The 115343-nt window shown below is 37.7% G+C and carries 102 protein-coding genes, 1 tRNA gene, 1 other RNA gene and 1 riboswitch (2 of these 105 cut by a window edge); of the genes, 49 read left to right on the top strand and 55 right to left on the bottom strand.

Annotation, left to right across the window (positions count from 1 at the left end; genetic code table 11):
* From folP to rlmE, 3 genes are all read right to left on the bottom strand, one after another.
* On the bottom strand, positions 1-549 hold the 5' portion of the coding sequence (gene folP / locus GQR87_RS08570; RefSeq protein WP_158968415.1) for a dihydropteroate synthase. It extends 282 nt beyond the left edge of the window; 549 of the gene's 831 nt are visible here — the first part of the coding sequence; the start codon lies at positions 547-549; its stop codon lies beyond the left edge, outside the window.
* An 82-nt stretch (positions 550-631) separates the two neighbouring features.
* On the bottom strand, positions 632-2590 hold the full coding sequence (gene ftsH, locus GQR87_RS08565) for an ATP-dependent zinc metalloprotease FtsH (RefSeq protein WP_158968413.1): 1959 nt from the start codon (positions 2588-2590) through the stop codon (positions 632-634).
* An 83-nt stretch (positions 2591-2673) separates the two neighbouring features.
* A complete protein-coding gene (rlmE, locus tag GQR87_RS08560) occupies positions 2674-3303 on the bottom strand; it encodes a 23S rRNA (uridine(2552)-2'-O)-methyltransferase RlmE (RefSeq protein ID WP_158968411.1) in 630 nt (209 codons plus the stop codon).
* A 95-nt stretch (positions 3304-3398) separates the two neighbouring features.
* Between rlmE and yhbY the strand changes: the two genes are divergently transcribed.
* Complete coding sequence (gene yhbY, locus GQR87_RS08555) at positions 3399-3695, top strand: ribosome assembly RNA-binding protein YhbY (protein WP_158968409.1); 297 nt, start codon at positions 3399-3401, stop codon at positions 3693-3695.
* 74 nt (positions 3696-3769) lie between these two features.
* Here yhbY and GQR87_RS08550 read toward each other — a convergent pair whose 3' ends face one another.
* Both GQR87_RS08550 and GQR87_RS08545 read right to left on the bottom strand, forming a co-directional pair.
* Positions 3770-4261: a peptidylprolyl isomerase gene (locus GQR87_RS08550; protein ID WP_158968407.1), complete on the bottom strand. Its 492-nt coding sequence runs from the start codon at positions 4259-4261 to the stop codon at positions 3770-3772.
* 132 nt (positions 4262-4393) lie between these two features.
* Positions 4394-6781, bottom strand: coding sequence for a Lon protease family protein (locus tag GQR87_RS08545; RefSeq protein ID WP_158968405.1), 2388 nt, complete (start codon positions 6779-6781; stop codon positions 4394-4396).
* 281 nt (positions 6782-7062) lie between these two features.
* Here GQR87_RS08545 and leuS point away from each other — a divergent pair, with 281 nt between their 5' ends.
* From leuS to GQR87_RS08470, 15 genes are all read left to right on the top strand, one after another.
* Positions 7063-9663 (top strand): leucine--tRNA ligase, encoded by a 2601-nt coding sequence (gene leuS, locus GQR87_RS08540; protein ID WP_158968403.1) that lies wholly within the window; start codon positions 7063-7065, stop codon positions 9661-9663.
* Positions 9650-10201 carry an LPS assembly lipoprotein LptE gene (gene lptE / locus GQR87_RS08535; RefSeq protein ID WP_370459624.1) on the top strand — a complete coding sequence of 184 codons (552 nt, stop codon included), beginning with the start codon at positions 9650-9652 and terminating at the stop codon, positions 10199-10201. The genes leuS and lptE overlap by 14 nt, the downstream gene beginning before the upstream one ends.
* Positions 10201-11238 (top strand): DNA polymerase III subunit delta, encoded by a 1038-nt coding sequence (holA, locus tag GQR87_RS08530; RefSeq protein WP_158968401.1) that lies wholly within the window; start codon positions 10201-10203, stop codon positions 11236-11238. The genes lptE and holA overlap by 1 nt, the downstream gene beginning before the upstream one ends.
* A gap of 9 nt (positions 11239-11247) precedes the next feature.
* Positions 11248-11922: a nicotinate-nucleotide adenylyltransferase gene (gene nadD, locus GQR87_RS08525; RefSeq protein WP_158968399.1), complete on the top strand. Its 675-nt coding sequence runs from the start codon at positions 11248-11250 to the stop codon at positions 11920-11922.
* 46 nt (positions 11923-11968) lie between these two features.
* The gene (gene rsfS / locus GQR87_RS08520; RefSeq protein ID WP_158968397.1) at positions 11969-12286 is read left to right on the top strand and encodes a ribosome silencing factor; all 318 of its coding nucleotides are present in this window, start codon (positions 11969-11971) and stop codon (positions 12284-12286) included.
* A gap of 21 nt (positions 12287-12307) precedes the next feature.
* Positions 12308-12778, top strand: a complete 471-nt coding sequence (rlmH, locus tag GQR87_RS08515) for a 23S rRNA (pseudouridine(1915)-N(3))-methyltransferase RlmH (RefSeq protein WP_158968395.1) — start codon at positions 12308-12310, stop codon at positions 12776-12778.
* A 2-nt stretch (positions 12779-12780) separates the two neighbouring features.
* Positions 12781-14721 (top strand): penicillin-binding protein 2, encoded by a 1941-nt coding sequence (mrdA, locus tag GQR87_RS08510; protein ID WP_158968393.1) that lies wholly within the window; start codon positions 12781-12783, stop codon positions 14719-14721.
* The gene (gene rodA / locus GQR87_RS08505; protein WP_158968391.1) at positions 14708-15826 is read left to right on the top strand and encodes a rod shape-determining protein RodA; all 1119 of its coding nucleotides are present in this window, start codon (positions 14708-14710) and stop codon (positions 15824-15826) included. Before mrdA ends, rodA begins: the two co-directional genes overlap by 14 nt.
* Positions 15827-15875: 49 nt before the next feature.
* Entirely contained in the window at positions 15876-16865 is a 990-nt protein-coding gene (mltB, locus tag GQR87_RS08500; protein WP_199271708.1) for a lytic murein transglycosylase B, read from the top strand.
* A gap of 5 nt (positions 16866-16870) precedes the next feature.
* Positions 16871-17674, top strand: coding sequence for a septal ring lytic transglycosylase RlpA family protein (locus tag GQR87_RS08495; protein ID WP_158968389.1), 804 nt, complete (start codon positions 16871-16873; stop codon positions 17672-17674).
* A 220-nt stretch (positions 17675-17894) separates the two neighbouring features.
* Positions 17895-19025, top strand: a complete 1131-nt coding sequence (locus GQR87_RS08490; RefSeq protein ID WP_199271742.1) for a serine hydrolase — start codon at positions 17895-17897, stop codon at positions 19023-19025.
* A gap of 25 nt (positions 19026-19050) precedes the next feature.
* Entirely contained in the window at positions 19051-19314 is a 264-nt protein-coding gene (gene ybeD / locus GQR87_RS08485) for a DUF493 family protein YbeD (RefSeq protein WP_158968387.1), read from the top strand.
* 31 nt (positions 19315-19345) lie between these two features.
* Positions 19346-20008, top strand: a complete 663-nt coding sequence (gene lipB / locus GQR87_RS08480; RefSeq protein WP_158968386.1) for a lipoyl(octanoyl) transferase LipB — start codon at positions 19346-19348, stop codon at positions 20006-20008.
* Complete coding sequence (gene lipA / locus GQR87_RS08475) at positions 20001-20975, top strand: lipoyl synthase (protein ID WP_158968384.1); 975 nt, start codon at positions 20001-20003, stop codon at positions 20973-20975. Before lipB ends, lipA begins: the two co-directional genes overlap by 8 nt.
* A 448-nt stretch (positions 20976-21423) precedes the next feature.
* On the top strand, positions 21424-22560 hold the full coding sequence (locus GQR87_RS08470; RefSeq protein ID WP_158968382.1) for a glycosyl hydrolase: 1137 nt from the start codon (positions 21424-21426) through the stop codon (positions 22558-22560).
* Positions 22561-22756: 196 nt separating this feature from the next.
* Here the strand turns inward: GQR87_RS08470 and GQR87_RS08465 are convergent, their stop codons facing one another.
* Positions 22757-23344 (bottom strand): TetR/AcrR family transcriptional regulator, encoded by a 588-nt coding sequence (locus GQR87_RS08465; protein ID WP_158968380.1) that lies wholly within the window; start codon positions 23342-23344, stop codon positions 22757-22759.
* 112 nt (positions 23345-23456) lie between these two features.
* On the opposite strand from GQR87_RS08465, the gene GQR87_RS08460 reads away from it, so the two are divergent.
* A complete protein-coding gene (locus GQR87_RS08460) occupies positions 23457-23999 on the top strand; it encodes a carboxymuconolactone decarboxylase family protein (protein WP_158968378.1) in 543 nt (180 codons plus the stop codon).
* Positions 24000-24417: 418 nt separating this feature from the next.
* On the opposite strand, the gene GQR87_RS08455 is transcribed toward GQR87_RS08460, so the two are convergent.
* From GQR87_RS08455 to GQR87_RS08420, 8 genes are all read right to left on the bottom strand, one after another.
* Positions 24418-24816, bottom strand: coding sequence for a hypothetical protein (locus GQR87_RS08455; RefSeq protein WP_158968376.1), 399 nt, complete (start codon positions 24814-24816; stop codon positions 24418-24420).
* Positions 24817-25761: 945 nt separating this feature from the next.
* The gene (locus GQR87_RS08450; RefSeq protein ID WP_158968374.1) at positions 25762-26676 is read right to left on the bottom strand and encodes an ABC transporter permease; all 915 of its coding nucleotides are present in this window, start codon (positions 26674-26676) and stop codon (positions 25762-25764) included.
* The gene (locus GQR87_RS08445) at positions 26676-27635 is read right to left on the bottom strand and encodes an ABC transporter permease (protein WP_158968372.1); all 960 of its coding nucleotides are present in this window, start codon (positions 27633-27635) and stop codon (positions 26676-26678) included. Before GQR87_RS08445 ends, GQR87_RS08450 begins: the two co-directional genes overlap by 1 nt.
* The gene (locus GQR87_RS08440; protein ID WP_158968370.1) at positions 27632-28633 is read right to left on the bottom strand and encodes an ABC transporter ATP-binding protein; all 1002 of its coding nucleotides are present in this window, start codon (positions 28631-28633) and stop codon (positions 27632-27634) included. The genes GQR87_RS08445 and GQR87_RS08440 overlap by 4 nt, the downstream gene beginning before the upstream one ends.
* A complete protein-coding gene (locus tag GQR87_RS08435; protein WP_158968368.1) occupies positions 28626-29624 on the bottom strand; it encodes an ABC transporter ATP-binding protein in 999 nt (332 codons plus the stop codon). The genes GQR87_RS08440 and GQR87_RS08435 overlap by 8 nt, the downstream gene beginning before the upstream one ends.
* A complete protein-coding gene (locus tag GQR87_RS08430) occupies positions 29624-31351 on the bottom strand; it encodes a peptide ABC transporter substrate-binding protein (RefSeq protein ID WP_199271707.1) in 1728 nt (575 codons plus the stop codon). The genes GQR87_RS08435 and GQR87_RS08430 overlap by 1 nt, the downstream gene beginning before the upstream one ends.
* Positions 31352-31712: 361 nt before the next feature.
* Positions 31713-33158 carry a phosphomannomutase CpsG gene (locus GQR87_RS08425; protein WP_158968366.1) on the bottom strand — a complete coding sequence of 482 codons (1446 nt, stop codon included), beginning with the start codon at positions 33156-33158 and terminating at the stop codon, positions 31713-31715.
* Positions 33159-33206: 48 nt separating this feature from the next.
* Positions 33207-34628: a mannose-1-phosphate guanylyltransferase/mannose-6-phosphate isomerase gene (locus GQR87_RS08420; RefSeq protein ID WP_158968361.1), complete on the bottom strand. Its 1422-nt coding sequence runs from the start codon at positions 34626-34628 to the stop codon at positions 33207-33209.
* 233 nt (positions 34629-34861) lie between these two features.
* Between GQR87_RS08420 and tcdA the strand changes: the two genes are divergently transcribed.
* Both tcdA and GQR87_RS08410 read left to right on the top strand, forming a co-directional pair.
* Positions 34862-35659, top strand: a complete 798-nt coding sequence (tcdA, locus tag GQR87_RS08415; RefSeq protein WP_158968359.1) for a tRNA cyclic N6-threonylcarbamoyladenosine(37) synthase TcdA — start codon at positions 34862-34864, stop codon at positions 35657-35659.
* A 31-nt stretch (positions 35660-35690) separates the two neighbouring features.
* Positions 35691-36101: a hypothetical protein gene (locus GQR87_RS08410; protein ID WP_158968357.1), complete on the top strand. Its 411-nt coding sequence runs from the start codon at positions 35691-35693 to the stop codon at positions 36099-36101.
* 49 nt (positions 36102-36150) lie between these two features.
* On the opposite strand, the gene GQR87_RS08405 is transcribed toward GQR87_RS08410, so the two are convergent.
* From GQR87_RS08405 to GQR87_RS08385, 5 genes are all read right to left on the bottom strand, one after another.
* Positions 36151-36639: a DUF2919 family protein gene (locus GQR87_RS08405; protein ID WP_158968355.1), complete on the bottom strand. Its 489-nt coding sequence runs from the start codon at positions 36637-36639 to the stop codon at positions 36151-36153.
* A 99-nt stretch (positions 36640-36738) separates the two neighbouring features.
* Positions 36739-38529 carry a GGDEF domain-containing protein gene (locus GQR87_RS08400; protein WP_233267433.1) on the bottom strand — a complete coding sequence of 597 codons (1791 nt, stop codon included), beginning with the start codon at positions 38527-38529 and terminating at the stop codon, positions 36739-36741.
* Positions 38530-38618: 89 nt separating this feature from the next.
* Positions 38619-40253: a gamma-glutamyltransferase gene (ggt, locus tag GQR87_RS08395; RefSeq protein ID WP_233267472.1), complete on the bottom strand. Its 1635-nt coding sequence runs from the start codon at positions 40251-40253 to the stop codon at positions 38619-38621.
* 90 nt (positions 40254-40343) lie between these two features.
* Positions 40344-41717 carry a Na+/H+ antiporter NhaC family protein gene (locus GQR87_RS08390; protein WP_158968351.1) on the bottom strand — a complete coding sequence of 458 codons (1374 nt, stop codon included), beginning with the start codon at positions 41715-41717 and terminating at the stop codon, positions 40344-40346.
* 132 nt (positions 41718-41849) lie between these two features.
* On the bottom strand, positions 41850-42365 hold the full coding sequence (locus GQR87_RS08385) for a DUF6817 domain-containing protein (protein WP_158968349.1): 516 nt from the start codon (positions 42363-42365) through the stop codon (positions 41850-41852).
* A gap of 174 nt (positions 42366-42539) precedes the next feature.
* Here GQR87_RS08385 and GQR87_RS08380 point away from each other — a divergent pair, with 174 nt between their 5' ends.
* Positions 42540-43031, top strand: coding sequence for a GNAT family N-acetyltransferase (locus tag GQR87_RS08380; RefSeq protein WP_158968347.1), 492 nt, complete (start codon positions 42540-42542; stop codon positions 43029-43031).
* On the opposite strand, the gene GQR87_RS08375 is transcribed toward GQR87_RS08380, so the two are convergent.
* Both GQR87_RS08375 and GQR87_RS08370 read right to left on the bottom strand, forming a co-directional pair.
* Positions 42996-43718, bottom strand: a complete 723-nt coding sequence (locus GQR87_RS08375) for a DUF6445 family protein (protein ID WP_158968345.1) — start codon at positions 43716-43718, stop codon at positions 42996-42998. The two genes, GQR87_RS08380 and GQR87_RS08375, sit on opposite strands and share 36 nt — an antisense overlap.
* Positions 43719-43764: 46 nt before the next feature.
* Positions 43765-44076, bottom strand: a complete 312-nt coding sequence (locus GQR87_RS08370; RefSeq protein WP_158968343.1) for a hypothetical protein — start codon at positions 44074-44076, stop codon at positions 43765-43767.
* Positions 44077-44467: 391 nt separating this feature from the next.
* Here GQR87_RS08370 and asnS point away from each other — a divergent pair, with 391 nt between their 5' ends.
* Positions 44468-45865: an asparagine--tRNA ligase gene (asnS, locus tag GQR87_RS08365; RefSeq protein WP_158968341.1), complete on the top strand. Its 1398-nt coding sequence runs from the start codon at positions 44468-44470 to the stop codon at positions 45863-45865.
* Positions 45866-45982: 117 nt separating this feature from the next.
* Positions 45983-46501: a hypothetical protein gene (locus GQR87_RS08360; RefSeq protein WP_158968339.1), complete on the top strand. Its 519-nt coding sequence runs from the start codon at positions 45983-45985 to the stop codon at positions 46499-46501.
* A gap of 824 nt (positions 46502-47325) precedes the next feature.
* Here the strand turns inward: GQR87_RS08360 and GQR87_RS08355 are convergent.
* From GQR87_RS08355 to GQR87_RS08325, 7 genes are all read right to left on the bottom strand, one after another.
* A tRNA-Trp gene (locus GQR87_RS08355) sits at positions 47326-47402 on the bottom strand.
* Between the two features lie 116 nt (positions 47403-47518).
* Positions 47519-48343, bottom strand: a complete 825-nt coding sequence (locus GQR87_RS08350; protein WP_158968337.1) for a phosphotransferase — start codon at positions 48341-48343, stop codon at positions 47519-47521.
* Between the two features lie 14 nt (positions 48344-48357).
* The gene (pnuC, locus tag GQR87_RS08345) at positions 48358-48984 is read right to left on the bottom strand and encodes a nicotinamide riboside transporter PnuC (protein ID WP_158968335.1); all 627 of its coding nucleotides are present in this window, start codon (positions 48982-48984) and stop codon (positions 48358-48360) included.
* A complete protein-coding gene (locus tag GQR87_RS08340; RefSeq protein WP_158968334.1) occupies positions 48984-49241 on the bottom strand; it encodes a hypothetical protein in 258 nt (85 codons plus the stop codon). The genes pnuC and GQR87_RS08340 overlap by 1 nt, the downstream gene beginning before the upstream one ends.
* A 60-nt stretch (positions 49242-49301) precedes the next feature.
* Positions 49302-51431 (bottom strand): TonB-dependent receptor, encoded by a 2130-nt coding sequence (locus tag GQR87_RS08335; protein ID WP_158968332.1) that lies wholly within the window; start codon positions 51429-51431, stop codon positions 49302-49304.
* Between the two features lie 58 nt (positions 51432-51489).
* A riboswitch (TPP riboswitch) is annotated at positions 51490-51597 on the bottom strand.
* Positions 51598-51686: 89 nt separating this feature from the next.
* Complete coding sequence (locus tag GQR87_RS08330) at positions 51687-52529, bottom strand: hypothetical protein (RefSeq protein WP_233267432.1); 843 nt, start codon at positions 52527-52529, stop codon at positions 51687-51689.
* Between the two features lie 67 nt (positions 52530-52596).
* Positions 52597-52998, bottom strand: a complete 402-nt coding sequence (locus GQR87_RS08325) for an acyl-CoA thioesterase (RefSeq protein ID WP_158968328.1) — start codon at positions 52996-52998, stop codon at positions 52597-52599.
* A gap of 71 nt (positions 52999-53069) precedes the next feature.
* Here GQR87_RS08325 and GQR87_RS08320 point away from each other — a divergent pair, with 71 nt between their 5' ends.
* The gene (locus GQR87_RS08320; protein WP_158968326.1) at positions 53070-55175 is read left to right on the top strand and encodes a tRNA(Met) cytidine acetyltransferase TmcA; all 2106 of its coding nucleotides are present in this window, start codon (positions 53070-53072) and stop codon (positions 55173-55175) included.
* Here the strand turns inward: GQR87_RS08320 and GQR87_RS08315 are convergent.
* From GQR87_RS08315 to GQR87_RS08280, 8 genes are all read right to left on the bottom strand, one after another.
* A complete protein-coding gene (locus tag GQR87_RS08315; protein ID WP_158968324.1) occupies positions 55172-57250 on the bottom strand; it encodes a fused MFS/spermidine synthase in 2079 nt (692 codons plus the stop codon). The genes GQR87_RS08320 and GQR87_RS08315 overlap by 4 nt on opposite strands.
* A gap of 163 nt (positions 57251-57413) precedes the next feature.
* Positions 57414-58697, bottom strand: a complete 1284-nt coding sequence (locus GQR87_RS08310) for a tetratricopeptide repeat protein (protein WP_158972931.1) — start codon at positions 58695-58697, stop codon at positions 57414-57416.
* Positions 58697-59308 (bottom strand): energy transducer TonB, encoded by a 612-nt coding sequence (locus GQR87_RS08305; protein ID WP_158968322.1) that lies wholly within the window; start codon positions 59306-59308, stop codon positions 58697-58699. The genes GQR87_RS08310 and GQR87_RS08305 overlap by 1 nt, the downstream gene beginning before the upstream one ends.
* 1 nt (position 59309) lies before the next feature.
* On the bottom strand, positions 59310-59711 hold the full coding sequence (locus GQR87_RS08300; RefSeq protein WP_158968320.1) for a biopolymer transporter ExbD: 402 nt from the start codon (positions 59709-59711) through the stop codon (positions 59310-59312).
* Positions 59712-59723: 12 nt separating this feature from the next.
* Complete coding sequence (locus tag GQR87_RS08295) at positions 59724-60248, bottom strand: MotA/TolQ/ExbB proton channel family protein (RefSeq protein WP_158968318.1); 525 nt, start codon at positions 60246-60248, stop codon at positions 59724-59726.
* Between the two features lies 1 nt (position 60249).
* Positions 60250-61602 (bottom strand): MotA/TolQ/ExbB proton channel family protein, encoded by a 1353-nt coding sequence (locus GQR87_RS08290; protein ID WP_158968316.1) that lies wholly within the window; start codon positions 61600-61602, stop codon positions 60250-60252.
* A gap of 5 nt (positions 61603-61607) precedes the next feature.
* Complete coding sequence (locus tag GQR87_RS08285) at positions 61608-62372, bottom strand: DUF3450 domain-containing protein (protein WP_158968314.1); 765 nt, start codon at positions 62370-62372, stop codon at positions 61608-61610.
* A gap of 399 nt (positions 62373-62771) precedes the next feature.
* Positions 62772-65741: a TonB-dependent receptor gene (locus GQR87_RS08280; RefSeq protein ID WP_158968312.1), complete on the bottom strand. Its 2970-nt coding sequence runs from the start codon at positions 65739-65741 to the stop codon at positions 62772-62774.
* 259 nt (positions 65742-66000) lie between these two features.
* On the opposite strand from GQR87_RS08280, the gene GQR87_RS08275 reads away from it, so the two are divergent.
* Positions 66001-66273, top strand: a complete 273-nt coding sequence (locus GQR87_RS08275; protein WP_158968310.1) for a late competence development ComFB family protein — start codon at positions 66001-66003, stop codon at positions 66271-66273.
* Positions 66274-66301: 28 nt separating this feature from the next.
* Here GQR87_RS08275 and ffs read toward each other — a convergent pair.
* Positions 66302-66398, bottom strand: an RNA gene (ffs, locus tag GQR87_RS08270) — signal recognition particle sRNA small type.
* A 314-nt stretch (positions 66399-66712) separates the two neighbouring features.
* Between ffs and GQR87_RS08265 the strand changes: the two genes are divergently transcribed.
* Positions 66713-67180 carry an Lrp/AsnC family transcriptional regulator gene (locus GQR87_RS08265; RefSeq protein ID WP_158968308.1) on the top strand — a complete coding sequence of 156 codons (468 nt, stop codon included), beginning with the start codon at positions 66713-66715 and terminating at the stop codon, positions 67178-67180.
* Between the two features lie 42 nt (positions 67181-67222).
* Here the strand turns inward: GQR87_RS08265 and GQR87_RS08260 are convergent, their stop codons facing one another.
* From GQR87_RS08260 to pspA, 6 genes are all read right to left on the bottom strand, one after another.
* Positions 67223-68755: a sigma-54-dependent transcriptional regulator gene (locus GQR87_RS08260; protein ID WP_158968306.1), complete on the bottom strand. Its 1533-nt coding sequence runs from the start codon at positions 68753-68755 to the stop codon at positions 67223-67225.
* A gap of 72 nt (positions 68756-68827) precedes the next feature.
* Complete coding sequence (locus tag GQR87_RS08255; protein ID WP_158968304.1) at positions 68828-69877, bottom strand: YcjF family protein; 1050 nt, start codon at positions 69875-69877, stop codon at positions 68828-68830.
* Positions 69874-71304 (bottom strand): YcjX family protein, encoded by a 1431-nt coding sequence (locus GQR87_RS08250; protein WP_158968302.1) that lies wholly within the window; start codon positions 71302-71304, stop codon positions 69874-69876. The genes GQR87_RS08255 and GQR87_RS08250 overlap by 4 nt, the downstream gene beginning before the upstream one ends.
* A 62-nt stretch (positions 71305-71366) precedes the next feature.
* Complete coding sequence (gene pspC, locus GQR87_RS08245) at positions 71367-71822, bottom strand: envelope stress response membrane protein PspC (RefSeq protein ID WP_158968300.1); 456 nt, start codon at positions 71820-71822, stop codon at positions 71367-71369.
* Entirely contained in the window at positions 71819-72055 is a 237-nt protein-coding gene (gene pspB / locus GQR87_RS08240) for an envelope stress response membrane protein PspB (protein ID WP_158968298.1), read from the bottom strand. Before pspB ends, pspC begins: the two co-directional genes overlap by 4 nt.
* Before the next feature lie 28 nt (positions 72056-72083).
* Positions 72084-72761 (bottom strand): phage shock protein PspA, encoded by a 678-nt coding sequence (pspA, locus tag GQR87_RS08235; RefSeq protein ID WP_158968296.1) that lies wholly within the window; start codon positions 72759-72761, stop codon positions 72084-72086.
* A gap of 217 nt (positions 72762-72978) precedes the next feature.
* On the opposite strand from pspA, the gene pspF reads away from it, so the two are divergent.
* Genes pspF through GQR87_RS08205 form a run of 6 tightly spaced genes read left to right on the top strand, consistent with a single transcriptional unit; the run spans position 72979 to position 79382 of the window.
* Entirely contained in the window at positions 72979-74076 is a 1098-nt protein-coding gene (gene pspF / locus GQR87_RS08230) for a phage shock protein operon transcriptional activator (RefSeq protein WP_158968294.1), read from the top strand.
* Complete coding sequence (locus GQR87_RS08225) at positions 74060-75691, top strand: ABC transporter substrate-binding protein (protein WP_158968292.1); 1632 nt, start codon at positions 74060-74062, stop codon at positions 75689-75691. The genes pspF and GQR87_RS08225 overlap by 17 nt, the downstream gene beginning before the upstream one ends.
* Positions 75691-76722 carry an ABC transporter permease subunit gene (locus tag GQR87_RS08220; protein ID WP_158968290.1) on the top strand — a complete coding sequence of 344 codons (1032 nt, stop codon included), beginning with the start codon at positions 75691-75693 and terminating at the stop codon, positions 76720-76722. Before GQR87_RS08225 ends, GQR87_RS08220 begins: the two co-directional genes overlap by 1 nt.
* Entirely contained in the window at positions 76709-77605 is an 897-nt protein-coding gene (locus GQR87_RS08215; protein WP_158968288.1) for an ABC transporter permease subunit, read from the top strand. The genes GQR87_RS08220 and GQR87_RS08215 overlap by 14 nt, the downstream gene beginning before the upstream one ends.
* Positions 77602-78597, top strand: coding sequence for an oligopeptide/dipeptide ABC transporter ATP-binding protein (locus GQR87_RS08210; RefSeq protein WP_158968286.1), 996 nt, complete (start codon positions 77602-77604; stop codon positions 78595-78597). Before GQR87_RS08215 ends, GQR87_RS08210 begins: the two co-directional genes overlap by 4 nt.
* Entirely contained in the window at positions 78597-79382 is a 786-nt protein-coding gene (locus GQR87_RS08205) for an ATP-binding cassette domain-containing protein (RefSeq protein ID WP_158968284.1), read from the top strand. The genes GQR87_RS08210 and GQR87_RS08205 overlap by 1 nt, the downstream gene beginning before the upstream one ends.
* Before the next feature lie 84 nt (positions 79383-79466).
* On the opposite strand, the gene rplS is transcribed toward GQR87_RS08205, so the two are convergent.
* The 7 genes from rplS to ffh form a co-directional block, all read right to left on the bottom strand.
* Positions 79467-79826 carry a 50S ribosomal protein L19 gene (gene rplS / locus GQR87_RS08200; RefSeq protein WP_158972930.1) on the bottom strand — a complete coding sequence of 120 codons (360 nt, stop codon included), beginning with the start codon at positions 79824-79826 and terminating at the stop codon, positions 79467-79469.
* Between the two features lie 19 nt (positions 79827-79845).
* The gene (gene trmD, locus GQR87_RS08195; RefSeq protein ID WP_158968282.1) at positions 79846-80625 is read right to left on the bottom strand and encodes a tRNA (guanosine(37)-N1)-methyltransferase TrmD; all 780 of its coding nucleotides are present in this window, start codon (positions 80623-80625) and stop codon (positions 79846-79848) included.
* A complete protein-coding gene (rimM, locus tag GQR87_RS08190) occupies positions 80625-81155 on the bottom strand; it encodes a ribosome maturation factor RimM (RefSeq protein WP_158968280.1) in 531 nt (176 codons plus the stop codon). The genes trmD and rimM overlap by 1 nt, the downstream gene beginning before the upstream one ends.
* A 34-nt stretch (positions 81156-81189) precedes the next feature.
* The gene (gene rpsP, locus GQR87_RS08185; protein WP_158968278.1) at positions 81190-81438 is read right to left on the bottom strand and encodes a 30S ribosomal protein S16; all 249 of its coding nucleotides are present in this window, start codon (positions 81436-81438) and stop codon (positions 81190-81192) included.
* A gap of 415 nt (positions 81439-81853) precedes the next feature.
* Positions 81854-82612: a molybdopterin-synthase adenylyltransferase MoeB gene (gene moeB, locus GQR87_RS08180; protein ID WP_158968276.1), complete on the bottom strand. Its 759-nt coding sequence runs from the start codon at positions 82610-82612 to the stop codon at positions 81854-81856.
* Positions 82609-84891, bottom strand: a complete 2283-nt coding sequence (locus GQR87_RS08175; RefSeq protein ID WP_158968274.1) for a bifunctional diguanylate cyclase/phosphodiesterase — start codon at positions 84889-84891, stop codon at positions 82609-82611. Before GQR87_RS08175 ends, moeB begins: the two co-directional genes overlap by 4 nt.
* Positions 84892-84968: 77 nt before the next feature.
* Complete coding sequence (ffh, locus tag GQR87_RS08170) at positions 84969-86354, bottom strand: signal recognition particle protein (RefSeq protein ID WP_158968272.1); 1386 nt, start codon at positions 86352-86354, stop codon at positions 84969-84971.
* Between the two features lie 246 nt (positions 86355-86600).
* On the opposite strand from ffh, the gene GQR87_RS08165 reads away from it, so the two are divergent.
* The gene (locus GQR87_RS08165) at positions 86601-87389 is read left to right on the top strand and encodes an inner membrane protein YpjD (protein ID WP_158968270.1); all 789 of its coding nucleotides are present in this window, start codon (positions 86601-86603) and stop codon (positions 87387-87389) included.
* A 70-nt stretch (positions 87390-87459) separates the two neighbouring features.
* A complete protein-coding gene (locus GQR87_RS08160) occupies positions 87460-88752 on the top strand; it encodes an HlyC/CorC family transporter (protein WP_158968268.1) in 1293 nt (430 codons plus the stop codon).
* Between the two features lie 19 nt (positions 88753-88771).
* On the opposite strand, the gene GQR87_RS08155 is transcribed toward GQR87_RS08160, so the two are convergent.
* Together GQR87_RS08155 and sixA are read right to left on the bottom strand one after the other, a co-directional pair.
* Positions 88772-88972, bottom strand: a complete 201-nt coding sequence (locus tag GQR87_RS08155; RefSeq protein WP_233267431.1) for a hypothetical protein — start codon at positions 88970-88972, stop codon at positions 88772-88774.
* Positions 88973-89015: 43 nt separating this feature from the next.
* Complete coding sequence (sixA, locus tag GQR87_RS08150) at positions 89016-89492, bottom strand: phosphohistidine phosphatase SixA (protein ID WP_158968266.1); 477 nt, start codon at positions 89490-89492, stop codon at positions 89016-89018.
* Positions 89493-89666: 174 nt separating this feature from the next.
* Here sixA and GQR87_RS08145 point away from each other — a divergent pair, with 174 nt between their 5' ends.
* The 3 genes from GQR87_RS08145 (at position 89667) to GQR87_RS22155 (ending at position 97563) form a co-directional block, all read left to right on the top strand.
* The gene (locus tag GQR87_RS08145; RefSeq protein WP_158968263.1) at positions 89667-92369 is read left to right on the top strand and encodes an insulinase family protein; all 2703 of its coding nucleotides are present in this window, start codon (positions 89667-89669) and stop codon (positions 92367-92369) included.
* A gap of 206 nt (positions 92370-92575) precedes the next feature.
* Entirely contained in the window at positions 92576-97087 is a 4512-nt protein-coding gene (locus GQR87_RS08140; RefSeq protein ID WP_158968261.1) for an EAL domain-containing protein, read from the top strand.
* 314 nt (positions 97088-97401) lie between these two features.
* Positions 97402-97563, top strand: coding sequence for a hypothetical protein (locus GQR87_RS22155; protein WP_199271705.1), 162 nt, complete (start codon positions 97402-97404; stop codon positions 97561-97563).
* 432 nt (positions 97564-97995) lie between these two features.
* On the opposite strand, the gene fadJ is transcribed toward GQR87_RS22155, so the two are convergent.
* Both fadJ and fadI read right to left on the bottom strand, forming a co-directional pair.
* On the bottom strand, positions 97996-100137 hold the full coding sequence (fadJ, locus tag GQR87_RS08135; protein ID WP_158968259.1) for a fatty acid oxidation complex subunit alpha FadJ: 2142 nt from the start codon (positions 100135-100137) through the stop codon (positions 97996-97998).
* 12 nt (positions 100138-100149) lie between these two features.
* Positions 100150-101460, bottom strand: coding sequence for an acetyl-CoA C-acyltransferase FadI (fadI, locus tag GQR87_RS08130; protein WP_158968257.1), 1311 nt, complete (start codon positions 101458-101460; stop codon positions 100150-100152).
* A gap of 383 nt (positions 101461-101843) precedes the next feature.
* Here fadI and GQR87_RS08125 point away from each other — a divergent pair, with 383 nt between their 5' ends.
* The 8 genes from GQR87_RS08125 to GQR87_RS08090 all read left to right on the top strand — a co-directional run bounded on the left by GQR87_RS08125 (position 101844) and on the right by GQR87_RS08090 (position 110223).
* Positions 101844-102800 (top strand): MoxR family ATPase, encoded by a 957-nt coding sequence (locus GQR87_RS08125; protein WP_158968255.1) that lies wholly within the window; start codon positions 101844-101846, stop codon positions 102798-102800.
* Positions 102801-102825: 25 nt separating this feature from the next.
* The gene (locus GQR87_RS08120) at positions 102826-103776 is read left to right on the top strand and encodes a DUF58 domain-containing protein (protein ID WP_158968253.1); all 951 of its coding nucleotides are present in this window, start codon (positions 102826-102828) and stop codon (positions 103774-103776) included.
* Complete coding sequence (locus tag GQR87_RS08115) at positions 103776-104279, top strand: DUF4381 domain-containing protein (protein WP_158968251.1); 504 nt, start codon at positions 103776-103778, stop codon at positions 104277-104279. The genes GQR87_RS08120 and GQR87_RS08115 overlap by 1 nt, the downstream gene beginning before the upstream one ends.
* Positions 104272-105267 carry a VWA domain-containing protein gene (locus tag GQR87_RS08110; RefSeq protein ID WP_158968249.1) on the top strand — a complete coding sequence of 332 codons (996 nt, stop codon included), beginning with the start codon at positions 104272-104274 and terminating at the stop codon, positions 105265-105267. The genes GQR87_RS08115 and GQR87_RS08110 overlap by 8 nt, the downstream gene beginning before the upstream one ends.
* The gene (locus GQR87_RS08105) at positions 105267-107153 is read left to right on the top strand and encodes a VWA domain-containing protein (RefSeq protein ID WP_158968247.1); all 1887 of its coding nucleotides are present in this window, start codon (positions 105267-105269) and stop codon (positions 107151-107153) included. Before GQR87_RS08110 ends, GQR87_RS08105 begins: the two co-directional genes overlap by 1 nt.
* 5 nt (positions 107154-107158) lie before the next feature.
* Positions 107159-108877: a BatD family protein gene (locus tag GQR87_RS08100; RefSeq protein ID WP_233267430.1), complete on the top strand. Its 1719-nt coding sequence runs from the start codon at positions 107159-107161 to the stop codon at positions 108875-108877.
* An 88-nt stretch (positions 108878-108965) separates the two neighbouring features.
* On the top strand, positions 108966-109523 hold the full coding sequence (locus GQR87_RS08095; RefSeq protein ID WP_158968245.1) for a sigma-70 family RNA polymerase sigma factor: 558 nt from the start codon (positions 108966-108968) through the stop codon (positions 109521-109523).
* Entirely contained in the window at positions 109516-110223 is a 708-nt protein-coding gene (locus tag GQR87_RS08090) for a DUF3379 domain-containing protein (RefSeq protein WP_158968243.1), read from the top strand. The genes GQR87_RS08095 and GQR87_RS08090 overlap by 8 nt, the downstream gene beginning before the upstream one ends.
* A 69-nt stretch (positions 110224-110292) precedes the next feature.
* On the opposite strand, the gene GQR87_RS08085 is transcribed toward GQR87_RS08090, so the two are convergent.
* Positions 110293-110730 (bottom strand): GNAT family N-acetyltransferase, encoded by a 438-nt coding sequence (locus GQR87_RS08085; protein WP_158968241.1) that lies wholly within the window; start codon positions 110728-110730, stop codon positions 110293-110295.
* 243 nt (positions 110731-110973) lie between these two features.
* Between GQR87_RS08085 and GQR87_RS08080 the strand changes: the two genes are divergently transcribed.
* The 5 genes from GQR87_RS08080 to cysN all read left to right on the top strand — a co-directional run.
* A complete protein-coding gene (locus GQR87_RS08080) occupies positions 110974-112194 on the top strand; it encodes an EAL and HDOD domain-containing protein (protein ID WP_158968239.1) in 1221 nt (406 codons plus the stop codon).
* A gap of 165 nt (positions 112195-112359) precedes the next feature.
* Positions 112360-113271: a sulfate adenylyltransferase subunit CysD gene (cysD, locus tag GQR87_RS08075; RefSeq protein WP_158968237.1), complete on the top strand. Its 912-nt coding sequence runs from the start codon at positions 112360-112362 to the stop codon at positions 113269-113271.
* Positions 113271-113867 carry an adenylyl-sulfate kinase gene (cysC, locus tag GQR87_RS08070; RefSeq protein ID WP_158968235.1) on the top strand — a complete coding sequence of 199 codons (597 nt, stop codon included), beginning with the start codon at positions 113271-113273 and terminating at the stop codon, positions 113865-113867. The genes cysD and cysC overlap by 1 nt, the downstream gene beginning before the upstream one ends.
* A complete protein-coding gene (gene cysQ, locus GQR87_RS08065) occupies positions 113867-114655 on the top strand; it encodes a 3'(2'),5'-bisphosphate nucleotidase CysQ (RefSeq protein WP_158968233.1) in 789 nt (262 codons plus the stop codon). Before cysC ends, cysQ begins: the two co-directional genes overlap by 1 nt.
* Before the next feature lie 3 nt (positions 114656-114658).
* On the top strand, positions 114659-115343 hold the start of the coding sequence (cysN, locus tag GQR87_RS08060) for a sulfate adenylyltransferase subunit CysN (RefSeq protein ID WP_158968231.1). The gene runs 725 nt beyond the window's last position; the window shows 685 of its 1410 coding nt (coding positions 1-685); it begins with the start codon at positions 114659-114661; its stop codon lies off the right edge, out of view.

Here is a 115343-nt window from a genome sequence, read left to right as displayed (position 1 = left end):
ATCAATAATCAATTGATCTTTAGTCATTCCCGCTTTTTCGCACTCAATCATTCTTTGCTGCAAAAAATTGATAACTTCATCAGTCACATTTTCATACTCAGGGTTTTCCTGCATAACACGGGGTTGCCCCTGCATATGCATCAAACAGACTGGTACATTAGCCTCTGCCGCAGCTTGTAATGCGCCCTTTTCTTGTAACGCTCTCACATCATTAATTAAAGCCGCACCAGCCGCTACAGCGGCGGTCATCACTTGTGCTTTACTGGTATCAATTGAAACAACAGTATCAAAGCGTTCAGTAATGGCTGCAATTATGGGTAATACTCGATCTAATTCTTGCTGAAGATCAACATCAACAGCCCCTGGTCGAGTAGACTCCCCGCCTACATCAATAAAAGCAGCCCCTTCTGTTAACATAGACTCAGTGTGATACATAGCTTGGTCAAAATTTTTAAAGTGTCCTCCATCAGAAAAAGAATCAGGAGTGACATTTAAGATGCCCATTATCTTGGGCACTGACAGGTCTATGAATTTGTTTTTAAATTGCATACATGCTCAATATTTTAAGCTTTCAAATAAAAAAACGCTTTGTTAGATTGCCAACAAAGCGTTTTTATCATTTGTTCTAAAACTAACTCGTTGCGTCGCCAGGTTTTCCTACATCTGGAGTAGTAGGTTTATCGGCTTTCTTTTCTTCAGTTTTATCAGCGTCATCAGCAGCTTTTGCGCCACCAGATGGTTTATCAGAATCATCAGTCTTACCATCTCTGACCCATTCAGCTGGAAGACGAACTTCTTTACGTGCCATCAAATCATCAATTTGTTTAGCATCTATGGTTTCATATTTCATCAAGGCGTCTTTCATCGCCTCTAAAACATCCATATTTTCTTTCAATAATTTTTCAGCTAGTGTGTAATTTCTGTCAATTAATAACCTGACTTCAGCATCAATATCACGAGAAGTTTCGGCTGACATATGTGATGGAGCCGCTCCCATAAACATTTCGTTTTCGTCATCTTTATAATTGATGGGACCCATTTTCTCAGAAAGCCCCCATTGGGTTACCATTTTGCGAGCAATATCGGTAGCACGTTCAATGTCATTCGACGCACCAGTGGTTACACCGGCTGCACCCAAAGTAATTTCTTCTGCTATACGCCCACCAAATAAAGTGGCAATACGAGATTCTAATTCTTCTCGAGATGAACTGTATTTATCTTGTTCAGGTAAATACATAGTCACACCTAATGCTCGACCACGAGGAATAATAGACACTTTATAAACTGGATCATGTTTAGGTACTAAACGGCCAACAATTGCATGTCCAGCTTCATGATAAGCAGTATTGGTTTTTTCTTCTTCCGACATGACCATAGTCTTGCGTTCAGAGCCCATCATGATTTTATCTTTCGCTTTATCGAATTCATCCATACTCACCACACGTTTATCTGTGCGGGCAGCAAACAATGCAGCTTCGTTAACTAAGTTTGCTAGATCTGCACCAGAGAAACCAGGTGTACCACGAGCAATAACATGTGCTTCAACATTGTCCCCTAATGGCACTTTACGCATATGCACTTTTAAAATTTGTTCACGACCACGGATATCTGGTAAACCTACCATGACTTGGCGATCGAAACGTCCAGGACGTAATAATGCAGGGTCAAGTACATCTGGACGGTTAGTCGCAGCAATAACAATAATGCCTTCGTGTCCTTCAAAACCATCCATTTCAACCAACATTTGGTTTAAGGTTTGTTCACGCTCATCATGGCCACCACCATGACCTGCACCACGTTTACGGCCTACTGCATCAATTTCATCAATAAAAATAATACAAGGAGCTGATTTTTTAGCTTGGTCAAACATATCACGTACACGAGAGGCACCAACACCAACAAACATTTCAACAAAATCTGAACCTGAAATACTAAAGAAAGGTACTTTTGCTTCACCGGCAATCGCCTTAGCAAGTAATGTTTTACCTGTTCCCGGAGGACCAACCATCAACACACCTTTAGGAATTTTGCCGCCTAATTTCTGAAACTTACTTGGGTCACGTAAAAAGTCGACTAATTCTGAAACATCTTCTTTTGCTTCGTCACACCCTGCTACATCAGCAAAGGTCGTTTTAATTTGATCTTCACCTAATAAACGCGCTTTACTTTTGCCGAATGACATAGCACCTTTACCGCCACCACCTTGCATTTGACGCATGAAAAAGATCCAGACCCCAATCAGTAATAACATTGGGAACCAGGAAATAAAGATAGACGTTAATAATGAAGACTCTTCTGGTTGTTTACCAAACACAGCCACATTATTTTCGATAAGTTGATCCATTAACTTCATATCAAGATAAGGTACAACAGTTGTGAACTGTTCACCGTTGCGTTTAGTGCCGACAATTTCACCAGTGTCTCTATCAATTGTTGCTTGGCTAACTACGCCATTATCAACATCTTTCAAAAAACGAGTGTAGTCTGTGGCGACTCTATTTGGTTCAGAGCCAGAAAAGTTTTGGAAAACCGACATCAATACGACAGCGATGACCAGCCATAAGATTAAATTTTTTGCCATGTCGCTCAAGTTGTTAAACCTCTATTATTACTACGAGTCAAATGACTCTTTGATTGGCGTCTTGCGCTTCTTTGTTCGAAGAAGCCAGACTACTATAATTTATATCCCGTCGCTACCAGATAAACTTCTCTAGATCGGGCTCGTGATGATTCAGGTTTACGTGTTTTAACCACTCTGAACGCTTTTTGTACATCTTTAAAAAACGAATCAAAACCTTCGCCCATAAATACCTTCACCACAAAACTGCCATTTTTCTTTAATACTTGATGACACATATCTAAGGCTAATTCTACTAAATACATAGATTTAGCCTGATCAACAGCATCATTACCACTAAAGTTAGGGGCCATATCTGACATTACAATATCGACATTCTTACCATTAATTTTATTTAACAGCTCGTTAAGTACAGACTCCTCGCGAAAGTCACCTTGCAAAAAGGCCACCCCTGCTAAGGGATCCATAGGTAAAATATCACAAGCGATCACAGTTCCATCATCACCCACAACACCTGCTGAATATTGAGACCAACCGCCAGGCGCCGCCCCCAAATCAACTACAGTCATGGCAGGTTTAATTAATTGATCTTTATTTTGAATTTCTTCAAGTTTAAAAACCGCACGTGAACGATAACCTTTCTTTTGCGCTAATTGCACAAACTTGTCATCAAAATGTTCTTTTAACCATCTCTGGCTACTAACTGATTGTTTATTCTTACTCATTGAACAACATTGAAATTAGGAATAACTGTGAGATGGCGTTAGAATACCTGTTTTCAACCGTATTTAATCAAATAAATTGTAAGAATAATTACACAATGACCTTATCAAACAAACAAAAGCAACATTTAAAGGGTTTAGCTCACTCTTTAAAACCTATAGTCCAATTAGGCGGAAACGGCCTAACTGAAGGCGTTTTAGCGGAAATCGACTTAGCCATTAATCATCATGAATTAATTAAAGTGAAAGTTCCTACTGATGATAAAGAAGAAAAGTCACTAATAATGGATGCCATTATTAGAGAAACAAAAGCAATAAAAATTCAAAGTATTGGTCATATTTTGGTGATTTATAAACAAAGTGACCAGAAAAAAATTGAATTACCGAAACATTAATTGATTTTCGTAATATAAATTCAGCAGTATCGTTATTTTTAATAATAAAGATACTGCTAATTTATCTAGTCATATTAGTGGTGATGTCCACCCGCACCATGAGCATGCCCATGCTCAACTTCTTCATCAGTTGCTGCTCTCACATCTGCAACTTTCAAATCAAATTTCAGCGTTTTACCCGCTAAAGGATGATTGATATCAATAGTAGCCATAAATTTACCCACTTTGATGATAGTGACTTCTCTTTGGCCTTGTTCCGTGTTGACTACTGCAGTCATACCCGCTTTCCATGTTTTTGCACCTGATAAGCCGGTTAAATGTTTAACAGATACTCTTTGTTCACTATCAGCTTGGATTTCACCATAGGTTTCTGCGGCTTCAAGTTCTACTTCCACTTCATCACCTTTACTCATAGATTCCAAAGATTTTTCGATGCCAGGCATCATATTATTGAAACCATGAAGATAAGCGACTGCCTCTTCACCAAAGTTACTTTCTAACTCGTTACCTTCTAAGTCTTGAATTTTATAGTGAAACTGCACTACAGTGCCTTTTGTAATTTGCATAACTATTGCCTAATAATAAAAAATTGTGGCGGATATTAGCAGAATAAATAAAGCCTGTTGAAGAAAAAAATCACTTATATTTTAACAAAACATCTATTTCAACAACGTGGCTATTTTCACAAGTAATATAAACTACTCATCATCTGCGCCATTCACAATATTAGCAATATTCAATAAACTAGAAACCGCCATATAATTAATTGAGTTTTTAGGATATCGGCCTTTACTATTCATCAGACCTACATCTTTGCCCATTAATATCTCTAAGGCTTGATCGACTGTTTCCACCACACAAATATTAAATTTCCCCGCTTTAACTGCCGCGATAACATCCTTGTCTAACATCAGGTTGACTTGATTTGACTTAGGGATAATTACCCCTTGGGTACCGGTTAAGCCTCTATGTTCACAGAGTTTAAAAAAACCTTCTATTTTTTCGTTTACGCCACCTACAGACTGCACTTGCCCATATTGGTTTATTGAACCGGTAATGGCTAAATCTTGTCTGGCAGGTATTTTTGTCAGTGCAGAAATAAGTGCGATAAGTTCGGCTAACGACGCACTATCTCCATCGATATGTCCATAAGATTGTTCAATAGCAATATTTGCAGATAAGGTTAAAGGAAATAATTGGGCGTACTTATATCCTAAATATCCGGTTAATAACATGACACCTTTAGAGTGAATTGATTGCCCCAATTCTACTTCTCTTTCGATATCAATTACGCCGTTGGAACCGGCATAAACGGTAGATGTTATACGCGCTGGGGTACCAAACATACAATCCCCTACTTCCAATACAGTTAAACCATTTACTTTACCTATATCGACGCCATCTGTGGCAATTAAGATTTGTCCTTGTTTTATATCGTCTAATACAGCTTCGCTGACACGACCAGTTCTATGGGTTTTTGCTTGCAATGCACTCTCAATATGACCCACATCTAACTCTAAAACATTTTGTTCTTTACAAAAATATTCAGCCTCATGTAATAATTCCAGTACATCAGAAAATCTTGCTGATAGACGCTGTTGATGCTCAGCTAGACGCAAACTGTATTCCACTAAACGGTACATAGCTTTTGCGGATATACCATCCAAGCCAAAGTTTTTCACTTGACTTCTGACTCTGCCGACAAAATCAAACAAGGTCTTTTTGTCGAGGGGTATTTCGTGATCAAAATCCACTAATACTCGGAACAACTCATAAAACTCATCATCATAATCTTGTAATGTATAATACAAATCTCGAGATCCTAACAACACCACTTTTACATCGATGGGAATTTGCTGGGGATTTAATGTGATTGAATTAACCATGCCCACATCATGTTGCGGTAAATCCATTTTAAGATAACCGAATTTTAGGACTAACTTTAACGTTTCCCATACATAAGGCTGTTCAATCACTTTATCCATATCAAGCAATAGATATCCACCATTTGCTTTATGAATAGCGCCAGGGCGGATCATTCTGTAATTAGTAAAAACCGAACCTTGAATATTGGTGTATTCCACTCGGCCAAATAAATTTTGATGAGTAGGATTGGCTTCATAAACAACTGGAGAGCCACTGTTTACATCGTGAGAAACTAAAATATTCGGTAAATATTGTTCTTCTAAAATAGAACGTTTGTCGTATTCATCTTCTTTATTGTCTTTTTTCTCATCCGCTAACACCTCTACCACGGTTTCTACAAGATGAGGTTTTAGCTGTCGTAAAAATTTTAGAATCGCTAAATCAGCAGAATATTCATGTTCTAAATCTTTCAGTAATGGGCGTATTCCCTGCTCAGCAGTATCCTTTTTTAATTGCCGTAACTTTTCAGCTGTCGCCCGTTTCCATTTGGGTAATTCAATAAGCGCTTCACTTAATACATCTTCTAATTCATCAATTAATACGTAATAAGTTTGCCGCTGTTCTTCCGGAAATAAGGCAAACTCAGTGTCATTGATGGTTTTACCATCCACTATAGGTGAAAAAGAAATAGTGCCGGCATCTTCATATAATGCCACATTACTACGCTGAGCTTGGGCTTCAACACTTTCGATTGCTTGATCATATTTTTGTTCAAACTCTCGGGTTATTGCCGCTTTTTTCCGTTGATAGCCTGGGTTATCAAAGGCTGCAGGAAAGGTATCTAACAATTCATCAATTAAATGGCCTAAGTCTTTACATAATTTTTTACTTTCACCTGCCAATAACTTAAGAGAGTAAGGCTCCCGCTCATCATCAAAGTTATTGATATAACACCAATCATCAGGGGTAACAGTTTTATTGACATATTTATCAATAAATTCACGGACTAAAGTAAAACGCCCCGTGGCTTGTTCACCCATAACATAAAGGTTATAACCTTTTGATTTAATACCTAATCCAAAAGACAACGCATCGCGAGCACGATCTTGGCCGATAAAAGTCGAATCTAGTGCAGAATCGTCTTTCAACGCTTGATTAATCAACCTCCTACTTGGTTTAGCTGATAATTGCTGAAGATGTAATATATAGTTACTTTGCATAGAAAATGAATCACTGCATTTAGAAAGGTTCTACAAATAGTGAAACCCGTAAACAGGATACTGTCAAACAGATCGTTATTCCTGCTGACCGATCGCTTAATTTTCCAGCAATATATTGATAAAACATTGCTAATAAACAAAAACTTTTGAATATAGTTCACAAATACCACTTTGCCTATTGTTTGAAAGTCATGGCCTAAGGTATTCTAACCAGCTAATTCTTATCGCATTGTCTATAGGTCGAACGATCTAAATTGCTCTAGTCACGGAAATATTTTTTAATGGCCGAAAAACTGTACCAACCTCAAGAAATCGAAAAAGAGGTTCAAGCCTATTGGGAAACACAACAAACCTTTAAGGCAACAGAACAAGAAGATAAAGAAAAATTTTATTGTTTGTCTATGTTTCCCTACCCAAGTGGGCGACTGCATATGGGTCACGTACGTAATTATACAATCGGTGACGTGATAAGCCGCTATCAACGTATGTTAGGTAAAAACGTGTTACAGCCTATGGGTTGGGATGCTTTTGGGCTACCTGCTGAAAATGCAGCCATCAACAACAACACAGCTCCAGCCAATTGGACATACTCCAATATTGACTACATGAAAACCCAGCTAAAATCTTTGGGTTTTGGTTACGACTGGGATCGTGAAATAGCCACTTGTAAAAAAGACTACTACCGCTGGGAACAATGGTTTTTCACTCGTTTGTACGAAAAAGGCTTGGTTTATAAGAAAAACGCCACTGTAAACTGGGATCCAGTGGATCACACAGTCTTAGCCAACGAACAAGTCATTGACGGACGTGGCTGGCGTTCTGGTGCACTAGTAGAACAAAAAGAAATTCCTCAGTGGTTTATTAAAATCACCGATTATGCAGAAGAGCTGGTCAGTGACTTAGAACAACTTGAAGAATGGCCAGAACAAGTTCGTGCCATGCAGAAAAACTGGATAGGTCGTTCTGAAGGCGTGGAAATCACCTTTGATTTAGAGCAAACCGTTGCCGGACAAAATGACTTTGACGTTTACACAACCCGTCCTGATACATTGTTAGGTGTGACTTATGTTGCGGTTGCAGCACAACACCCTATCGCTTTAGAAGCAGCTAAAACGAATAATGAATTAGCAGACTTTGTTGAAGAATGTAAAAACACTAAAGTAGCTGAAGCTGAACTTGCCACAATGGAAAAGAAAGGTTGTGCCACTGGCTATTATGCTATTCATCCTTTAACCGGTGACAAAGTACCAGTTTGGGTCGCTAATTTTGTACTTATGGGATACGGCTCAGGTGCCGTTATGTCGGTACCAGGACACGATCAACGTGACTGGGAATTTGCCACTAAATATGGTTTAGAGATAAAACAAGTTATTAAGGCTGAAGATCAATCTGTAGAAGTCGATTTAAGCCAAGCTGCTTTTACCGAAAAAGGCTTATTGGTTAATTCTGGCGAATACGATGGTTTATCATTTACAGCAGCATTTGATGCTATTGCTGGCAAGCTTGCGTCTTTAAATAAAGGTAAAAAGAAGGTCAACTATCGACTACGCGATTGGGGTGTTTCACGCCAACGTTATTGGGGCACCCCTATCCCCATGCTAAATTTAGAAAATGGAGAATCTGTTCCAGTACCTAGCGATCAGCTTCCTGTAGAACTACCTGAAGATGTAGAAATGAATGGGGTTATTTCACCTATTAAAGCCGACCCTGAATGGGCAAAAACTGAATTTAATGGTCAACCTGCGCTGAGAGAAACCGATACTTTTGACACCTTTATGGAGTCATCTTGGTACTACGCTCGTTATTGTAGTGCACAAAATGACCAAGCCATGTTAGATCCAGAACAAGCCAACTATTGGTTGCCCGTTGACCAATATGTTGGGGGAATAGAACATGCTATTTTACATTTATTGTATTCTCGTTTTTTCCATAAATTATTACGTGATGAAGGTTTAGTTCAATCAGATGAGCCTTATAAACGTTTATTGTGCCAAGGTATGGTGTTAGCTGATTCATTTTATCGTGAAGACGAAATGGGCAAACAAACTTGGTATTCACCAGCCGATGTAGAGAGTGAAAAAGACGATAAAGGACGCATCCTAAAATCCGTATTAGCAGCCGATGGCAAAGAAGTAATACATGCTGGCATGACTAAGATGTCTAAATCCAAAAACAACGGTATTGATCCTCAAAAAGTTATCGATATATACGGTGCAGATACTATACGTGTTTTCACTATGTTTGCCGCGCCACCAGAACAAACACTTGAATGGATTGATTCAGGTGTTGAAGGCGCCCATAGGTTTGTAAAACGTTTATGGACTTTGGTGCAAGAGCATATAGAAGCCGGTGAGGCAGTTGCGATAGATAAATTAAGTTTGTCTGGCCCACAAAAAACATTACGTCGTTTGATCCACAAAACTATCGAAAAAGTCAGTGACGATATTGGTCGTCGACAAACGTTTAACACGGCAATAGCCGCTACAATGGAATTGTTGAATAATTTACAAAAAGCCCCTCAAGAATCTGTCCAAGACTTAGCGGTTTTACGTGAAGGTATCAACACAATCGTATTATTACTTGCACCTATAGCACCACATATATGTCATGTAATGTGGAAAGACTTAGGTCATGAAAGCGAAGTTGAAACGGCCCCTTGGCCAGTGGCTGAAGCGGATGCTCTGATTGAAGATGAAAAGCTTATAATAGTGCAAGTTAATGGCAAAGTAAGAGCTAAAATTACGGTTGCTGCCGATGCGTCTAAAGAACAAGTAGAAGCATTAGGATTAAGTGAAAATAATGTTCAGCAACACATTGATGGTAAAACCATACGTAAAGTCATTTACGTGCCAGGAAAACTATTAAATATTGTGGCCAATTAAGGTGTTTAATGCTCTAAGTAAGCTATTAGCCATGCTTGTTATCAGTACGCTGATAACAAGCTGTGGCTTTAAACTGCGAGGTGATTATAGTTTGCCTTCTGGGATCAAAACCTTACAAATATCATCCAGTGTCAAAAATGCACCGCTGCAGCGCACCTTAAAAAAACAACTCAAGGGTTTTGACATTGAGGTGATAACAAATACAGCAAATAACAATCTAGAGCAAAAAATTGACGTTGGAGTTTTTCTTCAATCAGATAATTTAGACAGACGATTACTTTCTTTATTTTCAACCGGACAAGTGGCTGAATATGAATTAGTCTACGGGATTAATTATTATATTCAGTTTCCCGGTGAAGAGGCTATCCCTATTGAATTTGATGTGACAAGAGAATATCAAGATGATCCTGATGCTGTGTTAGCAAAGTCTCGCGAACTCGATTTAGTCTTAGGAGAAATGCGCCAACAAGCTGCCAACAGGATTATTCGCCAAATAACCAGTTCATATAATACTTGGCAACAAACTAAAGGTTACTAATGCAGGTCTATCCTAATCGTTTTAGTTTACAAGACGACTCACCGCTGAAACCTTTTTATCTAGTGTTTGGCGATGAGCCTCAACAAAAACTCGAATGTTTAGAACTGATTAGAAAAACAGCTAGTAAACAAGGGTTTGACGAACGTCAATCATTAGTCGTAGATAATCAATTTAGCTGGGATAGTTTAATTGAAGCCAGTCAAACTATGTCTTTGTTTTCCAATAAGCAAATTATCGAACTGGAACTACCAACAGGCAAACCTGGTGCTGAAGGCAGTAAAGTCTTAACAGCCATCGCCCAACAAGTAAACGCTGATGTATTAATTGTTATACACGGTGGAAAAATAGGTAAAGATGTACAAAATACTAAATGGTTTAAAGCGGTTGATAAAAATGCCATTTACATCCCCTGCTATCCATTAGAAGGCAATATTTTACATCAATGGTTAATCCAGCAGATGCAACATGCAGGAATGCAAAGTTCTCCCCAAATAGCACAATTGTTAGTAGATTATTGTGAAGGGAACTTACTCGCAGCCAAACAAGAAATACAAAAACTGGTACTTTTATACCCAAACGGAAATCCCACTTTAGAGCAGGTAGAACAAGCGGTTGTTGATCAATCGCGGTTTACTGTTTTCCATTTAATAGACGTGCTTTTATCTGGCGATGGGCAAAAAGCAGTAAAAATGTTATATCGTTTAGAAAGTGAAGGAGTCGAACCTAATATCATTTTATGGGCATTAACCCGAGAATGGCAAACCTTAGAAGCGTTATTATTTGATCGACATCAAGGTAAGAGCATTAATTGGAATCAGCATAGAATATGGAAAAGTCGCCAAGGTTTTTATCAATCGGCTTTAGCTCGTTTATCTCTTGAGAGCCTGCAAAAAATACAAACCAAACTTACCGAATTTGACACTGCCATCAAACAATCAGTTATTCCTCGACCCTATGTAGAATTATGCCATCTATGCCTGCTTTTTATTCCCTATTCTTTGGATAACATTCCCCTAGACTACGCACTTTCAGATTAAGGAATATACATGCTCAATGCTCCATTAGGAATATTTGGCGGAACCTTTGATCCTATTCACAAGGGCCATATTTATCCCGTTTTAGAAGCCGCAAATATTACTGAAATCAATAAAATTGCGATGATCCCTTGTTATATACCTAGCCATAAAAGTGCCGCTTGTGTGTCATCTGAGCACAGATTAAAAATGATTGAATTGATATGTGATGAACACCCAATTTTATATCCCGATGCCCGAGATATTAATAGAGGTGTAGCAACCTATAGTGTGGAGACATTAAGCGAATTACGGGCTGAATTTCCAACTCGCCCCTTATGTTTTTTTATTGGTAGCGATTCGTTACAAACTTTACTCACATGGCATAAATGGCAACAAATTTTGTCACTTTGTCATTTTGTCGTCTGTACTAGGCAAGAAACTACAACCTGTAGTTCCGAAAACATGCCACAAGATCAAGCTTTGCAAGACCTGTTGCAACAAAGGCAAACTAATAATCCAGTGGATTTACACAATAATCTTGCTGGGCATATATTTTTAGCTAATACACAACCCCTGACTATGTCGTCAACTTTACTAAGAAAACAGTTAGAAGCAGGTAAAAGTGTTGAAGAATTGATCCCTTCGAGTATTTTAACTTATATTCATCAGCATAAGCTCTACCAGCCAAGTAACGATCTCTGTTAAACTAATCTATAATTATCCCCATAAATGTTACCCATAAGGAAAATCCTTGGACCACCAACAACTAAAAGCCTTCGCAGTAGAAAAAATCGAAGACCTAAAAGGTCGAGATATCATTGAGTTAGACGTATCAGGAAAATCATCTGTCACCGACACTCTTATTATTTGCTCTGGAAATTCAAAACGTCACGTTGTTTCAATTGCTGAAAATTTAGTCGTAGAAGCTAAAAAGTCTGATACAGCCCCACTTAGCATTGAAGGCAAAGAAGATGGTGATTGGGTATTAGTTGACCTTGGCGATGTAGTGGTACATGTCATGCAAGATGAAGCTAGAGATTTTTATCAACTGGAAAAACTCTGGGGTTAACTCAGTTCGTTTATTGTCATAGTGAAAATTCAAATCATTGCCGTTGGCATCAAGATGCCTGCTTGGGTTGAGCAGGGGTTTAATGAATATTGTCGGCGTTTCCCCAATGACATGCCACTATACTTGACAGAAATCCCTGCCGGTAAACGCGGTAAAAATGCAGACATCAAACGTATCCTACAAAAAGAAGGTGAATTAACCCTAGCTGCCATTCCTAAAGGTAATAGAATTGTCACCTTAGAGGTAACAGGTGCGCCTTGGGATACACCTAAATTAGCTAAAACCATGGAATCTTGGCAAATGGATGGCCGTGACGTAAGCCTGTTAATTGGCGGGCCAGAAGGTCTTGCTCCTGATTGTATAAAATATTCTGAACAAAAATGGTCTTTGTCTAGTCTAACCCTTCCGCACCCTTTGGTGCGTGTCATAGTGGCAGAAAGCCTTTATCGGGCATGGTCAATAAATAATAATCACCCCTACCACAGAGAATAGTTTTGCCATCACCTAGAATACTGATAAAAGATCATACTGCCGAAGCAAATTTGTTTGCTCGACGTGCTGTTATCGGTTTATTAAGTGTGTTTTTCATGATCGCTATGGTGTTAAGTAATTTATATTATTTACAAGTCACTAAGTACGAAGACTACCAAACCCGCTCTAATGGAAATAGAATAAAAGTATTACCTGTGGCGCCCAACCGTGGATTGATTTATGACAGAAACGGCGTTTTATTGGCTGAAAACCGACCAGTCTTCAGCCTACAAGTCGTGCCTGAAGAAATTACTGATCTTGAAAAAACTCTAAAAGAGCTGCAAAAGTTATTATCCCTAGATGCAGACGATATAGAAGATTTTCACAAAGACCGAAAACGTATCCGCCGTTTTAAACCTGTTACTTTACTCAATAGATTAAACCAACAAGAAGTCGCATTATTTTCTGCCAACCAGCATAAATTTCCAGGTGTATCAGTAGAAGCTCGATTAGCTCGTTATTATCCCTATAAAGCAGCTTTGACTCATGTATTAGGGTATGTGGCAAAAATTGATAAAAAAGATTTACAAAAATTAACTGAAGCAGGCTTTGAAGCAAACTATGCCGCCACCTATGACATAGGAAAACGCGGTATAGAGAAATATCATGAAGAACTGCTACATGGCTCGGTTGGTTATCAAGAAGTAGAAGTAAACAGCCAAGGTAGAATCATCCGTACTCTAAATTTTAGCCCGCCTACTCCAGGACAAGACATAGTGCTAAACATTGATGTTGAGTTACAGCTAGAAGCTGAAAAACAATTTGCCGGAAAGCGCGGTACAGTTGTCGCAATGGATCCCAATGATGGCGGAATTTTGGCCCTTTATAGTAGCCCAAGTTATGATCCCAATTTATTTGTACATGGTATCAGCAGCAAAAATTACAAAAAGCTCCTAGTATCTTCTCGTCCTTTATTTAATAGGGCGACACAAGGACAATACCCGCCAGCATCCACGGTGAAACCACTATTAGCTCTAGTCGGATTAGAAGAAAAAGTAATTACTCCTGAATCCCGTATCTACGATAATGGAAAATTTAATTTGAAAAATGTCACTCGAACCTGGCGAGACCATAATATATGGGGTCACGGCTGGGTTGATGTAACTAGAGCCATTGAAGTGTCTTGTGATATTTTCTTTTATGATATGGCTTATAAATTAGGCATAGACCGCATCAGCGAAGGCATGTATAAATTTGGTTTTGGTGATTATACAGGTATAGATTTGCATGAAGAAGCCGATGGATTTATGCCCAATCGAGGTTCTGTTCGTGCTCAATATAATCGGGCTTGGTATCATGGCGATACCATAAACCTAGGCATAGGACAGAGTTATTGGACGGTTACCCCAGTCCAGCAAGTCCAAGCCCTTTCTACTTTAGTAAACAAAGGGAAACGTATCATTCCACAAGTGATCAGAGGCAAAATGGTAGACAAAAAAATCATCCAACAACCGATAAAAGAACGTCGCCCCATTGATATAAAAAATGAATATAATTGGGATGTAGTGTTGGACGCTATGTATGGCACAGTCAACAGAAAAGGCTCTGCTCGTAAAGCATTTGTTGGTGCTCATTATATATCTGCAGGAAAAACGGGGACCGCACAATTAGTGACCATAGCTCAAGATGAAAAGTATGATGCATCAAAATTATCAAAAGAAAATCATGACAATGCTATGTATGTGGGATATGCCCCCTACGACAAACCTCAAATGACTATATCAATAGTTTTAGAAAATGCCGGGCATGGTGGAGCTGAAGCAGCCCCTATAGCACGAAAAATTATGGACAACTTTTTTAAAGACCAAACCTTTCCTGAACATGAAGTGATTGAATCTTTAGAGCAAAAATTGACAACTGAATCATCACGTTCTCCTACTGAGACATCTCATGCTTCGCACTAAACTCAATCCTAATTCCCGTTCATTTTTAAATAAAATTCACTGTGATGGCCCATTACTTTTAGGCTTAATTGTATTAATGGCTGTAGGCCTAGTTACCATCTACTCAGCCGGCGGGCAAGATATGCAACTCATTCAAAGACAAGTCATTAGACTTGCAGTTGCTATGGGCGTGATGTTGGCTATTGCACAAGTTCCAACACTTACCTATCAGAAGTTATCTATCTATTTTTACATTATCGGTGTGGCTATGTTGGTCGCTGTATTAGTTGTAGGAGTATCAAGTAAAGGTGCACAACGTTGGTTAGATTTAGTATTTTTCCGTTTTCAACCCTCCGAGATCATGAAGTTAGCCGTACCTATGATGGTGGCTTGGTATATAAGTAGATATAATTTACCGCCAAAACTTAGACATATATTAGCCGGATTCGGTTTGGTAATCGTACCGACCTTATTGATAGCTAAACAACCCGATTTAGGCACATCTTTATTGATTGCAAGTTCGGGTGTTTTTGCGTTGTTTTTAGCCGGCATGAGTTGGCGTTTTATTACATTTGTTGCAGTAGCAGCCTCTGCATTTACTCCGATTATGTGGATATTCTTAATGAAAGAATACCAAAAACAACGAGTATTAACTTTTCTCAACCCAGAGTCAGACCCTTTAGGGTCGGGATACCATATTATCCAATCACAAATTGCTATTGGTTCTGGAGGTTATCAAGGCAAAGGCTGGTTGCAAGGTACACAATCTCAATTGGAGTTTTTACCAGAAAGACACACAGATTTTATATTTGCAGTATTTAGTGAAGAGTTTGGTTTATGGGGAGTTTTAGCCCTGCTGTCTATTTATGCTTTTATTGTGATACGCGGAATGTTGATTTCGATTCGCGCTCAAGATGCTTTTAGTAAAATATTAGGTGGTAGTATCACTCTGACATTTTTTGTATACGTGTTTGTTAATATGGGGATGGTGTCAGGTATATTACCTGTTGTAGGCGTGCCATTACCCTTAGTCAGTTACGGCGGCACATCTATGGTGACACTGTTGGCAGGGTTTGGTATTTTAATGGCTATCAGCACGCAAAAACGTATTATGTCTCGAGAATAAACAATAACCATTATCACCGCCTAATTCGCTTTTTCTATTAAGGAAGTCCATGAAGTTTTTATCTCTTTTCAGCGTGATGTTTTTGTCATTGTCATTTTCACTTTCAGCAACGACAAATTCCCCCGCTGAATTACAAAAACAATTTATTGAAACTATGGTCGGCAAGCATAAATTTTCTCGTGAATTTGTAGAAACTACTTTAGCCAAATCTAACAAAAACAGTAAAGTTTTAGAGTCTATTGCCAAACCTTGGGAAGCAAAACCTTGGCATCAATATTATCCTATTTTTCTCACCGAAAAACGCTTAACAAAAGGCCTAGAGTTTTGGCAGCAACATAAAGAAAGTTTAGCAAAGGCTGAAAAAGAAATGGGCGTTCCGCCACAGATTATTTTAGCTATTATAGGTGTAGAAACCTTTTATGGTAGCTACACAGGCAACTACTCGGTATTAGATGCGTTAACGACACTTGGTTTTTATTACCCGCCCAGAGCGAAATTTTTTAGCAGTGAATTAGAGCAATTATTTTTACTCGCACAAGAAGAAAATTTTGATATCAGTCAATTAAAAGGTTCTTATGCTGGCGCTATGGGGTGGGGACAATTTATCTCATCAAGTTATCGCCATTACGCTGTGGACTTTGATGGCGACGGCGTACGTGATTTACTGAATAACCCTGTGGATGCCATTGGCAGTGTGGCCAACTATTTCAAACAACATGGTTGGAAGGCAGGACAAGATATTGCCTATAAAGCAGAAGTAAAAGGGAATCACTACAAAGATTACGTTAGAAAGTCTTTGAAATATCGAGACAATTGGGCTCAACTTAAAGCAGCAGGTGTAAGAGTTGCTGGGCAAAAAATATCAGATGACACCCGTGTTAAATTATTAGAATTCGAACAAAAAAATAGCAAAGAATATTGGCTTGGATTACGCAACTTTTATGTCATTACTCGATATAACCATAGCCCCCTTTATGCAATGGCCGTATTTCAGTTTAGTGAACAACTGAAACAGGCAATGGACAAAACAAACAATTAACAGTCATGCAACAGTTTAAATTATCTAACTTTATATTGTTACTGTGTTTAATTATGACGGCCTGTGCACCCAAGGGCCGTTACCATCAACACCAAGACTCTGCCCCGCAAGTTGTGCCACACAATGTCACAGTAGAAGATGCCGTTCCGCAATACGAACCTTATGCTCCAGCTAATTTAAGGCCTTACACTATCAGAGGAGTAAATTATCAACCTTTAACAACCGGGCTCGGTTTTACTGACAGTGGGCTGGCAAGTTGGTATGGAGAAAAATTTCATGGTCATTTAACTTCAAACGGTGAAATCTATGACATGTATAAAATGTCTGCCGCTCACAAAACTTTGCCTTTACCCTCTTTTGCTAGAATAACTAATCTAGACAACGGAAAACAAGTGGTGGTAAGAGTCAATGATAGAGGGCCATTTCATAGGGGTCGGATAGTCGACCTATCCTATGCGGCAGCACTTAAACTTGATGTGCTGGTCACGGGTACTGCCAATGTAAAACTCGATGTTGTGCACGTATCTGAAACAGGTGAAATTACGGTAGGTAGACAAAAACAAGTCATTCCAATGCTATCTGACAAGCCGGCTTACATTCAAGTCGTTGCACTAAAAGATAAAACCCGGTTAAACCAAATAGGTAAAAGTTTACAAACACATTACCAACTTCCCTACCGAACAATTTTTGCCAATAACATACATAAATTACAGTTAGGGCCTATTCCCACATCAGTCAATATTCCTGACTTAATCAATAAACTTAAAAAACACAATTATCCAAATGCATACCCAATATATATTCAGTAATGGTTATCGCTAAATTTATAATAAGATTTTGATACAAATAATATTATTCCGAGTCTAATTATTTTTGGTTGGTAGGCAGTAATTCAAAGCTCAAAGTGCTATATTGTCTGACAGAATTTAGTAGCGAACAGCTACACATCACCCTTAATTTTAAAGATTTTTTCAAAACGGTAGTTTAATGGTTAACCCAAAAAAATATTTCAGTGCATTTTTAAGTGGCATGACACTCTGTGTTTGTGTTTTTTCGACTTCGGCAGCTGTTGTCATTCCCCCTGCTCCTAGCGTTTCAGCTAAAGGTTTTGTGTTATTGGATTACCAAACAGGTAATGTGATTGCAGAACAAAATGCTGATATTCAGATTCCTCCTGCTAGCTTGACTAAAATGATGACAAGCTATGTCATCGGCCAAGAAATTGCGAATGGTAATATTAAAGAAACAGATCTTGTGACCATTTCTGAAAATGCTTGGAGTAAAAACTTTCCAGACTCATCAAAAATGTTTATAGAAGTTGGCAAACAAGTTTCTGTAGCTGATTTAAATCGCGGCATTATTATCCAATCGGGTAACGATGCATGTGTTGCTATGGCTGAACATATAGCCGGCAGTGAAGAAGCATTTGCTAGTATGATGAATATGCATGCACAAAAATTAGGTATGACTTCCACTCACTTTGTGAATAGCCACGGGTTACATGACGCAGATCACTATACAACACCAAGAGACATGGCTTTACTTGCAGCAGCATTAGTTAAAGATGTGCCCTCTGAATATGCTATTTATGCCGAAAAAGAATTTACCTTTAACAATATCAAACAATATAATCGCAATGGTTTGTTATGGGATAAAAGCCTGAATGTTGATGGTATTAAAACAGGCCACACTTCAGACGCAGGTTATAGTTTAATCACTTCTGCGACCCAAGGTGATATGCGTTTAATTTCAGTGGTCATGGGAACTGATAGTGAACGGGCTCGTAAAACTGAAAATAAAAAATTACTTAAATATGGTTTCCGCTTTTATGAAACCATCACCCCTTACAAAGCTGGTGATAGTTTTGTATCCCATCGCATATTCATGGGTGACAAAGACACAGTTGAGCTAGGGATTTTGCAAGATACCCCCATTAACATTCCAAGAGGTATGAGTAAAAAGTTAGAAGCTAACTTTAAACTAGATAAAAACCTTGAAGCCCCAATCGCTAAAGGTGAAGTTGTAGGGAAATTATTCTTACAAATTGAAGGCGAAGATATTGCGCAATATCCTCTTGTTGCTTTACAAGAAGTAAAAGAAGGTGGATTTATTGATCGCATGACAGATTTTGTAAAATTAAAGCTTGGTTTTGATAACTAAGCATAATTAGGTACTGTAAAAAGAAATGAAAACACATTTTGACGAATTACTTGAGTTCCCTTGTCACCAAACATTTAAGGTGATGGGGGTTGCCCACGACAACTTAGTTGATGAGGTTGTATCCTGTTTACAACTTCATTCTCCTGGTGACTATTCGCCTAGGGTTAAACCCAGTTCTAAAGGTAATTATCATTCATTATCAGTCAGTGTCAGAGTGACCAGCAAAGAGCATATGGAAACAATTTATACTGAAGTGGCTAAGTTGGAATTGGTTCGAGTTGTACTCTAACCCCTCCACCGCTGATAATAAGTAATACACTTTGAAAAAATCAAATACTTCCTCTGCAACCATTATTCGCCAATTAGGTTCTCAACCCTATCAACCTATTTGGCAAGCAATGCAAGACTTTACCAACCAACGTGATCAGCAAACCGCTGATGAAATATGGTTAGTTGAACATGAAGCGGTATTTACTCAAGGGCAAGCCGGCAAAGCAGAACATGTGTTAATGCCAGGCAATATTCCTGTTGTACAAGTTGACCGTGGAGGCCAAGTCACGTTTCACGGCCCTGGTCAACAAATGGTATATGTATTACTTAATTTAAAACGTTACAAGTTAGGAGTACGTGATTTAGTTACGGCTCTAGAAAAATGTATTGTAGCAACCCTCAAGGACTACAATATCTACGCTTATCCTAAAGCCGATGCACCAGGTGTGTATGTGAACGACAAAAAAGTCTGTTCAATCGGTTTACGGATACGTAAAGGTTGTTCATTTCATGGTTTAGCATTAAATGTGAACATGGACTTAGAGCCATTTCAACGTATTAACCCATGCGGTTATGCCGGATTAGAAATGGTAGATTGTGCAACCTTAGGTGGTCCAAACACACTAGCTGAAGCCAGTGGTAAATTAATCGAGTATTTGTGCGCCTTAATAGGTGTCACCCAAACAGAATTTAGAGAAGGCTTTAATGACTAATCAACGTACTCAAGCTGGCGTTAAACTTAGGGATGATGAAAAAGTAAAACATATCCCTATTACTATTATCCCCACCGAAAAGGCTGAAATGTTACGTAAGCCTGAGTGGATAAAAATTCGCTTACCTCGTACCACGGATCGTATTGACCATATTAAACAAACATTGCGTAAGAACAATTTACACTCAGTTTGTGAAGAAGCCAGTTGCCCTAATCTAGCCGAATGTTTTAATCATGGTACTGCCACCTTTATGATTTTAGGTGACATTTGCACCAGACGTTGTCCATTCTGTGATGTTGCCCATGGTAAGCCTCTTCCTCCAAGCGCCGAAGAGCCTGAAAAACTAGGTAAAACCATTGCTGAAATGAAGCTTAAATATGTAGTGATCACCTCAGTAGATCGTGATGATTTACGTGATGGCGGCGCACAACATTTTGTCGATTGCATCAGTGCTATTCGTGAACATAGTCCAGCCACTAAAATAGAAGTATTAGTACCAGATTTTAGAGGGCGTATGGACAGAGCGTTAGAAATACTGAAACAAAGTCCACCCGATGTATTCAATCATAATTTAGAGACCATACCTAGCTTATATCGCGAATGTCGTCCTGGAGCTAATTACCAGTGGTCATTAGATTTATTGAAAAAATTCAAACAACAACATCCCGACATCCCCACTAAATCTGGCTTAATGATGGGCATGGGTGAAAACAAAGAAGAGATTACTGAAGTACTAAAAGACTTACGCGCTCATGACGTAGAAATGTTAACACTAGGCCAATATTTACAGCCGAGTAAGCATCACTACCCACTAAAACGTTATGTACACCCTGATGAGTTTAATGAGCTTGAAGTGGTAGCCAAAGAGTTAGGCTTTTCTCATGCGGCTTGCGGCCCTATGGTGCGCTCTAGCTACCATGCAGACAAACAAGCTGCCGGTGAAGAGGTAGGAAAGTTTACACCTTAGGCGACTAACTATCTAAGTCCATCACACACAAATAAAAATGCCCAGCCATTGCTGGGCATTTTTTATTACTCAAACACAGACCAATCTCTGAAATATAACTATTAGCTGAATAAATCAGCAGCTAAATAATCACTTAACCCACTGCAATTTACTAGTTCCAAATAGATAGGTGTAATGCCAATTCCATTTAATATTAAACAAAACATGAATGCATCAGTGAATCAAGCACCAATAAAATAATAATTATTATAATATTTAATACCAAGTATTCTTTATTTAGTAATAGCCAATAATTTTGACTTCAACAGGATAAAGTAACAGAAAAAGCAACTTAATAACCTTTCGTTAACCCAATGAGATTTGCAATCATAACCAATATTCACCGGGTTAATTAGTTATAAGTTGGTAATTTGTACGGTTAATAATCTAATAGAAGACTCTCTTAATCATGACTAATTTCTCTGTCCATACAATAAAATTACCTTTGAATTTGCTATTAATTTCAATTTTTTCATCTTGTAGTGATGGCGTAAAATCTACTACTGACTCCTCTACTCAAGTCGAAGTCGAAATTAAAAAACCAATACCAGAGCCTGTTGCACTAGAAAACATGCCTCCTTTATATCAACCAGACGAAAATAAGGTACTCGTTTTTGTCGGTCAAGATAACCAAACTGTTGGAGGAAATGGCAGACACAATGATGGATATGTTGATATTGCTGAATTAGGAACACCTGCTGGAATTACTACTTATTTGGGGCTGTCTTATGACTGTGCTTCAGGTTTACCCGGAGTAAACAGTGAAACCTCTTGGGGGGCAGGGCCAATTAACATGAGTGAATATGTATTATCACATCAATTTGACCAAGCTATCATTCACCTATCCCTTGATATGGCATCTAATAACTCGGAATTTGATGTGGCCGCTGGCCACAAAGATGCCTGCATTGACGAAATCGCCAACTTTATCAGGACGCATAACGACCACTTTTTTTTAGTGCGTATAGGCTATGAATTTGATGGCCAACATAACACTTATGACGCCAAAGCTTTTAAACAAGCTTTCAGAAGAATAGTAGACAAGTTTACAGAACTAGAACTCACTAATTTTAATACAGTCATGACATCTATAACAATGGATTCAACAAACCAATCTTGGCAAGATTACTGGCCAGGCGATGAATATGTTCACTGGGTGGGATACTCTTACTTTGGTGGCAAGGTGACTAGTTCAGCGACTACCCTTACTTTTTCACGAGCTAAAAATAAACCTGTATTTATTGCCGAAACCGCCCCAAGAGGCGCCATGCTAGATCAATTAACCGAGATAGAAAGTGAAGCTCTATGGAATAGTTATTTTTCTCGTCTATTCAAGCATATAGAACAAAATGGCGATGTAATAAAAGCCCTGTCATATATTAATACTGATTGGGATTCCCAACCACTTTGGGCTGGTCAAGGTTGGGGCAATAGCCGTCTCCAATCAAATATTACAATAAAAAACAAATGGATAAGTAAAATGACTGAAGCTAGGTATATTCATTCACCATCTTTAGCGAATACCACACTGGGTTATGCGCCTTAAACATCATTAATGACATAACAAGATACAGACTTTTATAAAGTCTGTATTTCAAGTTTTGCTTAGGTCTCAGACTAATTATTTCTTCTTCTATTGGTAATAGGCCGTGATTTGTAAACTTAACGAATCTATTTAAAGCATAAAAATGGCCAGTGAATACTGGCCATTTTTATTTTATAGCTGATTGAAAAGGCTAGATTTATAAAGTTTTTATTTGGATAAACATCTGATTAATCATGGGCTGCGCTAATTGTTCTACATCAGGACGATTAAAGTACCCCCGTAAACCGGTAAATTGCACCTGAAAAAAGCGCGCATATTCCAGCCCGGTAACATTACTATTTAACTCCCCATTGTTTATTGCTTGCTCAAACAACTGTGTTAAATAGGTTTCAAATTGGGCTGCTAAATCTAAACTCAACTCGCATAAGGTTGAATCCTTTTCTGCAAATTCACTATTTGCTTTAACCAACATACAAATAGCACTTGGACTGCAATCTTTTGTTTTAATGATTACGTTTTCTACAAACGCACGTAATCCCCCAAGTACGGTATCGGCGCTTGATAAAAACCCCTCTATTTGGTTTTTTATTTGTACTGTGTAATCTTTCAGTGATTCGCTATATAGCCCTTCTTTGGAACCGAATGCAGAGTAAATACTGCCGGGACGCATATTAATAGCTTCTTGTAAGTCACGGGTTGATGTTGCATGAAAACCCTTTTGCCAAAATAACTGGCAAGCAACGCGAATGACATTCTCGCGTTCAAATTTAACCTTATTAGCCATATCATTCTCAATCAATTTGAACATTCGCTCAATTTTAACTTGAACAGTCGCTCAAAATCAAATAATATGTGTTTCAACGTTACTTAGACCTAATTATTTATCGGAGTTAAACATGACTGAATTTACTTTATACACAGCAGAAAACGCACCTGAAGAAGCAAAACCTTTAATCGCTGATTCAGTAGCTGCATTTGGTATGCTACCTAACCTACACGCAGTAATGGCTGAAGCACCAACATTACTAAAAGGTTACCAAGTACTGCATGATTTATTTCAAAAAACATCATTTGATGCAGAAGAACTAACAGTAGTATGGCAATCAATTAACGTTGAACATAACTGTCACTACTGTGTACCAGCACATAGCGCAATTGCAGCTTCAATGAAGGTTGACCAAGCTATTGTTGATGCATTGGTAAACAAAACCCCTCTTGCAAACCCTAAATTAGAAGTGCTTCGTGAAACTACATTGGCAATGACACGTCAACGTGGTGTGATTAGTGATGAACAAATTGAAAAATTCTTTGCAGCAGGTTACGGCAAGCAACAACTACTTGAAATTATTGTAGGCCTATCTCAAAAAGTAATGAGTAACTACACTAACCACCTTGCTGATACGCCTGTAGATGCACCATTTAAAAAATTCATAAAATAAATACGATTTAAAATTAAAAAAGGCAGCTAAGGCTGCCTTTTGTGTTTATATAAGATAGTGATAATGCAAATGTAGAGTTTGTTGTATAAAACTTTCTGTAGTGAAGCAACAGGATTTTAGTTAACCTGAACTCGGGATAATGTGTGGCGTTTAAAATTAAATTTATACACTTATAGAGCCCCATAGTTATATTCGATTTAAAGCTTACTCGATGACAGAATTATTCGCGTATAGCAAGGCGGATTGTCGTACGTAATAACGTGTTATTGCTAGACACTCCGACTCGGCTAAGCAATCCAACGCAGCTAGGCACAAAAAGAGCGTTATCGAGAGGTTCGGCTTATCCAGTATTCATGTTATTTAATCAGGCGGCCAAGGTAAGACAGTAATGGTAACCTAGATAGTTCAGCTTCTATGCTTACTTATATGACACCTTAGCTTTATTTTTTAACTTATCTAGGTAAACAGGATATAAATTATAGGTAGGATAAAACTCAGTGTTAAATGCTTTCCAAGCCGTTCTTTCTATCGCCAGATTCACTTGGTTAAGTTTATGTGCAGGCACTTCTAACGTAACCACTTGTCCAATTCCCATCATGACATACCAACTAACAACAGAAACGCCTTTAGGTGGAAATGCATCAAAAAAACCCTGCTCCATTAAATTTTCTTGGATCTCATCTAAAACTTTAGTTTGATCATGTTTTAAAAATACTGTTAAAAGAATTGAATCTTTAGGCTGTGTATCAAATTCTGGCTCAGCGAGAGAAGTAAAACTGGTTAAAAAAAGTATAAAAAACATTAATGATTTTCTCATGATTTTCCTTTTTAAACATGGGGTATAACAAGAGTATAAATTACCCCGGTTTTCATTTATGCAAAAAACACAAAAAAACAATTGGCATCAATAATTTCGTTATTCTAAGGAAATAATTGACTTAGATCAGTGACAAATTCTCAATAAATAATTGTTTTAACTAACCTGAGTTCTGGATAAGAAGTATTGTCTAATCTGAATTTATCATTACAATTCAATAAATTAATAATATTCACCCAAATCACCTCACCGGGATGCTTACTCGGTGACGAAATTTTTCGTGTATAGTGTCGTACGTAATAACGTGTTATTGCTAGACACTGCGACTCGGCTAAGCAATCCAACGCCTCTAGGCACAAAAAGAGCATTATCGAGAGGTTCGGCTTATCCAGTATTCAGGTTAAATAGAATTACAGCTAGCATTTGGCAGATAAACGCAGATTCGAGCGACGAGTAAAAATAACAGCAAAGAGCTAAAAACCATACATCTCCATGGTTTAAGGCTTTTAACTTTTCGGCTAAAAGCCGCATTTTTAAGCTCTGTGCTACTCCGTGACAATGTTTTTTGCTTTTAAAATCGAGGCTCAAATCTCGCGGCTAGGCACTGCTTTTAAAAGAATGAATTCCGGCTAAAAAGCACACCGGAATGACGAAATTTGAGGCCAGATCACAGCTTAAACTATCTCCGCCCCCTATTTACTTGCTACTGCTCTTAAACTGCTTAGCCTGCTACATTCTGTTTTGTTGCTTTTCTCTGTATAGTGGAGCCTCTGTGGTTTAAGGCTTTTGGCTTTTCGTCGCAGCCGCACCTATAACTCTATGTATCTGTGACAATATTTTTGCTTTACCTTCAATCTATTTACTAACTTCTATTTACTGCTTTCAAACTGCTTCATTCTGCTAAGTCTGCCCCACTCTGCCTTATTCTACTTTTATCCCTAACCTTCACACTTCGGCCTTTGGATCAAAGGCGTCTTGTAATCCGTCTCCTAAAAAATTAAAAGAGATAACTGTCACAAAAATTAGCAGCCCAGGATACACAGCCAACATAGGTGCATCCCAGATTAACTCTTGTGCGTTAGTGAGCATGTTACCCCAGCTGGGCATAGGGGGTTGAATTCCCAGCCCCAAGAAGCTTAATACCGACTCCAGCAATATGACATTACCTACTGATAGAGTCACCGCCACAATAATTGGAGAAATCAGGTTGGGGAATATGTGTTTGAACATAATTCGCATGTGACTGGCACCCACTCCTTCTGCTGCCATCACAAATTCACGCTCCTTCAGACTCAAGGTCGCACCACGGACTAACCTAGCTACAGTAGTCCAACCTACCAAAGCAACAATGACGATAATGCGGTAGAAACTGACCATATCTGAACTGGCTATCTCTTCAGAAAAACCTAACTTTCTTAAATCAATTGCCGCCAAAACGATAAGTAATGGTAGTAAAGGCAGCGCAATAACACTGTCGGTGAAACGCATTAATAGCGCATCGAGTCGGCCACCAAAATAACCGGCAAATAGGCCAATCACAGTCCCTACCGTGGCAGCTGCTATAGCCGCAATCAACCCGATAAACAGGGAGATACGACCACCATACATGAGTCGAACCATTACATCTCGGCCCAATTCATCGGTACCCAATAAATGTTCTTCAGAAGGAGCTGCCTTTTGATTGAAGAGATCAACCTGATTACCATCCACTCCCATCATCTGTGCAAATAGAGGGGCAAAAATAACGATAACTATCATCAAAACCAATAAGGCAAAACTAGCCATGGCTAATTTATGCCGTTTGAAACGTCCCATGGCTAATACAAAAGGAGAGTTACTACGCACGATTAAGGCAGCCATTATTGGTTTCCTCCAATCACAATACGAGGATCCAACCAGGCATAACAAATATCTGCAAGTAGGTTTCCTGCCAATGTAATGGCAGTGGCAAATAATAAGGCCACCAGTGCCAAATTAAAATCATTGCCCATTACTGCATCAAAAATCAGCTTACCCATACCTGGCCAAGAATAAATAGTTTCTGTTACCAAAGCCCCTGAAAATAAATAACCGAAGTCTAAAGCCAAAATAGTCACTACAGGGATCATTCCATTGCGCAAGCCATGTCGCCATATAATACGACTACTACTTGCACCTTTAGCTTTGGCCGTACGAATGTAATCTTGACGCAGCACCTCTATCATAGACGAACGAACATAACGAGAATAACTACCAATACTCACAATAGTCAGGGTTATGGCAGGTAACACTATGTAGCGAAGACTTTCAAGAAACCCGGCACCATCAGGAGCAATTCCCCCAGCAGGCAACCAACCTAGGGTGACAGAAAATAACATTATCAACATCAAAGCCAACCAAAAAGAAGGAATTGAAATGCCGGCAAAGGCAAATATATTAACGCCGTAATCGGTTGCAGAGCGTGGTTTAGATGCCGCAATAGTCCCCAGTGGGATCGCAATCACTACCGCCATAAAAAAAGCGCTGCCTAATAAAAGCAATGAATTTTTCATGGCAGGAAACAATACGTCTAAAACCGGCTGACCAAACAAACGAGAATAGCCTAAATCCCCCGATAAGGCGGTAGTCAACCAATTCCAATACCGCTCATGAATAGGCAAGTCTAGTCCGTAAAGAGTCCGTAAACGGGCGGCATCAGCAGCAGTCATTTTCGGATCGGCACTGATCATCAAGTCGATAGGGTCGCCAGGCATTAAACCAATCAAGGCATAAATGACAAAAGACATCACAGCCAACACCACTAAAGATTGTAAAATTCGCATCAGTAAAAATTGTTTCATATCAATTCGTCCTTTAAATGACACGCCACTTGATGAGCTTCACCCATTCGACTCGCCTCAAGTATCGGAACTTGTTGACGACAAATGTCAGTGGCGTGGGCACAGCGAGGATGAAAGGGACAACCCGCAGGCGGATCGATTGGACTAGGGGGATCTCCCTGCAAAATTTTGCCAATCTTACTTTTATTAGGTGTCACTGTGGGCATTGAGCTTAATAAAGCCCGAGTGTAGGGGTGTACCGCATCTTTAAATAAACAATCTCGTGAAGCTATTTCAACAATACGGCCTAAATACATCACGGCAATACGATCCGCTAAATGATGAACCACCGCTAAATCATGACTGATAAACAAATAGGTCAGATTGAATTTCTCACGTAAATCTTTCATCAGATTCAAAATCTGACTTTGTACAGACACATCAAGGGCAGATACCGGCTCATCGGCAACAATAAAAGCAGGATTTAACGCAAGGGCTCTGGCGATAGTAATACGCTGGCGCTGGCCACCGCTGAATTCATGGGGGTATTTACTCAGATCTTCACGGGGCAGTCCGCATGCTTCTAGTAAGTCACCGGCTCGTGTGCGATTTTCATCTGCGGTGCCTTTAGCAAAAATTTTCAGCGGCTCGGTTAAAATACCTTCAACTGTATGTCTTGGATTCAATGAAGACATAGGATCTTGAAATATCATTTGCACGTGTTGGCGCAAGGGTTTGATTTGTTTGCGCTTAAGGCCAACCACGTTTTGACCATTGATAGTAAATTCACCAGCAGTTGGGGTGTGAAATAAAGAAAGCATTCTACCTAGAGTGGTTTTTCCGCAACCACTTTCGCCCACTAATGCCAAAGTTTCACCCCGCTCTATCTGCAAGGAGACATCGGTAACCGCTTTGACTTTTTTCTGCTCCCAGCCTTTATTAGTGGCGACTTTTGTGTTGAAGGTTTTAGCTAAGTGTGAAATAGAGACAATGATGTCTTTAGATTGATTATTAGTCATCTGCTGCTCCACTATAATCCGTCAGTTTATGACAAGCACTTTGGTGGCTAGGACTGATGATGACTGATTCAGGTCGTACCCGAGCACATAAATCTTTGGCCTCACTGCATCTTGGTTTAAAACAACATCCATCAGGCCGTTGGTTGGGTGGCGGTACCCGACCTTCTATCGCCGGTAATCGATCAACGGTGACATCCACTCTTGGCGTAGTATTTAATAGTGCGCTGGTGTAAGGGTGTTTGGCGTTTAATAACACATCGGCAGCAGAGCCTTGCTCTATCATACGACCGGCATACATCACTGCAATGTCATCGGCCATTCGTGAAACCACACCAAAATCGTGACTAATAAACAAAATTGCGGTGTCGAACTTGTCTTGTAAGTCATGCATTAAATCCAAGATCTGCGCCTGAATAGTCACATCAAGAGCGGTTGTGGGTTCATCAGCAATTAAGATCTCTGGTTCACAGGCCAAGGCCATAGCTATCATTACCCGTTGACGCATACCGCCCGACAATTGATGAGGAAAATTACTAGCACGAGATGTTGGATCGGGAATACCCACAGACGCCAATATATCAATGCTCTTTTGCCAAGCCTGTGCTTTACTCATGCCCTTATGTAATATCAATGACTCTGATACTTGAGCTCCTATAGTAAAAACAGGATTCAGCGCTGTCATTGGCTCCTGGAAAATCATAGATATATGGTGACCACGCAAAGCCTGCATTTGAGTCTGACTTAAACTAGCCAGATCCCGTCCTTGAAACTCAATGGAGCCCGACAATATTTTGCCAAAAGGGGGTAACAATTGCAGCAAAGCAAAGGCAGTTAAGGATTTTCCGCAACCACTCTCCCCCACTAAAGCCAAGGTTTTGCCTTTTTCTAAATTAAAAGACACATCTTCTACTACTTTGACTAATCCATCACCAGAGTCAAAACCAATACTCAGATTTTTTACCGATAACAGCGGAGATTTATCACCACTCATTATTGCCCACTACCATCTTCTTTATGCCAATATTCAGCGTGATCACTAGAGGGGTTTAAATGGCCTGTAGGACGCAATCCCTTCAACCACTTAGGCAAAATAAAAGAGTTCGCGCGGTAATACAAAGGCATAACCGGGATTTCTTCCGTATAAATTTGTTGCATTTTTTCCCAAAGTGGCAAGCGTTTATCAGCATCAAGTTCCGTTTCTATGGCCTCAAGAACCTGATCCAACTCTGGTAGACTAATGGTGGTGTAATTCTGACCTGCGTAGTTATTTTCAGCTGTGGGGATTTCTGATGAGTGCAAGGTTGAACGTGGTACATTTTCCGGTGAAGAAATCCAAGCATACATTGCCATGGCACTAAATTTTCGTTCACGAGTCGTTTGCCCAAAAAACACACGAGCTTGCTCGTTACGAATACGCAAATCTACACCCACTTGTTTCAACTGACTTTGTAATACCTGTTCAACTTTTTCACGGGTTTTGTTGCCAGCTGTAGACATGATCTCCAAACGTAGTGGCTCACCCGCCTCATTGTGGCGAATACCGTCCTTCATCACACTCCAACCTGCAGCATCATAAAGTGCCGCGGCCTTTGCCAAATCTAAGGAATAAATTTTAACGTTACTGGAAGCCACTCGGTCAAGAGAGCTGATATTTGAATGGGCGACTGGCTGGCGACCTTGAAATAAAAGTTCGCTGATCATTTGACGGTCAATACTATACATCAAGGCTTGACGAACGCTCTTGTCTTTCAAAATCGGGTTTTCTAAGTTGAGGTCAATATGCTCATAGAACAGACCAGGTTTATAGATAATATTGTATTTATCACCATGGCGTTTTTCAAAGGCCAACGCTTGATCTAAAGTCACACCTAACTCACCTGCTACCATATCTATGGTGCCCGAACGTAGATTCGCTTCCATAGCCGAAGTATTCAGAATGGCGCGCACAATAATGCGGTCAAAGTATGGCGTTTTACCATACCAGTGAGGGTTACGTTCCATAGTAATTGAGCTGCCCTGCTGACTATCTGTAATGATATAAGGGCCCCACCACAATCCGGGCAAAGTGGTATTGGCATTATAGTTAGTGCGGTGACGATACTCGTAAGCTTCTTCAGCAAATAGTTCGCCTTCAAGGTGTTTAGGCAGTGGATAAAGATCACCAAGTTGGTTGTAATCAAAGGTGACTTTATTAAGGTGCAAGGTAAATTTTCTTTGGTCGATGATATCCAGTTGATAACCCCGAGTATACATCTCTAAATTATTGGCACCTGTTTGTGAGTTTTGACCCACTTCCCAAGCAAAAGCAATATCGGCAGTAGTCAATGACGTACCATCCCCCCAAGTCACCCCAGCAGGAAGCTCATAAGTAACCGCAATACCAGGCTTTCCATCAGGTGTTTTTTCTAGTACAGCTAAACCATTTTCAAAAGTGGGTAAGGTCACACACAAACCACACACTAAATTCCAGTCTGCATCGAAGTAAGTCATTGAACGAGCCAAGAAACCACGAACATAAGACTTAGCCATCATAGATTCAATATTAGGGTGCATGGTTGAAGGATATTGAGACATGCCTATTGTCAATGTTTTAGGGGCGCTTGAATCAGCTGTGTCCTGAGTTTGTTCACTCGTAGAATTCGAGTCGCTGCCACCACCGCAAGCTGTCAGAGCAAACATAGCCGTTATAAAAAGAGGAATTGCCAAAAGAGTCTTCATGTGTGTTTTTCCTTGAATTTTGTTGGACGCGCATTTCACTAGTGCAGCTATATTCATTATCCGCAAGTTCCCCTTTTTATTAAAAATATTTTGATTAGAGTTTACTTCGTGCCCTATAGGTAATCAATCTCAGGCGATTATAAATTAAGCATTGTGCATGCCATATAATTTTGAATTGAAGGTCAAAATATATATTGCCTTATATTTTATAAATTGACATCACTTTTGTCCCTTTGATAAATGGGAAAAATATTAAAAAGTAAATCAGAAATTCAGTTAATGGTAAACAAAAAGCCCAGTCATAAACTGGGCTTGCTTTTTTAGTTACTATTACTTTTTATTCACTTAAATGAATAGAGTCTTATTTCAACAAAGCCAATATTTCTGCAGTTTTTTCTTGCATCAAAGCGATATCACCTTTGGACTCTACGTTTAAACGAACCACAGGCTCTGTGTTTGATTTACGTAAATTAAAGCGCCACTTATCAAATTCTAAACCAATACCGTCTGTGTAATCGACAACAGTCGCTGCTGGCTCATATTTGTCTAGGATGGCTTTAATTGAAGCATCTGGATCAGCTAATGTGCTGTTGATTTCACCTGAAGATGGAAATGCTGCAATACGTTCTTTCACTAAATGTGATAAATCTTTATTAGTGGTACACAATAATTCAGCCACCAATAACCAAGGGATCATACCTGAATCACAATAGGCAAAATCACGGAAGTAATGGTGAGCACTCATTTCGCCACCATAAACAGCATCGTCAGCTCGCATCCGTTCTTTGATAAAAGCATGACCTGTTTTACTCTTAATCGGTACACCACCAGCAGAAGTCACTATGTCTTCTGTGTTCCAATACACTCTAGGATCATAAATAATCTTCGAGCCTGGATCTTTATCTAAGAAGGCTTTGGCCAACAAACCTACAATATAATAACCTTCAACAAATTCACCGGTTTCATCAAATAAGAAACAACGATCAAAGTCTCCGTCCCAAGCAATGCCCATATTCGCTTTATGCTCAATTACCGCATTAGCAGTATCGGCTCTGCTTTCAGGCAACAGCGGGTTAGGAATACCATTAGGAAAACTGCCATCAGGGGTATGATGAATTTTAATAAATTCAATCGGTACATTGTTACTTTTAAGTGCCGACTCGATTGCATCTAAAGCACTACCCGCTGCACCATTACCGGCATTCACCACTAATTTTAACGGTTTAAAATTAGCTAAATCCACATAAGACAACATATGCTCGACATAGGCTTGCATATTATTGATTTTTTTATACGCACCACTCGCTTGTAATTTATCAACACTGACCGAAGACTGGCCTTGGATAAACTCTTCAGTAGACACTATGCGATCAGCATAATGGTCTAAACGAGTTTGTACCAAATCAGCAGCATAGGTTTCAGCTAAGTCACGTATAGCAAACAAGCCAGTATCGCCACTCACTGGTTTAGAATCAGTTTTTACTAATTTCATACCGTTGTAATCAATGGGGTTATGGCTAGCGGTCACTTCGATACCGCCATCAACCGCTAAAAACTTAGTGGCAAAATATATTTCTTCTGTGCCTGTCATACCTAAGTCAGTGACACTGGCTCCGCCATCAATTAAACCGGCACTTAATGCCAATTTAAGCGGTTCAGAAGTTAATCTTACATCACCACCTACAACAACAGTTTTAGCCTGCATATGTTCAGAAAAAGCTCTACCAACACGATAGGCTAAAGCTTCATCTAGTTGTTCAACTAATTTTCCGCGAATGTCATAGGCTTTAAAACATGTAATTTTCATAAATTTTTTCTTACCCTAGTTTAACTATTTACTTAACCTCAGTTCAGACTACTTAGACTCAACACGTCCATATCGGTCTGAAAATCTAACTATGTCATCTTCACCTAAGTAAGTACCAGATTGTACTTCGATCAACTCTAGTGGAATTTTACCTGGGTTTTCAAGGGCATGAATAACACCTATTGGAATATAGGTAGACTGGTTTTCAGATAATAATAAGGTTTCTTCACCATTAGTCACTTTGGCCGTTCCTGCTACCACAATCCAATGTTCTGCTCTGTGATGATGCATTTGCACCGAAAGCTTTTCACCCGGTTTAACCGTGATACGTTTAACTTGGAAACGTTCGCCATTGTCGATTGAATCATAGCTGCCCCAAGGTCTAAACACTTCACGATGGAATTCCCATTCAGGGCGATGTTCGGCTTTCAGTTTATTGACCACATTTTTAATATCTTGCACTTTATCTTTGTGAGCAACCAAAACCGCATCTTTAGTTTCTACGACTACTACGTCGTCTAAGCCCACTACTGAAATCAATCGTTGCTCAGAATTAATATAACTATTGTTTACTCCATCTAATATGGCATCACCAATAATCACATTATTGTTTTCATCTTTTTGTTTCGCTGTTTCCCATAAAGAAGACCAGCTTCCTACGTCGCTCCAACCTGCATCAAGCGGAACCACGCAAGCCGCATCGGTTTTTTCCATCACTGCATAATCGATAGAATCATCAGGACAATTCACAAACGTGTCAGCATCAACCCTAACAAACTCTAAATCTTTAGACTCTGTGGCAATGGCTTTTTTACAGATCGCCAACATTTCGGGGTTATATTTTTCTAACTCTTGTAAATATCGGCTAGCTTTAAACATAAACATGCCGCTATTCCAGTAGTATTCACCAGAATCCACATAGGTTTGCGCAGTATTCAAATCAGGTTTTTCAACAAAACTTGCTACATCAAAGCCAACTTCTGTCGCGGCAACTTTTTCGCCTCGTTTAATGTAACCATAACCTGTGTGTGCAGAGTCTGGCACTATACCAAAAGTCACTAATTTACCTTGGTTAGCTAATACTTCTGCTTGAGCAATTGCTTTATGAAATGCTGGTGCATCACTAATTAAATGATCGGCAGCTAAAATAAGTAAAGTGGGATCGTCACCGCCAAGGGAAGCATGTAACGCAGCGAGGGCGATAGCTGGTGCAGTATTTCGGCCCATAGGTTCAAGCAAAATTCCACCGTGAGCTACGTCTTGTTGGCGTAATTGTTCTGCCACCAAAAATCTATGCGCATCGTTACAAATCACTATGGGGTTTTCTGCTTCAGTTCCATTTAGCCGTGCGATGGTGTCTTGCAACATAGTTAAGTCACAAGTTAAACGTAAAAACTGTTTAGGTAATGCGGCTCTAGATTTAGGCCATAATCGACTACCACTTCCACCAGCTAAAACTACAGGCTTCATATTACTTTCCTTTTTAATTTTTAAGTTCTACAAGGCTTAAATACAGCCCTCAAAATATCTGGGAGGAATAGTATTAAAGCTCAATTAGTTAATCAACAAACTAAAGTCAATAAGCGCATTTAAATGGCATAATTCACTCATTATCTTTGATTTAGCAAAAATACCGCGGCAAATTTAGAAAAAAGATAAAGCACTGATATAATGTCGCAAATTTTTTTAAGCTGTAATTTAATATGAGCCAAGAAAAACAAAGGTTTGGTGGCACCGAACGACTATACGGTATAAAACAAACCCAAATACTAAAACAATCTCATGTTTGTATTGTGGGTATTGGTGGTGTGGGAACTTGGGTAGCGGAAGGACTTGCCCGCACCGCTATCGGTAAAGTCACCCTAATTGATCTAGACGATATATGTGTCACTAACACCAATCGACAAATCCATGCCTTACATACCACCACAGGCCAAGCTAAAGTCGACGCTATGGCTGAGCGTATCAAACTCATTAATCCAGCTTGTGATGTGCAGGTGATAGAGGATTTTGTCACCCCCGAAAATGTAGCTGAACTAATAACTAGCGAGTTTGATTATGTGGTGGATGCCACTGACAGCATTAAAGCTAAAGCAGCTATGATTGCCTACTGCAAACGTAATAAAATACCTGTGATCACTATAGGTGGAGCTGGCGGACAAATTGATCCCACACAAGTTGCGGTAACAGATTTAAGCAAGACGATTCAAGATCCCTTGGCATCTAAACTACGCTCTGAATTACGACGTTTCTATAACTTCACCACCAATCCTAAACGACGCTTTGCTATCGATTGTGTATTCTCCACCGAACAATTGCGTTATCCCCAAGAAGATGGCAGTGTATGTATGAATAAATCAGGTACTGACGGCAGCGCTAAGTTAGATTGTAATACTGGATTTGGTGCAGCCGTTGCAGTCACTGCCACCTTTGGTTTTGTTGCCACTGCTAGGGTAATAGAAAAAATATTATTAAAAAGCACGGCTAAAACAATTAAATAAACTAATAATAAGAATAACAGGAGAACAAATCATGACTATGACATCTGCAGAATTAGCCTCATTAATGGCTGATAGCGCCCAAAATGCTATCACCACCACAAAAGAAGAGTTTAATTTAACTCTTGATGGTTCTGAACAAACTTTAGACTTAGTCGATGACGTGATTTTGAGCTGGCTTGATAAATATAAAGCAATAGTATTGGAAGAAGATGCCGTATTTACTATTTGTAATATTTACGGCGCTTATGTAGGAGAAATATTTCGTAAAAATATCGGTGGAGATTGGAAATATGATGAGTCAGATCCCGATGCACCATATGTAGTTTTAAGCTACGCAGACAGGACTTATGCCTTTGCTGGTGTTTGTTATCAAAGGTTAGTCAACGACAGTCAGGTTAGTCTCAAACAATACTACGATCAAGCTGTCAGTAATAATCAATAACAAGCTATCCAGGTTATAATCATTTCAATATATTTCCCCTGATGAACAATTAATTATCAGGGGTTACTGCCACTTTGGTTCGCCAATCAAACACCATAAATGACGCATGTTTGTCTTTGCTTAAAAAGTACAAACAGAACACATCTGCTATTAAAGTGATAGCTATCACCCAAGAAAATTGCCAATGTTGTAAATTAGCCACAAACAAATGATAAGCGACATCCACAATACAAGAAAAAATCATTAGGGGAATAATTAAGGTAAATAACCAAACTCTATTTTTTTGCCAAAGTTTTTCTCGAAATCCCATAATCAATAAAGCTACAAAAGTAGGTAAAGCAATAAAAATATTAATATACAGAAAACGACTATCTGCATAAAACATGGCTAATAATTCTTTACTATATTGCTGAGAAGAAAGTGATCCAGCCAAAATCACTAAGCTACGACACAAAAATAAAATGACCCAATAAAGTGAAATAGGTGGCTTCACCCTGCCCGCTTCATCGTAATATTTTAATGGAAGTAACAACTTCATAAACCTAATCTCATTTTTATTGCTATTCTTTAACTCAGTATTGGCTAACACTTTTGTTAACTTGAATTAAGTACAGATGTAATTTATCTTCAGCCAAGATCAGCAGATCTGGCGAACTAGGCTCTTTCTCATAACATTACGGATTTCAATCAACACATCATCTAGATCAGAAAAATCATTTTGCGAACTATATACACTCATACTCGAGCGGGCATTCACACTTTCTCCGCTGCCATAGTCAAATGCCACATGAGTCAAAGCATCTAATATACGTTCGAACAATTCATTAGCAGTTTTTTCATCAATATTCTTTAAACAAACGATAAACTGGTCGGTGCCGATCCGTCCGACAATATCTTTATCTCGTGTCACTTTTTTCAAACAATTAGCCACACTTTTTAATAAATCTTCGCCAGTCATATAACCAAACTGGGAGTTTACTTCAGTAAAGTTGTTCACATCAAATAAGGCTAAAGCATTTACTTTACCGTTAAGGGGCGGCTTTACTCGCTTAATTAGACTTAACACAGATTGTTCATTCTGTAATCCGGTTAACTTATCAGTCCCTAGCGTCTTTAAATAATTTCTACCAATCGTAAAATAAACGAATCCAGCTAAAAGTAAAATAATTAACACTATTAGCAAAATACCTTGTAACTGATTCGCTTTAGCATCAGCCAAACTTTCTTCTAGGGCTAAAATTTCATTGTGTAAATTTGCGACCCCTAACACGCGAGCTGACTTTTGTTGCTCCTTGGCTTTTTCAAACATAGAAGTCGAGTATCTAGTAAAGCTTTGTTGAGCGGCATCAATATCGCCCAAAAACAAATGTGCTTTAACTAAAAAAGCAATGTAATGGATATGTTTTGACAATCGGGTTGGCAATGCTGTGGCAATATCTTGCTGGGCTAGCATAAATGCTTCAACACAAGCCTTATCTTGGTCATGTAAACACAAAGCGGCACTGTACCACTCATGTAGTTTTTTCATTTGTTGATTAGAAATTTGCGCGAGAAAAATTTTCCATTTAGCTAAACTATTTCTAAGAGCCTCATAGTTATCGGTACGATAAAAATGTCGACTTAATGCATAGTGATACCAACTGTTGGTCAAAGGGGTATTAACCTTGATGTTGCCTCGACCTAATTCTTCAATCATTAGCATAGCGTTTTCATAATCGCCACTGCCACTATAAGCGGTAATAACGCTAATTAATGGAGCCAATTGATTTTTTTCTTCGTATACAGTCAAACCTAATCGATAGGATTTTTCGTATTGTTCAGCCGCTAAAGCATTCTGGCCTATCGAACTATAGAGCAAGCCGATATTATTATGGATATGTGCTAAGGACTCTATGTCTTTTTTAGCCGTGTACATTTTTACTAAAGCAAACAATCGACCTAACTTAACGCCAAGACTTTGTTTATCTTGGTCACAAACAGTAATCAAACCAAGTTGTGAACTTAAATGAATATCGTTGAATTTGTCTTTAGCACGTTTTTCAGATTGTCGGTAATAATCACAACGTTTAGGATCATCATTTACATCATAAATAAAACCTAGCTGGTAGAGTAAACTTGCATAACTGCGAGACTTTTTATCAATTTTATCTTGCTCTAGGATCCTATCTAAAATCGATTTAGCTTGTGCATTCTTACCTACACAAATTAACCAATGAGATTTATACACATTTAAATTGATCAGTTCTAAGGGAGTTATTTGTTTAGAAGATAAAAGATTTTCTAGCTGCGGGACAAAACTATCATCTGGGCAATCGTAAGTTTTTACATTTGCCTTATTAAGAAAGTCACTCACTTCTCCGGCAATTCCTGTGCCGGAGAAGAGTAAAAAGACGAAACCCCATAAAGTCACTCTTGGGTAGGTTTTCAAAACACACTCATAGATACAAAATTTTACCGATAATCATATAATTAACTATCTAAAATATCCATTTCTAATATGCGTTAAAGTAAAGGCCTTTAAAACACCATAGCTTTACCCCGACCACTCGCTTCAGAGCCAGCATCAAGTTTGCCGTTTATATTCAAAATAACGTGCATGTCACCGAACCGACGTTCAGACATTTTATAACCTAATTGTTCAAGCTCCTTTATCACATTTGGCGCTAGGCCTGGATGATGACGTATCATATTTTTAGGTAATAACTGATGATGAAACCTTGGATTATTGACCGTTTCATCGGCCGTCATATTAAACTCAAGTGCATGTAAAATAGATAAATAAACCGAACTTATTATAGTAGTGCCTCCTGGCGATCCCGTTACTACAGTCACCTCACCATCTTTAAGTACAATACTTGGCGACATAGATGACAGCATACGTTTTTTCGGTTGTATTTCGTTTGCTTGACCACCAACCGCACCAAAGGCATTGGCCACTCCAGGTTTTGAGCTAAAATCATCCATCTCATCATTTAATAAAAAACCTGCACCTTCAACCACTACACTACTGCCAAAACCTAAATTTAGTGTGGTGGTATTAGAGACCGCATTCCCCCATTTATCAACGATAGAAAAGTGCGTGGTTTGTTCACTTTCTTTTAAGCCTGGACGAATAGCCTCTGTCTCTGATATTTTTTCTCGAGAAACTTCTAGACTACGTTTTTGTATGTATTGATCTGCTACCAATTGGCCAACTGGCACATCAATAAAATCTGGGTCGCCCAAATATTCAGCCCTATCAGCAAATACACGTTTACCTATTTCAGATAATAGGTGTACATACTCTGTAGAATTATTCCCTAAGGATGGCTGATCTTTCGTTAATAACTCATACATTTTTAACCACTGGACAATGGCAATCCCCCCAGAACTGGGTGGTGGTGATGATAATAGTTGATACCCACGCCAATCTGCTGTTAACGCTGCACGAGACTTAGCTTGATATGACAGTAAATCTTGTTTGGTGATTAATCCTTCTTTTTGTTGCATAAAATCACTGATCAAACTCGCCGTTTCACCTAAATAAAAACCGTCCTTTCCTTCATCTCGAATTCGGGTTAAGGTTTTCCCTAGTTCATCTTGTTTAAATAATTTATTTGCTTTGGCATCAGCAAAGTAATCTTTAAAGTTAACGGTAAACCCTCGAGACTCTAAACGTTGAATATGTTTTTCAATTGAGGCAGCCAATTTCGGGTGCACAATAAAACCTTGTTCAGCCAAAGTGACTGCTGGTTGTACTAACTCTTCCCAAGATAGGCTGCCATATTTTTGATGAGCTAACCACATCCCCGCCACTGTACCTGGCACGCCTGTTGATAAAACCCCGATTAATGATTGATACGGGATCACTTCGCCGTTTTCATCTAAATACATATCTCGGTGAGCGCTTAAAGGGGCTTGTTCGCGGTAATCGATAAAATCACTCTTTTTATCTTTATAGACCAGCATAAATCCACCACCGCCGATATTTCCAGCTTCTGGCAAGGTTACAGCTAATACAAACTGAGCGGCAATCGCAGCATCTACAGCATTACCACCTTTAATTAAAATGTTTTTTGCTACATCGGCACTATATGAATCTGGCATAGCCACCGCAGCTTGCTGTTGAGCAATATTTTCTGTAGTAATTTCAGCTTGTTTAGAACAAGCCATGAAGATGATAGTTGACATAAGAAAACCAACTATTTTCACTGAACGACTTATATACATAGTTATCTCTCTTACGTAGTTAAAAATTATTGTTTAAAGTACTAACAAACTAATCATAAAATAACCCACACAGGTTATAACACCTCCTACTAAAGCATATGGCATTTGAGTACGCACATGAGTTAATAAATCACAGCCCGACGCAATCGACGACACAGCTGTAGTATCAGAAATTGGTGAACAGTGATCACCAAAAATGCCTCCACCTAAAATGGCAGCAATCACCAGAGATGGCGGCAAACCTAAAGTTTGAATTAGCGGCACACCTATTGGGATCAAAATGGCAAACGTGCCCCAAGATGTACCTGTGCTAAAAGACATCAGAGCACCAGCAATAAATAACATTGGCACGACTAAACTGATGGGCAAATAATCTCCTACTATACTGGCGACATAGGTGCCCGTTCCTAGTTCTTGCAGACTTGCCCCTAAGGTCAAAGAAAACAACACTATTGTAACTAAAGGTAGTATTTCTCCCATACCTGTAAAACCTGTATCAACTAACTCTTGATGAGAGTAACGTTTTGAACTAAGTAATAAACAATAAGACACAAACAAAGCCAACACAGTGGCATATAACACTGATTTACTGCCACTGCCGCTGGCCAAGACCCCATCCCCAGTCCAGAACATAAAACCGATCATGCCAAAGATCATGGTAGCTAAAGGCAGCAACATAAAACGCGCTTTGCTGCCTTTAACTTGCGATTGTTCAGAATCAAGTAGTACTAATTCACGTTCGGCTTGTTTCATTGGACCATGAACTTTATCAGCCAAAATGGTATACAAGACTAGTAACAGAGCAATAATTGCATAAAGGTTTAAAGGTACTGTTCCCCATAAAATGGCAACCGGTGATTGAGGTAAATCATATTGACTTAACAAGGCTAAAATAAACGCCCCCCAACCGTTAAGCAGTATTAATATACAGATTGGTGCACTGGTGCTATCGATAATATAAGCCAATCTAGCACGACTCATTTTGAATTTATCAAATAAGCCACGAGACAAAATACCAGCAGCTAAAACACTTAAATTGGATTCAATAAACACCACAACACCGGTAAACATAGTGAGTAGCCCCACTTGTTTTTTTGATTTTGCCACACCTTTATTGATTAACAGTTCAACTGTTGCAGTCACACCACCAGACTGGCGCATATAAGCTAATAAAGCACCAATCAACACACTGAATATCAATATTCTACTATTCCCAGACGAACTAACTATTGTGATAATTCTTTCGATAGAGCCAATAGCTGCAGTAAAGAACAGTTCTGTTTGATTTTGGTAAGCTAATAATAATTCAGCAGAAAAAATTGCCAGCACCAGAGCTAAAATGACTTCTTTTCGCCAAAAAACAACAAGAATTGCAATAACTGGCGGTAAGATAGAATACCAATGCATGAAACAACCTTATAAATTGAGCATAACTTTAGTTATTAATGGAATAATTTTGTAATTAACATTTACTAGGTAATTACTAGAAAACATCTATATTTAGAGATCAATCTATATAATTAATCTGCATACTTACTGTTAGAAAAAGTGTTGATTCAATTTACGCTTGGCAGCAAGACTTAAAAATTGCTGCGTTATTTTAAACTTAGTCTGCAATATTTTATTTTGCTGCACCGTACGTTTAGTCCCATGCAATGCCCTATCAACAAATATAGCGGCATCTAACTCACATAAAGCTTTTAACATGTCTAGGCTAAGAGGCTCTTTTTCTGAAATGAAATTATGATAAAGATTGGCCCTTTGTTGATCAATTTGTTCCAATAAAGGAGTAAAATCACAACAAAAATAATAATAAATAAGCTGTTCTACATTCTCCCCCAAAACATTGGCAACACTTACTCTTTGCTTTGTATCATAGGAGGAATCTTGGCCATAGTAAGCTAAATAATATAATCCTGCATCTTGTAAGGTCTCATTTGCAGACCAAGATTTTAGAGTGCAACGAGTACCTTCTAGGTGCTCTATCAATGCGGCATCTACATGCTCAAACTTTCCGGCCCCTAACTCTATCAACTGACGGAACTTTACATCCATAACATAACCTATAGAACCTCTTCTAAGATGGCGTGAAATATATTTTTATAACATTTTATTACTAACTAGCAGTTTACTTTTCATAGTCTTTGAGTCAATGACAAATATCCAATATTGGAATATCACACAACAATCTATTATGCTAAAAATCTTAGTCCTGTCACTCATATATTTATGCAAATTAGACCTTATCAGCCAGCTGAAGAGCCCATTCTACATAAACTATTTTTCGATACTGTGCATAATGTTAATAACCATGACTACACCCAACAACAGCTAGATGTTTGGGCTCCTGAAGATCGAGATATGATAGCTTGGCAAAAAAAGATCCGTTCGCTGGGCCCTTTTGTTTGTGTAACTAATCAGCAAATTATCGGTTACTGTGACTTACAAACTAGTGGTTATATAGACCATTTCTTTTGTCACCATAAACATCAAGGCAAAGGTGTGGGTAGTGCCTTAATGCAACATATTCATCAACTCGCTGCACAAAAGAACATAAAACAACTCACTGCGAATGTCAGCATTACTGCTAAATATTTTTTTATAGCCAAAGGATTCACAGTCGTGTCCAAACAACAAATACGATTGAAACAGCAAGTATTAACAAATTATATAATGAAAAAGGATTTACTTCTCAAAATCAATAAACATATTGGCAGTTAAACGCCCTACTTTCACATTGCTACTAATATCGTTAACAGGGTTAATGACTGCTGAATGTAGCAAACTACCTGGATATACAAGCATTCTATTTTGTTGATAACCGATAGTTCCTGAGCAATCAAAGTGCCCATCTGATTTGACAAAATATTGCTGATAAAATGTACCAGAATGAGCTTTTAAATGATCAGTGACCGATTGCAAGTATTCGACTTTTCGGGACTGATAGATGTTTTCGAATCCTGTTGGTTTGTGATGGTAAAAAGATGTACCACCAAATTCACCTGGATTTATATAATGCAGTACCGCAAAATAATGAGGATTAACACTATCGTAATGTGGCAAACAATGTTTTTCTTCAAGTTCATCTTCAATCAAAGAAATTTGTGAATATTTACCCGCCTTTAATCTATAATTTAACTCACTAGGTACTTGGTAAACCCGTTCAAATAAAGGCTTTAAAAAATCCCCTACCAGTTCAGTATAAGCCACCGGTAGTTCAGTTCGAATACCAGGATAGGCAGTGACTTTCTCGGGACTAAAACATGTTTTCTGATGGGCATTATTTAACAATGGATTAAGATCTAACAAGAAATCATCAATGACAAAGACTCGCGTTTTTTCTACGCCGACTTGTAACATTTGATGACGGAAATTTGGGTTAATTGTTAATTTCAGATTACTTTCCATGATTAAAGATATAGGCTTTAGATAATTATATTATGTCTTTGGCAAGCTAAGAATTAAACTCAAAATACAGGATAATCAAACTCGATACAGCTGCAAACATTAAAACATATCCATTAATTCCATAATGATCACTTTCACGTCTATTACGTTTACGTTTCATTAAAAGTACAATCAAGCTAATAAACACGCAACCACACAGCAAAGCAACCAGATAAAAACTTAAAGTTTCAGACCATTCTTGTCGTCCTTGCACTCCCCAAAATTCTTGCACTCCAGACACAAATTCAGGACGAGCGTCATGAAAAACAAGGATTGCAGCCAGAAAGACAAACCAACCCAAGACATTGAAGGCAACCATACATTGAAACAAGGTATCCTTTTCCCGAGGAGTCTTTCTTCTATTTAGAATAGGCTTTTGAACAGTCACATTTGTTTTCATTTTAATTAACAATTGTCTTATTAGAACACTTTGGCTTAGCACATTAAAGATAGATTTTTCTTGAGTCTATGACCTACCTGCGTAAAATCACACATCTTGTGTAATTAGCTAGGTAAACAATATATATTATTGTTTTCGACTAATCTCAAACTTCCATTAAATATGAGTTGTCTCGGCCAATATCTATCAGGATGACAATAGCCAGTAACCTAGGAAGAACAATCGATTAAATATATTTTGATAATTAATCAAATAAACAGATTAACCTGACCCTCTGGTCCTAAATACCCAAATAATTAGAGAGAAGTAAATGGCACACGCCGCAGTGGCAGATATTTTTGCCGGTAAATATTCAGTTGGTGACCAAGTCACAATTAAAGGATGGGTAAGAACTCGCCGTGATTCTAAGGCAGGTTTATCATTTATTGCATTACATGATGGTAGTTGTTTCGATTCAATCCAAGTCATTGCACTCAATACCCTTAAAAATTATGCCGACATTCAAAAATTAACCGCCAGTTGTTCGCTAGTAGTAACTGGGTTATTAAAAGCGTCTGAGGGACAAGGCCAATCTTTAGAAGTAGACGCCCAAAGCGTTAATATTGTTGGCTGGGTAGAAAACCCAGATACTTACCCAATGTCTGCTAAACGTCATAGCATTGAGTATTTACGTGAGCATGCACATTTGCGCCCACGTACCAATGTAATCGGAGCCGTCACACGAGTTAGAAACTGCCTTTCACAGGCTATTCATAGATTTTTCCATGAACAAGGTTATTGCTGGGTGAGTACCCCCATTCTAACAGCAAGTGATACCGAAGGTGCGGGAGAAATGTTCAGAGTGTCGACCTTAGACATGATGAACCTACCGAGAACCGAAAAAGGCGACGTAGATTTTAGCCAAGATTTTTTTGGCAAAGAAACTTTCTTAACGGTTTCAGGCCAATTGAACGGCGAAGCTTATGCCACTGCCATGTCAAAAATTTACACTTTTGGTCCAACTTTTAGAGCTGAAAATTCTAATACTAGCCGTCATTTGGCTGAGTTTTGGATGATAGAGCCTGAAGTAGCATTTGCTGATTTAGCCGATATTGCCCAGATATCTGAAGACTTATTAAAATATGTATTTAAAGCGGTTCTGGCAGAGCGTCCCGATGATATGGCATTTTTTGCTCAGCGCATCAATAAAGAAACCATTAGTCGCTTAGAAAAAGTTATCGATCAAGACTTTGTGCGTATGGACTACACAGATGCCATCGAAATATTGCAAAACTGTGGTAAATCGTTCGAATTCCCTGTGAGCTGGGGAGTGGATTTATCTTCTGAGCATGAACGTTATTTAGCCGAAGAACATGTTGGCTCCCCTATTATCATGCAGAATTACCCTAAAGATATTAAAGCTTTCTACATGCGTATTAATGATGACGGTAAAACCGTTGCGGCAATGGATGTACTAGCACCAGGCATTGGTGAAATCATTGGTGGTTCACAACGTGAAGAACGTTTAGATGTATTTGACAGACGTTTAGCTGAAATGAACTTAAACCAAGAAGATTACAGCTGGTACCGGGACTTACGTAGATACGGTACAGTGCCTCACGCCGGTTTCGGACTTGGATTTGAACGCCTTGTTGCATATGTAACTGGCATGCAAAATGTCAGAGACGTGATTGCTTTTCCTCGTACACCGGGAAATGCAAACTACTAAAAACAGTAAATAGAAGATAAATGAAAACACCTTCTACTGCAGAAAGTGCTCTTCTGTTCAATACCTAATAAATCAGTACTTTACTAGAACAATATTAGACAAACTTAAGGAATATTAATGGCTTCAGCAAAACTGCACAATGATTTTAGAAAATATCACCGCTGGTTAGGCTATTTTTTAGCTGGAATTATGGCGGTATATTCAATCAGTGGAATTCTACTTATTTTTCGCAAAACAGACTTTTTAAAGTTCAACTATGCAGACGAAAAACAAATAGCGGCCCAACTTACTCCAGAAGCCTTAAATCAATCACTGGCTATCAAAAACTTTAAAGTATTAACCAATACTGCAGAGCAAATCACTTTTCAACAAGGTAGCTACCAAAAAGGTAGCGGAATAGTTGTGCTGAATAAAAAAGACTATCCAGCACCTTTAGCTAAAATGGTTAAGCTCCACAAGGCTACAACTGGCAGTCCATTATTCATCCTAAACATCACCTTTGGTTTATCACTATTATTTTTCGTCATATCGTCTTTTTTAATATTTATGCCCAAAAATCCAATTTTCAAAAATGGTCTTAAAATAGCTGGTCTTGGCTTCATTTTTGCAATTTTTGTAGTGATATTCGGCTCTTAAGTTAGATAAAAACCTTATTTCATGTAACGCCTATCAGCACTGTCATTTGTACTTAGGCGTTGCACAGTATTCATAGTTGTGCTGGGAACTAAAAAAACAGATAACAGCTTTGGAAAATAAATATATTGTGGATATTAGTGTCCACCCTATGAAATTTTAAATTTACAAAACTGCGTATCATTTTACACAGGCTTGCGATATAAAAATGTTGGACTCCTGCTTGTTAAATACTTTTTCACCCGTATAGCGACCATCAAGCAAACTTCGATTTTGTCAGCATCCGCTAGCTAGTCTTTCAAGCCATCTAAATGGCACATAATCATGACTATTAACAATAGATGCGTGTTCCCGTTCTTAGAGGCTAACCTCGGTTCCTCTTACTTGGACCTCTATTAAAAATAACTAACCTGAGTTCTGAATAAGAAGTATCGTCCAAGATAAATTTAACGATATAATTCAATAACATAATAACATTCGTCCAAATCACCTCACCTGAATACTCACTCGGTGACGAAATTTTTCGTGTATAGCAAGGCGGATTGTCCTACGTAATAACGTGTTATTGCTAGACAATCCAACGCCGCTAGGCACAAAAAGAGCGTTATCGAGAGGTTCAGCTTATCCAGTATTCAGGTTAACTACATCCACATTTCGTAAAGTATCGATAGCCAAGCTGCTCATTAGAACATTGGTTAAATATGCAATGCGGGCGAACCTAGGCGTTTACGCCAATGAGGAGAGACCTTCATTGAGCATTATTATGTGAAGTAGTTTTAGTAGTTCGGGAAGTGTATACAGAAGATTGCACAGAATTTAGGAAAAGTTGGCAGGGGTGGAGGGATTCGAACCCACAACCGTCGGTTTTGGAGACCGCCGTTCTACCAATTGGAACTACACCCCTGCTGACCGGCTGAATTATACTTATGCCGGCCTAAAGGTAAAGTGATTTTGTGTAATCTATTCACTTGCTTGTATCGTTCGCACGTTTTTTAAGCTAAATGTGTAGATAAACAACAATTAACTACCGTTTTTGTTTTCAAGTTGTTTATCTGCAGCCTTAAACCACAGTTTGTTAGTAAGTGCAGCTAAAGACTTCATTACAGTCACTTGTTGTATAATTTTAGCTAAATCGATACCAGTAATTTTTGAGTATTCTAGCAATAAGCATTGTTCACATTCCAAAGTCGCTCGATTAATCAGTAGACTAGAAGCAATATCAAAATAACGATTAGAATACGCTGCATACTCCCAATCAAACACAATTCTACTTTCACCCACTAATACATGTTGCAACGATAAGTCATTATGACAGACACGTAAATCTGCAGGATCTGTATCAGACCAAACTTTGGCCCACTGTCGTAGCTGATTAGATTCTGTTGCAGTTAAATTCATTTGAGAAAGGCTTAAATATTCTTGCCATTTAGTGGGTAAATCTAAACTTGGTAAAGCTAACGCTGCCGTGTTTTCGATATTATGAATGTTAACTAAAGTTTGGGCTAAATAACGGTATTTTTGTAAACCCGTCAAATCAGCATCAAGTAAAGACAAACCTTCAGACCATGTATCTACCTGAAATGATTGGGTAGATGATAAATAATGGGGAGTAGCACACATGCCCAATAAAGCTAGGTGTTGCTGCTGAGTAAATTGCTCAGTCCTATCTATATTCACCATTTCATCACTGGTGAAAGATTTAACAAAGTAAAGGCGGTCGTTATCCAGTAGTTGATAACTTTTGTTAACCGCCCCACCCTTTATCTCTTTTAGTTGGCAATTATCTGAGAACAAATCACTAGAGATTAACTCCTCTAAAATCAATTGTGCTGATAATTGAATCATTTAAATTACTCGACTCAAGCTTCAGAAGGTAAAACGTCTGACTGCTTATCTTTACCCCAATTAATATATCCGTATACAGAGAAGCCTAAGTACAAAGTAGTTAACACTGAGGTTAAATATAAATCTTTAGCAATATACAAATAAACCCCAGAGGCATTGATCACAGCCCAGTAAATCCAATTTTCACGTACTTTATGTGCGACCAAAATAGTTGTAAATACACTAAAAACCGTAATAAATGCGTCTAAATATAGATGCTGGGCATCTAAAATTGATTTAGCTAAATAAGCTAAGACAAAACTCAAAACAGTTAATCCAACAATTGAAAGTATATGTTTTGAGAACGTCCAACTAATTACCTTTAAGTGTTTAGATCCAGGTTTATTCCATTGCCACCAACCATAAACCGCCATAAAAATATAATACGCATTGAGCAACATATGAAATGGCAAAGACACTTCCCAAAATATGTATGTATAAATAGACGTGCCGATAAAAGCGCAAGGCCAACACCAGATACTTTGTTTAGCTGCTAACCACACATAGGCTAAGGCCAATAAAACAGCTATGGCTTCTAACCCAGACTGCTGTTGAAACTGATTGATAAATTGTTCAACTATTTGGGAAATAGCTTGCCCCATTAAATTTCGTTCGTCATTTTGTCACCATTCAAAAATTTGCAGACAAAAATAGCTTGTCCCACTTTTTCATGGCTACGTTGCATTTCTTCAGCTAACAATTGCATGGTAGGTAAATACTCTCCACATACAGTCGTACTAGTTGCAGTAGTGACAACTTTTAAGTTTTCATATGTGTTGAGACGGTCAATAAAATCTTGAATGGGTTGGATATATTGATCTTTCAACGGGTACATAGATATTTCAGCGGCTAATTTCATAAACTTCCTTAAGTAAAGACTGGGTTAAACAACCCAATCAAAATTATTAAATAGAATGGATTAAAAATGATACTTTACGTTTACACCAACACGTCTAGGTTCACCAAACTGCTCATAAACATGCGAGGTCCATTGATCGCGAGGATCATTACCAAAAAAGAAGCCACGGTTTGCATATTCTTTATCGAACAAGTTACGGGCATAGAGACTCACCCCCCAGTCGCCCATTGAATAATCTAAACTGGTATGTACTAAAGCTATACTTTCAGATCGATTATCGTGACTAAATGAATAGTAGAAATCGTCTTTTGCATCCACTTCTACTAACCACTTCAGGTTCGGTGACAAATCGGTAATGACTCCTAAGTTCACTTGATACTTAGGCGCGTGGGCTTGCTCTCTGCCATCGATAGTTTCTAAAACATCATTAACTTCACGCGTCATGCCTGTCACTTCAGTTCGTAAATAACCTAAGTTGGCAAATAACTCGACGCTATCAGAGGCAAGGTAATTGATGCTAACTTCCATTCCGTAGTTTTTACCATCCGCTGCATTGTTGATAAAATCGATAAACGATTGGTCTTCTACAATGGAGTTTTTAAACTGTACATCATCACGTTCTTGATAAAATGTACTGAAATCGAGGGTCAAGGTGCCTTCTTCATTACTACCTTTAATACCAAACTCCAAGCCTATTAATGACTCAGCTGCAAATTCCACATTATCTAATACCGCTTGTTGTAAAACGGGATTCTCGATGTCGTCTAGCTTGCTCATAGCCTGACCGTTAACCCCACCCATTTTATAACTTCGTACTAAGCTCAAATACAACATACTGGTATCACCTACATTCTGGTGATAGCTCAACTCAGCCCCCCAGTCATCATGATCTAAGTTTCTATCAAGAGAATTAGAATCTACATAAGACAATTCTTGTGAGGCTAATCGTAGGCTAGAGGTTATCCATTGGGTATCAGATAACACATGTTTATACTGACCGAATAAAGCGTAATTTTTTCTGTTCACCGAACTTAAAAATGAGCTGCTTAACCATGTATATTCACGTTGTAAATCTTCATCTTCCTTAGAATAATACAAGCCAATAACCCAATCGTTATCTACACTATCTTTGCTTGAGAGCTGAATTTGTACAGAACTATCTCCACGGTCTCTAAAATAATAATCGGTAGAAGAATATTCTACATAATACCCTTCTGGATCATTTACTAGATCTTGCGGTGCATAGCCTACATAAGTCCAATCTTCATCATACCCATAGGCTAAATCTGCTTGCATAGCACTAGCTTGAATCTGTAAATTGGCCCACTCTAAACCTTGATAATCAGCAGTCACCGCCAACGCTTCACTTTCTTGACGGTCAAATCCTGGCTGGTCTGACAAAGTGGACCTGTCTCGAGCGATAGAGAAAGTATCATAACCATTATCAACATCAATTAAATGCAGCACAGTTTTGATTTTAAGATTGTCAGTAACTTGCCAATTCAATTTAGCTCTAGCGGTTAATTCGTCTAAGCCATTTGTGTCATCACGGTTTAAAAAAGTATTTTCTACAAAGCCGTCACTAACATTTTTATGCACTGACACTCTGTAATCAACTGAATCACTTATCGCGCCACCGGCTGCTACACCTGCGTTCCAACTATCATAGTTAGCCACACCAAACTGAGCATTCAGACTGCTATCGTCAGTGGCTTCTGTGGTGATAACGTTAATCATGCCAGCTAGACCATCGGCACCAAAACGTGCACTATTGGGTCCTTTAAAAATCTCAACTTGTTGTACATCAAAAGTACTGGCGCCAGCCATTAAACCAGAGTAATTAATACCATCCACTAGATACCCTACAGATGGATTAACCGGATCGGTAAATTGGCTACGTTCTCCAATCCCTCTAATTTGTACAAAACGACCTCGACTGGCACCTGATGCAAAATTCACGTTTGGTGCGCGATTTAATAATTCTTCAAGGTGCTGAGCTTGGCGTTGTTCGATAACTTGTTCGGTTAAAACAGAAATGCTAGTTGCCATTTCAGACAAAGGTGTAGAAGTTAAGGCACCGTAAACGGTAACACGCTCAACTTGTTCTAAATCAGATTTTTGTGCAGACACTTGTGAGCTAGCCAATACAACACTGATTAAACTAGCTAAAGATTTTTTACTGAAATTCATTCTAGGATCTCTTCATTATAGAGTGAAAAGATCCGGGTTTACGGCAGATAAATGGGAAATTAAACTGTATTACCATTCCTACGCCGGCATTATCCGGATCAGGTGTTAGGGTTCGAAATATAAAATATTTCAATCTCAGCCGAAAAAGGCACCCCTTGGTTTTGAATAAAGATATTTTTATTTACTCAATGGCGGGCATTCTAACAGTCAAACAATTAGGTGCAAGCCACTTTTAGAACCATAAAAGTATATCTATTAGTTAATTTTCATTTTGATTAATTTTTGAGTGGAAAAGAATGAGCCTTCTTGGGTAATCCAAACATCACCAGATGGCGTCACACACAGCCCTTCCACTTGGTTATAGTTTTTTAAAACAAAAGATTTAATCAATTGAAACTGCTTATCTAAAATCGTGACAAAAGGATAAAATCGCCCTAATCCTTTTAATTCATAACCTACCAAAATAAATCGTTCATTTTTAGCGTCATAATCACCGCCTGTGACTATTCCCGGCAAGCCTTTTATTGATATAAATGGTTCTATTTTTTGTTCTAATACATCATGTTCTAAACGATATATATGCAAGGTTGTGGTACGCCAGCTTTTTGAAAAAAGATATAGTTTGCCGCCCATACTGATAATCGATTCAGAATCGAAATCATGGTTAAGATATTCATTTTTCTTTAATGAATTATCTAGATAATATATTTTCACGGTACTTTTGGGTTTAGCATTGCTATTTTTGTCTACAGTATGAATTTGCACGAACTTTCTTTTGCCGTTGTTATTTCCGGTATCACCAATGTGGAAGTGATCGCCGTCGCCAGTTAATGACTCCCAATCTCTATTTTTAATATCAATGACTTGACGATTTATCACTTTGCCACTGTCACTAATTTTATAAATAATCGGTTTGTTCCCAGAATCATTTACTGTGTAGGCACTACCGGGTTCAGGACAATACAAAGCTGATGTTTCCTGTAACTCAACACCTAGCTGCAATTCTTCTAACACACTGAAATTAATAGTATTTTGTGCTATGGAACTACAAGCCGTTAAGGCATTAAAAGATAATATTAAAACTAGTCTGTATAACAAGGGTCTTCCTTGGGTGTAAAGAGCTCTTCGAGCTGTGGTAAAAATTCTATCTGGCATGGTCTATAGTTTATATATCTAACTCTTGTTTGTCTTTTAAATCAAGAATTTCCATTGTTTTTCCATGGGCTTCTGGTTCACGTGTACTTGGATTCAGTTGCACAAATACAATATCGTCAGCTAAACAAATTGTTTTTTTGGTTATTTTATTGCGCACCAAACATGTTACCGTTATTGATGTGCGGCCAACTTTTTTTGTCAAAAAACCAAATTCAACAACGTCCCCCTGCATTGCTGGCGCTTCAAAGCTTACCGCCCCTATATGTTTGGTGACCAAAACATTCGTTTCTAGCTGACAAATTGCATAAATAGCTGATTCTTCATCAATCCATTGCAGCACACGTCCTCCAAATAAAGAATTAGCATAATTTAAGTCATATGGCATGACTAAACGCCTAGATAAAAAACGCATTCGTATTCCTTTTAAACTTTGCTTAAACTAGCAGCATAATTATATCTTGATAACCCATATATTAGGTCACCTTGCGCAGTCAATTACAACAATGGATAAACCTTCGCCATAATACACCTTGCCATAGACAGTTGCTTGTCATTAGTGGCGAACAAGAGTGGTCCAAACAAATAGTTAAATCACATTTTGCTAAGTTAGATAATCTAGCTACATTATGGGTTGGCCAATCTGACAGGCACAATAATCAAATACATATAAAAGACTATAGAAGTAAATTAGGCCACGAATATGATTATGTTATTTTAGATGCTTTTGATGGCTTTCGGACTAATGCTGCAATGGCTTTGAGTGGCACGATAAAATCAGCTGGATTAATGGTGATATTGTGCCCAAAATTAAAAGATTGGCCAAACTATCGTGATCCAGAACATCACAACAGAATATCTTATGGATATTCACATATCGATTGCTTTAGTTACTTTTACCAGTATCTAGGCAAAAAATTTGTAGATGATGTTAGTGTGGCCATATTCACTGCAGAACAATTTATTGCTCCTGTTTCTAAGTTAAAAACCGACAGCACAGAAAAATCATATACACAACAAAACCTAGCGGTTTCAGCTATCTATAAAGTGGCTAAAGGAAGAAACAATAGGCCTTTAGTGATAACAGCTGATAGAGGCAGAGGTAAATCCTCGGCGTTGGGGATAGCGGCAGCTCAGCTTATGCAAGATTCAAACATTAATATCATCATTACAGCCCCCCATATAGCAACAACGGAACAAGTATTTCACCATACAAAACGGCTATTACCCGAACATATTCTCGAAAAAAACAAACTCAGTTACAAAAATAGTCAACTCTGTTTTGTTCCCTTAGATAAACTTATTCTAGATCCTAACACAGCTGATATTTTACTGATCGACGAGGCTGCTGCAATACCAGTTGAGACACTAATTAGGATGACAGAAAAGTATACACGAATTGTTTTTTCTACCACGATTCATGGTTATGAAGGCAGTGGCCGCGGCTTTGAGATTCGATTCAAAAAGAAGTTAGCTGAATTAAAGCCGGAGTTTAGAACTGTCCACCTCGAAGAACCTATTCGCTGGCATAAGAATGATGCTTTAGAACAATTTTGGTTTAACTCTCTTTGCTACCAACAAACCCCAGCTGTAAAAATAGAATTGTCTAATCATCCAATTTTATGTAAAGAACTAACAAAACAGCAATTAGTGACATCACCTGCAGATTTTACTGCCATCTGCTCTTTACTCATTAACGCACACTACCAAACCAGTCCTGATGATATTCAGCGTCTGTTAGACGCACCTGAGTCTAAATGTTTTGTTATCACACAAAATGACAATATTTTAGGAGTGGCCCAAGTAAATGAAGAAGGTGGACAGAGACTCAGCGATTTAGCATTCGATATTTCCTCAGGAAAAAGGAGACTAAAAGGACATTTAATCGCGCAAAATATTGCATCTCATTATAACCAAGCCGCCTTTTCAGAATTAGCTCAATGGCGGATCAGCAGAATAGCCATCAAACCAGATATTCAGGGACACGGTTTAGGTAGTCAATTACTTTCATATGTCGAACAACAAGCTAAAGAGCATCACATTGTTATGTTAACCACAGCCTTTGGTTGCAGTTCATCCTTGTTAAACTTTTGGCATCAAAATAGATATGAAATGATTAAACTGAGTAATAAAGTCGAAGTATCAAGTGGTGAAAACAATTGTATGTGTGTCAGTTATCTAGCTGCTCTGCCAAACAATATGCTGAAATTAATTCAAACTGAGTTTTATCAAGAAGTAGTTTTTCAAGTCGATAAAGCTTGGCAGACAATCTCTGCGACTTTATTAGCAGATATATTAGCCAGAACGAGCAATGAAAAAGAACTCCCTAGTTTCCAAATAAATATGATCGAACAATTCTGTAATGGAACTCGGCATTATACTTCTATAATTAGGATTGCAAGGCAGTTTATTTTATCAAGAGCAATACAGTTAAAAACCCTAACAGTAAATGAACGAAACTTAATCATTGCCGCGGTAGTACAAAATAAACAGTATAAACAAATAGCGATTGAGTTTAATTTAACCGGTAAAAAACAAATTGAACTTGCCATAAAGAATGTACTAAAACTGTTATTATCAATGAAAAATTAATTCAACACTTTTAATATTGGCAATAAACTTGAGTAGTCGTCAGTCCATTTCACTCTTTTGTTTTTTGACAAAGATAAAGCGGTTTGTGCTTTAATTAAGTTTGGATTTTCGAGTACTTGTGTATTTTTACTCAACAACAGCCATTCTGCATCGTGTTCATTAGTGCCCCCGGATGTAGAAAAAAACATAACCTGCATGTTCAATAAATCAGCATTGCCCAACACAACTGGCAATAAAGACAAATGCCTATTAGAAATATGCAAAACAATAACGCCGTTATTATCGATATGCTGGTCATATAATAAGAATGCTTGTTGAGTAAGTAGATGTGTTGGTATTTGATCACCAGAAAATGCATCAATAACCAAAACATCAAAATGATTCAATTGGCCCTTATCTAACTCAGCTTGTAAATTAACTCTGGCATCTCCTAACTGTATAGATACATTAGCATTAGAGTTTCTAATAAAACTAAAATACTCATGGGCGAACTCAACTACAGCTGGGTTTAATTCGTAGAAAGTATATTCATCATTCGCTTTACCGTATGCAGCTAATGCCCCTACTCCCAACCCCACTATGCCGACATTTAATGAGTCATGATAATTAGATAACTCAGTTAATACCAACTCAACACCTGTAGAAGGACGATAATAACTTAAAGGGATGTTAGTTTTGGTTGGCTCTAAAGATTGCCCTCCATGGGCAGTAGTACCATCGACTAACCTTCGTTCTTGTACATTTCCTTCTACAACATCTTTTACTGTTAATACTCCATAGAAATTGCGTGTTTTAACTATGTCATATTGTTGATATAGGTTATTCATCTGTAGGAAAATTAGCAACAGACACAAACTACCAATAAAACACAAACTAGGTAATAAATATTCACTAGACTGCTTTTTTGGTTTTAGTTTTGTGGCCTGGGCTGATATAACTTTATTATGACTCAACAAAGAAAAACCTAATAAAACGAATACAGAGGCAATAGCGATTGGAAACTCAAAAAAATCATCAAAGCTGTATTGAGCCACTACCGACACCATAAAACTACCAAAGACGCCCCCCATGGATAAAATCAAATAAAATAAGGTGGGATTATGCTTTTCCGGTTTCAAATTATTTAGTTCACCATGGCAAATCATGCAGGCAGTTAACAAAATAAATAGATAAATAATGACCTGGGTTAAGATATCAAATTGGCCACCGATAAAATAAATAAACACCCCAAGGATTGCTGCAAATATATATGTAGGTACCCAAAATTTTCTTTGATAAATATTCCAGTGACTAAAAGCAAGGACATAAGTTCCCAAATATAGGGCTAAAGGTGCAACCCACAGAAATGGCATAGGGGGAACATTTTGAGTCATAGCATTTGTGGTTGACACTAAAATAACCACACCTAATGCTGATAACAAAAACCAAAGAAGCATGCTTATAATAGGGATTGATTTAAGACTGATAGGATTATCAATTTCGTCAATTATATTTCTGCTTCTTCTAATCACATTAATACATATACCACTAATTACAACTACAAACAAAATAAAGCAAGCTGACCAAAAAAAGGTTTGGCTAGTCAATAATAGAGTTGGCTCAATAAATATTGGATAAGTAATTAACGCTAAGAAAGAACCTAAATTTGACATAGCATAAAGTAAATATGGATTAGTTAGTTTGTTAAAACGACTAAACCAACTTTGTAACAGTGGGCTTGTTGCAGACAAAACCAGAAAAGGTAAACCAATACCAAAACCTAATAGTTTCAATATATCTAAAGTAGGCAGGCTACTTTCAGTGGATAGGTGTAACTCTGAAAACTGTATGGGTAAGGTCAGTAAGCTGACAAAAAGTAACCCTAAATGAATAAAAGCTTGTTTTTTAGCATTAAAAAAACGAGACAAAAGGTATGCGTAAAAATATCCTGCCAATAAGAAGAACTGAAAAAACAACAAACAAGTTGTCCATACACCCGCTCCTCCTCCAAACCAAGGTAATAATATTTTTGAAGCGATGGGTTGGATTTGAAAAACTAAAAAAGCACTGATGAAAACGGTAACAAAATACTGCATCTATATATTAATTCACTGATTGATAAAGTGGAAAGAATTGGGGATAAAAGGAACACATAAATATTATGCGCTATAAGGAAACGGCTCACAAGATAACTATTATCGGAATATAAATAAAAAAGCTCCCAAAGGGAGCTTTTTTCAATTATGAAAACAAGTTTAATTAAAGTGTCACGCCGTTATTTTTGGCTTTTTCTTTAATAAAAGACTCCCAACTTCTAGCATTACGTCGAGTTGATGGATCTTTTTTAGCTTCTTGAATATGTTCATAAGCTTGTTTGTAACGACCTTGATAAAAGTTAGCTTCCATCATTACCATATGGATCCTACCTTTATTATCAGCTCCTTCATCCAGCGATTTTTGTAACGCTTTCAAAGCTTCATTGGGTCGCTCAGCTATATACAACATATTACCTTGCTTGAAGTACATACTAGGATCAGACGTCATATCGGCTGCCTGACCATAATAATCAGCGGCTTCTTTAAACTCTTTAGCTTGCTGAAAATTAGAACCTATACTCGATAATATGGTATCAGTTTTCTTAACAAAACCTGATTTAACATGTTTCTCAAGTACCTGAGCAGCTTTTATTGGTATATCGTTCATAGTATAAAGCTGACTAAGTGCTCTGATTTCCGCAGCCTTAGTGATAAAGCCTTGATGATACGCAAGTTCAAAAGTAGATAACGCCTTTCTATGATCTTCAACCAACATGTAAAACATGCCTAATTGAGTCCATAAATTTTTGTCATCAGGAAAAACCTTAACCGCTTCTTCTTGCACTTCAATCGTTTCTTTATACATCTTACGACTATAGTAAGATGTCATTTTCAGCGCATAAGTTGTTTTATTAGGCTTTTCAGCTAAAGCAATTGCTTTATTGATTGGCGGTATTATCTCAGCGTACTGCTGAGTTTGGTAATAGGCATTAGCCATTCTAAAGTAAACATCAAAGTCTTCTTTACAAGTAAACTCTAACCATTCTTTATACCATTTAATTGCTTCTTCATATTCACCTTCTTGAAGGTTTAAATCTGCAATTAACTTAATTCCACCAACTTGCTCGACATCATTTAGCTGTTTCGAGTTAACCGCTTTAACAAAGTATTTAAGCGACTCTTTACCTTTACCTGACCCTGCCAGCAACTTACCAATAAAATTATCAGTAAACGCACGATCAAACGGTTCGTCCGTTTCTATTTCTAGAAGGGTTTTCAGCGCTTCATCAACCTGATCTAAATTATAAAAATCTAAAGCAGCGCCGACTTTCTTACCGGTTTTTTGGCCAGGTATATTAGTTTTGGCTCGAACATAACCTGGACAAGCGATGGGTCCAACTGGTTTAGCTTTAGCACTATCTTTAGCTTGTGCCAAAGCTAAATTTGGCACTGATACTGCTACAGTAATGGCTGAAACCGCACATAAATGTTTTAAATATTTCTTCATCATGATTGATCCAACTTAAAGTCCAATTGTACTGTTAGCCCAAATTGTTTCATAGGTTTCCCGTCTTCAATCTTAGGCTTATATTTCCACTTACTTAACGCTCTTCTCGCTTCGCGGTCAAATACACGTTTAGGGTCAGCTTCAATAACCTCAACATCTTCCACACCACCTACTTCGTTGATAGTGAAAGATAGTTTTACCCATCCTTCTTTTCCATCACGAGCAGCTTGCACTGGATATTTAGGTTCAATACGTACTATTGGTGTAGCTTCACCATCACGCATAGCCCCCACACCACCAATATCGATAGATGCTCCACCAACTTCAACCGAAGGCATATTAAAACTTAACCCATCAGTATTTACATCAGCCACATCAGGTTCAACTGGTTGAATTTTAGGTGGCTGCTGCGGCGGCGGCGGTGGCGGTGGCGGTACACGTTGACGAACTTGCGTTGCGTCATCAGGTGTTGCCATTACAATATCAATTACTGGCGTCGGAGCCGCTTTTTCCGCAGGTCTTGATGAGTTTGCAATTAACTTTGCCATAATAACAAACAAAGAAAATGCAATCACACCACCTAGTAATATAGAAACAATTAATCGACCCATATTAACTACCTGCCGTTGCAATTGAGATACGATCTATACCTGCTGCTTTTACTTGATCCATAACTTCAACAACAATACCGTGTTCGGCATTTTTGTCAGCTTGAATAATAATCACATCAGAAGGCTGCTCTGCCATCAAGCGTTCAAGGTTAGCTCGAACACTATCAATATCAATTACCCTTTTATCCATCCAAACATCTCCATCTTCAGTTACAGCGATGAAAATATTTGCATTTTTGGGCATGACAGCCAACGTACCATTAGGTTTATTTACATTAACACCCGCTTCTTTTACAAAAACGGTCGTTACGATGAAGAAGATCAGCATGATAAACACTATGTCTAGCATAGGTGTCATATCAATTTCTGCGTCTTCCTCTTCTACTCTAACTTTTCGACCCATAAGATCCTCTCATTAATGATGGGGCAGACTGTCTATTAACTTTACTTTAGCCATTTTCACTTTAGCTTCTAAACGAGAACTAAAGAAAACGCCAGATAAAGCAGCAACCATTCCAGCCATTGTTGGAATAGTAGCCATAGAAATTCCTGCAGCCATTAGACGAGGGTTACTTGTACCCTGAGTCGCCATGGTCTCAAACACTCCGATCATACCGGTTACAGTGCCTAGAAGACCAATTAGAGGACACATAGCAACAAGAGTTTTTATTAATAACATTCTTGCACTAAGGCCATCCGAAGCTTGCGAAATCCATGTGTCACGGATTCTATGCGCATACCATGAGGTAGTATCACTTCGTGCATCCCAATTGGAAATAATTTCATCTCTCAACTTTGGAAACACTGAAGATAAATACCAATAACGCTCAATCATCAAAACCCACATTAGAAAGAGCGCTAGGGCAACAACGTATAACACGTCGCCGCCGGCAGCGATAAAGTCCCTGACAGACTCCCATAGTTCTATCAGGTATAACATATTAAACTTTCTCCGACTCAGCGTGAGCCGCTACTATGCCTGCAGTTTGCTCATCAAGAATATGTACAATAGACTTACTACGTCCTGAAACAATACTGTGAGTTAATAGTAAAGGCAATGCAGCAATAATACCTTGAGCCGTTGTTACCAACGCCATTGAGATACTACCAGCCATCAATTTAGGGTCACCTGTACCGAACAAAGTAATTTGTTGGAAGGTTAAAATCATACCAAGTACTGTACCTAATAGACCTAAAAGCGGAGCCATTGCAGCAAAAATCTTAATCACATTAATACCACTGTCAATTTTAGGTAATTCACGCAATATAGCTTCATCTAGTTTCAACTCTAGAGTTTCAACATCAGCTGATTTATTTTCTCTATAAACAGTCAGTATACGACCAAGAGGGTTACCACTTGAAGGATTCTCAATGTTTTTAACTTGCGAGCTGATTTTGCCACTTACGATAGTTAAAGTAACAATTTTATATAAGCCAATTAATAAACCAATAGCTAACATAACTGTTATGACATAACCAACCGTTCCACCTGCATGGTAACGTTCCATCATAGTTGCTTTTTCTTTCAATAGGCCAAGAATAGCACCACTTGAAGGATCAGCATAAAACGGAATTAAACCAGAGGTCGCGGCTCTCATCTCTTGAGCTGATGATAATAAATGACTATCAGGTTGACGACCTAGAGGTTGTACTTTTTCATTTTGGTCGTCATAAACTAAATAACCTTGTTCACCAACTAAGTTGAAAGTACCAATACGCACTACTTCTTGTTGCTGTGAACCACCATCTAGACTAACCACTTCTGTTGTAAAACGAGAAACTTGTCCAGACTCAGTCATTTCAGTTTGTAGAGCAAACCATAAATCTTCTAGCTCTTTAATATTTGGAAGGCCTTTAGATTCTTCAGACATACGCTTTAAAAAAGCACCACGTCCTGGAAATTCAGCACTTACAATTGAAGTAGAAATTTGGCCATAGGCTTCAGCTGATGCTTGACGAACAACACCAAACATTTCACCTAAAGTACCTGTAGCTTGCGTTAATTCAACTTCTTTTTCTGCTAACTTAACTTCGTTATCAGAAAATTGCTTTTGTAAATCATCGCCACGATTTTTTTCTGCTTTAAGTGCAGCTTGGGCTTTTCTTACTAAAGCTTGTTTATCAGCACGAGCCGATTGAAACTCTGCTTCACGTTGTTTGTTAATACGAGCTTCAGAAACGCGATTTTTTTTCACTTCCTGAAGTAATTCTTCTAATGAACCAGCAGCTTGCGCAGTAGAAGCGACTAAAGCAATAGATACGGCTGCTAATATAGATTTAAATACAGTTTTCATCAATATTACTCCGCAGCTGTAATTGGTAGTTTAAGAAGGTCAGGAGGTGTTAATTTATTCGCCATTTTAACAGCGGTAACAACTGAACTAAGGTACTCAGCACCAAGAGTTTCCCAAGTTCGAGTTTTATTATCCCAAACCCAAGCATTCTTTTGGTCTAAAGATAATGCTAATAACGCAGTTCTTCCTAAATTGAAGAAATCAACCGTTACTTCTTTACCTTGATAATCCAATGTACCTTGGTAGGCACGAATAGCACGACCATATTGATTTTCAACTTGGTACGCTTCAATTACCTGACGGAATTGCTCTGAAGTAGTAACATTAGAGTTACCCATAACATCTCTTAAACGCTCAACTCTGTCTTTACGCTCTTCAAGGTTAATAGGAACATCAAGGTCGATAAACTGCTCTAAGCTATCAATCATTCTGAACATCAAAGGAACTACGCCGCGTTTTACGCCATCAATTCCGTCGATTTGACGTTGCAATGAATCAATACCACGTTGCTGATCAGCAACAAGTGTCGCAACATAATCGTTATAGACTTTTAAAGTTTCTGTTTCGTCAACAACACCACGGTATTCGACAAATAACTCCTGAGACTGTTCATAAAGTTTATTTATCTTTTCTTGGGATTTCGCTGCAGCCACATGAATAATTGCTTCTTCTTTATGAAGATCATTTAAAGGGTCTGCAGAGACAACGGTGCTGCTACCGAGTGCACAAGCACCAACTACGGCAGAAGCAATTAGATTTCTCTTGCTCATTTTGGACATAATTCCCAACCAATTTTTATTTTGAATCCTTGTTACACTTTTAATTAAGCTAGCAAGGGGCTTTTAAGCTCTGTTTAAGGGGCTTAGTGAAGAAATACAACACTAAGACTCAAGAATATTCACACGGATAGCCGCAAATTGTCAAGGCACAACTAAGACCAATAGTTAAGATTTAGTAAAATATTTTGATTGCTTTTGGGGTAAATATAAAATAATGCTAACAAACGGATTAAACTTTAATATATTAGTTCAAAAATCACACAGGTTTAGCTTATATATGGCTTTTGTATATATATGAGTTACTTTAATAATAAAATCACTCAATTTTTTTCCGCAAAAAAAAAGGCCTCTTATAGAGACCTTATTCACTTAAATCAATTATTTGTCCAATTAATAATCAAAAGAAAAACTTAACTGCACATAGCGCGGAGTTTGCCAATTATTGGGTAAACCAAAAGTAGGGTCTTGTTCACCTAAACTTAATTCGACGTTTTCGCGATAGTAGCGAACTGCATCACTATTAAGAACATTATATATGTCTGCACGAACTTGCATATCCATACCTGCCAAATTAAGTGAGTATGCGGCACCTAAATCAAGTGTATTGATCCAATCGGTTGTGCCATAACTACCCCGCGGGTTGAATGTGAAATTAGCATCTGCACCTTGATCACATAAATCACTACACACATAATATGTCTGAACGTATTCCAGAGACCCTATTTCTGGGTAACCGACCCCAAAACCATTACGAGGACGGCCCGACTCTACTCGCAGACTAGCACTGACTGAAAATGCATCTGTTAATTGATAAGCACCAAACATTTTAAACATATGCCGTCTATCATTAGGTAAATTTCCATATGCGCCATCAGTTAATTCCACATAATCAAAATCAGTAGTCAAACCGGCGTCCGCCTGATAATTGTCTGATTTTACCAGTCCTTCTGTATTACCGTATGAATGAGACCATGTATATGATGCAGACAACATCCATACTTCATCCCATTGACGATCTATATTCACAACTACAGAATTATAATAACGTTCTGCAACAGGATAACCTAAATCTGCACTTGAAATAGTGATCACACCATCTCCGATACCATCACAATCAGTATCGATATTAACCTGCATATCTTTACCTGGATTGCCTAACACGTAATTACCATCTACATGACCACAACCATAAGCCTTTTCAGTAAAGTGATCGATGAGCATATCATCAATGGCGCCGGCTAATTCACGACGGACACCTTTAATTCCCCAAGACCAATCATCATTAATTATAGCTTGATAGCCAACTACAAATTCATCTTGAAACATAGGATCTAATGCTTGATCAACAATCACACTAGTATCAGGTTCCACTCCTCGAGAAGTGACGTGTTCACCAAATTTTTCACCTAACACGGGGAAATAATAAGGAAAACCTTTATATTCTAATTGCTCAACATCAGACAACGCGTAATAGCCATACACATCACTTTGATTGCCAGATAATCTAACATTTGTGTTATTTGCCACAGGTAAAAAATAACGCCCCATATTAGCGAATATTTTTGATTCTCCATCGCCATTTAAATCGAAACTTAAACCAATACGAGGAGCAATCATATTTTCAATTTTAGCAAAGGTTTTGCCGCTTGAATTTTTATTATCGAAAGTATCGCTGCGTAATCCTAACTGTAAAGTGAAGTTATCAGTAACACTCCAGATATCCTCGATATATATGGCTGTAGATTGCGTTTCAAATTCACCACCGACAGTTCTAACACGTTGTCTGGCATATTGAGTTACGCCATCAGGGACCATCACTTCTGGTGTTAAAGATGTACCAGGTACGCCATCAAATAAAATCCAATAACCGCCATCTCCCTCCCCTGAATATTTTTCCTGCCCAAAAGAAGTGTTAGTTTCACTATCATATCCAAATCGAATAAAGTGCTCGCCTAAGGAGTATTCAGCGTCTAGCCGAAAAGCTTTTCTGCTGTCCTCCCCCACTTCAACAAAATAGTCATTCAAGGATGCACAGCCTATGTCATATCCAACACTAAATTCTCGTACATCAAGCACCATATTACAGTCAGATTGATTATCAGCTAAACTGGTGATGTTATACTTATTTTCACCGTACAAAGCAGAAATAGTGAAATCACTAGTCCAGTAGCCGGTGTATTTAACTGAAAAATTGTCACCGCCTGAACTCGTAGTTGAAGTTGAAATTAAGTTTGTTTTTTGGTTAGTTGTTACATCATATTCATGATTAAAATCCACTACATCATTTGCATCGGAAAACGCTAAGTATTCCAATAAATGTTGATCATTAATATGCCAATCAATTTTAGCTCCCCAAAAGGCGTCTTCTTGGCTACGATCTCTAAAACCATCACCTCGACTAACTATATTCTCACCTTTATAAGATTTAGGATTATAGATAGCATAGAAAAACAAGGTGTCTTCAATAATCGGACCAGAAGCATATATATTACCGTTTATATTACTACTTCTATCCGCACTGTTAATAATAAAAGGGTCACCGGTCGCATCAGATACATTCGGAGATGATGAACGCAGTGCATCTGGGGTATAAAATATATTTCCACCAAATTTAAATTCATTAGTGCCGCTTTTTGTTACCGCATTAATCACTCCACCTGTAGAACGACCAAACTCGGCAGAATACCCACCAGTTTTAACTTGAAATTCTTTATAAAATTCGAAGGGCACAGTTGAAAAACCAACACCATTCCTGAAATTAGTGACGTTTAAGCCATTGATATACATTGCATTTTCAGCAATTGATGAACCGCCAAAAGAAGCAAAGTTACCACCTGAACCTGCCTCGCCAAAACGAGAGTCCCCTTGTGTGGTACCTGGAGCCAACAAAGCCACTGCGGTTACATTTCTAGCAACGGGAATACGATCTAATTCAAGTTCACCAATATTCAGTGATGACTCTGATGAACTAATATCGATAATAGCTAAGTGAGCGCCAGTCACTTGAATACGCTCCATTCCATTTTCTACCATTGGAATGTTAGCTGAGTTAGAACCAATACGAACGGCAAGGTTCGTTATAGAATTGGTTTCATAACCATCTCTTTTAACTGTAACCTCATAAAATCCTACGGGAAGTTTACTAAAACGATAACTACCTGTGTCATCACTTTCAATCGTTCTGGTAAGACCCGTTTCGGTATCCACAACCGTTATTTGGGCATCAGCTAAAGGATTATTTCCGTCAACTAACACTTTGCCTGATAAAACCCCATCATTGTTGCTTGCAATAGCAGGTAGTGCGATCCCCAAAGAAATAGCCACAGCTAACGCGGCACCGTTTTTTTTAAATGTAAACATGCATTCTCCCCAGAACATAACAAATTGATGTTATCTAGCTTGTCGTTAAAACGACTTATTAATTAATTATTATAAACTTGCGGCAGGATACTATAGACAAGTACATAAACGATCAACTTAAGCGGTAAAAATCTGATACATTTCAAGACTGCTTAAAAATACTGAGCACTCTAATAACAAGCATAAAAATCAAACAATTTCCAATATTTCGGCTTTACGTATATAGTAAATTTTACTATTAAGTTTTAGGAAATATTAAATGAAACTAGATGATGATATTCATAATTATTATGAACACTTAGTATTAGAGAGGATCGAATATTTAGGTTTAAATAAAACCAAAAGTGAAGATTATTTAGCTGATTTATGTTGTTTAGCGCTCAATCAAATTCCACCAAGATATATCAGGTTTGAGGTAGACATGTCTTTTTATTTGCCTACAAATGAACGTCAACAAATGCAGATGAATGCAATAAATGCAGTCGATAAAGCAATAAGCTTTTTAGACAATACATCTAGCGAGGATAAATAAACCAAAGAATAACAGAAAATTGGTGGTGCCCTCCCAGCCGCACCTCGGCACATGAGTCGTTTGCTGCGGCTGCTCCCTTCCAGGCCTGACCGAGTCCACAAAGTATCATTGCGAGGGGACCGAAAGGCCACCATTGAAAACTTAAATAAAAACATTAAATGCACTTATTTAAGGGAGCGCATTATGAAGAATGCCTCCCGTATATGCAACTTAAATTAGCAAAAATTGTATTAAAAATTTTAGCGCTCATTTATCGAACTAAAAAATAAATTATCTATCAACTATTTTTGTTTTCTAGAATAGCGTAAATTTATTAGAAACAAGAATAACTATTAAAAATTCAAATGTTTTAGGATAAACGTCCTAAATATATCTTGATTAAGATATAAAACTTTATCAAAATATAATTCTCGCTACTTTGACGCAACACCAAACCAAAATGAAATTAGATAAATTTGACCGTGAAATACTAAGAGTCATGCAAAAAGATGCCACCATATCCATGGCAGATCTTAGTCAAAAAGTGGGTTTATCGCATACTCCTTGTTGGCGCAGAGTTAAACGTTTAGAAGCCGAAAAAATAATTTTACAAAAAGTCACCTTATTAGACAGTAAAAAATTAAATTTAGGTGTGTCGGTATTTATATATGTGTCGCTAAAAAATCATGATGGTGAATCATTAAACGATTTTGAAAAAGCGGTACAAAATATTGATGAAATAGTGGAATGCCATACAACTAGTGGTGATAAAGACTATTTACTGAAAGTGATTGTTGAAAGTATCGAAGAATACGAGTTCATCTTAAAAACCAAACTAACCAACTTACCTTTAGTCGATCATCTAAGTTCTACATTTGCCTTAAAAAAGGTTAAAAACACAACTGAACTGCCAATTAAAAACATATAAAATTATTTATCATAAAGTGTCATAAATTCATCCCTTACTAAATTAGTTTACTATTTTATTTATTCCATATTCACGCAATTTATTGGCGATAGCGGTATGACTCAAATGTAATCTTTTAGCTAATAATCGACTACTGGGATAACTAGGATATAAGCGGGTTAAAAGCTCTTTTTCAAAGCCTTTAACCGCTTCGTCCAAACTGCCAGCAAATTCTTGGCAAATATAATTGTTTGATTGTGGACTAGTTGGCAATCGAATATATTCTTTAAGTAATTCATCCCCCTCAAGCAAACAGACAGCCATGCATATTACATTTTCACATTGTTTTACATTGCCTGGCCAGGAATAACTTTGCAAATAATCCATACATGCTTGGGAAATTTTAGGCGCTTTGCGACCTAATTGTAGACTCTGTTTATTCACAAAAAATTCAATCAATACAGGGATATCGGCCTTGCACTCTCTTAAAGGTGGCATAACTAGGCTGAACTGATTTAACCGGTAAAGAAGGTCTTCTCGAAATGCTCCCTTTACTGTTAAATCAGTTAAATCTTTTTGACTGGTACAAATTAGACGTACATTTAATTTTTCTGACTCACTATTATTTGTTAATCGTTTTACTCCATACTCTAACGCATTAACCAAGCGAGTTTGAGTAGACAAAGGTAAGTCACCTATTTCCTCTATTAATAAGGTGCCTTCTTGAGCTTGCAGCAATAAACCTTCCCGCTCCATTCCAATTTCACTACCAAATAGCATCGCCTCTAGCGCTTCGTTTCCACCAATACAATTCAACTTTAGGAAAGCTTTATCATGTCTGTGGCTGGCATGCTGGCAAGCATTGGCCAACATAGTTTTACCTGTTCCAGTCTCCCCTAAAAGTAAAATATGGCCGTCTAATTCTGCGATACGTTTTGCATCTTTAATGACTTGCTTCATTAATTTACTATTGGCTTGGATCAACGAAAAACTGTCTAAATTAGCTTGATGAAAAGAGGTTAATTGTTGACCTAACCTATATTCGGATTTAAACAAAAATACAGCACCAGCCAAAATATCATTTTTATCTGAATCGGGTACCATTACAGGTAATAAGTCTAATAAGTAGTCTTGGCCTAAAAAGTTCACTTTTTTAGACTGAGATTTAGGAGTTTTACTTTCCAGCCAACGGTGGATATTAAATCCTTTTAAAAATTCAGAAATATCTGTGCCAAGAATATTATCTTTGCTTAAATTAAGCTGATTGATTACCACATCATTTACCAGAATAATTTTGCCTTTAGTATCGATTGATAAAACAGGATCAGGTAAGGTTTGTAATAATGCTTGTAATTGATATTGCTCACGTTCCGTTGGCATAAAAGGGGTAGTTTTTACATCTTCAATGCCATCTAACATACGTATTTTAGGCATCAAATGCTGGAAATTAGCAAATTCGATATTCGGAAAGTTTAAGAATATTTTTCCTTGTTCATCTATTTCAATACCCCGCAGATCAATTTCGTACTCGACCAAAATATCTAATACATCTTGGGTGATCCCTACCCTATCTTTGCAACTAACTTCTAATCTCATAGTTTAACCAAGCGGCCATAATTTCATTAAGTGTAAAGATATTATTACAGATAAAAATTCTTAAACAGTCTTTTAACGTATCTTATTAGTCAACTCAGCCAATAGCTGTTTAGTGATCATAGTCAAATTAGGTTTAGTTACCGAAAGGGAAGGCATAGGCCGACATTCGTTCAGAGCTTTTAAGCCAATCCTTGCAGTTAAAACACTAGCGCCTAAACCTTGTGCAATTCTAGTTGATAACTTTCCCGTTATACCTGCACCCAAAGCGTAATTACCCGCATCAGATAATATCTCTGCAGCACCTGCGTACACCATAGAATGAAAAATATTTTTTATTAATTTTACTCTGCCCCAATATCCCACTTTTACACCGTATATTTCGCTTAATTGATTGATCATCTGCACATTTCGCCACAGTACAATCAGCATATCTAAAAGTGCGAATGGGCTAACCGCAATCATAACTCCAGCAGCAGATGCATTCTTGGTCAAAGTCTTAATAGCTAAATTATCAATAGGTGCAAGGACTTGTTGTTCAAATAGAGATAAAACTTCATTATCAGTCAGATGATCATCCAAATTATCTCGCCAAGCGTTAATCGAGTCTTGATGAATTATAGGCAGGGTTTCAGCTATTTTTTCACACTGTGCTTCGGCCAAGCCAATTGCTGGAGTATGAAATAACTGTTCAGTAACAATCCGACTTTGTTGTTGCCGTTTTACAGACTTCAAACCACGCCACTCGCGCCAAATTAATTGAATAACAAAAAATAACAAACCAACAAAAATCGCAAGCCAAACAGCCGCTAACCAGTCTCTTTTTTCTGTCATCGTAATCACAAAAGAGACCAACTCGGCGACACTGGCGAATAAAACCAGCAGTGATAATGCCGCAAACCGTTTTGTAGTTCTGCCTTTGGAAGAATAATTTAAACTGTCATTGGACTTTTCAACTAATAACTCTATCTGCTCTTCCTGCTCAATTACTGCAAAGTTGTCACTATCAGACAATCTTTCTGCAGGTTTGATTACCGCATCTTCTAATTCAAAATCAACATCTGAGGACAATACTTTAGCGGCTTTTAACACGGTTTTATTTTTTGAATCTGATTTATTGTTCATTTTAATTTGTCTGCCAATAAAAACTCTAAAACTTGATCCATTCGAATATGCGGTAATGAGTGGCTGCCAGCTAAGTTTGTGGGCATAAATTTTGGAAATTCAAAATTTTGGTGCTTCCAAAAATCAGGCTCAGGACATGTAGTGGGCACTTCACCTGGATATAAGGTCAAGGTATGCCCCTCATTATCTATCCCTCTTAGTATGGGCACTTCTTCGTTTTTCACTTTACCCAAACCTGACTTAGACGCTCTAATTGCTGAAATAGCAGTAGATTCACTAAGCACACCTTGGTATTGAGTTTTTTTTCTAGCTTGATGTAACATATTGTCCAGCAGTTTAACTAAGTTAACTTGTTGATCTGGCGTAATATGATCCGCTTTACTGGCTGCAAAAACTAGTTTGTCAATTTTAGGTTCAAACAAACGATTGATTAGATTAGATGTACCGTATTGGAAACTTTTCATCAACCAATCTAGTGCTTTTTGTAAATCCTGAACACTCCGATGGCCACGATTTAAAGCGGTTAAACAATCCACCAAAATAACTTGTCGATCAAACTGCTTAAAATGTTCTTTATAAAATGGTTTCACTACAGCATTTTTATATTGTTCAAAACGCGAGATTAAGATGGCCAAATTGCTGTCATGAGGTGGTTTATTAAGATCTAAGTTTTGATTTTCGATAACACTTTTCGGGATCGGGAAAAAATGTAAGACAGGAGCATTAGTCAATTCCCCAGGCAATATAAATCTGCCTGGCTGTAATAACTGATAACCCTCAGTCTGACAAGTTAACAAATAACGTGAGTACAAACTTGCCACTTTTTGTAGGCTTATTTCATCAGCTTTGTTTAGCAATTGTAAGTTTGTTACTGCCTCTAAAAAATCCCCAGCAAGAGACTGTCGTTTAGTATCTGCTAATTCATCATCACAATGTTCAAGCCAATCAGGATAACTCATTTCTAATAAGGGCAAATCTAATAACCACTCGCCTGGGTAATCTGTAATGTCTAAAGTTAAAGTACTATCGTCGAGTAAATACTGACTTAACCCTTGGGCATTTTTGTATTTTATTTTCAGCCTAACTTGCGACACACCTGTAGTTGAGGCAGGCCATCTGGCTGGATTTTGGCTAAGATCGGACATTGCCTGCTCATAAGCAAATCGATTAAAAATCAAATTTGGTTGAATATCACGTTTAACCCCAATTAACCGGCCTTCAGCCAACACTGAGAAAAAAGGTAAATGTGCTTGCTCATTTGCTTCTAATAATTGATTAACTAATGAAGTAATAAATGCAGTTTTACCACTCCCACTTAACCCTGTTACCGCTAAACTGATGTGATTATCAGTGAATCTAGATGCAGTTAGTTTTAACTTTTGTTTAGCTCGCTGAATCTGTGGATGTTTAAAAATAGAGTGTTGCATAATACCTTTTACTAAAATTGTCAGAAATGTAGAGTCGGTTCTAGACTCATCAATTTACACTATCAAAGCTGATTAATTTCTCTGTTCAATTGAAATTCAGCAGAGGTGACGTATTTTTCCATTTTCCTTAAACGATTTTCATTGCTATCAAAACGTTGTTTAATATCAAATAATGCTTGTGAAGGAAGCTCGCCTGCTTGCCATACTTTAGATTTAACCACCACCTTTTCAGGCTCTGCGGATGTTGAATTATGCCATCCTTTACCAACACTTTTATCAGTATTATATTTTTGACTAAACACCTGATGTTGACTTAAGTGATTAGGCTTTTTTTCTAAAATAAACCAAGCCGCAATATAACCAAAAAAAATAAAGGGTCCAGCTAATAAGAAAAAACCAGAAACCATCAAGATACGAACAACCCAAGATTCCATACCAAAATAATCAGCAATACCCGCACACACGCCAGCTATTTTTCCTTTACTGGGATCCCGGTACAAGGCTTTTCGTGCGTTCATACTTTGTTTCTCCACTGGGGGGCTTCAGCATCTAAAATAGACTCTAAAGTATGAATACGATCTGTCATGTTATCGGCTCTATTTGCTAATTCTTGTAAGCTTGCATATTGCTCAGCAGACAGACCTTGGTTTATTTGTCGCTTACTTCGATAATGCATAATTAGCCAAATCGGAGCAACGAATAGCAAAAATATAACAATAGGCGCGACAATTATTCCAACAACATCTTCCACAACGACTTCTCCTTACTTGACTGACAATTTATTTTTTATTTGTTGAAGTATTAGCTTGCATACTTTTTTTAAGCGCAGCTAATTCATTATCAATTTCCTCATCAGATTCTAGATCGGCAAACTCATCTGCTAAGGTTTTTTTGCCTAAATCATAAGCATCCACTTGTGATTCTAAATCATCTATCTTGCGCTCGTATTGTTCAAAACGTCCCATAGCCGCATCTACTTTACCGCTATCTAAGGTTTTCTTAACTTCTAATCTAGAACTGACTGTTTTCTGACGCAATATAATTGTTTTTTGACGAGCTTTAGCATCAGCTAATTTATCTTGTAATTGGCCTACTTCATTCTGTAATTTACTAATTTGTTCGTCCACAACAGCCAACTCAGAAGAAAGCATCACGCCATGTTCGTCACACTTTTTCTTTTCTTGTAACGCCGCGCGGGCCAGATCTTCTCTATCTTTACTTATTGCCAGCTGTGCTTTGGCTCTCCAATCATCGGCTTCAACTTGCACTTTACGAATTTGCGAAGATATTTCTTTTTTACTAGCAAGGGTTTTAGCCGATGCTGAACGCACTTCAACCAAAGTGTCTTCCATTTCTTGAATAATTAGCCTAACCATTTTGGCCGGATCTTCAGCCTTATCTAAAATTGCATTAATATTTGAGTTCACTATGTCTGTGAAACGAGAGAAGATACCCATAGTTTTTGCCTCTTATCAAAATGTGAATTAACTAATTATTAGTTAACCGAGTTATTGTTTAACTACTTAAACAATATTCAATTAATAGGCCAACATTAGCTTTTCACTAAATTATTGATTTTAAACAAATATTAATTTACAGCTAGGGAGATGAGATCTACAATAATCACTAACTAGACTAGATCTTAGTCGTTTAGACCATATTTTAAGGATATTGATGAGCCGTTTTCGCCAACAAGATAATTTACTAGGTCAATCGAATAATTTTTTAGAAGTATTAGAACAAATATCTCAGATAGCCCCGCTAAATAAACCCGTATTAATCATTGGTGAACGAGGCACAGGTAAAGAGTTAGTTGCAGCCCGCTTACATTTTCTGTCGAAACGTTGGGAACAAACCTACTTAAAGTTAAATTGCGCAGCATTAAATGAAGGTTTATTAGAAAGTGAATTATTTGGTTATGAAGCGGGCGCTTTTACTGGCGCAGCTAAACGCAGAGAAGGCCGATTTGAAACCGCACATAATGGCACTTTGTTTTTAGACGAATTAGCCAATACCTCAGGTATGATCCAAGAAAAATTATTACGTGTCATAGAATATGGCGAATTTGAACGTGTGGGCGGCTCACGCAGTGTCAGTGTCGATGTCAGGTTAATTGCCGCTACGAATGAAGATTTACCAGCATTAGCTGACTCTGGGGAATTTAGAGCGGATTTATTAGATCGATTAGCTTTTGATGTGATTACCCTTCCCCCTTTGCGCGAGCGTAAAGAAGATATCATGATGTTAGCCGAAAACTTTGCTATCAATATGGCAAGGGAATTAGATATGGAATTATTTAGCGGATTTTCCGAAAAAGCCAAAAGAACTTTATTAGATTACTATTGGCCTGGAAATATCCGTGAATTAAAAAATGTGGTAGAAAGGGCCGTCTATCGTAGCAACAACCCCAATTTACCCGTTCATCAAATTATATTAGACCCCTTTGAGTCAATTTATCGACCTAAAGGCAGAATAAAAACGCAAGATAGAATTACCGCCAACGTCTCTCCAGCAGAGTCTCCTATTGTAATAGAACCATTAAATCCTACCCCCCAAGCGGTAAATAATAGTATTGACCAGTGCACGGAATTTCCGGTGGATTTGAAACAATTGTCACAAGATTACGAAATTAACTTAATCAATCAAGCATTAGCAGATAGTCAATTTAATCAAAAGAAAACCGCAGAAAAGTTAGGATTAACGTATCATCAGCTTCGTGGCTATTTGAAAAAATATAATTTATTAGACCAAACAAATGAAAACATGGAATAAAATAAAGTACTCCATACAAACTATTACAGTTTTTATCCTCTGTATTGTTTGCAGTGCATGTGACGAGTTACTTGTGTCCCATGGTGATCAAGATGGGATTATTTATTGCTCAGAGGGAAGTCCAGCAAACTTTAATCCACAACTAGATACCTCAGGTACCACAGTCGACGCATCGTCCCATCAAATTTATGACCGTTTAATAGATTTTGATCCAATCACAGGGGATATAATACCCGCACTTGCCACCAGTTGGGTTATTAGCAAAGATGGTAAAACCTATACTTTTCAATTACGTAAAAACGTATCATTTCATTCGACCCGTATTTTTACCCCTTCACGAACTGTAAATGCTGACGATATATTATTTAGCTTCAACCGTTGGCGATTAGCAGCTCATCCTTATCATCATATTTCTGGCGGAAAATATCCTTACACCGACAGTTTAGGTTTATCTAAACTGATTAAAGACATCAAAAGACTTAACGGCTATAGAGTAGAAATAACCCTTAATAAACGTGAAAGTTCATTTCTTGCTAATTTAGCCACTGATTTTGCAGTGATACTCTCTGCTGAATATGGCGACACACTGATTACTAGAAATCAGCAAGAATTAATTGACCAACAACCTGTAGGTACCGGCCCATATAAACTGTTAAGTTTTCATCAAGATAGATACATAAAATTTACTCAGCATGAAAAATATTGGCGTGAAATAGATTTGACCAATCAATTAATTTTCGATATCACCTCATCCAGTTCATTAAGATTAGCTAAATTACTCACCTCAGAATGTGATGTCATTGCCCTTCCAGCACATTCTGAATTAGAAGTGATTCGCCAGCAGAAAAATTTAACATTAGATGAAATACCTGGTTTGAATATTGGTTTTTGGGCATTTAATACCACTAGGCCACCATTTGATAATCCAGAAGTACGTAAAGCCCTAGCTATGGCTATTGATAGAAATGCCTTAATCGAAGCAATATATTTTGATGGGGCAATTGCCGCTAAAAACTTAGTCCCCCCTACTTCTTGGGCCTATCAATCTGACATAAAAACATTGTCATACAACCCCATAGCCGCGAAAAAAATATTAAGAGAACAAGGTATTGAAGAAGGCTTCTCTATGACTGTCTGGGCTATGCCTGTTGAGAGAGCATATAACCCTAATGCCATCAAAATGGCTGAACTCATCCGAGCATACCTGCAAAATATAGGTATCCAAGTCAATATAGTCACATACGAATGGTCTACCTTTAGAAAAAATCTAACCAAAGGTATGCATGATTCGGTTCTTATTGGTTGGTCTGCAGATAATGGTGACCCTGATAACTTTTATCGACCACTTCTGTCTTGTGATTCAATTAAGTCAGGTACCAATAGAGCCATGTGGTGTTCTAAAGAATATGATAAATTAATTAATCAAGCGTTAGATTACGAATATATTGATGAGCGAGCCTATTTTTATGCCAAGGCAAATGAATATTTAGCAGACAAGATGCCCCTTATTCCCATCGCTCATGCAACCCAATATCAAGCCTACAACAACAAAGTGACAGGCCTGATCATTAATCCATATGGCGGCATTAGATTTGGTGGAGTCAGTAAAAAATAATGATAAACGTCATACTCCGATATACTAACTTGATGCTTATTACTTTACTCGTACTAAGCTTTGTGTCTTTTTTCTTAGCCTATTTATTTCCAGGTCAACCAATAGAAAACCTTACAGGTATTAAGATAAATACAATGCCTGAGAACTACGCCAGTAGTTTTTCTTATCAATCGGGAGAAACGCTATTAGTCCAATATTGGCATTATATGGGCGAATTGTTTGCTGGAAATTGGGGCTATAGTTTTAGTTCAGGCTTGCCGTTATATGAAGAAATTTCTTATGTATTACCCGCCAGTATAGAGCTAAGTGCCTATGCACTCATTCTATCAATAGTAATTGGCATCCCGCTAGGCTTTTTAGCAGCATTGAAACATCACAAATTACCTGACTATTTACTGCTTTCAATAAGTGTTATCGGTTACTCAATCCCAGTGTTTTGGTTAGCCTTGTTAGTTATTTTAATATTTTCACTGCAGTTTGGCTTATTTCCATTATCTGGTCGTATTAGCCTATTTTTTGATGTGCCGAATGTTACAGGCTTTATTTTAGTCGATGTATTATTGTCAGATATTCACGATAAACGAGCTGCTGTTTTTAATGTTATTCGACACTTGATATTACCCACTTTATCTATAGCTTTAGTTACTACAACCTTGATTATTCGTATCACTAGACGTTCAGTCATTGAAACTATGAATATGGAATTTATTAAGGCAGCTTACGCCAGAGGACTCACTGCCAGACAAGTGCTTTTTCGTCACGGCATCCGTAATGCATTAATGCCTATTTTTCCACTGCTGGCTATGCAGTTTACGACACTTCTGACAAACGCCATGATAGTTGAAACTATATTTTCTTGGCCAGGATTAGGTAACTGGTTAATTCAAGCTATATACCACCAAGATTACCCTGCTATTCGAGCCGGAATGTTAACCGTCTCTGTTTTGGTGGTGGTATTTACCATGTCAATAGAACTCACTATACGCTTAATGGATCCTAAACGAAGAAGGCTTAAACATGCCACGATTTAGTTTATATCAAGAGGAGTATCACCCTTCCCCTCTACAATTTACTTGGCTAGAATTCCAAAAAAATCATATTGCAGTAGTGGGCCTGTTTTGTTTGTTATTTTTTGTTGTGATAACAATATTTTGCCCAATTTTAGCGCCATTTGATCCCTTATATCAGCAAGCAGGAGACCTGCTAATTCCACCAGCTTGGTATGCCAATGGCGGGATTAGCCATCTATTTGGTACAGACGCTCTAGGCCGAGACTTACTTTCTAGGGTGATATATGGCTGTCGAATGACCTTTGGCATTAGCGCTATTTTAGTAATATTAGCCATGTTAATTGGTGTGGGCTTAGGTGCAGTTGCGGGGATGAGTAAAGGGTTTAAATCTAGCTTTCTCAATCATACCTTAGACTCAATTCAAGCAATCCCTACGTTATTAATTGCCATCATCATCATTGCTATTTTAGGCACTGGGTTAGTTAATAGTATGTGGGCCATTATGCTGGCTCTTATCCCTCAATTTGTTCATCAAACGCGGGAATTTGTCAGTACTGAAATGAAAAAAGAATATATTTTAGCGGCAAAACTAGATGGCGCAAATAATATCACAATATTTATTCGTTCGATTATGCCTAATATGGTAGAAGCCTTAGTAGTTCAAGCCACATTGGCCTTGTCTGTTTCGGTATTAGATATCAGTGCACTAGGTTTTCTTAATTTAGGAGCGCAATCCCCTTCTCCCGAATTAGGCACAATGCTGTCAGAAGGTATCGAAGTGGCTTATATTGCCCCTTGGACCATAGCCATACCCGGTGGAGCTATTTTTCTAATGATGGTTTCTATTAACCTAGTGGGTGATGGTTTGCAGTCAGCATTACGAAATAGATTATTAAAATCATGAATTTACTTGATATAAAAAACCTAACATTAGAAATTGATATTTCTGGAGAATGGGTAAAAGCTCTAGACAAAATCAACCTTGTGATTAACGAAGGACAAATTCATGCTCTAGTGGGTGAATCTGGCTCAGGTAAAAGTTTAATCGTTAAAGCTATTGTTGGTGCATTGCCTAGAAGATGGAAAATCACTGCCGATAGAATGACATGGCGAGGACAAGACTTAACGAGTATGTCTATCCGAGAGCGAAGAAAGCTCATCCGGCAAGACATATCAGTAATATTTCAAAATCCAATTGATTCTCTCGACCCATTATTGCCTTTAGGTGTTCAACTAAAAGAACTATTGACCGGTGATAAACTTAAAAGCAGTTGGTTTTGGCAAAATAATTCTCAAAAAAATAAACTCGCCATTGAACTGCTACACAAAGTGGGTATCAAGAATCATAAATTATGCTTGATTAGTTATCCCCATCAAATTGCTAACGATGTTTTACAGAAATTTATGATTGCCATGTCCTTAGCTTCCGAGCCTAAATTAATCATTGCAGATGACCCAACTAAAGGCATGGAAGTTAACTCTAAAACTCAAATTTTAAATCTACTGAGCCGAGTCAACCAAGTACGACAAACTAGTATCTTATTTGTCAGCCATGACCTGCTCGCCATTTCTAGCATGGCTCATTTTATGACTGTTTTATATTGTGGGCAGACTGTTGAAACAGGCGAACTAAAAAAATTAAGAAAAAGAGCCTTTCATCCATACACACAAGCCTTATTAGACAGTGCACCAAGTTTTAGAAAAGATTTAGCACCGAAATCACGTTTAAGTTCTTTAGCTGGCACAATTCCTACGCTTCATCACTTGCCAATAGGTTGTCGGTTAGGCCCAAGATGTCCTAGAGCCAGAAAGGAGTGTGTAGTCACACCTGCAGTACGTAGAGTGCATACTCACCACTATAGTTGTCACTTTCCATTACATTGGGATGCTAAATAATGGATTTAATTAGTGTAGAAGAACTCACTTACCAAAAATATTTGCGTAAGTTATTTGGTCCTCCGGTGCCATTATTTGAACTTGGACCTGTGAGTTTTAAAATAAAAGCTGGCGAAACATTAGCTGTTGTTGGCGAAAATGGCTCAGGAAAATCTTTGCTGGCAAAATTACTGATTGGCTTAGAACAACCCACCAGCGGTAAAATATTTCTCAATGGTCACGATTTACAACTCTCAAACCTACAACAGAAATGTCATGATATTCGGATGATCTTTCAGAATACCAATGAGTCATTAAACCCCAGTCTTACATTAGCCGCTATTTTAGATGAGCCTCTTCGCCTAAATACCCAGTTAACCGAACAGGAACGAGCAGAAAAAATTGAACAGACCTTAAAACAAGTTGGCCTCATGAATGACCATAAATTTTTTTATCGGCATATGTTATCTGACGGTCAAAAACAAAGGGTTGCCCTTGCTAGAGCGATAATACTCAATCCTAAAATTATCGTTGCCGATGAACCTTTTGCGGCACTCGACCCTTCAGTGCGTTCTCAAACCGTCAACTTATTGATGAGATTACAAAAAGAACTAGGACTTGGCTTTATTTTTATATCCCACAATTTAGGAATTGTTCGTCATATTTCAGATAAAGTGATAATTATGAAACAAGGAAAAGTAGTTGAGACAGGTAAAACAGATGTTATTTTCAACTGGCCAAAAGCCGAATACACAAAAAAATTAGTTGAAGCTCATCAAGCTTTAATTAATCGCCACAACGATTAATGAATAAATCGTTATACCAATAAAAAGCAAAAACCCGCCAAAAGGCGGGTTTTCTTATAAGTTAACGGTAACGCAAAAATTAAATTAACCTAGCTTTTCTTTGATACGTGCAGAACGACCAGAGCGTTCACGCAAGTAATAAAGTTTAGCACGACGAACAGCACCACGACGTTTCACTTCAATAGAACTGATTGCCGGGCTGTGTGTTTGGAATATACGCTCAACACCTTCGCCGTTAGAAATCTTACGAACTGTAAAAGCAGAGTGTAGGCCACGGTTACGTTTAGCGATTACTACGCCTTCGTATGCCTGAAGACGTTCTTTTTCGCCTTCTTTAACGCGTACTTGCACAACTACTGTGTCACCAGCAGCAAATGCTGGAACGTCAGTTTTTAGCTGCGCTTCTTCAATTTTCTTGATGATATCTTGATTTACTTTACTCATCATATCCTCTCATTCTAGATTAACTGTCATTATGCTGCGGCAAACTCAGTAGGAATAAATCCAACAGTTTTTGCTGCTCCTCAGTCAGGGCTAGATCGTTTAATAATTCAGGGCGTCGTTGCCAGGTTCTACCTAACGACTGTTGTAAACGCCACTGCCTGATTTTTTCGTGATCACCACTCAATAACACTTTAGGAACCAGTTCCCCGTTCAAGTTTTCAGGCCGAGTATAGTGTGGACAATCTAACAAACCATGACTAAAAGAGTCTTGTTCTGCCGATTGTTCATGGCCTAATACACCGGGTACAAACCTTGAAACCGCATCCATTAAGATCATCGCAGGTAGTTCGCCACCACTTAACACGTAATCACCTATTGACCATTCCTCGTCAACTTGTGTTTGTATTACACGTTCGTCGATACCCTCGTAACGACCAGCAACTAAAATCAAACTATCATTTTCTGAAAGCTGTTTTACACCCGCTTGATCTAACTTTTTCCCTTGTGGAGAAAGGTAAATCACTTTAGTTTTTCTTCCAGCAGCTGCTTTAGCTGCGAGAATAGCATCAGTCAAAGGCTGAACCATCATCAGCATGCCAGGTCCCCCACCGTATGGTCGGTCGTCGACAGTGCGATGTTTGTCGTGAGTAAAGTCTCTTGGATTAAAACACTCTACTTGCAACACGCCATTTTTAACGGCTCGCCCTATTACTCCCTGTTGGGTAAAAGTCTGAAACATTTCTGGAAACAAACTTATTACACCAAACCAACGATGAGGTAACTGACTAGAATCTTGCATTAAAATGCAGGATCCCAATCTACTGTAACCGTTTTCGCCTTCCGATCCACTTGCTTGATAACTTGATCTAACAAGTAAGGAACCATGCGTTCTTTCTGACCAAAAGCATCATTCAAATTGGCTTTTACTAACATTACGTCATTAGCACCAGTTTCGAATAATTCTTTTATAACACCCAAGTTATAACCTTTATCGGTGATAACCTGCATGCCGACTAATTCACGCCAATAAACGTCACTGTCATCTAATTCAGGTAGCATTTCTGCTTTAATAGAGACTTCAAGATTTTTGATACTTTCAGCATCATCCCGAGTTTCAACCCCAACCAGTTTGGCAACTAACCCTTTATTGTGTGTTCGCCATTGGTCGACGACGTACTCATTGCCTTCTTGCACTTGACCCAAAAGCCAAGGAGTGTAGGCAAACACGCCCTCTAAATCATGAGTATAAGATGTGACCTTGACCCAACCTTTAACACCATAAGGTGCACCGATTTTGCCTATCACTAATGTGTCAGATGCGAGACTCATTTATTTATACCCTTAAATATTTTAGCAACTGCAATTAAGCTGCTGCTTGTGCATCTTTTACCAAGCGTGCAACACGGTCAGATAAGCCTGCGCCTACCCCAACCCAATGCTCAACACGGCCTAGATCTAAGCGTAAACGCTCTTCTTGACCCTGTGCTGTTGGATTGAAAAAACCAATGTTTTCAATGAAACGACCATCGCGTGAACGACGACTGTCTGCAACCACTACTTGATAAAATGGACGCTTTTTAGCGCCACCACGCTGTAAACGAATAGTAACCATATATGCCTCAAACTCGTTGTAGCGTTAACGTTAACTTAACTTACCCCACCTAACTAATGTCAGATAAAAGGCCGCCGTATTGTACGGATTTCAGCTGTTTATGCAAGCCTAATTCAAGTAAATATGAATATATTTAACCTGAATACTGGATAAGCCGAACCGCTCGGTAACGCTCTTTTTATGCCTAGCGGCGTTGGATTGTCTAGCAATAACACGTTATTACGTACGACAATCCGCCTTGCTATACACGAAAAATTTCGTCACCGAGTGAGTATTTAGGTTGGGGAATTTGGACTAACATGTGTAAGCCATTGAATTATAAATTAATATTTAGCTTAAACGATACTTCTTATCCAGGGCTCAGGTTATTTACTTTGTGGTGATGGCATTAGATAGGGAGATGTTGTGAGATCCATTATGTTGCGGAATGACACACTTTACAGTTTGTATTTTTTCGAAGATTAAATGTTTGCCACTGACTGTTCTTAGCGTCAAATATCATTAGTTTATTATTTGCTACTAGACCAAATTCAGTTAATAATTTTATGGTCTCTAAAGCTTGCATAGCACCAATTATGCCTACCAGAGGGGACATTACGCCAGCTTCCACACAACTCAGTTGTTGCTCAGCAAATAATGTACTTAAACATTGGTAACATGGGTTTTGGGGACTAGGCACAAAACAACATATTTGCCCTTCCATACGGATTGCCGCACCAGAAACAAGAGGTACTCCTTGCTTAACCGAAGCGTCATTTAGTTGATTTCTTGTGGCTAAGTTATCACTACAATCGACTATTATATCAATCCTATCTAAGATTTTTGGTAGCTCATTCTCAGATATTCGCTGTTTAATACATTCTATATCGCACTCGGCATTTAAAGCCTGTAAAGATACTTTAGCTGAATCACACTTAGCCAGTCCAACATCTTGCTCGCCATGCAATATTTGTCTTTGTAGATTAGAAGAATCAACTTTATCATCATCAACTAAGATGATATTTCCTACTCCAGAAGCAACCAGATATTGTGCTGCAGCACAGCCTAAACCACCAACACCAATGAGTAATACTCTACTATTTAGCAAAATTTCCTGTTTGTCTAAATCAAAGCCTTCTAGCGATATTTGCCTGTTGTAACGCATCGCTTGTTTGGCTGTTAAAGTTTGCTTCATAATTTTTCTGCTCGGTAATCTTCTGATTGGTAATCCGTAACAAATTTAATAAAGTCATTTTCTGCAAGGGGACGGCTGAAATAATAGCCTTGAATTTCATCACAGCCCATAGATTTTAATAAAGACAACTGCTCTAGTTCTTCCACTCCCTCGGCAATCAATTTAAGTTCAAGGTTACGACCCAATTCTATAATGGTTTTAACTATTGACTGATCTGCAGCCTCAGTTTGAATATGCCGCACAAATGATTGATCTATCTTAAGTTTATCAATCTGAAATTTCTTTAAATAACTTAAAGATGAATAACCTGTGCCAAAGTCATCAATAGACAGTTTAACCCCAAGTTTTTTCAGTTGTTCTATGGTATCAATTGTCTCTTGTTCATTATAAATAATCACACCTTCAGTTATTTCTAACTCTAAGTGTTTAGCCGGTAAATTAGCTTCTTTTAATACTTGCGTAACCTTATGTAAAAAGTCAGCTCGAGCAAATTGAATAGGAGATATATTAACCGCAATAACTAAGTCGTGTAATCCTAAATCAAACATCTGGCGGGCTTTATGACAAGCTTGGCTTAATATCCAATCACCTAAATTAACAATCAAACCAGAGGTTTCGGCAAGCGGAATAAACTCAGCAGGCGATATCCACTGGCCGTTTCTTTGCCAACGAATGAGCACTTCAGCTCCGACAATTTTTTTATTTAACAAACAAAGTTGTGGTTGAAAATACAATTCAAATTGTTTTAAATCGATAGCAGTTTTGAGATCCTCAACTAATTGCTGCTGATATTGCAGTTTTGCCCCCAACTCAGGAGTAAACACCACATGGTTTTTGTTATCACTTCTAGCTGATTTATCTAGCGCAGCCATAGCACTTAACAACAATTCGGTATAATTGGCCCCATGTTCAGGGCTACAAGCAAAGCCGAAATCAAGCTTAACTCTATATTGGCAATGAAAAATAGTCGCCGCTAATTTTTGTTCTATATATTCAATTAATTGTTCAATTTGCGGTTTCGACAAATAATGTACACTTATTAGTGCGAAGTTTTTCTCGCCTACTCTATAAGCTTCAAAGTAGTCTGCACCTAAGCCATTAATAATATGTTGGATAGACACGCCCACTTCTTTGACAACAGTTGATGCTGCAGTAAGGCCGCTGCGGGAGATAAGTTGACTGTATGAACGAATTTCTAATAAACCTAGCGAAAAGGGTGTTTTTGCGAGAGACAATTCATCTACCGCTTTTTCTAATTCATAACGTTTTTTTAGACCCGTTTCTGGATCATGTGTTGCTCTATATTCCAGTTCTTTTTCAACATCCCTGCGAGCAGTAATGTCAGTTAAATGAATATCCCATTGCATTTGGTCCGCTAACCAATGTAATTCACATTGAAAATAAACAGCACCTGTATCGTATTCAAATAATAATGAATCGGTATTTTCATCACTCAAGACTAACTGTTGATAATAATCTAAATTTGTAGCTAATAAAGCCGTAGCTTGCTCGCTAGGTTTACCTAATTGTTCTAAGAAACGTTTACAGGCAGGATTACTATAGGTCACCTGATTATGTATATCTAAGCTGATCACAGGATTTGGATTTCGTTTAGGGAACAAAGACAAACGTTCACTATTGGCATTGCTAAGTAGATAGGCTTTCCAAGCGCGGATCACACTATAAACAATCAATAAAGTAACAAAACCATAGAACATAACAAAAAAGCTAATTTGACCTAAACCTCTGGTAATTGAGTTTTCAGATCGTTTGACGTTATTTCTGGTTAACTCAATTAAGTGTTGTAACTCAGGCATCACAGTCTCTCTTATTTGACTGATTTTTTGAAGTTGTTTTCTGGCCAATTGCCAATTCGTTTCTGGAGAATGGATATTAGTTACAAACTGCTCGCTAATTAAGTCAAGGGTGGCCAATTGTTCAAGGGTAGTTTTTAGCGGCGCAATAGCGCCAAATTTGACAAATAAAGCACTTAATGAGTTATGAGTTTTTTGTTTGATTTGTAGGTAATGTTCTGAAAACTTGATTTCATCTTCAGTGGCATAATACTCGTATAAAAAACGTTCTTGTTCAGTAATACTATTATTAATTTCACGAAGTAAATCATAAGTCGGCAATTTTTTTGTGATCAAGCCCCTAGTGTTTTCAACAATCTGATCACCGGTATAAAAAATAAATCCACTTACCAAAACACCCAAAATGAATATCAACACAAAAATAAAATTAATAAGGGTAAAAGAAGGTTTATTTGTAATATTCATAGGTAAAGTTATAGCGCCTGATCATTGAATGTAGGACAGCAAATTAACGCATTTATTTACTGTCCGTTAATGGCGAACTAACGGGGAGGAAACATTCCACCCATCCCACCAGGTCCGCCTGGAGGCATCATACCTTTCATGTTGCGCATCATTTTTTTCACCCCACCGCCTGACATTTTTTTCATCATTTTTTGCATTTGGGTAAACTGTTTCAGCATTCTATTGACGTCTTGAATTTGAGTACCAGAACCTGCTGCGATGCGACGTTTTCGACTACCTTTAATGACTTCTGGTTTACTGCGCTCTCCGGGAGTCATGGAATTAATAATAGCTTCCATCTGATTAAATGACTTATCGTTTGCTTTGTCTTTAATTTGTGCAGACATATTACCCATACCAGGCATTTTATCCATAAGCGACATCATGCCACCCATGTTACGCATTTGTTCCAATTGTTCTTTAAAGTCTTGAAGATCAAAGCCTTTGCCTTTTTGTACTTTTTTGGCAAGTTTTTGCGCTTTATCTTTATCGACTTTACGTTCGACTTCTTCAATTAAACTAAGAACATCACCCATGCCCAAAATACGAGAAGCGACACGCTCTGGATGAAAAGCTTCCAAGGCATCAAGCTTTTCCCCCATCCCCATAAATTTAATAGGTTTACCTGTGATATGTCTAACAGACAAAGCAGCCCCACCACGGGCATCACCATCTGCTTTTGTCAAAATAACACCTGTTAGTGGTAAGGCATCATTAAATGCTTTAGCCGTATTCGCGGCATCTTGACCTGTCATAGCATCAACCACAAAAAGTGTTTCAATCGGATTAATAGCTTTATGTAAGGCTTGAATTTCTTCCATCATTTTGCCATCAACATGCAAGCGACCAGCGGTATCCACCAATAACACATCAAAAAAGTGTTTACGGGCAAAATCTATTGCTCCTTCCACAATATCAATTGGTTTTTGTTCAATTGAAGAAGGAAAAAATTCAACACCGACATCTGTGGCTAAAGTTTCTAGCTGTTTTATAGCGGCTGGGCGATATACATCAGCACTCACCACTAACACTTTTTTATTTTCTCTTTGTTTTAATAACGCAGCCAGTTTACCGACACTGGTAGTTTTACCCGCACCTTGCAGGCCTGCCATTAAAACAACGGCTGGCGGTTGCGCAGCTAAATTAAGAGATTCGTTGACGTTTCCCATTACAGATTCAAGTTCAGATTGAACTATCTTAATAAAAACCTGCCCTGGGTTGAGACTTTTACTAACTTCAGTCCCAACAGCTCTTGTTTTTACTTGAGCGATAAAATCTTTTACTACAGGTAAAGCAACATCAGCTTCAAGTAGTGCCATTCTCACTTCACGCAAGGTATCTTTTATATTGTCTTCAGTTAATCTTCCTCGACCACTGATATCTTTAAGGGTTTTACTTAATCGTTCTGTGAGATTCTCGAACATCTGCTTATTACCTAGATTTGTTAATTAATAGGATTATATCGAATAAGCACTCAGATAAGAATGCCGATTAGCTTATATAAGTGCAGATTTTTACCACATGTGCACTAAAAAGTCTGCTCACTATGTAATGTCACCAGAAATAATGATATTTTTAGCCCTGTAAAAACCACACGAATTAAATAAGGACAAAATCACACTCATGTCGTTTTCAACATTTTTAACCAAATACTTCCGAGAGAAAAACTCATGTTGTTAGAATTAGTGTGTTTTGTATTATATTTGCTGACCTCTGGCATCATTGTTACGGGTATGTTTCAAGAGCAAGGTCCAAACAAACCACTGGCCGCCATGACTATTGGTATTGCCATTGTTTTGCACAGCTTCATATTAAAAAACACAGTCTTTGTCGAGCTTGGCCAAAACATGAGCATTTTAAATGTTGCATCTTTAGTGGGGTGGCTAATTAGCGTCACTATGTTAGTTGCCTCATTTAAGGTAGCTAATACAATTTTATTACCGGTAGTATATGGATTTACTGGAGTAATAGTTATCCTGAGTCAGTTGATGCCTGATGCCCATGTGATGCAAGTCAGTGTACAACCTACATTATTAGTTCATGTCAGCTTGGCACTGTTTGCTTATGCTTGTTTAGGTATTGCCTTCTTATATGCTCTGCAATTGTCTTACATCAACTTAAGACTGAAAGAAAAAAATGCTTCATTACTTCATTCATCTTTACCTCCTTTAATGGACGTAGAGCATATATTATTTAAGCTTTTATTAGTGGGCACAGTTTTACTGACCTTGTCACTTGTCAGTGGTTTTATGTTTTTGGACAATATGTTTGCCAAAGAACAAGCTCACAAAACCGTACTTTCGTTATTAGCTTGGTTAGTTTATAGCGTTATTTTATTTGGCCATGCAAAATTTGGCTGGCGAGGTAAATCTGTGATTAGTTTCACTATTATTGGTGGCTTTTTACTCACACTTGCCTATTTTGGTAGTCGCTTTGTACGAGAAGTACTACTTAATTGAGCAACACACTTGAATAGCAAACAATTTGCCCTTAAAGTGCGATTTCATTTTTATCATAGGATTTCCATAATTGGACAACATCGCCAGCAGTAGTTTATTTATTCTCCTTGGTGTTCTAATTCTACTCTCCGCTTATTTTTCTAGTTCTGAAACAGGCATGATGTCGATTAATAAATATCGACTCAAACACTTAGAAAATGAGGGGCATAAGGGTGCAATTCGAGTTCAAAAATTATTAAAAAGACCTGACCGACTAATTGGCTTGATCTTAATTGGTAATAATCTGGTCAACATAGCCGCTGCCTCTATTGCAACTATTTTATGCCAGCGACTATTTGGAGATGTATGGGGCCTATTAATCGCTAATATTGGGCTAACTTTGGTCATCTTAATATTCGCTGAGGTGACACCTAAAACGTTAGCCGCCCTGTACCCTGAAAAAATATCCTTCCCTAGTTCATTTGTGCTATTGCCTTTAATGTTTGTACTTTATCCTTTGGTTTTTTTAGTTAATGGCATTTGTAATGGTTTATTAGCAATATTTCGCATTAATCCTGTGAATGATGAGGGTAAAAATTTAAGCAGAGAAGAATTAAGAACGGTAGTGCATGAAGCCGGCGCCTTAATTCCGCAAAAACACCAAGATATGTTAGTTGGCATATTAGATTTAGAAAAAGTGACAGCCGAAGACATCATGGTGCCTCGTAGTGATATAGTGGCAATTGATATTAATGACGAATGGAAAGATATTCAAAAACAGCTAGTAAATTCTCAACATACTCGAGTATTACTATTTCGCGACAGCATTGATGATGCTGTAGGTTTTGTCCATGTACGTGATGCGTTAAGACTTTTATCAAAAGATCAGTTCACTAAAGCCAGTTTGTTAAGAGCCGTTCGAGAAATCTATTTTACACCTGAATCGACACCACTACACACCCTGATGTATAAATTTCAAGCAGCAAAAGAACGTATTGGTTTAGTGGTAGATGAATACGGCGATATTCAAGGGTTAGTCACATTAGAAGATATCTTGGAAGAAATTATAGGTGATTTCACCACTAGCTTTTTACCCGATCACAGCAAAGAAGCTAATTTACAACAAGATGGCAGTGTTTTAATTGATGGCAGTGCCAATATACGAGAATTAAACAAAGAATTAGATTGGAACTTTCCTACTGAAGGTCCTAAAACACTGAATGGTCTGATTCTAGAATATCTTGAAGATATCCCTGACGCCAATATCAGTTTACGATTGGCAGGTTACCCAATTGAAATAGTCGAAATGAAAGATAACATGGTCAAAACAATCAGGGTCATGCCTGAGTTTTATCGTCAAACAGAAGTTGAATCAACCGAATAAACACTTAGCAAAAACAAAGTTATATTTGCTGTTTTTTCTCACGATTTAATTTTATTTTATTTTTTAAAATTTCAACTTTATCGTTCAAATTACTTAGGCGATCAATAATACTCTGAAGCTCATCATCATGAGTCAGTTGCGATTTTTCAACATGATGCTTAAGCACTTGTTGTAAATGGGCAGGTAAACTTTTTGTCGTCATAACAAACTTATCGGCCAATATATTGCATTTCTAAAGAAAATAAATGGCTTTTTAACAAGCTTTATTGGGGATGGTAAATTGTTTCCACCACGCCCATTTGCTGCTCTACATTATAATCAACCACCACAATACTAGATGTATCAAATAACATCGCACATTGGTTTGTTGTAATATCTTGCAAAAAATAACACACAAATGGCATATGTGTGACCACCAAGATATGTTCTAGATGACTATTTTGTGCAAGTAAAGTATCAATATAATCATGTGCTAACTTAGGATCAGCACTAGGGATTACATCTTCAGAAGTTTCTTCACGAACACAGTTAATAGAATGACTAACCTCTTGATATGACTGTTGTGCTCTTTGAAAAGAACTAACAATGGCTAAATCAATTAATCGATCTTTACCCACATACTGACTAAGCCAGTTGCCAGCGACTTTAGCTTGTTGAATACCATTAGGAGTTAAGCATCTTTGACTATCTTTTAAGCCAAATGTGTCCGCTTCCCCGTGACGCATGATAATTAATTTCATAAATTTCGTGAAATTTGTTTTGGTAACAGTAATATAGCAAGAAAATAGGTTAAAAATCCTCAGCAAGTGAAATTTAGTTTATGCTTGAGGTATCTAGCATATAGCGGAAAAATTATTTTGTTAAAAAGCATCTATGATAATCGCCAGTTTAAATACCTAAATTTAGACAATGGAATGCGGATATTTTTAATCCAAGATGTTAATTACGAAAAAAGTGCATGTGCATTAAGTGTCAATTCAGGGCACTTCAACGACCCTGACGACTGTCATGGATTAAGTCACCTATTAGAACATATGTTATTTTTAGGTAATAACACTTTTGTCGAACCTAATGAATTTGTAACTTACTTGTCCTCTATGGGAGGACACATTAATGCGTTAACTGGTACCGAATATACCAGTTACTTTTTAGACTCAACGAAAGAAACTGAAGTACAAGCCATTAAGCGTTTATATTCCATGACAACCTCCCCGATTTTTGCAGAATCATTGATCAGTGAGGAGATTAAGGCCATTGACGCTGAATTTAGTCTAAAACAAAAAGATGAAATAAGACGCTTATATCAGGTACATAAAGAAACGTGTAACCCTCTACATCCTTTTAGTAAATTTTCAGTAGGCAACAAACACACCTTTTCTAGCTTTAGTGCCAAACAATTAAAAAATAAATTACAAAAATTGCATCAACAATTTTATCAACCACAAAATATTTGTTTATGTTGGATTAGTCCAACCGATCTGGATTTGCGGAAAGATATAATTATGCAAGGGTTTGCAAGCTGGAAAAACACTTGTAATTTACCTAGTCAAAAATTCCCTCCTCTTTATTTAACAGAAAATTTAGCGATAAAAATCAGTATAAAACCTTTACAAAAAGCCCAGCGATTAATAATCAGTTTTGCACTCCCTAATCCTAAAGTACATTTTAGAAGTAAACCTTTAAGCATTCTAAGCCATTTGTTAGGTGACGAAGGTGAAAATAGTCTATTAGAATTTTTAAAAAATAAAGGATGGGCCACGAGTTTAAATGCTGGAGGTGGAATTGAAGGGAAAAATTTTAGAGATTTTAATATCAACATCCAGCTAACAGAACAAGGCATTCAATACATAACAGATATAATAAATGCATTATTTTCATTCATAGATATGATTAAAAAGAATGGAATTGAGTTATGGCGAATTAAAGAATTAGCCACAATCAAGCAGCAAGAATGGGATTATTCTGAACCAGAAAAGCCCATCGACCAAGCACTTCATATAAGTCAATCTATGTTTGAATATAGCGAAGAATATGTGCTGGCAGGTGATTTCGTTATAGACGATATACGACCCAATTTACCTATCAAGTTGTTAGAGTTGTTTAAACCTGAACATATGCGCATTAAACTCATTCACCCCGATGTAAGTACCTCACAAATAGCAAACTGGTATCACACACCCTATCAAGTAGAAAAAATTGATAAAAAGACACTAGGCGCTTACACAACTTTTGACCTAGATTTCAAATTTAATTTAGCTCAACCAAATCCATTTATTATTGAGCAGCCAAAAATTCAATCTAACCATATAACTTTTGATGTTCCTAAGCCAATTGTTCAACAAACAGGGCTAAACCTTTGGTATGGACAAGATAATAAATTCAAACAACCCAAAGGAGATTGTTTTTTAACCTTTGATTGTGCAGCAGTTAATGAAGGTATTGAACTTGTTAGTGCAAAACGCTTATGGATTGGTCTACTAAACGAAAAACTCAATAAACGATACTATCAAGCTGAATTAGCAGGAATGAATTTTCATTTCTACCCACATCAAGGTGGTTTTTCTCTACAAACAAATGGATTTAGTGGCAACCAATTAGCATTCTGTAGCAAATTACTCACCCAGATAGTATTTCATGAAGACTTTACCCAGAGCTTTAAGCAAATCAAAAATCGACAATTGGCTGGCTTATCCAATGCCCTACTGAATAAGCCAATAAATAGTTTATTCTCAAGACTGGCAGTATTAATGCAACAACATAATTATTTGCCGCTAGATATGGCCAAAGTATTGCAAAATATGGCGCCTGAAGATATCTACCAAACCAAGATAAAATTATTGAGCCAATTTCATCTTGAAGGATTAATGTACGGCAATTGGAATCAAAGTGAAGCAACAAATATTAGCCATAAAATTAAAGAATTTAGAAATAATCACTCGATTGGAGCAAAAGTAAATAGAGGCGTAGCGGATATCCGGCAACAACCAACCATTACCCATAAGGTACAATACCAACATCAAGAACCTGCAGTAGTTATTTATTTTCAAGCTCCTGATCCAAGTCCAGAAACAGTTGCATTAACTATTTTGACAGAACAACTTGTCGCTTCTCCCTTTTTCAATGAGATACGTACAGAGCAACAATTAGGCTATTTAGTAGGCAGTGGATATATCCCCTATAACTCACACCCAGGCCTAGCCTTTTATATTCAATCCCCTCATACAGAAGTACCTCAATTAATATTAGCAATTTATAATTTTTTAGAGAAAATAATGGCTCAAATTGATCAATACAAAGATATTTGGCAGTCCTTAAAACAAGGGGTTATTAAACAAATCACTGAAAAAGACAGCAGTTTGAGTATGAAGAGTCGACGTTTTTGGATGGCAATTGGCAACAAAGATTATAACTTTTCACAAACAGATAAAATGGTTCAAATTATCTCAGATTTAGATATGGCATCATTGAAAAAATTTTTAAGTAAACTAGTCAATAGAGATGGGTTTGGTGAAATAATTCTACATAATAGTGATTTAAATGCGGCAATAATCGAGGGAGCTGAATCTCAAGATGATCCAAGGGAGTTTAAATCACGCTGTTGCTATTTAACTTATTAATTTTAAAACCTATAAAACATTAATTTAAATTGAACAAATAGTGCAAAAATCAGCTAAATTTGCAGAAATATAGTCCAAACAATATATTTAAATTCGATTTGCCCTTGTAGGTAGACGTCAAATTAGGCATATTTAATAAAAGCGATACGGATACGCTGCCCAATAAATAACAATAATAAGGTAGATATACTACCCCTAGGTGAAATGTGCATATTCGTAAAATAATTAACAAGTTTTTATGCGTGACCTGTTTACTCTTAGTTTTTGGGATCTCCCTTAAAACTTATGGCGCAAGTAATGTATTTATTAATTACAATAAATCTCACAATTTAATTCAAAACACAGTTACCGATATTGTTGAAGACAATGATGGCTTTATTTGGTTCTCTACTTTCGAAGGATTAAGTCGTTTTGACGGTTATGAGTTTAAGAATTATTCCTCTTCCAATTTAAATTCCAATCCACTTCCAGCTGGTTTTATAAAAAAACTGCAGTTGGATAATCAAGGAAATTTATGGGTTGCGACCGTTAATGGCTTAGCCAAATATAATGATTTAAGGGACGACTTTACTGTTTATAACAAAAATAATAGTAATTTAAAAAGTAACGAAATATATACCTTAGCAATTAATCGTGATGGAGAATTATTGGTTGCAACTGACGAAAATCTATACTTATTTGATCAACACTCTAAGAAATTTTTACCCTTTATTGTGGGTGGTGAAAGCTTACCTAAAGAGATCAAATTTATTCTCAGTGAACATGACAAAACTTGGATAGGCAGTCTTGGCCATGGTATTTTTTTACTAGAACACAAATCAAATACACTCTACAACCTAAAAGAATCTAATCCTTGGAATATCCATTTAGACGCTAATTATTTATTTGATATCGAAAAAATAAATGAAGAATACTGGTTAGGCACCGAAAATGGCGTTTATATTCTAGAGCATGATTCAGCTAATATAACGACTTTAAACACTTCAAGCTCTCCACAAATTGCAGGACAAGAAGTTCGTAGCATTATTCAAGATAGTGAAAATAAAGTTTGGCTTGGTACCACTACAGGTATAAGTATTTTAGATACTGATAAAAACTTACTCACCACATATAATGATCAAAACAACATAAATTTTGGCTTAGAAAGTAGCCATTTTTTTAGATTGTTTATTGACTCCCAAAATACTATTTGGCTAGGTACATATTCTGGTGGTATCTATAAATACACCCCACAAGAGAATAAAATAAAACTGTTTAAAAGTTCACCGAACAATCCTAATTCCCTGTCAGGAAATTTAATTTGGGGAATAAAAGAAGATCAACAAGGCAAAATTTGGCTTGCGACACAAACTGATGGGATTAATGTGTTTGATCCAAAAAGTGTTACGTTCAAAAAGTATTTAACAAACTTCAAGCACCATATATGGTCTATTGCCATAGACAACAGCGAAAAAATTTGGCTCGCCAGTTCTGGTGGAATATTTGTTTTTAAACAGACAAACAATGAAAAGTTAGAGTTAGTCAAAACCCTATTACTTGATGAAAATATGCTTCAAGTCAAATTTTTCAAAGGGAAAATATGGCTACAATCAAACGAAAACACCCTAAAATGGGTCGATGTAGACACATTTAACATTCATTCAATATCCCTATCAAACAAAAGTATTAACTCTGTTACCCCGCTATTTTTAGATAGCCAAAATAATATTTGGTTTGTGACAAATGTTGGCATCATTCATTACAATATTAATACTGGAGAGATCAGTCGTTTACTGCTGAATAGACGAAATAGTGATGAGAGATACTTTAGTAAAGTGATTGAAACCGAACAGGCATTTTGGCTTTCATCATTAATACATGGTCTGATTAAAATTGATAAAGAAAGTTATGAAATTATTCTCGAATTAAATACAGATACAGGATTAAGCAGTAACCAAGTCATGAACTCGGTTGTACACGGTGAGAGTTTATGGCTTTCGTATACAAATAACGGCATCGATGAAATTTCATTAGAAACCAACCAAGTACTACAAAATATAGCCCCTGAAATGCTAGATTTTAATGAATTGAATGAAGGGGTTGGATTATTAACTCATGACGGCCAAATTTTATTTGGAGGCACAAACGGTTTTATTATGTTTGACCCAAATAAATTATCTGTTGCTGCACAATTACAAAATTCAAATAAAATGAGTAACAGTAAGTCTCCCATCATTACCCAATTGAGAATATTTAATCTACCAGTGAGCATACACTCTGAGAAAAGCCCTATCCAAACAGTGATTAATAAATTAGATGAAATAAATCTCCCTTATGAATCTAATATGTTGAGTTTCAAATTTGCTCAAGTCAATCCACTAACTCCTGAAGCCATTAAATATAGATATAAATTAAAGGGTTTATCGGATAAATGGATTGAAACTGTGTCTGAATCACCTCGTTATGCGCACTTTTCAAATCTTGATTTTGGCAGTTACGAATTTACCGTGCAAAGTAAAGCTCCCTTATCCCAATGGTCTAATGCTAAATCTGTAAAAATCAAAATAGCCCCTCCTTTCTGGTTACAAAAAAATGCTTTATTGCTTTATGGCATCATTTCAATAATTTTACTTTTATACTTTCTTAAACAAATTCGAAATAGAAATGCTATTCGTCAATCCATTTTAGAAAATGAAGAAAGATTAAAACTCACTCTTTGGAGTAGTGGTGACGAACTATGGGATTGGGATATATACCAAGGGCAAGTTTTCCGTTCAAATACTTGGGGTACCTTAGACTTTCCACAGGATGACATTAGGGTTAATAGTTCATATGAAGCGAATATTCACCCTAATGATATACAAAGAGTTCAAGAGTCCTTAAATACACACCTTAAAGACAAATCAGAACATTATGAAGTGAGCTATAGAGCAAAAACCTATAAAGGCGAATGGTTATGGGTACTAGATAGAGGAAAAGTGGTTGCCAGAGATAATAATCATCAACCTCAACGAATGACAGGTACGTTAAAAAACATTAGTCACTTAAAAGTCGCCGAAGAACAACTAAAACTGTTTAAACGCTCTATCGAAACTATCTCAGACGGCGTATTTATTACCGATACTAATTTTAGGTTCATTTCGGTAAATAACTCGTATTGCAAGTACACTGGAGAAACTCGTGAACAGGCCCTTGTTAGTTATCTAAGTTTTCACCAATACCCAGGTGCATTTACCGAAGAGGTAAAAAAAGCACTGCAACAAAAAGGAAATTGGTTTGGGGAAGTCGAGTCTCGTCGAACAGATGGCAAAAAATACGAGATGGAATTAAACATAGATGCGATTACCGACGAGGATGGCAAGATCAGTCATTACGTAGGGGTATTTTCAGATATAACCGCTCGTAAAGAAACAGAAAAAGAGTTACTAAAACTATCGAATACCGACCCATTAACTGAATTACCTAACCGGTCATTCTTCTTGGCGAACCATTCGAATATAGTAAGAAGAAATACTCATCACGCTTTAATTTGTTTAGATATGGATAACTTTAAGAAAATCAATGATTCTTTAGGCCATCAAACAGGTGATATTTTAATAAAACAAATCGCTAAACGATTACAAAAAATGGCTGGTACCACTTCTACTGTTTATCGGTTAGGTGGCGATGAATTCAGTGTTTTAATCGATAATACTACTGATATTCACAAAATAACTCATTTTGCACAAACCATATTAGACGGTATGGCGCGTCCTTTTATTATCAATAAACAAGAATTTGTACTAGGTGCTAGCCTAGGCATAGTTTTCTCGCCTGAGGACGGCAGTACATCCCACGAATTATTGAAAAATGCTGACACTGCTATGTATTTCGCAAAAAATGCCGGCGGTAATAAATATCAATTCTTTAGTGGCGAAATGAATCAGAATGCCGTTCGACAACTACAAATTGAAAATCTTATTCGTCATGGGTTAAAAGAAGACTTGTTTACCGTATTTTATCAACCCAAGGTAGATATCGCTAGTGGTAACTTGGTGAGTATGGAAGCATTAGTACGATATGAACACCCTGATAAAGGAATTGTAAGTCCAGCTCAATTTATACCTTTAGCTGAAGAGACGGGTCAAATAATTGACATAGGGGAAGTAGTATTACGCAAAGCATGTGAACACACGAAAAAATGGGTTGATGCTGGATTATTTACCGGCCGAGTAGCCGTCAATATTTCGGCAAGGCAATTCGAAATCCCTGATCTTGATGAAAAAATAATGAGCATACTGCAACAAGTGGGTCTATCACCTCTTCATCTTGAGTGTGAAATAACAGAAGGCACATTAATGCAAAACCCGGATAGTGCTTTAACTATGATGCAAAGACTCAGGGAACGAGGGATCCATCTAGCATTAGATGACTTTGGTACTGGTTACTCCTCATTAGCATATCTAAAACGCTTTCCAATCAATACGTTAAAGATTGATAAAGCCTTTATTGATGACATAGCTAAAGCCTCTGAAGATAGGTATATGACTCAATCAATCATCACCATAGCCCATAATTTAGGTTTAAAGGTGGTGGCCGAAGGAGTCGAAGATGAAAGTCAGTTAGCAATATTACGTAGTTTTAAATGCGAGATGTTGCAAGGTTACCTATACAGTAAACCTTTAAATGCAGGCCGATTTGAAAGTTTGCTTAAAGAAAATCATCAATTAAAAAAAATTATCCAAAACGTTAATATCTAGACTTGGGAGCTAACTTTCCCTCATAGCGTCAAATTTATCCTAAACCGGCAAGCACTTACCGCTTTTCTCAAAGGTAACTAATTAACCCCAAGAATGAAACGGCTAATTGTTGGTGATAAATATTTAAAACTTCATTAAACTTTCATAGTGTTGTTTTTTAACCTTATTTTTACTGCTTCAATGTTAAAAAATTGTAAATTATTGTTTATTTATCCAAAGTTGGCACGCTTTAAGCTACTACTATGTTGACCGACAAAATAATGTCGGCAAACAAAAATAAACGTCAATAATTTAAATTTAAGAGGAAGTAAACGATGTTAAAAGCTTATGCAGTAGCAATGGTACTAGCCACAACAACACCAGTAGCAGTTAAAGCCGAAGAAAGCGTACAAGCTCCTACTAAAACTCAAGCAAGTACTGCTAAATCTACAGCTACTACAAAAAGTGGAATTAGAGCTCGTAGCATTAGGTTCTAAAAAAACAAAAAATTACATCAAAGCTTTCTGAGCAATGATTATTTAACAAAGATAAAAAAGAGAGGGAAGCTCTTTTTTCTTTTTAGACCTGAAATAAAACACTCTCTCCACCTCTAGAATGTAGTAATTTAAATCTTTGTCTGGACTTAAATAAGGGATATATCAGAGGGCCAAAAACTAACCCAGCCATTGCCCACTTCTTAGCAGTTAATCCAGTTTTATAAGATTGTACGTAGTACAAAACACTAAAAAATATCGAACTTAATATAAAAAACACTTTCCACCTCTGCGATTAATTTAGACCCCATTCATAGCCATATGCTATATCCAAACAACCAATCGGTAGTTACTCAGTGATTCTACTCTTTTCACAAATAAAAAAAAGCTGGGAAAAGGTATAAACCTGCCCAGCTTGGTATACGAAATAATTATTTAATAGAAAGTTTTTTCTTCAGCTTTCATTTGTTGTAAACATTCTGCAGGTTTAAACTTATCACCTAACAATGCTTGATAATGTTCTAATCTGGCTATTAAATGAGAAATCCCTAAAGTATGCATGTAACGGAATGGGCCCCCTAAGAACGGTGGGAAACCAATGCCAAAAATAGCGCCAATATCGCCATCTCTGGCATTCCTAATGACGCCTTCATCTAAACATCTTGCGGCTTCATTTAACATTAGTAATACACAGCGTTCAGAAATTTGTTCTCTACTTAACTGGTTAGTTGCTGTGATGCCTAACACTGTGTAGATGGATTGATCGACTTCTTTTCCTGGATTTTTTCCAGCATAATCATAGAAGCCTCGTTTGTTTTTCTTACCCTTTCGATCATCGGCTAACACTTTATCAAAGTTTGAATTTGATGAAAATCTGTCACCAAATTGTGCTTCAAGTATAGGGCCAATTTTGGTACCTACATCTATCCCTACTTCATCTAATAACTTAATTGGCCCTACAGGAAAGCCAAATTTTACTAATGCTTTGTCAATATTTTCAATAGGCTCACCAGCCAATAGTATTTCTGCAGCTTCATTCACATAAGGGGCGAGAATACGATTAACATAAAAACCAGCGCCATCTTTTACTACAATGGGGGTTTTACCTTGTTTTTTGGCTAATTCAACAATCGTTGAAATAGTCAAATCTGACGTTTTATCATGGGCAATTACTTCCGCTAATGGCATTTTATCTACTGGCGAGAAATAATGTAAACCAATAATTTGCTCAGGACGTTTTGCTTTTTCAGCAATTTGAGCAATAGGAATTGAAGACGTATTAGAAGCAAAAATAGTGTGTTCTGCACAGTTATTTTCAACTTCTTCTACCATTTGTTGCTTCAATTCAAGGTTTTCAAAAACAGCCTCTATCACCACATCTGCATCTGTTAAACCAGAATAATCCAAAGTACCTGTTAATAAAGATAACTGTTTCTGCATTTCAGACTTTTTAATAAAACGTCGTTTAACTTTTTTATTTTGAATGTCGTAACTGTATTTAATTGCATTAGAAATACCCTCAGCACGAATATCTTTAATTCGAGCCGGTAACCCAGCTTTAACCGCTGTAACATAAGCGATACCGCCGCCCATAAGGCCACCACCTAAGATCCCTATTTTAGTTAAAGGGGCAGACTGCACACCTTCAATACCGTTTTCTTTTTTCATGTCAGTAGTAGCAAAAAATAGACTTCGTAATGATTCAGATTCAGGACTCATAACCAAGTTACCAAAATGTTTAGCTTCTACTACTAATCCTTTATTTATCCCATTGTTTATACCTGTTTCGATACAATCAATAATAAGTTCGGGAGAAGGATAATTACCCTGAGTTTTACTGGCTGTTTGTTTACGAGCCTGATTAAACATAATGTTGCGACCAAAAGGCGTTTTTTCTAAAAACTTCCCCATCAGATCTAATTTTGGTCCTTTTCTACTAGGCTTAGGTTTCTTCGCCATTTCAATGGCTACCTCAAGCAAAATGGATTGTGGTACCATGTCATCCACAATACCGTATTTTTGTGCTTGCTTGGCTCTAACAGAAGCACCTGTCAACATCATCTTCATAGCTTGTTGAATACTGATCAATTTAGGTAATCTTTGGGTACCACCGCTGCCTGGTAATAAACCTAATTGCACTTCAGGCAAACCTAACTGAGTTCTCGCATCATCTGAACATACACGATAGTGACACGCCAATGCTAACTCTAACCCCCCGCCTAAGGCTGGACCATGAATAGCAGCAACAAAAGTGACTGGCATATTTTCGATACGTTGAAACATATCTTGCCCGCCCTTTGCAATATTGGTTGCATCTTCTGCCGTTTGACAAGCATCAAGCATGCTAATATCAGCGCCCGCCACAAAAGAATTATCTTTGCCACTGATTAACACCACCCCTTTAATACTAGAATCAGCTTGTATTTGTTTCAGTACAGAATCTATTTGTTCAGCAAATTCCACTTTCAAAGTATTCATGGTTTCACCAATTACATTGATGGTCAGAATGGCTACACCATCATCTCGAACATCTAAGGTAAAGGCGCTGGCAGTTTGTGTATTATCAATAGTTGTCATGGTTCTGTTTTCCTATTCTGTTTCAACGATCATAGCTGTTGCAAGACCACCAGCTGCACATGCTGTTAATAAACCACTACCACCACCTCGGCGGTTTAATTCATTTAACATTTGTGTGATCATTCTTGTCCCTGTCGCCGCAAACGGATGACCATAAGCAAGTGAGCTACCCATTACATTGAATTTATCCATATCGACTTCACCAGTCGCCTTGCTTCGACCTAATTTATCTTGCGCGAATTTATCACTAGCAAACATTTTTAAGTTAGCTAAAGTCTGAGCAGCAAAGGCTTCATGCATTTCTATAAGAGTAATATCATTAAGTGTCATTCCCGCACGGTCCAAAGCCATAGGCGTGGCGTAAGAAGGCCCCATTAACATATCCTGCCAAACATCGATGGCAGCCCAAGCATAACTTTTGATATAACCCAGTGGGGTATACCCTAATTCTTTAGCTCGACTTTCAGTCATCATTATAATTGCCGATGCTCCGTCGGTCAGTGGAGTGGCGTTAGCAGCAGTAACAGTGCCATGTTTACGATCAAATACTGGGCGTAATTTGGCATAGCCTTCTAGCTTAGAGTCAAAACGCACATTATTATCTTTTTCAAAAGGAGCTTTATAGGGTTCAGAATAAGCAGTCATGACTTCATTGGCCAATTTTCCATCAGTCCAACTTTGCGCCGCTAAAGTATGCGATCTATGAGCTAAAGCATCTTGCTCTTGACGGCTAATTTGATGAGTTTTGGCCATTTGTTCAGCCGTTTGCCCCATAGACAAACCTGTGGAATATTCTGCTACAGCTGGGGGTACAGGTAATAAATCTTTAATACCCAACTTTTTAAGTATCTGCCATTTTTGACCTAAAGTCTTAGTTTTTTGTAAATCAACCAATGCACGAGCTAGATTTTTAGATACTCCTATAGGCGATACAGATGTTGAATCGGCTCCCCCTGCGACACCAACACTAATGTTACCGGCCATCATAGACTCAGCAATACTCACTGTTGACTGAAAACTCGTAGCACAAGCTCTTGAAACGCTAAAAGCATCAGTGTTTACATTCATGCCAGTACCTAAAACAATTTCACGAGCAATATTTGGCGCTTCAGGCATCTGTACCACTTGGCCATAAACTAGTTGCTCAATTAGATTTGCATCTAGGTTGTGACGAACTAACATTTCGTTCACCACCATTTTGCCTAAATCAACGGCTGGCACGCCATGAAAATTAGTCGCCATTTTTGCGAAAGGCGTTCTTAAACCAGCAACAATGGCGATCCTATCGCCTTGTCTGGTTGTAACATTTTGCTTAGTTGTCATTTTCTACCCTTTTTATAAATACAAATCAGTGGTCAGACCTGTAAAGTGATTTAGATTGTACAGAGTTACCTGCATGACTTCAAGAAAAGCAGTCTACGACTAAAGGAATACATATAAAAATCATTATAAACAGTGGGTTAACAACAATTCACCTATACGTATTAGTGTCAATCAAATTTTATATTTGCTGATTTCATATTCACTCTACACCTTTTATATAAAGTCCTTTGCTTAAAAAACAGTCATAAATATAAAGCTTTGTAACATTGTTTTTCGAGTATGGAACCTTATATCAGGTAGCATTGTCTCTACAGGCACTAATTTACTATTAGAAATACTAAATTTTTAAGTAATATTAATAATAAGCAGGAAAATATAACGCCATGGCAGCAGTTCAGTTTAATCAGTTACAAGCGTATCTAGACAGTCAAGTTATTGGCCAACAAACATTAACAAGAAACATATTAGTCGCATTATTAGCAGACGGACATTTATTAGTTGAGGGTCCTCCTGGTTTAGCAAAAACTCGAGCTGTCACCGCGTTAGCTAAAAGTCTAGAAGGTGACTTTCATCGCGTGCAATTTACACCTGATTTATTACCTGCCGATCTAACCGGTACAGATATTTATCGTCCAGAAACTGGAGATTTTGTTTTCCAAAAAGGTCCTTTGTTTCATAACCTAGTATTAGCAGATGAAATAAACCGAGCGCCGGCTAAAGTGCAATCAGCATTATTGGAAGCTATGGCCGAAAGACAAATCACTGTGGGTAATAAAACCTATACTTTACCTGAACTATTTTTAGTTATGGCCACCCAAAATCCAATTGAGCAAGAAGGAACATATCCTTTACCTGAGGCACAATTAGACAGGTTTTTAATGCATTTAGAAATAGACTATCCGGGGGCAGACACCGAACTTGAAATCTTACGTTTAACCCGTGATGAAGCAATGCACAAAGCGGCTGTTAGTCCTCCTACCCTAACCCAAGCAGATATTTTTAATGCTAGACAAGATGTACTGAAAATACATCTAGATGAAAGTTTAGAGCAATATATAGTGCAACTAATTATTGCCACTCGCCAACCTGAAAAATACAGTGCCGAGTTAGCTAGTTGGATCGAATTTGGTGCCAGTCCTCGAGCCACAATTGCTTTAGATAAATGTGCTCGTGCTCATGCATGGTTAATGGGTAGAGATTTTGTTGGCCCAGACAACATACAAGCTGTTTTACATAATGTGCTACGTCATAGGGTCCTACTTAGTTACGAAGCTGAAGCCGAAGGTATTGGCCGTAATCAAGTATTAGACAAAATTTTACAATTAGTCGCCGTTCCTTAATCGATAAATAGTCACAGGAAGAAAAATGCAAGACATTGCAACATGGCTGGCTAAGCACCACTGTGATGGGATCAACCTTGGCATCAAGGAATTGATCCATTATCAAAGTAAAACGAGCCTGATAAATTTAACGCCGCGTAAAGCAGTCCAAGCCAAATTAGCAGGGGCTTATTTGGCCAAGACCAAAGGTCGTGGCATGGAGTTTGATGAAGCACGTCATTATCAACCTGGTGATGACATACGCGCTATTGATTGGCGAGTGACAGCACGTACAGGTAAAACTCATACAAAGTTGTATAGAGAAGAAAAAGAACGCCCCGTATTTGTATTAACTGATTTATCTTCAAGTATGCAATTTGGTACTCAATTATTATTTAAATCGGTACAAGCGGCACACTTAACTTCCTTGATTGCTTGGTCTGCACGTAAACGTGGGGATAGGATTGGCGGCTTAGTATTTAATCAAGATCAGCATATTGAATGTAAACCTTTTACTCGACAAAAAGCGGTGTTGTCTTTATTAAACAGTATGATTAAAGTGCAACAACAAGCTAAAACGGCTAATTCAGTCCAAGTAACTTTAGCAGATGCTTGCGCACGATTACGTCGTTTAGCTCATCCAGGTAGTTTGATTTTTATTTTAAGTGATTTCAGTCAACTTAATGATGTGTCCCAACAGCATATTGCGCAACTCAGTAAACATTGTGAGGTGATTGCTTATCCCATTAGCGATCCATTTGAGCACCAGTTACCCAAGGTCAAAGTAAGCCAACGAGTATGCTTAACTGATGGCCAAAATAGACAACAAATTTTACTCGGAGAAAAAGAAACCGAGCAGCAATATAGTGATCAACACCAAACCCATTTTGAGTATATCAAACGTACTTTAAAACAATGTAAAGCACAGGTGATTGAAATCAGTGCAGGTTTACCTTTAAGCACACAATTAGATCCATTTTCGGGAGCTCGACGTTAATGAATCCATTAGATAATTTAAAAGATATCCAAAACCCAGCAGAAATCGGCAACTGGCCACCAGCCTATGGTTGGTGGCTATTAGCCTTGGTCGCAATACTAGTGTTATTTATTGCCATTAAGTGGGTGCTTCATTTTAAGCAACAGCGACAAGCCAAACAACAAGCTTTAAAAGAAATTGAATTAATCAATATTGAACAACCACATGCGGCAACCCAGTTGAATCAAATATTAAAACGTGTCGCTTTAGAATATTTTCCCAGCTGTTCTGTACAAAAATTACATGGTGAGCAGTGGGTTAACTTTTTAATCAAGACACTACCCAACAAACAGGCTGGCAAAAATTCTGAGCAGATCACACAATTACAAAATAGCCTTTATCAAAAACAGACGATAGAAGCTAAAGAGATTGCTCAACATAAACACACTGTTCAACAGTGGGTTAAACTAGCAGTGCCGCCCAGTAAGAATATCAGCCAAACATTGGAGCAAGAACATGCTTGAGTTTGAATGGATATGGGCATTAGCTGCACTTCCCTTGCCTCTTTTAGCCCTGTTATTGCCGAGTAAAAAACAAGGGCAAGAAGCAGCGCTTAGAGTTCCCAACCTTACCGCCGGTCTCGAAACTAGTCAGCAGCACAAAAGCAGTAATAAGTGGATGTTACTTTTCGCCACACTAGCTTGGATTGCATTAGTGGTTGCCAGCGCAAGACCCCAATGGTTAGGAGAGCCTGTCAGTATTCCAGCTGAAGGGCGAGATCTGATGATTGCAGTCGATCTGTCTGGCAGTATGAAAATCGACGATATGCAAGTAAACGGAAGGCAAGTAGATCGTCTTAAAATGATTAAGTTTGTATTAAGTGATTTTATTCAAAGACGAGTTGGAGACCGATTAGGTTTAATTCTTTTTGCCGACACAGCCTATTTACAAGCTCCTTTAACCTATGACAGAGAAACCGTCGACCAATTACTGAAAGAGTCTTTGATTGGCTTAGTAGGGGAACAAACTGCCATAGGTGACGCAATAGGTTTGGCAATTAAGCGCTTTGAAAGTAAAAAAGAATCTAACAAGGTATTAGTATTATTAACTGATGGTCAAAATACTGCAGGTAACATCACCCCTGAACAAGCAAATGAATTAGCCATAAATAATGGAGTGACCATTTATACGATTGGGGTAGGCGCAGACCAAATGTTAGTACAAAGTCTCTTTGGTAGTAGAAGGGTCAATCCATCGCAAGATCTAGATGAAGATATGTTAACTGAAATTGCCACCTCTACCGGCGGTCAATACTTTAGAGCAAGAGATGCACAATCTTTACAACAAATATACGCAAAATTAGATGAACTGGAACCTATCGCACGAGAAAGTAAACAAATGCGCCCACTTAAGGCCTTGTATTTTTATCCTTTAAGTTTGGCTTTATTCGTCACTATCTTGATGGCAATTTTTCCACTTTTAAAACAATTTGTATTTAAGAAGGCTGCGTAATGATCGAAAACATGTCTTTCTTAAGTGATTTTCACTTTATTCGTCCTCATTGGCTATGGGCAATTTTCCCTTTATTGATAATAGTAGGGCTCATTCGACATATTCAAAAACAACAATCTGGCTGGCAATCTGTATTAGCCAGTCATCTTTATCAACACTTAGTCACCACAGATGGAGTGAAAGAAACTCGTCCTCCCCTAATGTTATTAGCATTCGGCTGGTTGTTAGCAAGTTTAGCTCTTGCCGGACCTACATGGGAAAGACTACCGCAACCTGTCTATCAAATGAATACAGGTAAGGTGGTGTTAATTGATATGTCTATGTCTATGCGAGCAACCGATGTAAAACCCGACAGACTCAGTCGCGCCAAATATAAAGCGATAGATTTAGTCAGTGCCATTACAGAAGGGGAAACTGGTTTAGTGGCTTATGCTGGCGATGCATTTACTATCAGCCCTCTTAGCTCTGATGCGCAAAACCTGACAACTTTAATTCCTAGCCTTACTCCAGAAATAATGCCCATTGCAGGTAGTGATCCTGCACTCGGTATACAAGCTGCCATAGATTTATTAACTAACGCAGGTTACCAACAAGGTGAGATTTTTTGGATCACCGACGGGATTAGTAACCAACAAATGAAAGAAGTGAGTCAAATTCTAAACAAGTCTACATTCCGCCTATCGGTGCTGGCTGTAGGTACAGAAGAAGGTGCTCCCATCAAACTCACTAATGGTGAATTACTTAAAGATAGCCGTGGCTCTATTGTTATTCCTAAATTAACAACGAGTAATCTCAAGTCTTTAGCTGGAAGTGGCGGCGGCAGATATGCCCAGATGCAAGCTAACGATGATGATATTAATTACCTGATTGATCAAACATTGGTTGAGCAAGATAGTGATTTGAATGAACAGCAAGAGAAAGAAAATTTTGGCGATAAATGGCAGGAATTAGGTCCCTATTTATTATTGTTATTATTACCTTTTGCTGCTTACGCATTCAGGAGAGGCATAATTACAGTATTTGTTGCTGCTTGTTTGTTACCTATTTACACTCCTAATGCGCAGGCTGATTGGTGGCAAGACATGTGGCAAACAGCTGATCAACAAGCGATGCAAGCCTATAACAATTCCGAATTTGAACAAGCGGCAGGTCAGTTTAATGACCCCTTGTGGCAAGGCAATGCTCTTTACAAAAATCAAGATTACCAAGGAGCAATTGATGCTTACTCTAAAGTGGATAGCCCACAAGCAAGCTATAACACAGGCAATGCCTTAGCTCAGCTAGGAGAATTAGATAAAGCGATTGCTGCCTACGAAAAAGTATTAAAACAAGAGCCTAATCATCTAGACGCACAAGCCAATAAAGCTTTAGTTGAGCAACTAAAGCAGCAACAAGAACAACAGCAACAAGACCAGTCTGATGGTGAACAAGGTGATCAGGAACAAAACGATCAACAACAAGATGGTCAGCAGAATGAGCAAAACCAAGACGGTGAGCAACAAGACTCTAATAGTGAAGATCAACAAAATCAGGATGGTCAACAGGGAGAGCAGCAAGAACAAGATGGCACTGAGCAGGAGCAATCTGATTCTGCAAACGAACAACAGAACGCTGATCAAACTCAAACAGAAGAAGAAGAAAAAGAACAGCAAACTGCAGCGCAACAAGCCCAACAGGGTGAACAAGAAAATGACAGTGAACAACAAACTCAAGCAGCCCAAGAGCAAGAATTAACTGACGAACAAAAAGAACAAATGCAGCGTATGCAAACATTACTTAATCGTGTGCCTGATGATCCGGCATTTTTACTAAAACGCAAAATGCAAATCGAGTCTCAGCAACGTAAAAGAGAAAGGTTACCAACTAATATTCAGGGGAATTGGTAGTAGTGATGATGAGTAAATTAACACAACTATTTGGAAGATTGAGCGTACTACTTTTAGTGTTTACGGCATCAATCCAAGCACAACAAATTGAAGTTACAGCCACTGTGGATAAAAATCCCGTTATGGCAGACGAATCATTTAATCTCACTGTTGTCGCCAATGGTGATGTAGACAGAGGGGATTTTGATTCATCTGCTTTGCTTAAAGATTTTGTAGTGGGCCGCACATCTGTGAGTTCGCAAACTCAAATGATTAATTTCACCACTACCCGCAGTACCACTTGGACAACGGTACTGATACCTCGCAAACAGGGACGTTTTACCATTCCGGCGTTCAATATCGCAGGCGGGATAACTCAACCCATAGACTTAATGGTTGTGCCAGTTTCTACTAGCAGTAACTCTCAAGCCCGCGATTTATTTATCAGCACAGAAGTTGACGTAGAAAAAGTCTTTCTACAACAACAAATTCACTACACGGTAAAATTACATATAGCCAAAGATCTGCAAAGAGGTAGTTTATCTAGTCCCACTCTAGAAAATGCGGATATCCGTCAAATTGGTAAAGACAAAGAATACAATGACATTATTGATGGCAAACGTTATCGGATTATCGAAAGATCATTTGCCATCATCCCGCAACAAAGTGGCACGTTTGTAATTGAAGGCCCATTGTTTGAGGGCGAAATAGTTGATAATAGCCGTCAAAGTTTTGGCTTTTTTAATCGCAATAAAGCCGTTAACCGAGTAGGGCCGAACCAATCTATTGAAGTGTTATCTATCCCGAGTAATTACAGCCAACATTGGTTACCCAGTGAGTTTGTACAAATCGATGATGAATGGCAAAGAAATGACAAAGGTTTTATTGCCGGAGAACCAATCACTCGGACTATCACTCTGACAGCTGTGGGTGTAGTAGAAGAACAATTGCCGGAAATTCAAAGCCAATATCCAGCATCGGTTAAAACCTATCCAGATCAAGCCGAAACCACAACTTTAGAAAAAGACAAAACGTTGATTGCTCAGCGTAAAGAATCCATTGCAATAATACCCAGTCAAGCAGGTAGTTTGCTAATACCCGAAGTGAAAATCCCTTGGTTTAATACCTTAACGCAAAAAACCGAATATGCTGTTTTGGCCGAAAAAACTATTCAAGTGTTACCGGCAATAAACCAGCCAGAAACCAACATATCTAGCAGCCCAATAATGCCGAGTAAACCTGTGGTAAACGAAAAAAATCTGCAGCCAGTCACACCAGTTATTCAATCTGGTATTGCCCAGTATTGGTTATGGATCAGCCTAGCAGTAATCTTGTTGTGGTTATTCACACTAGTCGCTTGGTGGAAACATGTTGCCCTGTTGAAAGGTAAACAAAAACCTCTACGACCTTCTAGTGTGCGCACCACACAAAGTGAGAAAGAATTATGGAATAAATTAGAAAAAGCCCTTAATCAAGCGCAACCGCAAGAAATACTGACATTTTTAACACCTTGGTTAGGCAATCTAATTGAACATAAAAATGCCACTCTGGATTTTAGTTTAGCTTTTATAAAAGATGAAACACTGAATCAAGCAGTAAATAACTTATTAGCGGCTCGCTATTCTCGCCAGCAAAATACTTGGCAAAGCACCGAATTACATTCATTACTGCGTAAAATAAGAAAGGCTTGGTTACAGAAAAATATTAGTGTATCAACCTTAACTCCTTTATATCCAGCCAGTTAAACTGTACTGTGGCGCATAATCAAATGGAGTGTAATGCTAAGTCAGCAGCAAAAATCATACTCCATTGCTTACAGAACGGTAAATAAATATGTTTTCACGAAAGCAAAACAACAAAGCCTCGGTCTCTAATGACATGGCAAATAAACAAAAACGATATGAAGCGCTAGTACTGGCTCTACATACAGATATATACCGTTATGCATACTGGCTTGTAAAAGACAAAGCAATTGCGGAAGACATAGTACAGGAGACCTTTCTTAGAGCTTGGAAATCTTTGGATTCATTAAAAGATGAAAAAGCAGCTAAGTCTTGGTTAATTACCATATTACGCAGAGAAAACGCCCGACGGTTTGAACGTAAACAATTTGATTTAGTAGACATTGATGATGTCTCAGTGATAGATGATAGTTTATCTAATGAAATACAAATTGAACACAGAGAATTAAGAACAATCATGGCTTCTTTAAGTGAAGAATATAGAGAGCCTTTGATGTTACAGATAGTATTCGGCTATAGCGGCGAAGAAATTGCTGAACAACTAGAGTTAAATAAAAATACTGTTATGACTCGGTTATTTAGAGCGCGTAATCAAGTAAAAGAGGCACTTGAAAAAAGTGAAACACAGTGGGGGCAAGCAAATGGATGATTTAGAATTTCGTCGTACTGTGTACGCAAACCCTAATTGTACTGATGAAAAAGTATTAAAAGCAGTAGCAGAAGATCCAAAAAAACAAGCGTTTTTACGGGAACTAAAACTACTTGATAAAAAAATGCATCAGGCCAGTCAAGTTGAAGTACCCAGTGATCTAGCCAGTAAGCTTATTTTACGTCAGACAATGCAAACTCATATAGAGAGCAAAAAACGTAATCGTATACAATTGGCTCTCGCTGCGTCTGTTGCTTTCATCATGGGCGTGAGTTTTACCATGTGGCAACAACATAACCTGATCAATATTTCAGAACATGCTATTGCCCACGTAAAGTTTGAAGGTAATTATGCCCTTGAAGCTCATGAGAATATAAGCTTAGAACAAGTTAACGCTAAACTTGCCAGTTTTGGTGGCGAACTTACGGATGATATTGGTCAAATTTATTACGCTAATTTTTGTGATTTTGATAATATCAGAAGTTTACATATGGTAATTCAACTAGGTGATGAAAAACTCACTGTCTTCGTCGTACCCAAGAATGAAAAATATGATAACAAAAGTATTTCTCATGCAAAAGGCTACGAAGGACAAGCGATTAATCTAAAACGTGCAAACTTAGTGGTCGTGGGGGAAGAAGGCACTGATGTGACTAAAGCTAAAAGTGTTTTAAGCAAAAAGTTCAAATTTTCTGCTTAATTATTACCAAGCAGTTCACAAATAAGGAATGATTTACAGCTTAAATCATTCCTTTTTATTTGTACTTATCTACATTTGATACTGCATATCAATATGCTCAATTCCGCCATCATCATAAGCTTTACCAAACTCTCTAAATCCAAACTGTCGATAAAACTCACAAACATATACTTGAGCTGACAAGGTTATTTTCATTTCAGGTAACTCAGTTTTAATATCTTTTATCATTGTCTGTAATAATTGTTTGCCCTGCCCCATACCGCGATTTTGTTTATCTAACACAAACCGCTCAACCTTAACTTTATTATCCGCTGCTAAAACACGGTAACGAGCATAGCCAAACAATTTTTTTTGCTGATCTTTAAGTAAATAATGATATGCATCTTGGTCTAACTGATCTAAATCGACGTAAACACTATTTTGTTCGACAATAAAAACGTCTTGGCGTAATTTGGCAATTGCATATAATTCGTCTTTACTGAGTTGTTGATAAGTTTTCTTGTTCATAAAATTGGTCACATGACTAATACTTAAGTATAAGATAGGTTAACAGGGTTCCATGGTAATATTTCGTCGCTTAAGTATGACAATAAATTAATCATAAAAAAGCTAATTTCTGTGAGTATTCCTTTAATTATTTTAATCTTCACATCCAAGTTTGAAATTCATTTTTCAAAATATTTCAATTTAATTTGCAACAAATTTAATCAATCGTTACTGTATGGTTATTAAGTTTAGTAAGGGTACGCTTTGAGCTTTTACGCAGCACGACAGCCAATTTTAAATAAAGATAAAACTTTATTTGCTTACGAATTATTATTTCGTGACAGCCTGAAAAATATATTCCCAAATATTAATGAGGATGTAGCTACAGCCAAACTAATAGAAGGCTTACAGTTTAATTTAGGTTTAGAAACACTTGCCAAAGACTCCCTCGCCTTCATTAATTTTACTCATAATTCCTTGATATCAGGTTATCCATTTTTATTACCTAAGGACAAGATTGTTGTAGAAATATTAGAAACAGTCAAGCCTACTAAAAAGCTATTAGATATCTGCAAAGAGTTAAAAAGAAAAGGCTATTTAATTGCTCTTGATGATTATGAACACAGTAAACCTTGGGAATACTTTTTTCCATACGTTGACATAATAAAGCTGGATTATAGTATAACTAGCGAAGCTCAATTCGAAGAAATAATCACCGCTATTGAGTCTTACCCTAAGATAAAACTATTAGCCGAAAAAGTTGAGACCAATGCAGAATACCAACATGCCTTAGATTTAGGTTGTGAGTATTTCCAAGGTTATTTCTTCAGCCGGCCTGAAGTCATTCGCTCCATCTCCTTCACGCCAGTACAAGTATCAGTGATAAAGTTAATGGCTGAGATGAATAAAGCTGAACCCAATATTGCAGAAGTTACCAAAATTTTTGAACAAGAAGTCAGCTTATCGTTCAAATTACTTCGCTATTTACAGTCCCCTATTTTTAAACGCAATAAAGCTGTCGAAACCATTAAACAAGCCATTGTCATTTTAGGGAATAATGAATTAAGTCGGTTTGTTTCTTTACTATTTACCGCTCAATTTGCTAATGATAAACCCAAAGAGCTTTCTATTATGTCTTTAGCAAGGGCAAGGTTTTGTGAGTTGATGACAGACTCTTATATTTTAAAGGGCGTTGAATCTTCAGCATTTTTAATTGGCTTACTTTCTTTGATCGATGCATTAGTCGATGCAGATATCCATCAGTTAATGGATAAGCTACCTCTCAACCAAAACATTAAAGATGCAATAATAAACAGACATGATGAGTCAGCAAATTTACTACATTTTTGTGAACTATTTGAGCAGGCAGAATGGCAAAAATTAGAGAGTTATTGCCAAAATAATAAAATTGATTTAGCCCAGGCAAGTGAACGCTTCCAACAATCTATGAGTTGGGCCACAGAAAGAATGCAAGCCTTACAATAATGTGAGACTAATAAGCCAATCCTGCTAACCAAGTATAATTAATTTCATTTAATTATTAGATAGTTTATTCTAGTCCAAAAAATTATACACTCAAACACACATTTTTGATAAAGTTCTAATCTTAGAATTTTTTAATATAATCATCTCATTTTTCGCGAGAAAACTATGCCTAACTCAATTCCAACTGTGACTCATTTAAAGCAACTTGAAGCGGAAAGTATTCATATCTTTCGTGAAGTAGCCGCTGAATTTGACAACCCTGTAATGCTTTATTCTGTGGGTAAAGATTCTTCAGTATTATTACATTTAGCTCGCAAAGCTTTTGCACCAGGAAAAATTCCTTTTCCATTATTACATGTAGATACCACTTGGAAGTTTCATGAAATGATTGAATTTCGTGACAAGATGGCGACTAAACATGATTTAGACTTACTAGTTCATATCAACCAAGAAGGTGTTGATATGGATATCAGTCCTTTTGTACATGGCAGCGCTAAACATACTGATATAATGAAAACCGTTGGCCTGAAACAAGCTTTGAACAAATATAAGTTCGATGCAGCATTCGGTGGCGCTAGACGAGATGAAGAAAAATCACGTGCTAAAGAACGGGTTTATTCATTCCGCGACGAAAATCATAGATGGGATCCGAAAAACCAACGCCCTGAGTTATGGAACATATATAACTCACAAGTAAATAAAGGCGAAAGTATTCGTGTATTCCCTATGTCAAACTGGACTGAACTAGATATCTGGCAATATATTTATATGGAAAATATCGAAATTCCATCATTATATTTAGCCAAACCTCGACCAGTTGTAGAGCGTGATGGCACATTAATTATGGTAGACGATGACCGTATGCCCCTAGATGGTGAAAAACCAGAAATGCGCTCAGTTCGTTTTAGAACCTTAGGTTGTTATCCATTAACAGGCGCGGTTGAGTCAACAGCGAGTACGCTTCCTGAAGTTATTCAGGAAATGTTATTAACTAAAACATCAGAACGTCAAGGCCGAGTGATTGACCATGATTCTTCAGGTTCTATGGAGAAGAAAAAAATGGAAGGATATTTCTAATGGCAGAAAATATAGTTTGGCATCAACATGAAGTTGATAAAACTCGTCGAGCAGCAGCTAAAAATCAAAAACCAGCGGTATTATGGTTAACGGGTTTAAGTGGCTCAGGTAAATCGACCATAGCGAACTTACTCGAAAAGAAATTAGCAGAACATCAAAAGCACACTTATTTACTAGATGGCGACAATGTTCGTCATGGCTTATGCGGTGACTTAGGCTTTAGTGATAAAGACAGAGTAGAAAACATTCGACGTATTGGCGAAGTAGCCAAATTGTTTGTTGATGCAGGTACCATTGTATTAACAGCTTTCATTTCTCCTTTTAAAAGTGAGAGAGACTACTGCCGCAATTTATTGGCTGATGGTGAATTTGTTGAAATATTTATTGATACTCCATTAGCTGAATGTGAAAAACGTGATCCTAAAGGTTTGTATCAAAAAGCCAGACAAGGTGACATTAAAGATTTCACTGGGATTGATTCTCCTTACGAAGCACCAGAATCAGCAGAAATTACTTTAAGCTATACTGGGCAATCAGCGGAACAATCAGCCGAACAGATTTTTGAGTTATTAAAAACAAAAGGATTTTTGGCCTAATGTTAACTGACAAACTTATCCAAAGCATTGTTGACCTCAGTCATCAAGCTGGCGACAAGATTATGGAAATTTATCAAAAAGATTTTGCAATATATGAAAAATCTGATGAAAGCCCGTTAACTGAAGCCGATCTAGCAGCTCATAATTGTATCGTTGCAGGACTACAGGCTGTTTCTGAGTTACCAATATTATCTGAAGAATCAGCCAGTATCAGTTGGCAAGAGCGTAGCAGCTGGCAAACATACTGGTTAGTTGACCCACTTGACGGTACCAAAGAATTTATCAAAAAAAATGGCGAATTCACGGTTAACATTGCTTTAATCGATAAAGGTGTACCTGTATTTGGTGTAGTTTATGCGCCTGTTTTAGAACAAACCTATGTTGGCGTAGTTGGTCAAGGTGCCTATAAAATCACTGCAGGCAAACGAGCTGATATAACACCTAAGCAGAACACTTCAGGCGAAACCTGGAAAGTAGTAGGTAGTCGTTCGCACCAGAGTCCTGAAATCCAAGCACTCCTCGAATCCTTGCCAGGAGAAACAGAACTAGTGGCCATGGGCAGCTCTTTAAAACTATGCCTGGTTGCCGAAGGTGCCGCTCACTTATACCCTCGTTTAGGTCCAACATCCGAGTGGGATACAGGTGCAGCTCAAGCAGTAGTTGAAGCGGCCGGCGGTAAAGTAACAATTATTGAAGATGCAGCGAATGCGTTAAAAGAAAATGCTGCACCTCTTAGATACAATCAAAAAGATTCCGTTTTAAACCCATTTTTTCTAGTGAGTTGCTAAATTATGAATAGCGAAAATAAATTATTACAGTCTGATATATTGGGCTACCTAGAGCAACACGAAAAGAAAGACATGTTGCGTTTTTTAACTTGTGGCAGTGTTGATGATGGTAAAAGTACCTTAATCGGCCGTTTGTTACATGATTCAAAAATGATATTTGAAGATCAATTAGCCGCTATTACCAAAGATAGTAAAAAGATGGGAACAACTGGAGAAAAAGTTGATCTAGCTTTATTGGTAGATGGACTTCAATCTGAGCGTGAACAGGGCATTACAATTGATGTAGCTTATCGATATTTTTCTACAGATAAACGTAAGTTTATTATTGCCGATACGCCAGGACATGAACAATATACTCGTAACATGGTCACCGGTGCATCAACTTGTGATGTAGCGATTATTCTGATAGATGCTCGTGCGGGTGTAAAAACTCAGACCCGTCGTCATTCATTTTTAGTTTCACTACTAGGTATCAAACACATAGTAGTTGCTGTAAATAAAATGGATCTTAAAGACTATAGCGAGACAGTATACGAAGAAATAAAACGTGACTATCTTGAATTTTCTAAACAATTAGAGATCCCTGATATTCAGTTTATTCCTCTATCTGCACTTGAAGGTGACAACGTAGTAAACATTAGTGAACACACACCTTGGTATAAAGGTCAGTCATTAATGTCTATGCTAG

This window comes from Paraglaciecola sp. L3A3 (assembly GCF_009796765.1).
Classification (GTDB): domain Bacteria; phylum Pseudomonadota; class Gammaproteobacteria; order Enterobacterales; family Alteromonadaceae; genus Paraglaciecola.
Note: the sequence above shows the minus strand (reverse complement) of the source record. Positions and strands in the feature narration are given on the sequence as shown.

Bases quoted from the DNA above. Each gene is read 5' to 3' on its own strand.
- rlmE (WP_158968411.1), bottom strand. From the start codon at position 3,303: ATGAGTAAGAATAAACAATCAGTTAGTAGCCAGAGATGGTTAAAAGAA.
- yhbY (WP_158968409.1), top strand. From the start codon at position 3,399: ATGACCTTATCAAACAAACAAAAGCAACATTTAAAGGGTTTAGCTCAC.
- GQR87_RS08550 (WP_158968407.1), bottom strand. From the start codon at position 4,261: ATGCAAATTACAAAAGGCACTGTAGTGCAGTTTCACTATAAAATTCAA.
- GQR87_RS08545 (WP_158968405.1), bottom strand. From the start codon at position 6,781: ATGCAAAGTAACTATATATTACATCTTCAGCAATTATCAGCTAAACCA.
- leuS (WP_158968403.1), top strand. From the start codon at position 7,063: ATGGCCGAAAAACTGTACCAACCTCAAGAAATCGAAAAAGAGGTTCAA.
- holA (WP_158968401.1), top strand. From the start codon at position 10,201: ATGCAGGTCTATCCTAATCGTTTTAGTTTACAAGACGACTCACCGCTG.
- nadD (WP_158968399.1), top strand. From the start codon at position 11,248: ATGCTCAATGCTCCATTAGGAATATTTGGCGGAACCTTTGATCCTATT.
- rodA (WP_158968391.1), top strand. From the start codon at position 14,708: ATGCTTCGCACTAAACTCAATCCTAATTCCCGTTCATTTTTAAATAAA.
- mltB (WP_199271708.1), top strand. From the start codon at position 15,876: ATGAAGTTTTTATCTCTTTTCAGCGTGATGTTTTTGTCATTGTCATTT.
- GQR87_RS08495 (WP_158968389.1), top strand. From the start codon at position 16,871: ATGCAACAGTTTAAATTATCTAACTTTATATTGTTACTGTGTTTAATT.
- GQR87_RS08490 (WP_199271742.1), top strand. From the start codon at position 17,895: ATGACACTCTGTGTTTGTGTTTTTTCGACTTCGGCAGCTGTTGTCATT.
- ybeD (WP_158968387.1), top strand. From the start codon at position 19,051: ATGAAAACACATTTTGACGAATTACTTGAGTTCCCTTGTCACCAAACA.
- lipA (WP_158968384.1), top strand. From the start codon at position 20,001: ATGACTAATCAACGTACTCAAGCTGGCGTTAAACTTAGGGATGATGAA.
- GQR87_RS08470 (WP_158968382.1), top strand. From the start codon at position 21,424: ATGACTAATTTCTCTGTCCATACAATAAAATTACCTTTGAATTTGCTA.
- GQR87_RS08465 (WP_158968380.1), bottom strand. From the start codon at position 23,344: ATGGCTAATAAGGTTAAATTTGAACGCGAGAATGTCATTCGCGTTGCT.
- GQR87_RS08460 (WP_158968378.1), top strand. From the start codon at position 23,457: ATGACTGAATTTACTTTATACACAGCAGAAAACGCACCTGAAGAAGCA.
- GQR87_RS08455 (WP_158968376.1), bottom strand. From the start codon at position 24,816: ATGAGAAAATCATTAATGTTTTTTATACTTTTTTTAACCAGTTTTACT.
- GQR87_RS08450 (WP_158968374.1), bottom strand. From the start codon at position 26,676: ATGGCTGCCTTAATCGTGCGTAGTAACTCTCCTTTTGTATTAGCCATG.
- GQR87_RS08445 (WP_158968372.1), bottom strand. From the start codon at position 27,635: ATGAAACAATTTTTACTGATGCGAATTTTACAATCTTTAGTGGTGTTG.
- GQR87_RS08440 (WP_158968370.1), bottom strand. From the start codon at position 28,633: ATGACTAATAATCAATCTAAAGACATCATTGTCTCTATTTCACACTTA.
- GQR87_RS08435 (WP_158968368.1), bottom strand. From the start codon at position 29,624: ATGAGTGGTGATAAATCTCCGCTGTTATCGGTAAAAAATCTGAGTATT.
- GQR87_RS08430 (WP_199271707.1), bottom strand. From the start codon at position 31,351: ATGAAGACTCTTTTGGCAATTCCTCTTTTTATAACGGCTATGTTTGCT.
- GQR87_RS08425 (WP_158968366.1), bottom strand. From the start codon at position 33,158: ATGAAAATTACATGTTTTAAAGCCTATGACATTCGCGGAAAATTAGTT.
- GQR87_RS08420 (WP_158968361.1), bottom strand. From the start codon at position 34,628: ATGAAGCCTGTAGTTTTAGCTGGTGGAAGTGGTAGTCGATTATGGCCT.
- tcdA (WP_158968359.1), top strand. From the start codon at position 34,862: ATGAGCCAAGAAAAACAAAGGTTTGGTGGCACCGAACGACTATACGGT.
- GQR87_RS08410 (WP_158968357.1), top strand. From the start codon at position 35,691: ATGACTATGACATCTGCAGAATTAGCCTCATTAATGGCTGATAGCGCC.
- GQR87_RS08405 (WP_158968355.1), bottom strand. From the start codon at position 36,639: ATGAAGTTGTTACTTCCATTAAAATATTACGATGAAGCGGGCAGGGTG.
- ggt (WP_233267472.1), bottom strand. From the start codon at position 40,253: ATGGCTTGTTCTAAACAAGCTGAAATTACTACAGAAAATATTGCTCAA.
- GQR87_RS08390 (WP_158968351.1), bottom strand. From the start codon at position 41,717: ATGCATTGGTATTCTATCTTACCGCCAGTTATTGCAATTCTTGTTGTT.
- GQR87_RS08385 (WP_158968349.1), bottom strand. From the start codon at position 42,365: ATGGATGTAAAGTTCCGTCAGTTGATAGAGTTAGGGGCCGGAAAGTTT.
- GQR87_RS08380 (WP_158968347.1), top strand. From the start codon at position 42,540: ATGCAAATTAGACCTTATCAGCCAGCTGAAGAGCCCATTCTACATAAA.
- GQR87_RS08375 (WP_158968345.1), bottom strand. From the start codon at position 43,718: ATGGAAAGTAATCTGAAATTAACAATTAACCCAAATTTCCGTCATCAA.
- GQR87_RS08370 (WP_158968343.1), bottom strand. From the start codon at position 44,076: ATGGTTGCCTTCAATGTCTTGGGTTGGTTTGTCTTTCTGGCTGCAATC.
- asnS (WP_158968341.1), top strand. From the start codon at position 44,468: ATGGCACACGCCGCAGTGGCAGATATTTTTGCCGGTAAATATTCAGTT.
- GQR87_RS08360 (WP_158968339.1), top strand. From the start codon at position 45,983: ATGGCTTCAGCAAAACTGCACAATGATTTTAGAAAATATCACCGCTGG.
- GQR87_RS08350 (WP_158968337.1), bottom strand. From the start codon at position 48,343: ATGATTCAATTATCAGCACAATTGATTTTAGAGGAGTTAATCTCTAGT.
- pnuC (WP_158968335.1), bottom strand. From the start codon at position 48,984: ATGGGGCAAGCTATTTCCCAAATAGTTGAACAATTTATCAATCAGTTT.
- GQR87_RS08340 (WP_158968334.1), bottom strand. From the start codon at position 49,241: ATGAAATTAGCCGCTGAAATATCTATGTACCCGTTGAAAGATCAATAT.
- GQR87_RS08335 (WP_158968332.1), bottom strand. From the start codon at position 51,431: ATGAATTTCAGTAAAAAATCTTTAGCTAGTTTAATCAGTGTTGTATTG.
- GQR87_RS08325 (WP_158968328.1), bottom strand. From the start codon at position 52,998: ATGCGTTTTTTATCTAGGCGTTTAGTCATGCCATATGACTTAAATTAT.
- GQR87_RS08315 (WP_158968324.1), bottom strand. From the start codon at position 57,250: ATGCAGTATTTTGTTACCGTTTTCATCAGTGCTTTTTTAGTTTTTCAA.
- GQR87_RS08310 (WP_158972931.1), bottom strand. From the start codon at position 58,697: ATGAAGAAATATTTAAAACATTTATGTGCGGTTTCAGCCATTACTGTA.
- GQR87_RS08305 (WP_158968322.1), bottom strand. From the start codon at position 59,308: ATGGGTCGATTAATTGTTTCTATATTACTAGGTGGTGTGATTGCATTT.
- GQR87_RS08300 (WP_158968320.1), bottom strand. From the start codon at position 59,711: ATGGGTCGAAAAGTTAGAGTAGAAGAGGAAGACGCAGAAATTGATATG.
- GQR87_RS08295 (WP_158968318.1), bottom strand. From the start codon at position 60,248: ATGTTATACCTGATAGAACTATGGGAGTCTGTCAGGGACTTTATCGCT.
- GQR87_RS08290 (WP_158968316.1), bottom strand. From the start codon at position 61,602: ATGAAAACTGTATTTAAATCTATATTAGCAGCCGTATCTATTGCTTTA.
- GQR87_RS08285 (WP_158968314.1), bottom strand. From the start codon at position 62,372: ATGAGCAAGAGAAATCTAATTGCTTCTGCCGTAGTTGGTGCTTGTGCA.
- GQR87_RS08280 (WP_158968312.1), bottom strand. From the start codon at position 65,741: ATGTTTACATTTAAAAAAAACGGTGCCGCGTTAGCTGTGGCTATTTCT.
- GQR87_RS08275 (WP_158968310.1), top strand. From the start codon at position 66,001: ATGAAACTAGATGATGATATTCATAATTATTATGAACACTTAGTATTA.
- GQR87_RS08265 (WP_158968308.1), top strand. From the start codon at position 66,713: ATGAAATTAGATAAATTTGACCGTGAAATACTAAGAGTCATGCAAAAA.
- GQR87_RS08260 (WP_158968306.1), bottom strand. From the start codon at position 68,755: ATGAGATTAGAAGTTAGTTGCAAAGATAGGGTAGGGATCACCCAAGAT.
- GQR87_RS08255 (WP_158968304.1), bottom strand. From the start codon at position 69,877: ATGAACAATAAATCAGATTCAAAAAATAAAACCGTGTTAAAAGCCGCT.
- GQR87_RS08250 (WP_158968302.1), bottom strand. From the start codon at position 71,304: ATGCAACACTCTATTTTTAAACATCCACAGATTCAGCGAGCTAAACAA.
- pspC (WP_158968300.1), bottom strand. From the start codon at position 71,822: ATGAACGCACGAAAAGCCTTGTACCGGGATCCCAGTAAAGGAAAAATA.
- pspA (WP_158968296.1), bottom strand. From the start codon at position 72,761: ATGGGTATCTTCTCTCGTTTCACAGACATAGTGAACTCAAATATTAAT.
- pspF (WP_158968294.1), top strand. From the start codon at position 72,979: ATGAGCCGTTTTCGCCAACAAGATAATTTACTAGGTCAATCGAATAAT.
- GQR87_RS08225 (WP_158968292.1), top strand. From the start codon at position 74,060: ATGAAAACATGGAATAAAATAAAGTACTCCATACAAACTATTACAGTT.
- GQR87_RS08220 (WP_158968290.1), top strand. From the start codon at position 75,691: ATGATAAACGTCATACTCCGATATACTAACTTGATGCTTATTACTTTA.
- GQR87_RS08215 (WP_158968288.1), top strand. From the start codon at position 76,709: ATGCCACGATTTAGTTTATATCAAGAGGAGTATCACCCTTCCCCTCTA.
- GQR87_RS08210 (WP_158968286.1), top strand. From the start codon at position 77,602: ATGAATTTACTTGATATAAAAAACCTAACATTAGAAATTGATATTTCT.
- GQR87_RS08205 (WP_158968284.1), top strand. From the start codon at position 78,597: ATGGATTTAATTAGTGTAGAAGAACTCACTTACCAAAAATATTTGCGT.
- rplS (WP_158972930.1), bottom strand. From the start codon at position 79,826: ATGAGTAAAGTAAATCAAGATATCATCAAGAAAATTGAAGAAGCGCAG.
- trmD (WP_158968282.1), bottom strand. From the start codon at position 80,625: ATGCAAGATTCTAGTCAGTTACCTCATCGTTGGTTTGGTGTAATAAGT.
- rimM (WP_158968280.1), bottom strand. From the start codon at position 81,155: ATGAGTCTCGCATCTGACACATTAGTGATAGGCAAAATCGGTGCACCT.
- rpsP (WP_158968278.1), bottom strand. From the start codon at position 81,438: ATGGTTACTATTCGTTTACAGCGTGGTGGCGCTAAAAAGCGTCCATTT.
- moeB (WP_158968276.1), bottom strand. From the start codon at position 82,612: ATGAAGCAAACTTTAACAGCCAAACAAGCGATGCGTTACAACAGGCAA.
- GQR87_RS08175 (WP_158968274.1), bottom strand. From the start codon at position 84,891: ATGAATATTACAAATAAACCTTCTTTTACCCTTATTAATTTTATTTTT.
- ffh (WP_158968272.1), bottom strand. From the start codon at position 86,354: ATGTTCGAGAATCTCACAGAACGATTAAGTAAAACCCTTAAAGATATC.
- GQR87_RS08165 (WP_158968270.1), top strand. From the start codon at position 86,601: ATGTTGTTAGAATTAGTGTGTTTTGTATTATATTTGCTGACCTCTGGC.
- sixA (WP_158968266.1), bottom strand. From the start codon at position 89,492: ATGAAATTAATTATCATGCGTCACGGGGAAGCGGACACATTTGGCTTA.
- GQR87_RS08145 (WP_158968263.1), top strand. From the start codon at position 89,667: ATGCGGATATTTTTAATCCAAGATGTTAATTACGAAAAAAGTGCATGT.
- GQR87_RS22155 (WP_199271705.1), top strand. From the start codon at position 97,402: ATGTTAAAAGCTTATGCAGTAGCAATGGTACTAGCCACAACAACACCA.
- fadJ (WP_158968259.1), bottom strand. From the start codon at position 100,137: ATGACAACTATTGATAATACACAAACTGCCAGCGCCTTTACCTTAGAT.
- fadI (WP_158968257.1), bottom strand. From the start codon at position 101,460: ATGACAACTAAGCAAAATGTTACAACCAGACAAGGCGATAGGATCGCC.
- GQR87_RS08125 (WP_158968255.1), top strand. From the start codon at position 101,844: ATGGCAGCAGTTCAGTTTAATCAGTTACAAGCGTATCTAGACAGTCAA.
- GQR87_RS08120 (WP_158968253.1), top strand. From the start codon at position 102,826: ATGCAAGACATTGCAACATGGCTGGCTAAGCACCACTGTGATGGGATC.
- GQR87_RS08115 (WP_158968251.1), top strand. From the start codon at position 103,776: ATGAATCCATTAGATAATTTAAAAGATATCCAAAACCCAGCAGAAATC.
- GQR87_RS08110 (WP_158968249.1), top strand. From the start codon at position 104,272: ATGCTTGAGTTTGAATGGATATGGGCATTAGCTGCACTTCCCTTGCCT.
- GQR87_RS08105 (WP_158968247.1), top strand. From the start codon at position 105,267: ATGATCGAAAACATGTCTTTCTTAAGTGATTTTCACTTTATTCGTCCT.
- GQR87_RS08100 (WP_233267430.1), top strand. From the start codon at position 107,159: ATGATGAGTAAATTAACACAACTATTTGGAAGATTGAGCGTACTACTT.
- GQR87_RS08095 (WP_158968245.1), top strand. From the start codon at position 108,966: ATGTTTTCACGAAAGCAAAACAACAAAGCCTCGGTCTCTAATGACATG.
- GQR87_RS08090 (WP_158968243.1), top strand. From the start codon at position 109,516: ATGGATGATTTAGAATTTCGTCGTACTGTGTACGCAAACCCTAATTGT.
- GQR87_RS08085 (WP_158968241.1), bottom strand. From the start codon at position 110,730: ATGAACAAGAAAACTTATCAACAACTCAGTAAAGACGAATTATATGCA.
- cysD (WP_158968237.1), top strand. From the start codon at position 112,360: ATGCCTAACTCAATTCCAACTGTGACTCATTTAAAGCAACTTGAAGCG.
- cysC (WP_158968235.1), top strand. From the start codon at position 113,271: ATGGCAGAAAATATAGTTTGGCATCAACATGAAGTTGATAAAACTCGT.
- cysQ (WP_158968233.1), top strand. From the start codon at position 113,867: ATGTTAACTGACAAACTTATCCAAAGCATTGTTGACCTCAGTCATCAA.